A 109516-nucleotide genomic window follows, 5' to 3' on the forward strand; every position below is an offset into this window, starting at 1 on the left:
CGGGTCCTGTACGGCGACCACGGCGTCCTCGTCACCACGGACTCGATGGACATCGACGCGTTCGAGGAGTTCGCCGTCGCCGCCCAGCGGACCCTCGAGGACCTCGCCGACTGACTCCCGACCGGCGGTCTCCCGCCGACGGCGTCACTCCTCGGTCAGTCGGGCGACCACACGGGTCACCTCGTCGAGCATCGCGGTCTGCTCCTCCGTCGCGGCGGCGATGTCGTCGACCTCGGTGGAGACGGCGGTCGCCCCCTCGACGGCGTCCTCGACGAGCGAGGCCACCTCCTCGGTGGAGGCGGCCTGCTCCTCGGTGGCGTCGGCCACCTCGCGGATGCCACGCGAGGTCTCCTCGACCGCCTCGGCGATGTCGTCCAGCGACGCCATCGCATCCTCGACGCGCTCGATACCGTGGTCGACCTGTTCCTCGGTCTCGTCCAGGCTCGCGACGGTCTCCGTCGCGTCCGCCCGGATGTCCTCGACGAGCTGTTCGATCTGGCCGGCCTGTCGCTGTGACTCCTCGGCGAGGCTCTTGACCTCGTCGGCGACGACGGCGAACCCCTGTCCCGCGTCGCCCGCGCGAGCGGCCTCGATGCTGGCGTTGAGCGCCAGCAGGTTCGTCTGCTCGGCGATGCGGTTGATGACCTCGACCACCTCGTCGACCTCGGCGATGCGCTCTTGCAGGCTGGAGAAGTCGTCGGCCATCTCCGTGGCCGCCTCGTCGATGTCGCCCATCACCTCGCGGGCCGTCTCGGCGGACTCGCGGCCCTCGTCGGCGGTCTCGGCGGCCTGTGCGCTCCGGCCGTTCACCTCGTCGGCCGTCGAGGCGATCTCCTCGATGGTGGCGCTCATGTTCGACACCTCGCCCGCGACGTTCTCCATCGACTCGCGCTGGCGCTCGGCGACGCCGGATATCTCCTGGGCGCTCGTCGAGACTCCCTCGGCCGCGTTCTGGAGTTCCTCGACCGGCTCGAGCACGTCCGACTCCACCTCCCGGGTGAGGTGCTCGCGCTGGTCCATCTCCGCTTGCATCTGCTCGGCGTAGGAGTGGATGTAGGTGTCCATCGCCACCTGCTGGTCGAGGTTCATCAGTTTCACCACGGACAGGAGGCGCTCGACGGTGGCGTCGACGGCCGCCTCCACCTCGCCGGCCTGCGGTGCCGTCTCGGGCGAGACGGGTCCGTCAGGTCGGTCGGCCGGGCCGCCGGCGTGCGTGGGTGCCTCGTCCACCCCACCGTCCGTGGCCGGGCCGCTCCCGCGGGCGTACTCGGCCTTCACGTCGCTGGCGACGGCATCGAACAGACCCCGGTAGTAGACGGCGTAGGCGCCGAGGTAGATCTTCGGGCCCAGTCCCAGCAGGTCGTGGAGCTTGCCGATTCGGGCGCGGCGGGCGAAGTAGTCGGTGCCGTACGTGCCTCGACCGAGGTCCTTCAGGTACTGCCGCTGGTCGCGCTTGAGCGCCTCGACCGGCTTGTCGGACTTGTTCAGGATGGCGACCGTCTCGGAGTGGGCCTGCAGGTGGTCGTAGAACTCCTCGACGAGGTCGTCGGCGACGGTCTCGAACGACGGTAGCATCGACTCCAGCCGTGCCTCGTCGGCCGCGTCGAAACCGGTGAACGACTTGCGCCACGCGATCTCCTCGCCGTCGATACCGATGGCGGAACTCAACTCTCCGCCGTCGACCCCCTGTCTGACGGCGGCGGTTATCTTCGGGTCCCCTGACGACATACCCGAACCAACGGAGTCCCCAACTTAAGGTAGCGGGCCCAGTTATCACCGCCGATAGTCGACCACCCGCCGGGGGCGCAGCGTGTGGTGGCTCCACGGCCGAACCCGAGGGGTTTACCCGGGCGAGCGCCGAGGTGACGAGCGATGGACGAAGCGACGGCGTTCGTACCCGGCCACGTCACCGCGTTCTTCAGCGCCCACCGGGACGACGACCCGACGAAGGCCGGCTCGCGTGGGGGTGGACTCGCGCTCTCGGACGGCGTCCGCGTGACCGTCTCGCGGGCGGACGAGCGCGGCGACGCGGGCGCCGACGCCGACCCCGGGCTCTACCTCGACGACGACGCCATCGAGATGGACTCCGTCGCCCGCGTGCTCCAGGCGCTGCGGGTCGAGAACGCCCGCATCGAGGCGACGACACCGCTCCCGCTCGGCTCCGGGTTCGGGGTCAGCGGTGCGACGGCGCTCGGCACCGCGCTCGCGGCGGGGCAGGTGTACGAGCGGCCGCTCTCGGAGGCCGAACTCGTCACTATCGCCCACGGCGCGGAGGTGCAGGCCGGGACCGGCCTCGGCGACGTGGTCGCACAGGCCCGCGGCGGCGTCCCGCTCCGCCTCGAACCGGGCGCGCCCGCCCACGGCCGGATGGACGCCATCCCGAGCGGCCCGCGGCGGGTGGAGTACCTCGCACTCGGCCAGCTCTCGACCGAGGCGGTCCTCTCGGGCGACACCGACCAGCTCTCGGCGGCCGGCGAACGGGCGGTGTCGACCGTGGCCGGCGAGCCGACGATGGGGACCTTCATGGAGGCCGCTCGGCGGTTCGCCCGCGAGGCCGGCCTGCTGACCGACGAACTCCGCGCGGTCGTGACCGACGTGAGCGACGCCGGCGGCGACGCCTCGATGGCGATGCTCGGTGAGACGGTGTTCGCGCTCGACACCGGCCTCTCGGACGCGGGCTACGACCCGGCCGTCTGCGAGGTCCACCGCGCCGGCGCGGTGCTGGAGTGACTCCGCGGCGAAGAGGAGAGAGTTTTCACGAGCGGGTCGCACACTCCCGCTATGACCGACGTGGAGGTACCGGAGTCACACCCCCGGTACGAGTCACTCCTGACGCGCCACCGCATCGAGGAGGGCGTCGAGAAGGGTATCACCTCGAAGCAGGGACTCATCGCGCAGGGCCGCGGCGAGGCGTTCGACTACCTGCTGGGTGAGCGGACCATCCCGAGCGCCCGCGAGGCCGAACGCGTGGCCGCCGCCTACCTCCTGCTGGCCGAGCACCCGGTGCTCTCGGTCAACGGGAACGTCGCGGCACTCTGCCCCGGCGAGATGGTCGAACTCGCCGAGGCGTCCGGGGCGGCCCTCGAGGTGAACCTGTTCAACCGGACGCCCGAGCGGATGCAGGCCATCGTGGACCACCTGCGCGAACACGGCGCCGAGGAGGTGCTGGGACTGACGGCCGACGGGCGTATCCCGAACCTCGACCACGAGCGCGCGAAGGTGGACCGCGAGGGCATCGGGACGGCCGACGTGGTGCTCGTCCCGCTGGAGGACGGCGACCGGGCCGAGGCGCTCGCGGCGATGGGGAAGACGGAACTCGTCGTCGACCTGAACCCGATGAGTCGCTCCGCGCGGTCGGCGACGGTCCCCATCGTGGACAACATCGTCCGGGCGGTGCCGAACGTCACCGAGTCGGTGCGGGAGCTGCGCGACGCGTCTCGTCAGGAACTGGAGGCCATCGTCGAGGCGTTCGACCGTGAGGCGGCGCTGGCGGCGGCCGAACGGGCGATTCGAGAGGGCGGCGAGGAGTAGTGGCCGTCAGGTGAGGAACGCGTCCAGCCCGCGCGCCGGGTAGCCGACGACGTGGTCGACGCCCGCCTCGCGGAGCGCCTCGACCTGTTCTGCGACCGACCCGACGCTCCCGACGAGCGCGTAGTCGCGTACGGCCGCCGAGAGCACCTCGCGTGCTCGTCCCGTCGCCGTCGCGTCCGTGGCTGCACCCTCGGGGAGCGCCCGGCGGACGGGGCCGCGACGGGCAGCGTAGGCCCCCACGGCGTCGAGGATGGCGTCCTCGTCCTCGGCGAGAACCGTGGGTGCGTAGACGGCGACGCCGCCGTCGAACCCGGCCGCGCGGAGCGCCCGGACCTCGCGTTCGGTCGACCGCGAGAGCAGTTCGTACTGGACGCCGCCGGCGGCCAGCGCCACCCGTTCGACGCCCTCCGTGCCGACCCACGCGTCGGGGACGGCCTCGCGGGCGGCACCGAGCCGGGGGGCGACGGCCCGCTCGCGTTCCGCGTCGGTCAGGTAGGCCGGGTGGCCGGCGACGAGGACCCGCTGGGCGGCTGGGGGGACCCGCGAGACGAGCGAGTCGTCTCCGAGCGGGTCGAACCCGTCGGCCCGGACCGGCGTCGTGACGTACAGGTCGACGCGCTCGGCGAGTCGCCGGAGCGTCCGCTCGCTCGGCAGGTGCTCGCGCCCCTCGTAGTCGACGGCGACCCGGTCGACGGGCAGGTCGACCGCGCGCGAGACGTCACACTCGGCGGGTTTCAGTGCGACCGTGTCGATTCCGGCACGTCCCAGCGTCCCCTCGGTCAGCATCTGGTCGGAGTGGGTGTCTCGGGCGTATGGGGCTGTCGTTTCGGGCGAGTGTGGCCGCCCCCGGACGTGCTACTCCCGCTCGGCCGCGACCGGGTCTGCGCGGTAGCCGAGGGTCCGCGCCACTGGAGCCAGCGCCCCGAACACCAGTCTCTGGACGCGGAGCGGCGGGCTGGCGAGATGGAGGAGGTCGTAGCCGTAGGCGTCGTACAGCGCGGCCACCTGAAGCAGGGAGGGGGAACCGTCGGCCCGGAGTTCACCCCGCTCTCCGAGCGCAGCCAAGTCACGGAGGAACGCCTCGGTGCGCAACCCCGGCTCGAGCCGCACGGTGAGGTGGAGCTCCGTCGTCTCGGGGTTCCGCCACGTGTGAGGGGTCCCGGCCGGGACGGTCACCGTCTCCCCTGCGGTGTGTGTCGTCGGTTCGCCGTCCCGGACGAGCTCGAGCGTGCCGCCCTCGACGGTGAACGTCTCGTCCTGCCGGGGATGGACGTGCTCGGCGAGAGGTACCATCTCCGGGACGGCCCAGATGTCGAGTTCCAGCGGGTCGGTCGCGGGGTCGTCGGGCGGTGTGTGGAACAGGGCCCGTTCGCCGGTCACGGGGTTCTCCACGTATGCCGGCTCTGTCGGGTCGATACCGGGAGGTGTCTCGTGGACGGCCATACCGGACGTGGGTGGCGAACAAGCAATTGTTGCCGGGTTTGTCGGGGGCGACCGGCGACGAAATCAACCCGAAAACCGTTCGGTCGCACCGAGCTTCCTAACAAATATTGCCGGTTATTCCGTACCATCTCGTATGCCGACAGCAGCCGAGGCGGGCGAGCGGAGCCGTGTCCTCGACTTCGAGGGGTTCCCCGGCCGGTGGGAGATACTCGAGACGGGCGAGGAGACCGACGGTGAGCGGTTCACGACACGGATGGAACTGGAGGAGCGGTCGGAACTCCCCGTCCACGCGCACCCACACGCCGAGGAACACTACGAGGTGGTCGCCGGCGAACTCGAGGTACAGGTCGGCGACGAGTGGTCGACGCTGACCGCGGGCGAGCGAGCAGTGGTCCCGCCGGACACGCCACACACGTTCCGGAACGAGACGGACGCGGTGGTACTGAACGTCCACAGCCCCGCCCTGCGCTTCGAGGAGTTCTTCCGGGGCTTCCACCGACTCAAGATCGGGCGGGGGGTCGAGATGCCGCCGCGGGGGCCGAAGCCGGCGGTGCTGCTCGCGATGCTCCTCGTGGAACACGAGGACGAACAGGTCGTCGTCAGTCCACCACAATGGGTGTTCCGCGTGCTGGCGAGGGTCGGGTCCCTGATCGGGTACCGGCTCCCGGAGTGAGCCGGCGACCGCCCCGCCGCCTCAATCGAGACCCAGCGCCGGCAGGAGGTCCGCGACGAACGCCCACGCCAGCAACTGCGCGACCGCCATCACCACCATCGCGGCGACGGTGGGGAACGGCCGTTCGTCGCGGGTGAACGTCGCCACGCCCCAGACGGCGAACGGGACGGCGGCCAGCGAGGCGGCCGTCACGACCGGCGGGAGGACCGGCCCGGTCAGCGCGGCGAGCGAGGCGAAGGCGGCCACGACGGCGGCGAGGTGGACCCCGCGGAGCCGACGGGGGGGCCACCGCGTCGGGAGCGTGAACTTCCCGGTGGCCGCGTCGACCTCGCGGTCGGGCCACTGCGTCGCGAGGAGGTTCGCGAACACCAGCAGGGTGAACGGGACGACGGCGAGACAGACCACGAGCGAAGGGGGCGCGAGGACGGTCGCGCCGTAGTGTGGCAGGAGGAGCCCGCCGAGCAGGGCGTTGTCCACCTCCCCGAGGCCGCGGCGCGAGAGCGCTACCGGCGGGAGCGAGTAGGCCCACCCGAGCAGGGCGATGGCCGCGAGGAACAGGAACGCGCCGGGCGACAGCCACCCGACGAGCACGAGGCCGAGCGAGAGGAGCGCACCGACCACGCCGGCGGTGAGCGTGGCGGTCCAGGCGACCGAGCGTGGGACCGTGTCGGCCGCACCCGACCCGCCGGAGAACGGCGTCCGCGAGCCGCGCTCGGAGGTGAGGCGGTCGGTCTCGTAGTCGGCGAACTCGTTGGCGAAGTGGACGCTGGCGGCGACCGGCAGGAGCGCGAGCAGGCCGACCAGGACGGCTCGTGGGTCGAGCGTCGTGCCCGAGCCGACGGCGATGGCGACGCCGAGCGCGTAGACGGCGACTATCAGGAGGAGCTGCGAGGGCCGGGCCATCTGCCAGACCGCCAGCGCCGCCTCGGCGGCGGTCGGTGCGTCGCGTCGGTCCCCCGGTCGCTCGGTGCCGGTCACTCGCCGCTCACGCCTCGCCGTCGGCCAGGCGCCAGCCCTCGTCGACCCGGTCGACGACCTCACGGCGCTCCATCTCGGTCAGCACCTCGTCGAGTCGGCCGGGCTGGGCGATCTCCATCTCCATCCGCTCGACGCGGTGGTACTCCGAGAGGAGGTGGCGGATGCCGTCCGCGTCGTACGGGCCGTCGCCGTCCTTCTCCATCACGCCCGATATCAGGTCGACCATGTCCTCGATGAAGTTCCACGGGTAGACGACCCACGTCCACTCCTCGAGTCGCTCGCCGACGAAGTCGGGGTGGAACTCGCTGGTGCCGAGTAGCTGCAAGGTGGCGGTCCGGACCTCGCCGGCGTTCCGCTCCTCGACGTACTCGTCGGCGCGGCGGATGGAGCCGCCGGTGTCGGCGATGTCGTCGATGACGAGGACGTCCTTGCCCTCGACGCTCCCCTTGGGCATCGGGTAGCGCACCGTCGGCTCGCCCGACTTCTGGGCCGTACCGACGTAGTGTTCCATCTTCAGGCTCGTCAGGTCGTCCAGTCCGAGGAAGTCACAGATACACCGGCCGGCGAACCAGCCCCCACGGGCGAGCGCGACGACCACGTCCGGTTCGAACTCCGCCTCTTTCACGTCCTCCGAGACCTCCCGACAGAGGTCGTAGATGTAGTCCCAGTTCGTGATGGTGCACTTGAACTCCTCGGGCAGGTCGCTCATGTGCGGCGGGACGTATCGCCCGAGGTTAAGTGGTGTGTCTCGCCGTGAGCGGCCGAACTATGCCGGCGGGAGTCCTCGCCGTCGGCATGGACGGACTCGACCTCCCCGAGCGGTTCGCCGACTTCGACCACGCCAGCCACACCCGGCGGGCCATCGACCTCGCCCGCGAGGCCCGCGACCGGGGCGACGACGCCTACGGCTCGGTGCTCGTCCGCGACGACCGAATCGTGGCCGAGGCGCGCAACGCCGTCGTCACCGACGACGACCTCCGGGCGCACCCGGAACTGGAACTCGCCCGGCGCGCGGTCCGAGAGTTCACCCCCGAGGAGCGAGTGGAGACGGTGCTGTACACCTCGACGGAGCCGTGTCCGATGTGTGCGGGCGGCATCTACCACGCTGGGCTGGCGGCGGTGGTCTACAGCGTCTCGGCCGAGCGGGCGGGCCAACTCGGGACGGACCTGGTGGTGCCGTCGCGCGACGTGTTCGCGGGCGGGGCGCGTGACGTCGCGGTCGCCGGCCCGGTGTGTGCCGAGGCGGGCGAGGCGCTCCACGAGTGACCGTGCCGCCGCCAGAATTGTTCGTCACCTGAATAAACGCTTAGGAGCGTGTGTCACGTACGCGTCCCACATGGTTGGGTTCTACGCCGGGTCCGACGGGAGCTACTACACCGAGTGGGAGGTCGCCCTGCGGATGGAGTCTGGCGACTGGGAGCCCTGCATGTGGGACACCGAGACGGGCTGGGAACTCGTCGAGGGCGACGGCGGTCTCGTCTGGCTCGTCCCCGTCGAGGCCTCGGACCTCCCCGCCTGGGTCGAGGTCAGGGAGACGCCCGAGGGGCCGGGCGACGAGGTCGTCGACACGCGTGGCTGACCGGACGCGCCCCGGGCGGCAGGAACCGACCGGCCTTTTGTGATGGCCACAGTAGGCGGCGCCATGACCGACGAGTCCCCACCCGACGCTCCCCGACGCCGGGCGGTGCTGGCGACGCTGGCCGGCGGTCTCGGCGTCTCGCTGGCCGGGTGTTCCAGCGGTCCCTCCTCCCCGACCCCCTCGGCCACCCCGCGGCCGACCGACCCGTCGACCGACTCCCCGACGGACGACGGGACCCCGACGGGCACCGACGTGCCGGTCGAGCGCCTCCGCACGCTGGGTGCGAGCGTCTACCACCTCTACGCCGTCGGCGCGTTCGAGGACGCTCGCCGCTACTACGCCGACCGTTTCGACGCCGACCTCGACACCGAGGAACTCCGCGGCGGCTGGGACGCGTGGACGGCCACCGCCGGCCGGTTCGAGGGCGTCGCCGGCACCGTCCACCGTACGCAGGAGGGGTTCGACGTGGTGAAGGTCGTCGGCGCGTTCCAGACCGGCCTCGTCGCCATCGACTTCGTCTTCGGTGGGAACGCCGACGTGGTCGGCCTGTTCCACAGCAACCCGAACACGGGTGAGTACGCGCCGCCGGGCTACGCCGCGAGCGAGGCGGTCGTCGAGTCCGGGGTGGCGCTCTCCGAGGCGTCCTGCGGCCTCCCGGCGGTGCTGACGACGCCGAGCGACTCGGGGAGCGGGACCGTCCCCGGCGTCGTCCTCGTCGGCGACGACGGCCCCCGGGACCGGAACGGCGCGGTCGGACCGAACCGCCCCCTGCAGGACCTCGCGTGGGGACTGGCCGACCGCGGCGTGGCGAGTCTCCGCTACGACTCGCGCGCACTCTCCTGCGACTCGCTCGCCCCCGAGGCGACGACGCTCGACGCCCTCGTCGAGGACGCCACCGTCGCCGTCGAGCGACTTCGCTCGCTCGACGGCGTGGGACCGGTCGCCGTCCTCGGGCACGGCCTCGGCGGGTGGATCGCCCCCCGCGTCGCGGCCGCGGCGACCGTCGACGGCGTGGCCGTCCTTGCGGCGCCCGGCCGACCGCTCACGACGACGCGCCCCGAGGCCGCCCAGCGCGTCGCCGAGGTCGACGGGACCGTCGAGGACACCGAGCAGCGGTGGGTCGACCACGTCACGAGCGAGGCCGACCGGGTCGGGGACCTCGCGGCCGACGAGACGGCGCTCGGCGCGACCGGCGCGTTCTGGGCGAGCGTGGCCGACTACGACCCGGTCGCGGAGACGAGCGGCCTCTCGGTGCCGACCCACCTCCTGTTCGGCGGCCGTGACTTCGAGGTGCCCGAGGCCGACCGGCAGCGGTGGACCGAGGCGGGCGCGGTACAGGTCGTGGACGCCGCGAACCACCTGCTCCAGACCGGTGAGGGACCGGCCACGCCGGGTGAGTACGCGATCCCGAACACGGTGGCGGAGGCCGTCGTCACCGACGTGGCCGAGTTCGTGACCGGCCTGTAGTCACGTCGCGACTGCCCGTCGCGCCAACCTTCATACGCACCGCCCCCGACGCCAGTCCATGGACCAGCGACGCGCCTGTCTGGTGGACGCGTTCACGACGGAACCGCTGACCGGGAACGCCGCGGGGGTCGTCCCCGACGCCGCCGGCCTGAACGACTCGCAACTGCAGGCCGTCGCCGCGGAACTCGGCGCCAGCGAGACGGCGTTCCTCGCCCCGAGCGACGACCCCGAGGCCGACCGGCGGGTCCGCTACTTCACGCCCACGCAGGAGGTCGACCTCTGCGGGCACGCCACGATAGCGAGCCACGCCCTGCTGGCCGAGGACGGCATCCTCGACCCCGGTGAGCACACGCTGGAGACGAACGTCGGGGTCCTCGACGTCGAGGTGACCGAGGACGGGCTCGTCTGGATGACCCAGCGCCCCGCCGAGGTCGAGGAGATCGACGAGATGGACCTCGCGTACACGACGGTCGCCGAGGCGCTGGACGTGGACCCCGCCGCACTGACCGACATCGGCGCGGACCTCCCGCTGGCGCGGGCCTCGACCGGCCTCCCCTTCCTCGTCGTCCCGGTGAACTTCCTCGAACACCTCGGGAAGATGGACCCCGACCCCGCGAAGGTCGAGGCGCTGACCGACGAGTTCGACGCGACGGGCGTCTACGCGTTCACGTTCGACACGCTCGAGGCCGAGTCGACGCTCCACGGGCGGATGTTCGCCCCCGGTGCGGGCGTCCCCGAGGACCCGGTGACCGGGACGGCGTCGGGCGCCGTCGCCGCGTACCTCGACCGGTTCGGGGCCATCGACACCGACGAGATGCAGTTCGAGCAGGGCGAGTTCGTCGACCGCGGGGGCCGCGTCCACGTGCAGGTGCCGGCCGCTCCCACCGTCGACGGGGTGCGGGTCGGGGGCCGGGCGGTCACCTCGCTGGACGGGAGCCTGCTGGTCCCGGACCACGAGGAGGAGGAGATACTGGAGGTCTGAGCGTCCACTGGCTGTCACGTCCGGGGCAGGGAACCTCGCCTTCGGAACCTTCTTTATCGCTGTCCCGGTTCGTTGTTCCAACGATGGCAGTACTCTGGCTGGAGGACATACGGTCCGAGGATATCGACTCGGTCGGGGGGAAGGGGGCCTCCCTCGGCGAGATGACCGCGGCCGGCCTGCCGGTCCCTCCGGCGTTCGTCGTCACCGCGGGGACCTACCGCGCGTTCATCGAGGACACGGGTATCGACGAGGAACTGTTCGCGGCCGTCGACGTCGACACGGAGGACTCGACGGCGCTCGCGGAGGCCGAGGCGCGGGCGAAGGAACTCATCCTCGGCACCGAGACCCCCGACGAACTGCGCGAGGAGATTCTCGCGTCCTACGAGGAACTCGGTGGCGACGAGGAGGCGTTCGTCGCGGTGCGCTCCTCGGCCACCGCGGAGGACCTGCCCGACGCCTCGTTCGCCGGCCAGCAGGAGACGTTCCTCAACGTCACGGGCGAGGACCTCGTCGACCGCGTCAAGCGATGCTGGGCCTCGCTGTTCACGAAGCGGGCCATCTACTACCGCAACGAGAAGGGGTTCGACCACGAGAAGGTCGACATCGCCGTCGTCGTCCAGCAGATGGTCGACGCCGAGAAGTCCGGCGTGATGTTCACCTCGCACCCGTCGACCGGCGAGGCGCGCATCATCATCGAGGCGGCGTGGGGCCTCGGCGAGGCCGTCGTGAGCGGGTCGGTGTCGCCCGACAACTACGTCGTCGACCGACGCACCGGTGAGATCATCGACGAGACCACCGCCGAGAAGAAGGTGATGATGGTCCGCGACGAGGAGTCCGGGTCGACGGTCACCCTCGACGTGCCCGAGGACAGGCGGGGCGAGCGCGTCCTCACGGACGAGGAGATCGCCACGCTCGTCGAACTCGGTGAGACGGCCGAGGCACACTACGACGAACCGCAGGACGTGGAGTGGGCGCTCGTCGACGGCGAGGTGTTCATGCTCCAGTCCCGGCCCATCACGACCATCAGCGAGAGCGCGGGTGCCGCCGCCAGTCCGGACGGTGCCGGCGAGACCAGCGAGGGTGGGATGTTGCTGAAGGGACTCGGGGCCTCCCCCGGCATCGCGTCGGGACCGGTCCGGGTGGTCCGCAAGCTCGACCAGCTCGACAAGGTCGGCAAGGGTGACATCATCGTCACCGAGATGACGACGCCGGACATGGTGCCGGCGATGAAGCGCGCGGCCGGCATCGTCACCGACGAGGGGGGGATGACCTCCCACGCGGCCATCGTCTCGCGTGAACTCGGCGTCCCGGCGGTCGTCGGCTCGGGCAACGCCACCGAACTCCTCGGCGACGGCCAGGTCGTCACCATCGACGGCGACAAGGGGAGCGTCTCGGAGGGCGAGACGAAGACGGAGACCGCGGACGACGGCGACCGTCACGAGGACATCCGCCCGCAGAACCCCGTCAAGCCGATGACGGCGACGGAGGTGAAGGTGAACGTCTCCATCCCCGAAGCGGCCCACCGTGCGGCCCAGACGGGGGCCGACGGGGTCGGTCTCCTCCGGATGGAGCACATGATCCTCTCGACGGGCCAGACCCCCGAGCAGTACGTCGAGAACCACGGCGAGGACGCATACGTCGACGAGATCGTCCGTGGCGTGCGCGAGGTGGCCGACGAGTTCTACCCCCGGCCCGTCCGGGTCCGCACCCTCGACGCCCCGACCGACGAGTTCCGACAGCTGGAGGGCGGCGAGAACGAACCCCACGAGCACAACCCGATGCTGGGCTACCGTGGCATCCGGCGCTCGCTCGACCGCCCCGACGTGTTCGCCCACGAACTGGAGGCGTTCCGTCGCCTGTTCGAGATGGGTTACGACAACGTCGAGGTGATGTTCCCGCTCGTCAACGACGCCGAGGACGTGATCCGCGCCCGGAACCTGATGGAGGACGCCGGCATCGACCCCGAGAAGCGCACGTGGGGCGTGATGGTCGAGACGCCCGCGTCCGCGCTCGCCATCGAGGGGATGGCCGAGGCCGGCATCGACTTCGCCTCGTTCGGGACGAACGACCTCACGCAGTACACGCTCGCGGTCGACCGGAACAACGAGAACGTCGCCGACCGGTTCGACGAACTCCACCCCGCCGTGCTCGAACTCATCGGCAAGGTCATCCAGACGTGTCGCGAGCACGACGTGAACACGAGCATCTGCGGGCAGGCCGGCTCGAAACCCGAGATGGTCCGCTTCCTCGTCAACGAGGGTATCTCCTCCATCTCCGCGAACATCGACGCGGTACGGGACGTGCAACACGAGGTCAAGCGCGTCGAGCAGAAACTGCTGCTGGACTCGGTGCGGTAATCGGCGCGGGTCTCAGTTTCCTTCCCGAAGCAGTTCCGGCACCGTCACGAGCGACTCGACCGTGTAGTCCGGCTCCTTCACCGGCACCTCGTCGTCCTGTTCGACCCACACCGTCTCGATGCCGAGCGCGTCAGCGACGAACAAGTCCTCGTCGTACTCGTCGCTGACCATCACGACGCGGTCGCCGTCGTCGAGCCCCTCCAGACACCGTAGATAGCCGCGTGGATGTGGCTTCGCGCGCCCCACGTCGCTGGAGACGACGAGTTCGGCGAAACAGTCGCGGATAGCGTGGTCCTCCAGTACCGCCTCCACCCACGGCAGGGCCATGTTGCCGTGGACGTACAGTTCGTGGTCGGCCGCCAGTTCCTCGATGGCCGCGACGTGCGTCTCGGGCACCTCGGGCGAGCGCCACGTCCGCTCGACGTACTCGCGGCAGGCCGCCCGATCGGCTCCGGTGAGCGTCGAGAGCAGGTCGAGGTAGCCCGCCTCGGTCGTGACGAAGCCGTCGCGGAACGCGAAGTAGGCGATCCAGCCGGGGTAGGGGTCGACCTCGGAGTCGACGCCGAGCAGGTCCGCGTGGTCGCGTTCGTCGCCGTGGAACGCGAGGACGCCGCCGTAGTCGAGGAGGATACGCATTGGACCGGCACTGAGACCACTGGAGCGATAACCGTTCGGGACCGTGGTCGGGCCGCCCCCGCAGCCCCGACTCGTCCCGGCCGCAGCCAGATTCGCCCGACGCCATACCACCTAACATTTACCGCGCCACCACGACGCCCGAGTATGCGAAAGGTCCCTGTCGTCCTGCTCGCCGTGTGTCTCGTCCTCTCGGGGTGTAGCTTCCTCGGGGGGACGGGCACTCCCACCGCGGGACCGAATCCGGGGCCCGGCACCGACACCGGGACCCCCGTCGACGGGCAGGTCGACCCACCGGGCATCGAGAACGGGCGACTGACCGACCTGAACGTCCTGCTGGACGCACACGAGACGGCACTGCTGGAGACGGGGTTCGAGGCAGACCTCAGGGCCAACGCCACGAACTCCTTCGAGGGTGAGGTGTACGAGTCCCGCCAGCGCCAGCAGACCATCGTCGAACCCGGTGCGACGGAGTACCGCTTCCGGACCACGTCGGTGGGCGACGGGTTCGTCGCGAACAACTGGGGCAACGAGTCCACGACGGTCATCCGGGCGCGCATCGGGAACACGACGCGCTACCAGGTCGAGGACGCGACCGCCGACCGCCTGCTCACGACCCGGCCCGTGCTCGAGAACTACCTGAACGCCACCGAGATGACGGTCGTCGAGCGTGGCACGATTCGGGACGGCCAGCAGGTCGTCCGGCTCGAGAACGAGGGGACACCCTACGTCGACGAACTGGAGCGAGGGGTCGTCCCGCGCAACGCCAGCGACCTGCGCAACTGGACGGTGACCGCGGTGGTCGACGACCGGGGCCGGGTGCTCCAGTTCCGGGCGACGGGCGAGTACACGCTGCAGGAACAGGCGGGGGAACTCGACATCCGGTTCTCGGTGCTCCGGACCGACGAACCGAGCGTCGAGCGGCCCGAGTGGGTCGGCGAGGCGCTCGAACGGGCCGCCGAGCAGTCCTGAGCCCGCGGGCGGTCGGTGGCGCCGCGACTACACAACTTATAAATCAGGCGCGCCGTACTCGTGATTAGATGCAGCGGGCCCAGCCGCAGGACTTCTCGCGCGTGCTCTCCTCGATGTGTACGGAACCACATCCGGTCGCCCGTGAGGCTGCCGAGCGGTTCCTCGCCACGAACCCCGGCGACCCCGGCACGTACGAGACGGTCGCCAAACTGGAGCGGAAAGCCGTCGCGCTCCTCGGCGAGGTGACGGGCCTCGACGACGCCCCCGGCTACGTCACCTCCGGCGGCACGGAGGCGAACATCCAGGCGGTCCGCATCGCGCGCAACCGCGCGGACACCCGCACGCCCAACGTCGTCGTCCCGCAGAGTGCGCACTTCTCGTTCTGGAAGGCCGCCGACGTGCTGGGCGTCGAGCTTCGCACGGCGCCGCTCGAGGGGTACGAGGCGAACCTCGAGGCCGTGCAGGAGCTCGTCGACGAGGACACCGTGATGGTGCTCGGCGTCGCCGGCACCACCGAGTACGGCCGCGTCGACGACATCCCCGCGCTCGTCGACATCGCCGACGAGGTGGACGCCCTGACGCACGTCGACGCCGCGTGGGGTGGGTTCGTCCTGCCGTTCACGGACCACGACTGGGACTTCGCCGACGCCGACATCGACACGATGACCATCGACCCGCACAAGATGGGGCAGGCGGCGGTGCCCGCCGGCGGCCTCCTCGCTCGCGGGCCCGAACTGCTGGACGAACTCGCCATCGACACCCCCTACCTCGAGAGCCACTCGCAGGTCACCCTGACCGGGACGCGGTCGGGCGCGGGCGTGGCGAGCGCCGCGGCCGTGATGGCGGAACTCTGGCCCGCGGGCTACCGCGAGCAGTACGAGACCTCGCGGTCGAACGCGCGGTGGCTCGCCGACGCGCTCGCGGCGCGCGACGTGGGGTACGTCGAACCGGACCTCCCCATCGTCGCCATCGACCTCGCGCACGACGCCATCGACGACCTCCGCGAGTTCGGCTGGCGCGTCTCACGCACCGAGGCCGGCGAGGCCCGCGTCGTGATGATGCCCCACGTCACGCGGTCGATGCTGGAGGAGTTCGTGGCGGACGTCGAGCGGGTCGTCTGAATCGAGCGTCGTGTATCCCAACAGGCTTACCTCACCTGCAGCGCTAGCGTCGCTCGTGCCCGACGCGGCCCTGCTCACCGCACTGACCCTCCCCGCGCCAGTCGTGCCGCTCGACTTCCACGCGGGTGCGTTCCGTGCGCTGGAGGCTGCCGTCAAGACCGCGACCGGCCCGCTCGGTCTCGGACTCATCTTCGTCTACTCCTTCCTCATCGCGTTCGTCCTGCCCTTGCCCAGCGAGGTGGTCCTGCTCGCGCCGCTCGAACTCGGGTTGCCGTACGAGGCGAAGCTCGCGCTCATCATGCTCGTCTCGGGCGCGGGCAAGGCCGCAGGCAGCGTGTTCGCGTTCGCCATCGGCCAGGAGGCCAAACAGTCCGGGCCCATCATCCGCCTGCTCCGTCGCTCGCGGTTCGACGTCATCGCGTGGTCGGAGAGACAGACCGTCGACCTCGCCCGGAAGTACGGCTACGCCGGGCTGGCGCTGGCGCTCTGCGTGCCGGGGTTCCCGGACACGCTCTCGATCTACGCGTTCGCCGTCCTCGAGGAGGACTACCTGAAGTTCGCGCTCGCCACGTTCCTCGGGAGCGTCGGCCGCCTCCTGTTCACGGTGGCCGTGTTCGGCGGCGCCGCGGCCGTCATCTGAGGGCGGACCGTGGACGCCCGTTCACGACGCGCCGGCACGTCTCGGCCCCACTGGTCCCGTCTCCACCGCCCGTGGGTGGAATCACCGTCGCTGCGGTCCCCCAGTCTCCCCCCGGCGAGCGCCGACTGGCGCTCGCCAACCACGATATCTTCGCCTGCACCGACGTAGCCCCAGTATGAACTACCGTCGGCTGTCCAGTCAGGCCGTCCTCGGGGCGGTCCTCGTCCTCGTCGGTGTGGCACTGCTCCTCCAGACGACCAACCTCTACGACGTGGGACCGCTGCTCCGCTACGTCCCGTCGCTGTTCGTCCTCGTCGGCGCGTACGCGCTCGTCGCGAGCGGCTTCCGTAACCTCGTCGGGCCGGTGCTGGTCATCGTCGTCGCCAGCGCGTGGCAGGCCGTGACGCTCGGGTTCGTCGACGGTGCGACCCTGCTCGACTTCTGGCCGGTCCTGATCATCCTGTTCGGCCTCTCGCTCGCGCTGGGACGGGTCAGACCCCGCCCCGCGGGTACCGAGAGCGACCGCGTGAGCGGGTTCGCCCTGTTCGGCGGCGTCGAGCGCCGTGCCCTCTCGAAGCAGTTCCGCGAGGCCGACCTGACCGCCCTCTTCGGCGGTACGACGCTCGACCTGCGGGACGTGGAGCGCCAGCCCGGTGCCGACCCCATACGGGTGAGCGCGATGGCGATGTTCGGGGCGGTCGAGATCATCGCGCCCCGCGAGTGGAACGTGCAGATGGACGTCCTCCCCATCTTCGGCGCGGCCGAGGACTCACGGCTCCGCACCGAGCGTGACCACGAGGGCGAGTCCGACACGGTCGACCTCGTGGTCGACGGGTTCGTCGCGTTCGGCGGCGTCGAAGTGAAGGACTGAGGCCGAGCGACACGGCACCGCGGTGTTTTTGACGACGGGGTGGCTACGGTGCGACGTGCTTCGATGGCTCGCGGACCGCGGGATGCGCCCCTGCTGAGCCACCGCCGTCGGTGGACCGGCCCGGGGCGACCGTGCCCCCCGGCCCTCGCAGGGTCGGACCCGCCGCGAACCCGACGCGACTTCTCCCAGTCCCCCGAACGACGCGGACCGGCGGGTTTTACGCCCGCCACATTCGACACGACACACATGAGCCACGACGAGTTCCCGACCGACCGCCCCGCGGTGGTGACCTGTGGGCTGCCGTACGCGAACGGCGACCTGCACGTCGGCCACCTGCGTGGGTACGTCGGTGCCGACACGCTGAATCGCGCCCTGCGGAAGGTGGGCCAGCAGACCGCGTACGTCTGCGGCTCGGACATGCACGGCACCCCCATCGCCGTCAACGCCGCGAAGGAGGGCGTCTCTCCCGAGGAGTTCGCCCTCTCGTACCACGAGCAGTACGAGGAGACGTTCCCCCGCTTCAACGTCGAGTTCGACAACTACGGCCACACGCACGACGAGACGAACACGGAGACGACGACGTCCATCGTCCGGGCGCTGGAGGACAGTGGCTACGTCTACGAGAAGGAGATCATGGTCGGCTACGACCCCGAGGCCGACCAGTACCTCCCGGACCGCTACGTCGAGGGGACCTGCCCCTACTGCGGGGAGAAGGCCCGCGGCGACGAGTGCGACGAGGGCTGTGGCCGGCACCTCGAACCCGGTGAGGTCGAGGACCCCGTCTCGGTGCTGACCGGCAACCCCGCGGAGTACCGCGAGCGCGAGCACCGGTTCTTCCGCGTCTCGGAACTCCAGACGTACCTGCAGGGGTTCATCGACCGGCTGGAGGGGACCTCGAACGCGCGGAACCAGCCCCGCGAGTGGATCGAGGGCGAACTCCGCGACTGGTGTATCACCCGCGACATGGACTGGGGCATCGACTACCCGGGTGACGAACAGGACGACCTCGTCCTCTACGTCTGGGTGGACGCCCCCATCGAGTACATCTCCTCGACGAAGCAGTACTCCGAGCGCGTCGGTGCCGACGAGTACGACTGGGCGGAGGTCTGGCGCCCGCCCGAGGACGAGCGTTCGACGCCCGACTCGGCGGGCGGCGGCGGCGAGGTCGTCCACGTCATCGGCCGCGACATCATCCAGCACCACACCGTGTTCTGGCCGGCGATGCTCCACGCCGCGGGCTACACCGAACCGCGGGCCGTGGCCGCGACGGGGTTCATCACCATCGACGGGAAGGGGCTCTCGACCTCCCGGAACCGTGCCATCTGGGCGCGCGAGTACCTCGACGAGGGGTTCCACCCCGACCTCCTGCGGTTCTACCTCACCACGAACGGCGGCCTCCAGCAGGACGTCGACTTCTCGTGGTCGAAGTTCCAGGAGCGCGTCAACAACGAACTCGTGGGCACGCTCGGGAACTTCCTCTACCGCTCGCTCCTGTTCGCCCAGCGCGAGTACGGCGGGACGCCGGACGTCGACGTCTCGGCCCGCGTGGAGGAACGCATCGAGGCGGCCGTCGCCGACTTCCGCGCCGGTGTCAACGACTACTCCGTCCGGCAGGTCGGGAACAGCGCGGTCGCACTCGCCCGCTTCGGGAACGAGTACATCCAGAACCAGGAGCCGTGGAACCTCACCGACGAGGACCCGGAGCAGGCCGCACAGGTCATCCGCGACTGCGTCCAGCTCGCCAAGGCCGTCGTCGTCCTGTTCGAACCCATCGCGCCCGGGAAGGCCGAGGAGCTGTGGGCCGTCTTCGGCGGCGACGACCGACCCGTGCGGGACGTGACGCTCGACGCCGCGCTCGAGGCGCCCGCGGCCGAGTTCGAGGCGCCCACCGAGCCGTTCGAGAAGGTCGAGGACGACCGCGTCGAGGAACTCACCGAGAAACTCGAGGCGCGTATCGAGGAGGCAACGAGCGACGAGGACGACGCGGACGAAAGCGAAACCGACGAGGGGGAGGCCCCCGAGGCCGGTGACATGGAACCCCTGCTGGAAGAGCGCATCTCGTTCGACGAGTTCCAGGAACTGGACCTCCGCGTGGGTCGCATCGAGTCGGCCGAACCCATCGAGGGCGCGGACAAACTGCTGAAACTGACGGTCGACATCGGCCACGAGGTCCGCCAGATCGTCGCCGGCCTCCGACAGCTCCACGACCACGAGGAGCTACCGGGGACGAAGGTGGTCGTCGTCGCCAACCTCGAGAAGGCCGAACTGTTCGGCACGGAGTCGAACGGGATGGTCCTCGCGGCTGGCGAGGACGCCGACCTGCTGACGACGCACGGCGACAGCGAGCCGGGCACGAAGGTCCGGTAGGCGCTGGCGACACCTCCACTCTCAGCCCGGCTGGTGACTCACTCTACGCGTCGAGCCAGACGTCACGAGCGATACCACTCGGCGGTCGAGCGGACTGGGGATGGGGTCCGGTCCGGCCCCGGACTCAGAGGAAGCCGAACGTCTTGCCGAGCCAGACGGCGAACTTCGCGGCCTCGACCTCGACGGTCTTGGTGACGGTCAGGCCGCTCACCTTGATGTTGCCGGCCTCGTACTGTTCGTTGAACTCTGCGGCCGGGTCCTCGGCCTCGACGATGGCGTCGAACGTCGACTCGCTCGTCCGGATGCGGATCGAAGGGTCGTCCGCACTCGTCGTGCCGTAGTCCGTTATCTCGCCGTCGTCGTCGGTGACGAAGCGGTAGGCCTCGCCGGTGTCCTTCTTCGCCACGGTGTCGCCCGAGCCGATGCGGACCTCGAGGGTCTCACCCGAGAACCGGTTGCGGGCGATGCTGGGCGCCTCGTCGACGTTGTCGTTGTACAGCGCCACCAGACTGTCGAGGTTCACCGTGTTCTCGCTGCTCTCGCCGTCCTGCGCGAGCGCCCCACCCGGCACGGCCGAGACGAGGAGCGCGAGCGCCATCCCCACTAGCAGGATTCGCTTCGCGGAAACTGTCATCTGGGCGTATCTCGTGTGGTAGCGAGTATATCTCTTGTGGCGGACTCTCCCGTCGAGTCGAACGAGCGGGCGGAAACGGTTTGTGTGCGCCGGCGCTACCTGTGGTATGGAACGAGACGACTCCTCGACGGCGGGCTCGGCCTCCGACGAACGGGCCGAGGAGGCCGACGGGTGGCAGTTCGGCGACCGGGACACGACGCCCGTGGAGACCGACTCCGCTTCCCCCTCCGATTCCGGCTTCGACGCCGAACCGGAGGCCGAGCGGCGCGGTTCGGTCGCCGGTGGCACCGACCGCCGACTCCCGGTCGAACCCGAACCCGTGAGCCTCGAGAGCGCGGTGTTCGTCCTCCTCGGCGTCGTCGTGACGCTGGCCGTCTTCGCCCAGTTCGTCGTCGGCTGAGACCGAACCGTTACGGTGGGTCGCCGCCTACTGGGCGGTATGGTCGACGTACCGGGACTGGGGTTACCGCTCTCACTCGTGCTGTTGCTCGCGGGGACGGGACTCATCGTCGCCGAGGCGCTGGCTCCGGGCGCCCACTTCATCGTCATCGGAGTGGCCCTCCTCGTGGCCGGGCTGGTCGGCGTGTTGCTCCCACCGGGACTCGGCGCGCTCTCCGTGTTCATCCTCGCCGCGGTGGTGTTGCTCGCGGGGGCCGTCTCGCTCTACGCCTACCGCGAGTTCGACTTCTACGGCGGCCGGGGGAGCGGACAGACCTCGGACTCCGAGGCGCTGCGCGGGAAGTCCGGCCGCGTGACCGAACGGGTCACGACGAGCGAGGGCGAGGTGAAACTCGAGGAGGGTGGCTTCAACCCGTACTACCGCGCCCGGACCACCTCCGGGAGCATCGAGGTGGGCGAGGAGGTCATCGTCGTGGACCCCGGCGGGGGGAACGTCGTCACCGTCGAGTCGCTGCACTCTGGTGAAGACCCCATCGACCGGGAGCTGGCGCGTGAGCGCCGGCGCACCGAGCGGGAGCGAGCGGCCGACGAGGACCGCGAGTCGAACACCGAGAGCGGGACGGAGACGGCGTGACGGTAGACCGCCTCGACCTCTCGCGTCTCGCCGGCCACGACCCCGCGACGGTGTCCGACGAGGAGCGCGAGGCGGCCGTCCTCGCTCCGGTCCTCGACCGCGACGGCGTCGACCACCTCCTGTTCATCCGGAAGGCCGACGACCGTTCCTCGCACGCCGGGCAGATGGGGTTCCCCGGCGGCGGCCGCGAACCGACGGACGCGGACCTGCGGGAGACGGCGCTCCGCGAGTGCCACGAGGAGGTCGGGATGCACCCGGCGGAGCCGACGGTCCGCGGCCGCATCGACGACATCCGGACCGTCTCGCGCTACTCGGTGCGTCCCTACGTCGGCCGCGCGCCGGACCGCGAGTACGTCCCGGACGGGGTCGAGGTGGCGGAGGTGGCCGTCCTCCCCGTCCCGGAACTCACCGACCGCGCGAACTACGACTCGGAGCGCCGTGACCACCCCCACTACGGCGACATCCGCCTGCACTACTTCCGGGTCGGCGGCCACGTCGTCTGGGGGGCCACCGCCCGGATGCTGGTGCAGTTGCTCGAGTTGACGAGCGACTGGGAGATGCCGGCGGAACCGGACCGGCACGTGGAACCGGACGCCGAGTTCCCGGTCTGAACTCTCCACCGAGCGTGTCGCCGGGCACTTCTACCCGCTAGCCGACCGCGTGGAACAAAAGTGTCAATCAAGTGTATTCAATCTCTGAAAATACTCTCACGATACTATGTGTGTCTGGCCGTCACGTTGGGGTGAGGGGTGTCTCACATGACCGAGAACGAACACTCGAAGGGGGTAACGACGGTATCGGAAGACGGGGTGAGCGTGGAACGGACGCTCGTCGTGCGCGACGAGGGGGTAGTCGGGACGGTACGAGTCGACGCCGAGCGGCCCGAGCCGGTCGTGGTGACGGTGGTCGACCCGTTCCCGGCCGACCTCGCGGCCGAGGAGGCGGGGTTCCGGCGAGACGCCGCGCCGGAGGATGGGTCCGTGGACGGGGAGCGGGCGCGCATCCAGACCCTCGTCGAGGACGAACCGGTCGAGGTGTCCTACGGGGTCGCCCTGTCCGAACCGACCGACGGGGAGGCGTTCTCGGGGCCACGGGTGGAGGCGGTCGAGCCCGTGTCTGTCACCGGCCCCGAGGTCGCGGGCTCCGACACGGCGGACGGGGACTCCGGGCTGCTCTCCCGCGTCCAGCGACGACTGACCGGGTCGAACGCGGACGACGGCTCGGCGTCGGCCCGGACCGACGGGCCGGCCCCGGCCTCGGCCGACGAGCGCGTGGTCGACGTGGTGGCCGAGGAGATGGCGGACGACGCCGCAGTCGAGGAGGCCGAAGCGGAGACGGCGGTCGAGCAGACGGGCGCAGAGCCGACGGCCGAGGCGGCTGCAGCAGACACGGTCGCCGAGCCAGCCGAAGCGGGAACGACGGTCGAGCAGGCAGGAACGGACGTGACGCCCGGACGTGACGGGGAGTGGGACGAGATGGCCGACGGTGACTGGCAGCCAGCAGAGGGAGGGGAGGCCCGGTCGAGCACGGAGTACGCGACGGGCGGCGAGGGTGATTCAGCGCAGATGGACCACGACGAGGCAGAGACGACGGACGGGAGTGACAGCACGGACCGAACGACGGCGGCTTCCGCGCCGCGGACCGCGGTGGCCGAGGACCAGCGACGGAGCGTCGAACTCCGGGTCGACCGGCTCAGTGCGCGCGTCGAGGAGTTCGCCGCCTACGCCGACGGGCTAGAGGCCCTCATCGACGAGCACGGGAGCGCGACGGAGTTCGTCGACCGCTTCGACGAGGCGGTGGGCGACCTCGACCGGCGGTTGTCGTCGCTCGACGATGCGGTCGACGCGCTGGACGAGGAGACCTCGGCCGAGATCGAGGACGTGGAGGCCTCCGTCCGGTCGCTCAAGCGGCGCATCGGTGACGCGCGTGAGCGTATCCGCGAGGACCTCGAGCGCGTCGAGACGGACCTCGGCAGCGTCGAGGGGGACGTCGAGGTGGTGTCCGACCGCGTCGACCGCGTCGAGGGACAGCTCGACACGCTCGATGCCGACCTCGGCCGAGTCGACGGGCGGGTGGACGACGTCGCCGCGACCGTGGAGTCGGAGACGGAGCGACTCGACGGTCGCCTCGACTCGCTGGCCGAGGACGTCGAGTCGCTCCGTGCGACCGCCACCACGGTCGAGGACGACCTCGCGTCGGTGCGCGAGGAGGTGTCGACGATGCGGTCCGAGCAGGACGCGCTCCGCGAGGCGGTGGCCGAACTGCAGTCGTTCCGCACGTCCATGGCCGACGTATTCGCGGCCGACCTCGGGGCCGAGACCGGCAGCATCTCGGAGTCCGAGTCGGACCGCACGGACTCCGGCGACGCCTCCGCAGACTGAGGCGGTCGGTCCGAGCGGCCCGTCGCCGCCGGTGGCCCTTGGAAAACCTTTAGCCGCGGGACACGGAACGTCGGGCAATGGCAGACGAGGAAGAAGACGAGGGGCCCGTCGTGGAACTGGGCGAGGGTGAACCCGTCGAGGGCGTCCCGCTCGAGCAGGCCACGGCACGACTCTACTACGGCATCGAGAAGAGCGAGGTCGAGCGCCGCGAGGGTGACACCGTCGTCCGGACGCCGGACGGCCCGCGACAGCTCGCGGACGTGATCGCCGAGGTGGAGGCGACGTACTTCGAGACGCGCCGCGACCTCGAGGCGGCCATCGAGGGCGTCGTCGGCACCGGTCCCGTCCCCACCGCAGACGAGTAGCGCCATGGCGCCCGTGGCGGCACTCCGTCGCGGTCTCGCCCGCACCACGTGGGTCCAGCGGGCGCTCTTCTCGGGGTTCCTGCTCGCGCTGGTCTGGACCGAGTGGCACACCTCCGGCCTCGGCTCGCGCGTGGGCAAGGACCTGCTCGTCTACCTCGCGGCCCCGGCCGGGCTGGCGGCGCTCCACGGCAAGCACCTCGGCTGGCGTGTCGACCGGACCGCGCTCCGGAACACCCTGTTGCTCGCGCTGTTCGTCCTCCCGTTCTACCTCGTGGGGTCGTCGCTCCCCTCGGTGCGCGAGTTCTACCCGATGTGGGGCGCGACGAAGGAGACGTACCTCGTCCACTCGGTCCAGCAGTTCCTCGTCGTCGTCGCCGCCGAGACGTACTACCGTGGCCTGCTCTGCGTGGGCGTGCGCGACATCGGCCGGAAGGCGGCGTTCATCAGCCCGGTCATCTACGCGTTCCACCACCTCGGGAAGCCCCCCATCGAACTCGTCCTCTCGGGGCCGACCGACGTGCTGTTCGGCCTCGTCGACTACGAGTCGAACTCCATCCTGCCGAGCGTCGTCGCACACGGGCTCGGGCTGGCGCTGCTGGACTGGCTCGTGCTCCACGACCCCGTCATCCCCACGGAGACCGTGCTCTCGTGGCTCCGGTGGATTCCACTGCCGCTCTGACTCGGGTCAGTAGCCCCGGTCGAGTTTCGCCGTCTCGAACCCCTCCGTCAGCTCGTCCCAGCGGTCGGCCAGCTCCGCGGCGGTCCAGCGCCCGTCCTCGTTCGCCGTCGAGAGCGACCGCTCGCGCGTCGGGTCCGAGACGTACGCCACCTCCCCGCCCATGATGGCGAGCGTGCACCCGGTGACACCCTCGGCCGCGTCGCTGGCGAGGAAGACGGGTACCGCGGGCGCCATCTGTGGCCCCATCGTCTCCGGGTCCGCGCCGGCCATCCCCGGCAGGTCCTCGGTCATCCGGGTGAGCGCCGTCGGCCACATCGCGTTGACACGGACGCCGTAGCCGTTCAGTTCCTGTGCGGCGGTCCGCATCAACCCCAGGACCCCCGCTTTCGCCGCCGAGTAGTTCGCCTGCCCGGCGTTCCCGACGGCGACGCCCGAGGAGACGCAGGTGAACGAGCGCTCGCAGTCTATCTCGTCGGCCTTCGCCCGCTGGCGCCAGTGGGCGCCCGCCGCCCGGACCAGCGAGAAGTGCCCCTTCAGGTGGACGTCGACGACGGTGTCCCAGTCGTCCTCGCTCATGTTGAACGACATCCGGTCGCGCAGCACGCCGGCGAAGTTCGCCACCGAGTCGACCCGGCCGAACTCCTCGTACGTCTCGGCGACGAGCGCCTCGGTGTACGCGAAGTCGGTCACGTCGCCGAAGTGCGCGACGGCGTCGCCCCCCGCGTCCTCGATGCGGGTGACCGTCTCCTCGGCCGGTTCGCTGTCGCTCCCCTCGCCGGAGACGTCGACGCCCAGGTCGTTCACGACCACCGTCGCCCCCTGTTCGGCCATCGCCACCGCCGTCTCCTCGCCGAGTCCGTGCCCCGCACCGCAGACGATACAGACCGTGTCCTCCAGCATACCCGTCCGTCGGGGAAGGCGGGCTTACGTCCGGGCGAAGCGGCAAGCACTGCGCCGCGACGGTCCAGCGTCGGGCCTGCCCACGCCGGCACGTAACTTATCCGTCGGCGACCCCTCCTGAGGGCGATGACCCACCACGACTTCGACACGGCGTTCGTCGACGGGTTCGAGGGTGAACTCCCGGAGTCGCTCGACGAGGCGGCGGTAGAGCGGATGCGCGCGGTGGCGAAACTGCTCGACGAGCAGGTCGAGATACCGGGCACCGGGTTCCGGGTCGGCCTCGACCCGCTCGTGAGTGCCGTTCCGGGCGTGGGCAGCGCGGTCGGCGCCGTCGTCTCGCTCTACATCGTCGCCGAGGCGGCGTACCTCGGCGTCTCGTTCTCGACGGTGCTCCGGATGCTCGCCAACGTCGTCATCGACGCCGTCGGTGGTTCCATCCCCTACGTCGGGGTCCTCTTCGACGCGGTCTGGAAGACGAACAAGCGGAACCTCCGACTCGCGCTGGAGGACCTCACGGAGGGGGTCGAGCACGAGACGACGGGCGTGGTCGAGGTCGGGGGGCACGAAGAGCACACGGAGGCGACGGAGGACGAGGGGGACGACGGCCCGGTCGTCATCGAGGTCGAGTGAGCGGCGACCTCGGTCCGGAAGTGTGCCGCCCGTACCACTGGTGAGAACCTTTTTCGCTCGCAGACGCGCATCTCCACACGATGTTGCCAGTCGACCCCAGCCAGCTCTCGAGCGAGGACATCGGCGAGAAACGAGCGACCCTCCACATGGACCACGCGGACGCGGTCGAGCACGTCCGCGAGGCGTTCACGAGCGAGGGGTTCGGCATCGCCACGGAGTTCTCCCCGAGCGAGATGCTGAACGAGAAGATCGGCGCCGACCGGGACCCCTACTTCGTCCTCGGGGCCTGTAACCCGAACATGGCCGACCGTGCGCTCGACGCGAGCGACAACCGAATCGGCGGGCTGTTCCCCTGCAACGTCGTCGTCTGGGAGGAGGAACCGGGCGTCCAGACGGTCTACCACATCAGCATCATGAAGGCCGCCCGACTGCTCGGGATGGCACCCGACAGCGAGGAGATGGCCGACATCGTCGCGGACACTGGGGAGCTGGTGGAGGCGGCGTGGGCGAAGCTGGATACGGCGGAGTAGCGACCGAGCAGTCGGTCAGTCCCGCCGCCGCTCACGCTCCAGTTCCGTCTCCAACTCCTCGACGCGGCGTTCGAGTTCCTCCACGCGCTCGTCGGCCGAGCCACCGAACAGTCGCACGCCGCCGACGACCGCCACCGCGAGCAGTACCAGCGGCGCGACGATCACCAGCCCGAACAGTATCAGGATGATCAGCAGTTCCGGGCCACCGGGGAGGCCGGGGAAGAGGGGGACCAGCATAGCTCGACGTGTCACGATTACGGCGATAAGTCTGGCGACTCTCGAGGTCTCACTCCTCGCCGTCCTCGAGCGCCTCTACCTGCGCCTCGAGCCGGCCGACTTTCCGCTCGATGCGACCGAGCCGCTCGGCGACGCTCCCGCCCGAGCGGACGCGGAGGTAGAAGTAGCCGATACCGCCGACGAACCCGACGGCGACAGCGATGCTCGTGACGAGCGAGAGGGCGAGTATCACCAGTTCGGGGCCACCGGGGACGGTCTGGAGGGGGAAGGGGACCATACCCCGACTGCTCGGACGAGCGACAAGAAGCTTCCGTCAGCCCCCGAACTGTCCGAGGTTGGTCTGGACGCCCGCGACCATCTCCGACTTCCGGCGCAGGCGTGCCGGCGAGATGGGTAACTGCGGTTCGAGCGCTCCCACCGCGTCGTGGAACGTCTCGGCCACGCCGGCCTCACCCTCGAAGGCGTTCCGCACGGACTCGCGGATCTGCCAGACGCCGACGGGTGCCCAGTAGGCGTCCGAGACCGTGCGGAGGACGAGCACCTTCGCCTGTCGGCCGCGGCGTTCGAGTTCCTCCAGCACCCCCAGCCGGGAGGCGTAGTAGGCCCCACTCGTCTCGTCGACGTATGCGGTGCGGCCGGTGTAGCTCTCGTAGTCCGACCCGACCCAGTACGGCCCGGACTCGTCGGGGTTCCAGATGCTCCCGGGGGCCTTCATCTCGACCAGTTCGAACTCCCAGTCGCCCGGCGCGAGGATGACCCAGTAGGTGTTGCCGACGTAGTCGTTGCGCCAGACCTCCACCTCGTCGACGCTCGGCGCGTTCCGGATGCGTCCACGGAGGTACTGGCCGACGGTGTCGTCGACGGCCGTGATGGACCAGCGCGTGGGGACGAGTCGGCGCTCCTTCGCGCGCCCGAGCGCGCCCGCCGAGAGGATGCGCTTGATGTCGTAGACGTCGAATCCGCGCCGGTAGAGGTAGGCGATGGCGCCCTCCGCGCGCCAGTCGTCGTCGGAGAGCGTCTTCTCGACGGCGCGCGGGACGTGCGGATTCTCGGTGAGCTCGGCGTTCCGGGCCTTCACGCGGGGGCCGTTCGGCGCGCGCATCCCGGTCGCGTCGAGGGACTCGCTCACGTCGAGGTTCGGCCTGCCCGACAGGCCGATCTCCACGTCCACCGGTCGGTCGGCGATGGCCACCTCGCGCTGGACGCCGACGAAGCCGTCCCACGTGTCGGCCACGTCGACGTCCGCGTAGCGAGTGGAGTTCAGGAGGCCGGTGCGCCGCTGGAACACGCCGTCGATGTCGACGCCCTGCGCGTACCAGTCGCCGCTGGTGGTGTACTCGTTGGGGTCGAACTCGCCCGCGACGGGCGAGAGCAGACCCGTCGCCACCTCGGGGTAGCCCGAGCGGCCGACGAAGATGGAGGGCGCGGTGGAGCCGAACAGCGAGTCACCCTGCACCGACTCCGCGAACCCGCTCTCCACGTCCTCGATGTACTCCGTGATGGCGTAGGACTTCTCCTCGGCCAGCTGTCGGAGGTCGGCGGCCTCGTCGCGTTCGTACCCCTCGATGAACTCGTCCAGCCGCATCTACCGAGAGACGGGTCTCGCGGGGCTTGAAACGTTCGGCAGCGGGGTGGAAGTGAACGGACCGTCGTCGGATGGCGAACAGGTGGTCCCGGCAGCCGGCGGGACGGTGGACCACACGACAGCGACCCGTCCCGCCGCGAGGGTCAGCGCACGGGGTGGCTGGCCCCGTCCCGGTACAAGAACCTTCGCGCCGGTCAGTGGATGCCCATCGCTTCGATCTGCTCCTGGTAGCGGTTGCGGATGGTGACCTCCGTCACTTGCGCGACGTCGGCGACCTCGCGCTGGGTCTTCTTCTCGTTGCAGAGGAGCGAGGCGGCGTAGATGGCGGCGGCGGCGTAGCCCGTCGGGGACTTCCCGGAGAGCAGGCCCTTCTCGGCCGTCGTCGTGATTATCTCGTTGGCCTTGGACTGGACCTCCTCGGAGAGTTCGAGTTCCGAGCAGAAGCGGGGGACGTACTTCTTCGGGTCGACCGGCTCCATCTCCAGGCCGAGTTCCTGCGAGATGTAGCGGTAGGTCCGGCCGATCTCCTTGCGCTCGACCCGTGAGACCTCGCTGATCTCCTCGAGCGAGCGCGGGATACCCTCCTTGCGGCAAGCGGCGTAGAGCGCGCTCGTGGCGACGCCCTCGATGGACCGGCCCCGGATGAGGTCGTCGCTGAGCGCCCGCCGGTAGATGACGGAGGCGACCTCGCGGACCGAGCGAGGCACACCGAGCGCCGAGGCCATCCGGTCGATCTCCGAGAGGGCGAACTGGAGGTTGCGTTCGCCGGCGTCCTTGGTGCGGATGCGCTCTTGCCACTTCCGGAGCCGGTGCATCTGCGAGCGTTTCTTCGAGGAGATGGAGCGGCCGTAGGCGTCCTTGTCCTTCCAGTCGATGGTCGTCGTCAGCCCCTTGTCGTGCATCGTCTGCGTGGTCGGCGCGCCCACGCGGGATTTGTTCTGGCGCTCGGAGTGGTTGAACGCCCGCCACTCAGGTCCGGGGTCGATCTGGTCCTCCTCGATGACCAGGCCACAGTCGTCACACACCAGTTCCCCGCGGTCCGCGTCTTTCACGATGGTCTCCGAAGCACACTCCGGACACGTCCGCGCCCCCTTCTCCTGCTCCCCCTCTGACTCGGTGTCGCGCTCGCGCTCCCGTTGACGGGTGGGCCGTGTCATTACAGTTAAATAGTAGTTATCGGCAGACACAAAAACCCTGCGTGGTAAACCTTCTGGCCGACTCGGAACCGCCAGACGGCGACGCATTCTGACCGTTCAGGTGGCCGAACGTTCCGGTCCGCACCGGCACGTTTAGGTGGCGTTTCGCCCGACGTCAGACGAATGCCGGTCGTCGAGTGTGACCCCGAGGAGGCCCGTGAACGACTGACCGAAGCCGGCGTCGAGGTCCGGGACGGCAACACCGACCACGAACTGTGGCGTGCCAGTCACGCCGGGTCGACACTCGTCGCCTACGACGGGAAGGTGGTCGTCCAGGGCGGCGACCCCCAGCGAGCGGTGGCGCTCCTCCGCGGCGGTGGTGGCCGCGCGCACGTCTACTTCGACGGCGCCTGCCGGGGGAACCCCGGTCCCGCCGCCGTGGGCTACGTCGTCGTCAGTGGAGACGGCATCGTCGCGGAGGGGGGCCGCCGCATCGGCCGCGCGACCAACAATCAGGCGGAGTACGAGGCCCTCGTCGCCGGGCTGGAGGCCGCGAGCGACGCCGGTTTCGACGAGGTGGTGATCAGAGGTGACTCGCAACTGGTCGTCAAGCAGGTCCGCGGCGAGTGGAACACGAACGACCCGCAACTGCGTGAGCGGCGGGTCCGCGTCCACGAACTCCTGCGCGAGTTCGACGACTGGTCCATCGAACACGTCCCGCGCGAGATAAACGACCGGGCCGACGACCTCGCCAACGAGGCGCTCGACGGCGACCGAAACTGAAGCATTCTTGCGGGACCGGCCCGTCCCTCCGAGCGATGACGGCCGAGACGTCCCCGGACGCGGAATCGGACGACACCGACGCGGAGCCGCCGCTCCCCGACGACGTGGTCGACGAGGCCGAGCGGCTCACCCGACTCGCCCGGAACGCCGTCGACGACGCCGAGGCCGTGGCCTGCCGCGAGCGACGGGCGGCACTGCTGGCCGACCACGAGTACACCTCGCGCCTGCGCTCGGAGGACCACGGCGAGACGCTCGTGCTCCACCCCGAGGCGTGGGTCCGCGACGGGAACGTCGACGCGACGCTCGTCGAGGACGTCTCGCGGGCCGTGGAGGTCCCCCTCGACGGCGTCGGTGACCCCGGCGAGTGGGAGGACGTGGAGGCGCACAACCGCGCCGTCGCCGAACGGGTCACCGAGGAACACGGCGAGGTCCACGGCGCCACCGCCGAGGCGTTCGCGGACTTCATGGGCAACCACTACGCGCGCCCGGTCGAACAGGCCACGGAGTCGATGGTCCGGGAGTTCCGCGCGGAGTACTTCGTGCGCAACGCGTGGCCGACCGACGCACAGCGTGAGGTCGTTGCGGAGTCGGTCGAACTGACCGTCGAGACGGCACGCGACGAGCGCTGAGTCGGGACCGCCGAGCCGAGCCCCTGGCGTGGCAGTCGCTCGGCGTGTGGCGTCCGAAGAATGGGTGCCCGGATACCGGATCCGTGTCTACTGGGTCGAGTCGACGAGTTCGTGGAGCGTCTCCGCGCGCCCCTCCTCCGTGACGAACTTCGAGAATATCCACTCGAGCTGGCCGAGGACGGCGGCCTCGCCGTCGTCGGTCAGCGCGTACTGGTTCGTCCGCTTGTCGAGTTCGGACTTCTCGACCAGCCCCATCTCGACGAGGTCGTCGAGGTTGGGGTAGAGCCGCCCGTGGTTCACTTCCTCCCCGTAGTACTCCTCGAGTTCGCGCTTGATGGCGAGCCCGTAGCGCGCCTCCTCGGCGAGGATGACGAGGATGTTCTGCTGAAACGCGGTAAGTTCGCGTGCGATGCCCGGTTCGACAGTGACTTTACGTGCCTCTGACATGGATATCCAGATGTCACGGCCCTACTTAACACTTCGTGAACATCTCCTCAGTTATCGGTCGATGCCCCCGCAGTGGTCTTGGGGGGTTCCTTCGGTATTATCTCGGTCGTATCTCGCGGGAATCTTCGAGTAAACTCTGTCTCGATTGTGAGACAGACTCCCGTCCAGGCTCTTCGGGCCGTCCCGAAAACCCCTTTTACCCGCCAGACGCACGCCCGGCCATGGTGAATCTCTGGGAAGACCTCGAGACGGGCCCGAACGCTCCCGAGGAGATATACGCGGTCGTGGAGTGTCTGAAGGGCGAGCGCAACAAGTACGAGTACGACAAGGACATCCCCGGCGTGATGCTGGACCGCGTGCTCCACTCGAACGTCCACTACCCCTCCGACTACGGGTTCATCCCGCAGTCGTACTACGACGACGAGGACCCGTTCGACGTCCTCGTGCTCGTCGAGGACCAGACGTTCCCCGGCTGTGTCATCGAGGCCCGCCCGGTGGCTCTGATGAAGATGGACGACGACGGCGAGCAGGACGACAAGGTCATCGCCGTCCCCGTCGAAGACCCGCGCTACGACCACATCGAGGACCTCGAGGACATCCCCCAGCAGACCCTCGACGAGATCGACGAGTTCTTCGCGACGTACAAGAACCTCGAGGAGGGCAAGGAGGTCGAGACCCTGGGCTGGGAGGACAAGCAGGCCGCGATGGACGCCATCGAGCACGCCCAGGACCTCTACGAGGAGCACTTCGGGTAACCCTCGGAGCGGACTCGCACCGTCTGCCGACCACCACCTCGCCACGTTCTCGCCGTCGTCCCCACCGCCCAGCGTCCGCCGTGCGATACCCACCGCGCATACCGGATGCACTGCAGGATTATTTATGCGTATGGATAATATTTAGTGCGTGTAGCGGCAACCCGCTGGTATGAGCGCGAAGCGCCGGCGACCCACGTTCGGGATGCACCACCTCACTGTCGTCCCGCGGAACGCGGAGGGCGCGGCCGCCCAGAGCGACGACCCCGACGAGGGGCGGCGGGACGACGAGTAGCGACCCGGCTCAGTTCAGTTCTCCAGTTCGTAGACGGCCTCGACCGTCGCACGCACCGTGATGGGGTCCGGGCGGACCGACGACGCCGGTCCACTCGCGAGTGCGCCGTCCACGATGGAGTGCATCCCGGACCCACTCCGCCCCCCGACCTCGCCCGTCTCGACACGCTGGAGCTCCCCGAGCGACAGTCCCTCGGTGGCGGCGACCCGCTGGGCCTTCTCGCGTGCCCGTTCGGTGGCCGCTGCGAGCGTCTCGTCCTGTCGCTCCCGGCGAGCGGCCTCGTGAAGTGCGTACTCGACGCCGCGGACGCTCGCCCCCGCGTCCGTGACCCCGACGACCACGTCCTCGGCCGTCTCGGGCGCGCAGTCCACGGCGAGGCGTTCGGTCGCCCGGTAGGGGGGTCCGTCTCGGCGTCGAACAGGTCGCCGGTCTCGGCCACCTCGAACTCGGTGGTCCGGACCCGGTCGGGGTCGACCACGTCCGCGAGCGTCTCGCGGAGCGTGGCCGCGCGGTCACGGGCCGCCCGTCGGGCGCCCGCTGCGGTCGTCCCCTCGCCCCTCGCGGCCACCTCGACGACCGCCGTCTCCGGGGGTGCGCTCCGTTCGGCCGTCGCGTCCACCGTGATGGTCCGGTCCGTCATCGGTCAGCTGGCTCGTGTCGCCGAGACATAAATTCGGGGGGCGGCGCCCGTGTCCCTCACTCCGTGCTCGACGGCGCCACGGGGAGTGGCAGGAATCGCCGGCATCGGCGAGCCGTGGCCGCTTCGGTCGGGTAGGGAACCTTCTTGTAGCCCGCTCGCGCTAGCCGGGGTATGGGTCTGTTCGACCGGCTCCGCGGCGGCGGGGAGCCCCGCGTCGCCTTCTTCGGCATCGACGGGGTCCCGTACAGTCTGATCGCGGACAATCCGGACATCTTTCCGAACCTGACCGCGCTGGCCGAGGACGGGGCCGGCGGGGCAATCGACAGCATCGTGCCGCCCGAGTCCTCGGCCTGCTGGCCGTCGCTCACGACCGGTGTGAACCCCGGCGGGACCGGCGTCTACGGCTTCCAGGACCGCGAGAACGGGAGTTACGACACCTACGTCCCGATGGGTCAGGACGTGCGCGCCACCCGCATCTGGGACCGCGTGGCCGAGAAGGGCCGCGACGCCACCGTCCTCAACGTCCCGGTGACGTTCCCGCCCCAGCGCAACGTCCAGCGGATGGTCAGCGGCTTCCTCTCTCCCTCCGTGGAGAAGGCCGCGTACCCGGACGAACTCCGCGAGTACCTCCAGCACTCGGGCTACCGCATCGACGTGAACGCGAAACTCGGTCACGACGAGGACAAGACCGAGTTCGTGGAGGACGCCCACGAGACGCTCGACGCGCGCTACGAGGCGTTCTCCCACTACGTCGAACAGGACGACTGGGACCTCTTCTTCGGCGTGTTCATGACCACCGACCGGGTCAACCACTTCCTGTTCAAGGACTACGAGGAGGGTGGCCCGAACGAGGAGCTGTTCCTCGAGTTCTACGCCAAGGTCGACGAGTACCTCGGGAAGCTCCGCGAGCAGCTCCCCGAGGACGTGACGATGGTCGTCGCCAGCGACCACGGGTTCACCTCGCTCGACCACGAGGTCCACTGCAACGCGTGGCTCGAGGAGGAGGGGTGGCTCTCCTACGAGTCCGACGAGCACACCTCGCTCGAGGACATCGCCGAGGAGTCGAAGGCCTACTCGCTCATCCCCGGCCGGTTCTACATCAACCTCGAGGGGCGCGAGCCACGCGGGAGCGTCCCGCAGGAGGAGTACGAGTCGGTCCGCGCCGAGCTGAAGGCCGACCTCGAGGCGCTCGAGGGGCCGGACGGCCGGAAGGTGGCCGAGCGCGTCGCCACGAAGGAGGAGGTGTTCCGCGGCGAACACGACGACATCGCGCCGGACCTCGTCGTCGTTCCGAACCACGGCTTCGACCTCAAGGCCGGCTTCAAGGGGACCCACGACGTGTTCGGTGTCGGCCCACGCAACGGGATGCACTCGTTCGACAACGCCTGCCTGTTCGTCGACGACGAGAACACCCGCATCGCGGACGCCGACCTGCTCGACATCGCCCCGACCATCCTCGAACTGCTCGAGGTGGACGTCGACCGGACGGAGACGGACGGTCGGAGCCTCATCCAGCGCTGACCGCACGCCCGTAGCTTCTTGTCCGGTGGGGCGAGCAAGCCCCCGCGTGAGCGACCCGAGCCCCGACACCAGTGACGCCGACCACGTCGGACCCAGCGCCGCCCCCACCGACCTCGCCCTGCTCGCGACTCGTCTCGCCGCCGTCGAGCGTGCGCTGGGCGCCCGTGCCTGTGACTGCGCTCACGAGGCGTTCGAGCCGTCGGAACACCCCCCGCCCGCCCGGTCCAGAGGCGAGCCCCCCGGCCACCGAGACGAGCCTCACGAGGACCTCCGTGCGGCCGTGCGTGCGCTCTGCGAGTACGTCCTCGCCCTCGAGCACGCGGACGGCACGGGAGCGGAACGGACCGCGGCGGTGCGGGTAGCGCTCGACGACCTCGGCCCGGTGCGGGCCGACGACACGTCCGACCGGGACGAGACGGCCGACGAGCGGGTGGAGACCCTCGGCGTGCGGGCGTGGCTCGAACGGGTGGCGGCGGCGACCTTCGAGTGATCCGCGTGGTGCTGGGGGTCGTGCTCGCGGCCGCGCTCGTCGGCGTCTCCCTCCCGGCGCTCGAGGTCGCCGACCGGACGGGTGCGGCGACACGGACCGAGGCCACGGCGACCGACCTCGCGGCCACCGTAGAGCGGTTCGCCGCCACCAACGACCCGGTCCGTGCCGGCGAGCCTGGCGCACGACGGGTCGTGACCATCCACCTGCCGGCGGGCGCGAGCCTCCGCATCGGCACTCGGCTTCGCTGGCGGGCGGGCGGCCAGCGTGGGGACGCCCGCCTGGCTCCAGCGATCGAAACACCCGGAGACGGAGTGCTGACCCTCGCCGGCGGCACCCACCGACTCCGGCTGGGATACGTCCGCCGACCGGCCGGCCCGGTGGTGACCGTCCGGAGGTTCAAGCCGGAAGCCGGGACCACTCCGACGCGTGTTCCGGAACGATGGCGACGCGGGCGGCGCGTGCGGGTGTGAGCCGACGTTCGAGGCGGACCGACTGCACCTCGACGCGCGGGAGTGCCCCGGTTCGGGACGGCTCGCCGAGCGGCCGGGCTGTCGTGAGACGGTCGTCGGGGCCCTCGAGCGACGGGACGCGGCGGCCGTCGTGGTCCGGACGGCGGGCGTCGAGCGGCGGTACGCCGGCGACGGCGCGGCGCTGCTCCTCGCGGCCGGCCGGTTCGCGGCCCGCGTCGGGCACCTGGACGGGGCGCTGGTCCAGCGGGCACGCCGCGACCCACTCGGCGCCGCGACCCGGGCGGCCGGCCGCGGTCGAACCTCGCCCGTCGCACGCATCGCGGCCGAGACCGGCCTGAGCGCGTGTGACACCACGGACTACCGATCACTGTTCGCCCCCGTCCGTCGCCCGGCCGTCGCCGACGCGCGACTCCGGCGTGGCCCGCCGCCGGACGCCCGGTTCCTCGACCGGTCCGATCTTCAGACGGGGGCCGTCGTGCGCCGGTACGCGCGCCCGGACGGGACGCGGACCTACCACCTCGACCCGCCGGCGTGGCGACTCGACGACGACACGCTGGCGACGCTCGCCGACGCCCACGAGCGACTGGCTCGTGTGGCGCCGCCGACCAGCGGGAGGCGTCTCCGAACGGCGAGCGTGGAGTCCCGATCCGCGAGCGGCGAGCGCGGGGGTGACCGGGCGGCGCGCCGAGCCGTCGCCGCTGTCGCCGGACCGGAGGAACCGACCGAGCTGCTCGCGGCCGTCCTCGAGAAGCACACGGGCGGGCTCGGTGTCGTCGCCGACCTGCTGGCCGACAGCCGGGTCTCGGACGTGTTCGCTACGACCCCCGTCACCGAGAACCCGCTTCGGGTGCGCGTCGCCGACGAGACGCTCGAGACGAACGTCACGCTCACCGAGGCGGGGGCCGCGGCGCTCGCCTCGCGGTTCCGGCTGACCTCCGGCCGGTCGCTCTCGCGGGCGTCGCCGACGCTCGACGCCACCACCCGCGTCGCCGGTCGCCGGGTCCGGGTCGCCGCGGTCACGGGGCCGCTCAGCGACGGCACCGGGTTCGCGTTCCGCGCACACGACCCCGACCCGTGGCGGCTCGCAGACCTCGTGGCGAACGGGACGCTCCCACCCGAGACGGCCGCGCTCCTCGCCACCGCCGTCGCTCGCGGGGCGGCCGTGCTCGTCGCGGGTCCGCGTGGGGCGGGCAAGACGACGCTCCTCGGCGCGCTCTGCTGGGCGGTCCCCGAACGCACGCGCACCCTCGTCGTCGAGGACACGCCCGAACTCCCGGTCGGGCCGCTCCAGCGGGCGGGCCGTGACGTCCAGGCGCTCCGGGTCGCGAGCGACGACGGCCCGAGCGTCCCCGTCGCCGAGGCGCTCCGGACCGCGCTCCGCCTCGGTGACGGCGCCCTCGCACTCGGCGAGGTCCGCGACGCCGAGGCCGCCAGCGTCCTGTTCGACGCGATGCGCGTCGGTGCGGGAGACGGTGCCGTCCTCGGGACCGTCCACGGCGAGGGGGCCGGCGCGGTCCGCGAGCGAGTGGCCTCCGAGTTCGGCGTCGCCCCGACGGCGTTCCGGGCCACCGACTGCGTCGTCACGCTCGGCCGCAGCGGGGACGAACGTCGGCTCCGTGCCGTCGAGGAGGTGGTGCCCGGTGACGACGGGCCGGCGTTCGAGGCCCTCTACGACGGTGTTCCGACCGGGCGCGTCGACCGCGGGCAGAGCCGACTGCTGGCGACGCTCACCGGTCAGGACGAGACGTACGCCGACGTCCGTGCGGCCGTCGACCGTCGCCGCCGCGCGTTCGAGGGCGAGCCGTGACTGCCGTCCCCGGCTCCGGCCCGAGGGACGAGCGCGTCCGCCGGGCGAGCCGTGCTGCGGCACTCGTCACCCCTCCGCTCGGTGGGGTGGTGCTCCTGCTCGTCCCGGTCTCGGCCCGTATCCACGTCGTGGTCGCCACGGCGGCGCTCGTCGGCACTGCGCTGGCCGCGAGACGGTGGCTCCCCGACCTCCTCGCGACGGCACGGCTGACCCGCGCCCTCGGGGCCGTCCCGGGGCTGGTCGGGCGCCTCGTGCTCCGGCTGCGGCTCGACCCGACGGTCGAGTCGGCAGTCGCGTTCGCCGCCGACGGTGACGGCCCTCTCGCCCGGAGTCTCGCACGTGAGGCCCACCGCGCCCGTGGCACGGGCCGCGCTGGCCTGGACGCATTCGCCGACCGCTGGGCCGACCGGTTCCCGTCGCTGCGCCGTGCCTGTTCGCTCGTCGCCGCGGCGGCGAGTGCCGGGCCGGCGAGTCGCGAACGGTCGCTCGACCGGGCCGTAGCGGCCGTCCGCGAGGGGACCCGCGAGCGCGCCACCTCCTTCGCCGCCGACCTGCGTGGCCCGGCGACGGCGCTCTACGCGTTCGGCGTCCTCCTCCCGCTGGCGCTCGTCGGCGTCCTCCCCGCCGCTGGGGTGGCGGGACTCGGCGTCTCGCTGGCCACCATCGTCCTCGTCTACGACGTGCTCCTGCCGCTCGGGCTGCTGGGCGCCGCCGCGTGGCTCCTCGCCCGCCGCCCGGTCGCGTTCCCGCCACCACGGGTCGACCGCGCTCACCCTGCCGTGCCGGACGACTCCCGCCGAGCGATGCCGGTGGGGGTCGCCGTCGGCGCGCTCGGTGCCGCGCTGGGGTCGCTCGTCGCACCGTGGCTCGCCCCGGTCACGGCGCTCGGCGGTGGCGTCGGCGCCACGCTCGTCGTCGCCGCCCGGCCCGTGGTCAGCGTCCACGAGCGCGTCCGGGCCGTCGAACGGGGCCTCCCGGATGCGCTCGCCATCGTGGGGCGCCGGGTCGCCGAGGGGGTCGCCGTCGAGCGGGCGGTGGCCGACGCGAGCGAGCGCCTCGACGGTGCCACCGGTGAAGCGTTCGCGCTCGCGGCGCGTCGACAGCGACGACTCGCCGTGGGTATCGAGCGCGCGTTCGAGGGCGAGCACGGGCCACTCGCCGACCTGCCGAGCGAGCGCCTCGCCGACGCCGTCTCCCTCCTCGCGGTCGCCGGCCGGCAGGGAGCCCCCGCCGGGAGCGCGCTCGTCGCCACGGCGGACCACGTGGAGGACCTCCGCGAGGTCGAACGGGAGGCGCGTCGGTCGGTGCGGCGAGTGACACGGACGCTCTCGGACACCGCGGCCGTCTTCGGCCCACTGGTCGGCGGCGTCACCGTCGGCCTCGCGGGGCGCCTCTCGACGGGGGTGCGGGCGACCAGTTCCGCGGTCGGCCCCGCGGGCACGCTGGCGACGGCCGACCCGCTGCCCGTGGCCGGGCTCGGACTCGCCGTCGGTGCCTACGTCTGCTGGCTGGCCGTGGTACTGCCGACGCTCGCGACGGGACTCGCACGCGGCGTCGACCCCGCGCTCGTCGCCACGCGAGTCGGGCAGTCGTTGCTCGCGGCGGTCGCGCTCTACACCGCCGCGTTCGCCGCGACGACGATGCTCACCTGAGCGGCACGCGGACCCGAGGTTCAAGTCCGATGCCGGGACCACCCCGCCCCGTGCTCTCCCCACCAGTCGAGGCCTGGGCCCTCTGGGTCGGTCTCACGCTCGTCAGTGTGGCGATGGTCGGTGTCGCCGCCGAACCCCCCAGAGCGGCGCCGGCGGACGCGGCCGCACTCGCCCGGACCGTCGACGGCGTCGCCGCCAGCGACCACGCCGCCGTCGCCGAACACCCACTCCGAGCGGCCGAGATACGCGTCCGTCGCGGCCGTCTCGCACTCCGCCGTGGCGACCGGACCGCGCGTGCGACGCTCCGCTACGGTCCGGTGGTCCCCGCGTTCGACGGGCCTCTCGCCCGGGTCCGCCGCGGGACGCCACCGGACCGCGTGTTCGACTCCGCCGCGGCGTTCCGGGCAGCCGTGTCGGCCGCCCGCGAGCGCTCGGCGTGGCGACCTGCTCCGGAGCGATTGACGGCCCGCGCCGTCTCGTGGGGAGGTGTCGATGTCACGCTCGTCGGCTAGGGGACAGGTCGCCCCGGAGGTGGCGCTGGCCGCCGTCTTCGTGGTGACGGCGGGCCTCGCCCTCTACGCCGGGGTGGCCGCCGACGTCCTCGACGCCCTCGGTGCCGGTCGGGAGCGGGAGGCAGGGCAACGCCTCGCTGCGCAGACGGCCGACCGGGTCGCCGACACCGCGCGCGTCGACGGTGCGGTCCGGCCTGCACGACTCGCCGCGGGCGTCGCGGACGGACCGGCGGGCTACCGAGTGAACGCGACGCTCCTGACACGGGCGGGGCGGTGGACGGCCGGCCCAGCTCCCCCGGCACGTGCGCACCTCGCCGAGCGACGCGTCGCGACCTACCTCGGTCCCGGTCGGGTCCGACCGGCGGTCCTCCGGGTCCGGATGTGGCGATGAGTCGAGGGGCACGGGCCACCCCGCCTCGGACTCGGGCGATCGCCTCCCTCGTCGACGCCACGCTGTTCCTGTTGCTCGTCACCGTCGCCGTCGGGGCGCTGACCCTCGCGCCGGTCGCCCCCGTGACGACGGCACCCGCGCCCGACGCGGGCGCGTCGCTCCAGCGGCTCCAGACGGTGACCGCGAACCCCGAGTACTCGCTGGCGAGCGGCGCGCGCCACGCAGACGAGTCGCTCGTCGCGTTCCCCCGCGAGTCGGGGCCGACGTTCGACCGGTACGCACACGGGTCCGTCGCGTCGCTGCTCGCGGACGCCGCCGTCGGTAACCTCATCGTCGACGGACGGGCGGTGACCCACACCGGCGACGGGTTCGAGCGAAGGGTGGTTCTGGCCGCCCGGAACGCGACCGGCCCCCGTGTCCACGTCCGGGCCGTCTGGACGCCGTACGCCGGTGCCCCGGTTCGGGGCTGCGTCGCCGCCGGCCCGACCCCGCCACCGGGTGCGCGTGTCTCGACGGCCGCTGCGACGCTCGACTCGGGATTCCCCCCTGTTCGCGACCGGGCACTCCGGGCGGCCCAGCGGGACGGCTACGCCGGCGTCGCGCGGGTGGTCGCCAGAGCGACCGTCCGCGGCCTGTTCCCACCGACGTCGACCGCCCGGGCGCTACGGGGTGACTACCCGGTGGACGCGCTCGTGACCTACCGGTACCGACGGGTCGCGGCCCTGCTGGGTACGTCGGTCCGCGGTCCGGTCGAACGGGTGGAACCGCGCGCGGCCAACACGCGACTCTCGCGGGCGCTCGCCGCCGCCCTCGAACGCGACCTGCGACGGTCGTTCGACTCACCGGTGGCGGCCGCCCGTGCCGTCGAGGGTGGCGAGGTCAGGGTCGTCGTCCGGCGGTGGGCACGTGCCTGACGGGACCGACCGTGGCCGGGTCCCGTTCGCGGTGGTCGCCGTCCTGCTGCTGGTCAGTGCGTCGACACTCGCGGCGACGAGTCGAACCGGGCCGACGGCGACCACCGAGCCAGCCGCGGAACGTGCCATCGAGCGTGCCGAGGCCGCGGTGGTGACCGCGCTCCGGCGAGCCACCCGCGAGGCGGCGCGGCAGTCGGCCGCGAGGCCGCTCACCACGCCGGCCGACACGCCGACCGGCCGAGCGCTGAACGGGAGCGACCCGTTCCGTGCCGCACTCGAACTCCGGGTAGCGCTCGCGCTCGAGGACCGACTACGACACCTCGACACCCGGGTCGGCGACGTTCGCGTGGTCGCCCGCCAGTCACCCCGCCCATCGGAACCGGGGCCGGGAGCGAGCGTCCGGGCGGCGCTCGAACGGGTCGAGACCACCGCGGTGGGACCCGACGGGACGGCGCTCCGGGCGACCGTCCGGAACGTCACGCTCGTGGTCACGCGCGACGGGCGACCGCTTGACCGGGTCCAGCTGTCGCCGTCGGTCGTCGTCGAATGGCCACTGTTCGCGCTCCACGAGCGCGTCGAGCGGTTCGAGCGTCGACTGGCCCGCTCGCCCCTCCGACCGGGGTTCGCGAGACGCCTCACCGCTCGTCTCGCCGCCGCGACGTGGGCCCGCGGGACGGCGCAGTACGGCGGCGCGCCCGTCGTGAACGTGCTCGGCACGCGTCACGTCGAACTGCTGGCGAACGGGGCGCTCCTCGACACCCAGCGCGCGACGCTCGGTGGCCTCGACGCCCGCGCCCCGAGGGAACTCCGCGAGGCCACCCGACGGGTGGCCGCCGCGGACGTGGCCGGTGGCGTCCGCGAGGCGCTGGCCCGCTCGAACGGGACGGTCACGGGCGGCTCGCCGACCACCGACCGGCTGCCCGACACTCGTCGTCGCACCGTCTCGGCCGCTCCGGCGGCCGACAGCGCGCTCGCGAACCTCAGCGGCGGCCGACTCGACGCGGTGCTCGCGCGGGCCTACACGGCCACGGTCCGGACCCGCGCGACCGTCCAGCGGGACGGACGGACCGGTGGCTCGGGTGGGCCACCGGGGCCGGGGTGGTCTCTCGTGGACCGACGGGTCGACACCGAGTGGTCGGCACGACCCCTCGGGGATGGCGTCACACCCCCCGACCCGGCGACGGGGTGGCACGGCCTCGGGACGGCCACGCGCCGTGTCGTCCGCACCCGGACGGTGACCGAACGCTGGGCACACGACGGCGAGACACGACGGACCCGCCACACGGACCGGGCCACCTACGCTGTCGCCCTGGTCCACGAGGGGCGACCGAGTCGCCGGACGGCGGCTCCAGTCCGACCCGTCCGGTCGGCGTTCGTCCGTCGCCCGGACCCGACCGGCGGTTCGAACCTCGCCGACGCCGGGCGTACCGCGACGCGTCGGTTCGAGGCCCGCACCGACCGACTGGCCGTGCGGGCGGTCCGCGAGGGACTGGACGGAACCGAGTCCGTCGCCGGCGAGGTCCCCGCGGCGCTCCGGGACCGGGCGCTCGCCGATCTCGTCTCGCTGCACCGTCGCGTGCGGAACGTCTCGGTGTCGGTGGAGCGTGGTGACCTCGCCACGCTCACGGTCTCGCCGGCTGCCCGGCTGGCCGACCGTCTCCGGGAGCGGCGCGCGGACCTCGTGGCTGCGCCAGCGCGGTACGACCACGTCGCCGACCGGGCGCGGGTGGCGGTACGAGCCGCGTACCTCGACGCCGTCCTCGCCAGCCTCGACACCCAGACCGCCCGCCACGGTGTCGCCGAGCGCCGCCTCGACGCGCGACTCCGGGCAGCGGGCCTCGGCGACCTCCACTGGCTCCGCGAGGTGACGAGCGTCGGCGTGGCGGCGCCCAGCGTGGGGCGCGAGTCGGCGGGGCGGGCGGGGCCGTTCGCCCCTCGCGTCTCCACCACCCCGGTCTACCTCGGCGCGACGGCGTCCTCGTCCGTGCCCGGAGGGGCACCGCTCGTCACGCGGAACGTGAACCTCGCGGTGCCGTACGCCGACGCCGGCGACGGGGCCGCTGCCGCGGTGACAGCGGCGCTGTTCGACGACCGGACGGTGGGACTCGGGACGGCCGCCCGGACGCTCCGGTCGTCGCGCCGGGTCGCCGCCCGGACGGGTGATTCGAGCCTCCGAGAGGAGACCGGACGCCTCCGCAGAGCGGTGAACCGCTCGGTCGGTCGCGTCTCGTGGCGCCTGCGGCGGACCCTCCGGCGGCGTGGGGTGGGTCGCGAGATGCGGCGGGCGGCGGTGCGGTCGGCGTTCGCGCGGTGGGACGACCCGTCCGGGCGCGCGCTCGCGCTCTCGCACGGGTCGGTCGTGCCTCGGGTGGTCGACGCCGTCGCGCGCCGGGTCCCTCGTTATCGGGCCGAGGCCCGCCGCCTCGCACTCCGGACCGCGCTGCGTGCGACGCGCAGACGGGCGCTCCGGTCGGCCTCCGTCCGGGTGGCGGCGCGACCGGTCGACCGCACCGGTCGTCGGCTCCGCTGGGTCGCCCGGACGGCCACGCGCGAGGTGACGACGCGAGCGGTCGAGACTGGAGTCGGCCGCCTCCGCGAGCGGCTCCCCGGGCCGTTGAGCGCCGTCCCGGCGGGCGTCCCCGTGACCCCGGTGCCCGGGTACTGGTACGCGACGGCGAACGTCTGGCACGTCACGGTCCGGGGCCGGTACGAGCGTGTGACGCTCCGAGCACCGACGGGCCGCCCGCCTACCGGGACGCTCACCTACGTCCGCGAGGCCGGTGTCGTCCGACTGGACGTGGACCGCGACGGCAGCCCGGAGCGGCTCGGGCGGAGCGACGCCGTGGCCTTCGACGTCTCGACGGCCGTCGCCGTCGCGGTGCCCCCCGGGCCACGCGGGGTCGGGGACAAGGACGGGAACGCCGACGAACGCTCGGCCGGGTGGCCACGACCCGGCGCGCCAGACGTCGCGGCGGCGACCGCGAACGAAACCACTTACCCGCCGCCCTCGTAGCCACGCCCATGTTCCACGAGGCGGTCGAGGACCCCGGTACCCACACGCCGGCGGACCTGCACGCGGCCTACGAGGCGATGCTCGTCGAGTCGGTCGAGTCGGTCGGCGTCGAACGCGCGGCGGCCGAGTCGGGCGTCGACGAGGCGACGGTCGAGGCACTGGTCGACGGCGAGAGCCCAGAACTCACGCTCGAGGAGGGTGCGGCCCTGCTCGCGCTCGACGGCGCGGTGTCTGCCGACGACGTGGTCGCGCTCTCGCGCGACGCCCTGTTGATGGGGATGACCACCGCCGTGGTCGACGTGGACTCGCTCTCGGCGGGCATCGACGGCGAACTCTCCGGCCGCGAGATCCAGGCCAAGGTCGAGGGTCGGTTCCCCATCACGCTCCGGGAGTTCGCGCGCATCCACCAGTTCCTCGACGAGCGGTCCCGGTAGCATGCGGGTCGTCGTACTCGGGTGTGGCTACGTCGGCCTCGAACTCGGGCGGCAGCTGGCGGCCGCCCACGACGTCGTCGGCGTCCGGCGGTCGGACGACGGTGCCGCGGCCGTCGAGGACGCGGGCCTCGAGGCCGTGCAGGCCGACGTGACCGACCCTGATGGACTCGCACGCGTGCCCGACGCCGACTGGGTGGTGTTCGCCGCCTCCTCGGGGGGCCGGGGTGCGGACCGCGCCCGCGAGGTGTACGTCGAGGGCCAGCGGACGGCCATCGACGCGTTCGGCGAGCGCGACGCTCCCCCCGAGCGGTACGTCTACACGTCCAGCACGGGCGTCTACGGTGACCACGGCGGCGACTGGGTGGGCGAGGACACCCCCATCGAGCCGACGACGGACAAGACGCGTGTCCTCGCCGAGGCCGAGCGGGTCGCCCGTGAGCGGACCGCCGAGTACGGCATCGGGGGGTCGGTCGCCCGGTTCGCCGGTCTCTACGGTCCCCGGCGCTACCGCCTCTCGCGCTACCTCGAGGGGCCGGTCACGGCGGGCTACCTCAACATGGTCCACCGGGACGACGCCGCGGGCGCCGTCGCGTTCCTGCTCGAACACGGCGTCGACGAGGACGTCCTCGTCGTCGACGACGAACCCGTCGAGAAGTGGGCGTTCGCCGACTGGTTGGCGGACGAGTGCGGGGTCGAGCGCCCGGCCAAGCGGACGAAGGAGGAGCGCCTCGCGGCGGGTGACCTGTCGGAGGCGGCCGAGCGCCGTGTACTGACGAGCAAGCGGTGCTCGAACGAGCGCCTGCGCGGACTGGGCTACGAGTTCCGGTACCCGACGTTCCGCGAGGGGTACCGGGCAGCCATCGAGGCGTTCCGTGAGGGCCACGAGCCCTGACGCCGGACGGTCACTCGCCGCCAGCGACCGCGCGCGCCACGGCGTCCGCGAACGTTTCGACCGCGCCCTCGCGTGCCCCGAGGTCGAGGTACGGCTCGACCAGTTCCAGTTCGAGCAGGTGGAACGCGCCATCGCGATGGACGCCGTCGACACGGGCGTAGGTGAACGCCGAGGCGTCGGTGTCGAGTACTTCGGCGGCGACATCTAGTGCGCCCGCGGCCGTCGCGCGCGTCTCCTCGTCGGAGGTGAACGCGCCTGCCGGGGTGGCCGTCGGTTCGACGCCGATGGCGTCGTCCGCCCGGATGCTCTCCCACGCGTGACTGAACTCCCCCGCGAAGAAGACGAGCGAGCGCTCGCCGCCGGCCACCTCTGGGTAGAACTCCTGGACGAGCGCGCCCTGGTTCGGGAGCGTCTCGCTGCCGTCCTTCGAAGCGCTGTCGCCGACCCGCCGGGAGGCGTCGAACGGTCGCTCGAACCGGGACTGGTCGGCGGTCGCCGTCTCCCGACTGGTCCGCCAGACGCCAGCCGAACTCGTCCCGACGGGGGGCTTCACGACGGCCTCGTCCCAGCCGCGCTCTGCCAGTATCGTCGCGAGGTCGGCGTCCTCGTCCGGGCCGACGTACTCCGTGGGGACCACCCGGACGCCCGCCCCGGCGAGGTCACGGAGGTACGACTTGTGGACGTTCCAGCGGACGACCTCGGGTGGGTTCCGGACCGTGACGTCGGCCGCTTCGAGTCGCTCGAGCAGTCGAAGGAACCGCTCGAGGTCGCGGTAGTACTCCCAGCACGACCGGAACAGCGCGGCGTCGAACCGCCCCCAGTCCACGCTCGGGTCGTCCCAGCGTGCTGCCGCAGCGTCGACGCCGTGCGTTCCGAGGGCCGCGGCGAGTCGCTGCCCGTCGTCGGTCAGGTCGGGGGCGTCCACGCCGGTGACGATGGCGAGTCGGGTCATGGCGTGGAGATAGACGGAGGTCGTACCTAAAAAGCACCCCCGGGGCCAGTGCGCTACCCCCGGCGTTAGAGCCGAGACAGTTCGTCGCGTGGACTGTACACTCCCGACCCGGAGAGTTATGCGCGCTCGGCATCGCTAGTCCCGACATGTCTGACGTGAGCGAGGACCGACTCGGGGAACTCGGGCAGACCGAGGACTGGTTCCGCCTGGTCACCGAGAACGTGGACGCGGTCGTCTTCCTCGCCCGTGTCGCCGACCTCGAGGTGGAGTACGTCAGTCCGGCGTACGAGGCGGTGCTCGACGCCTCGACCGACAGGCTCTACGAGGACCCGTGGTCGTTTCTGGAGGCACTCCACCCAGCCGACCGAGCGGCGTACCGGGCCGACACGGCGTCGATGGTGGACGCGTTCGAGTCGGGGACGTACGACGACCGCTACGTGGACGAGTACCGAGTCGGGGAGGAGTCGGACCCGACCAGCTGGATACGGGTCGAGCGGTACCCTGTCGTCGAGGACGGGAGCGTCGACCGGTTCGTCGGCATCGTCGCGGACGTCACCGACCGCCGGGAGTTGGAGCGGACCTACCGGGACGTGTTCGAGGGCGTCTCCGACGGTCTGGTCGTCCACGACCCGGAGACGGGCGAGATACTGGAGGTGAACGGTCGCTACTGCGAACTGACTGGCTACGACCGCTCGGAACTGGTCGGGGACGACATCGGTCTCATCGTCACCGACCGGACGGCTCACGCGCTCGACGTGGCCCGCGAGCGCATCGACCGGGCCCGCGAGGAGGGGCCACAACTGTTCGAATTCGAGGGGGAACGGAAGGACGGTGGCGTGTTCGTGGGCGAAGTCCACCTGAGTCTGGTCGAACTCTGGGGCGAGGAGCGTGTGCTGGCGAGCGTCCGCGACGTGACCGAACGGAAACGGCACGAACGTATCGTCCGCTCGCTCCACGAGTCGACCGAGCGACTCCAGAACGCGCGGACCCGCGAGGCGGTGTGCGAGGCGGCCGTCGACGCCGCGAGCGAGGTGCTCGACCTGTCGATGCCGGCCTGCTGGCTGGCCGCTGGTTCGGGCGACCGGCCGGTCCTCGAACCGGTCGCCGCGAGCCAGTCGGCGTGGTCGGTCCCCGGCGGCCCCGGGCGGCTCGAACCCGGAATGCGGCCGTACGAGGCGTACGAACGCGGTGAGACGCTCGTCTACACACCGAGCGACCACCGCGAGGAGAGTACCCTCGAGGTGGGTGTGCTGGTGCCACTGGGCGACCACGGGTTGCTCGGGGCCGCCGACCCGGCCGTCGAGGAGTACGACGACGTGGTGGTCGACGCGGCCCGGACGCTCGGCCGGCACGCGACGGCGGCGCTCGACCGGGTGACCCGCGCGGCCGAGCGCCGCGAGAGCGAGCGGCGACTCCGGACGGTCCTCGAACGTATCGACGAGGCCGTCCTCCTGACCGACGAGGGGCACCTCGAGCGGGAGACGACCGCGCCGGACAGCCTCACATCCGGGTACGAGGCCATCTGGGGCCGGCCCTACGACGCTATCCTCGGGTCCGGTGGTGTCCTCGGGACCATCCACCCGGCTGACCGCGAGGCCTACCGCGAGACGTTCGAGGGCGTCCTCGACGCGATGGACCGGCGGGAGTCGCCCGGCGGGCAGTCGGTCGAGTACCGAATCCACCGACCGGACGGGGAGTGCCGCTGGCTCCGGTCCGACGTGTATCCGTTGCTCTGGGACGAGGCCGGCCACCGCGTCGCCGTGGTCACACGCGACATCACCGAGCGTCGCCGTCGGGAGCGCGAGTACGAACAGATATTCGACGGCGTGCAGGACGCCATCACCGTCCACGACCCGGAGACGGGCGAGGTGGTGGACGCGAACGCGGCGGCACACGACCTGTTCGGGTACGCGCCCGGGGAACTGACCGGCCTCGGGGTGGGTGACCTGAGCGCGACGAACGAGGGGTTCACCACGGAACGGGGCCGCGCGGTCATCCACGAGGTGATGGAGACGGGCGAGTCGACCACGCTGGAGTGGCTGTCCGAGACGGCCGACGGCGAGCACCGGTGGCTGGAGGTGAAGGGGACGCCGGCGGAGGTAGGCGGTGCCCCCGTCTACGTCTCGATGATACGGGACGTGACCGAGCGAAAGCGGACCGAGCGACACCTCCAGCGCATCGCCGACCGGGTGGACGAGGTGGTCTACATGGCCAGCGCCGACATGACGGCGGTCGACTACGTCTCGCCCGGCTACGAGGACATCTGGGGCCACCCCGTCGAGCAGCTCTACGAGGAGCCGTTCTCCTTCGTCGACGGCATCCACCCGGAGGATCGCGAGAGTTACCGCGACGGGATGGAGCGGATGCTGAGCGACGTGGAGCGGGGGGACCCACGCGAGCGCTACGAGTTCGAGTATCGCGTCGAGCGGCCGGACGGTGAGGTCCGGTGGGCAGAGGCGGCGGCCTACCCGCTCCGGGGACCGAGCGGCGCTGTGGACCGCATCGTCGGGACGATACGTGACGTGACCGAGCGCGAGCGGCGCCGCCGGACGCTCTCGTCGTTCCACGACGCCACCCGCGAACTGACCGAGGCGGCGTCTCGCGAGGCCGCCAGCACCCGGGCGGTCGAGGCAGCCGAGGAACTCCTCGGCCTCCCGTTCGTCGGTGTCCACCTGTACGAGGAGTCGTCGGGTGCGCTCGAACCGGCCGCCGCGACGGACTCGCTGCGCGAGCGTGCCCCCTCGCTCCCTGCGTTCGACCCCGGCGACGGCCGGCCGTGGGCGGTGTTCGTCGAGGGCGAGGCCGTCCTGGGTGACGGCGAGGCAGGTCCAGCCACCGACGTCTACGGTCCCGAGGTGCCCGCTCCGGCGCTCGTGCTGCCGCTGGGCCAGCACGGCGTGATGCTCGTCGCCGCGCCCGACCACGAGTTCGAGGGCGAGACGGTCGAACTCGCGCAGATACTCGCGGCGACGCTGGAGGCGGCGCTCAACCACGTCCGCGGCCGGGACGAGCTGGCAGAACGCGAGGAGCGACTGGCCAGCACCCGCGAGCGAGCGGACCGCCTCGAACGGCTCAACACCGTCATCCGCGAGATCGAGCAGGCGACGGTCGACCACGCCTCGCGGGACGCCATCGAACAGTCGCTCTGTGAGCGGCTCACGGCCGTCGAGGAGTACGAGGCCGCGTGGGTGCTCGAACCCGACGCGGCGGCCACCGACCTCCGCCCCTGGACACGGGCCGGCGAGTCGGGGCCCGTCGGTTCGGCCACCGTCGATCTGCCCGATGATCGGCCGGCCGACCACCCGGCCGCCGAAGCTCACGCGTCGGCGTCGCCGGCCGTCGTCCAGCATCTCGCCACGGGGGCGGGGACAGACGCCTTCGGTGGGACGGGCGAAGAGTGGCGAAAGCGTCTGCTCAGGGCGGGCTACCAGTCGCTCGTGGCCGTGCCACTCGCGTACGACGGGACGGTCCACGGCGTCGTCTGCGTCGTGGCTACCGACCCCTCCGCGTTCGAGGAGCGGACGGAAGCAGTGCTGGCGGAACTCGGCCGGTCGGTGGGACACGCCATCGCGGTGCTCGAGCGACAGACGGCACTCGAGTCGGACACCACCGTCGAACTGGAGTTCGAGACGGACGACGAGTCGCTCCTGTTCGTCGCGCTGGCGGCCGAGACGGGCGGGACGGTGTCCCTCGAGCGGACCGTCCGGCGGTCGGACGGCTCTTTCAGTGCGTTCTACACCGTCGAAGACGTGTCGCCGGCCCGTGCGCTCGAGGTGGCACGGGGCGTCTGCGGGCCAGAGTCGGTGACCCGGGTGAGCGCCGACGAAGCGGGTTCGGCGTCACTGCTGGAGGTGACGACGGAGCGGTGGTTCGGGACCCCGTTCGCGGAGCGTGGCGCAGTGGTCAGAACCGCGACGGCGACGGCGACGCCGTCGGAATCTGGGCGACTGGTCGTCGAAGCTCCACGTGGGACGGACGTGCGGTCGCTCGTCGAGTCCGTCCGCGAGTCCCACCCGAGGACGGAACTCGTCGCCCAGCGCACCCAGGAGCGCGCTGTCGAGTCGCTCCTCGAACTGCGCGACAGGCTGGACGACCGCCTGACCGACCGGCAGATGGAGGTGGTCGAGACGGCCTACTCGGCGGGCTACTTCGCGTGGCCCCGCGAGAACAGTGGCGAGGAGGTCGCCTCGCTCCTCGGCGTGACACAGCCGACGTTCAACAAGCACCTCCGGGCGGCCGAGCGCGAGGCGTTCGGGATGCTGCTGGAGTGGACGGCGAGCGAGTGACGGGATGGGGCTACGTGTGTAGCCCCTCCTATCCCGGTCGTCCAACGGGCGTAGCCGAGAGCGTGGAGTGGGCAGGCGTTCTCTACCCTTTCATGGCAACAGGAACGCCACTCCCCCACCGGCCGCCCGTCGAGTCCGTCGATGGCGGTACCCGGGTGGTCGAACTCGGTACCGACGAGATAGACACGCTCTGTGCGGTCCTCGCCTCGGAGACGGCCCGGGCGCTCCTCACGGCCATCGAGATGGAGCCACGGACGGCCTCGGACGTGGCCGACCACGTCGACACGTCTCTCCAGAACGCGCTCTATCACCTGCGTCGACTCCGCGAGGCCGGCCTCGTGTCAGTCGTCGACACCTGGTACTCCTCCCGTGGGAGCGAGATGAAGGTGTACGACACGACCCACTCACGACTCGTGTTCGCCATGCAGGCGTCCGAGCAGACCGAGGGGAGCGAAGAGGGCGAGGAGGAGCGCCACCGGCTCGTCACCGCGGCTGACTGACTCGTGCGTGCCCTCCAGCACGGCACCGACGGCCAGACAGACCGGCAGGTCCTCGTCGTCGGGACGGGTGTCGCTGGACTCCTGACGGCCGCCGCGTGCCGCGAACGCGGGTTCGACCCCGTCGTCACCGCTGGAGCCGGCCGGGACCGGGACCGGAACCCGATCCTCACGCTCTGGCGCCCGACGGGGACCCTCCTCGATGGACTCGGCGTCGGAGACGCGCTGGCCGCGGGGACGCCCGTCCGACGCTGGGTGTGTCGGCACCCCCGCGGGAGGACCGCCGAGACGCTCGTCCACGAGGGGGAGCCGCAGGCCGCTCCCTGCGTCCGGGTGCGCCGGTCGCGAGTCGAACGGGCCCTCGCGGCCACGGTCCCGGACAGCCGCCTCTGGCGCCGACGGACCATCAGACGGGTCGAGCGCGGCCGGTCGGGCCCCGTCGTCACCTTCGACGACGGCGTCCGCGAGCGGTTCGACCTGGTGGTCGGAGCGGACGGTCCGGGCTCCCGGGTCAGGGACGCCGTCGTCGACGACGCGGCCGACGGCGTCGACCCCGTCGTCCCGACGCCCGTGGTCGGGGTTTCGGAGCGTCCTCCACGACTCGAGGCCCGCCACACCGTGTACGAGCACTGGTCACCAGCGGGGTCGGTGACGCGACTGAGCCACCTCGAGGGTAGTGACCTGTGGCGATACGTGGCCCCGGGCAGGACCGACGGGGTCGTCGGGACCGAACACTGGGCGGGAGACGGGCTGGCGCTGGTCGGCGAGGCGGCACACCCCCTCTCGCCCGTCCTGACGACCCACGACTCGCTGGCCGTCGAGGACGGGACCACCCTCGCGGCGGTGCTGGCCTCCCGGCCGACGACCCGAGCAGCCCTCCAGACCTACGAACGACGCCGGAGTCACCGAACTCGTGGTCTCTACGGCGGGGCCCGTGAGGACACGGGCGCCGCGGGCGACACGCCCGTGCCCTGCCGGCAGGCGTTCCTCCGGACGCGGTTCGACCGTCGTGACCCGGCCGGGCGCCCCGATGACTGGTGAGAGTGGGGGGCGAACCTTCTTTGTCGGTGGTGGTCAAGCCGTGGAGCGTATGCAATTCGGGACCCTCCCGTTCGTCCCACAGACGGGTGGCGCCGTCGTGGGGCAGTCGGGAGTGGAGCTGCTGCTCCGACGGCGACCGGTGCTGTTGCTGGCGCTGGTCGGAGTGGTGGTGCTCGTCCTCGCCGGCTTCGCGATCCGGCGGTACCTGCGGACGCCAGGCGATCGGCTCTGCAAGGCGCTCGCGGCCGTCGACGAGGTGACGGTGCTGATGCACCCCAACCCGGACCCGGACGCGATGGCCTCGGCGATGGGTATCGCACATCTCGCCGAATCGGTCGGAACGGACGCGAACGTCCAGTACAGCGGCCGGATCCGCCATGAGGAGAACCGCGCGCTGGTCCGAGCTCTCGGGCTGGCGTTCACGCGTCTCGAGGAGGCCTCGGCCCTCCGGGCCGACCACGTCGTCCTGGTCGACCACAACGAGGCCCGTGGCTTCGCCGGCGCCGGTGGGCTGAACCCGTACGCGGTCGTGGACCACCACCCCGGTGGCGGTCGGGGGCAGGCGTTCACCGACGTCCGGCCCGAGTACGGCTCCTGTGCGGCCATCGTGGCCGAGTACCTGCGTGACCGTGGGTGGGAGCCGGGCGCCCACGAGACGCCCCTCCCGAGCGACCTCGCCACGGCCCTGCTCTACGGCATCCAGGCCGACACCAACGACTTCTCGCGGGGGTGCACCAACGCGGACTTCGACGCCGCGGCCTTCGTCTTCCCCGCCGTGAAGGCGGAGGTCCTCGACCACGTCTCGAACCCACCCATCGACGAGGAGGCGCTCGACATCCGTTCCCGCGCGGTGCAGTACCGGACCCGCTCCGGGTCCTACCTCTGCTCGTTCGTCGGGGGGGTGGAGAACACCGACGCGCTCGGACAGGCCGCCGACGAACTGCTCCGGCTGGAGGGCGTGACGGCCGTCGTCGTCGGCGGCAGACTCGACGGGACACTCCACCTCTCCGCTCGGTCGCGCGACGACGGCATCCACGTCGGACAGGCCCTGCGCGAGGCCGTCGCCGACATCCCGATGGCCAACGCCGGCGGCCACCGGCAGATGGGCGGCGGCCAGCTCTCCATCGACCACATGCGCGGGCTGGGGCCGTCGAGCGGGGTATCGACGGACGAGCTGCGCGAGCGGCTCTTCGCGGCGCTGGCGTCCCAGTGAGTCGGATACGGCTCCACGTGGTGGGACGACGGTGCTACGGCCGCACGCCGGGGCCGTCACGCTCCTCCTCGTAGGGGACGGCGTCGCTCTTCCGGGCCGTCCGCCAGACGACCACACCCAGCAACACGAGGGCGACGACGGCGAACACTGCCTCGCTGGCGGGTTCCGATGCCCCCAGCGAGGGGTTCACGAGCGCGTAGAGGAGCGTGCCGGCGAACAGCACCCCCGGCAGCAGGAAGTTCCACTCACCGAGAGCCGTCCTGACGACGGAGGCGATGCGGTCGCGTCGCGACGGGTCGTCTCCATCGAGACGAGTTCCGGACATCGCGGCCGGGGATAGCGCCGTGAGACGGGTGAGCGCGGTGACGAGTTCCGTTCATCCGACGCACTCAAACTTGCAAGAGATCCGTGGAGCGGGACGTTCGCCGACGTGGCTGCCGTGAGCGTCCCTGGCGTGGTCACTCCCCGGCGACGCGCCCGGAGAGCAGGCCACAGAACCCGAGCGCGAACGTCTCGAACGTCCGGTCACGGGTCCGCGCGACCAGTGCCTCCCGGCCGGCGTCGACACGCGTGGCGAGGACGTCCTCGGCGGCCGCACCCGGCAAGAACCCCCGGAGCACGTCGGCGGGACCGGCAGCGGGTGCGCTGGCGGCGGTGAACGCGCGGAACGGCGGGTTCAGCAGGCGGCCGACGGGGTGGCCCGAGGCCGAGAGGTCCATCAGGGCGATACGACCGTCTCCGCCCACGAGGTGACACCACGCCGTGACGACGGCGGCCGGGTCGCGGAACATCCCGGTCACGAAGGTGCCGAGGACGGCGTCGACGTCGCCGGTGGCGACGGGCGGGTGGGTGGCGTCCCCGCGGGCGAGCGACACCTGCGGCAGGTTCGCGGTCCGATCGCGGGCGACGGCCAGCAGTTCGGGAGTGAGGTCGACACCGAGGACGTGTCCCTCCGGGCCGACCCGGTCGGCGAGGTGCGGGAGGTTCGCACCGGACCCACACCCCATCTCGACCACGTGGTCGCCCGGTGAGAGCGCCAGCGAGTCGGCCGCCGCCGCGCGCCACCGGGCGACCCCCGGGAGCGTCGCGATAGCGTCGTAGAGTGCGGCGTACCGGCCGTAGAACCCGGCGACGGCCACCGCGCCCGCCGTCGCCGTCGTGCCGTCCCCACTCGCGGTCACGGCTTCGGCTCCTCACTCGCCAGTCCCCGGACGGCCTCCGCGGCGGCGACGGCGTCTTCGGCGAGGACGTAGACGATGGGCTCGACGCCGAACCCTCCGGTGTGGTACAGCACCGTGACCGTGGGGTTCGACTCGATGGCCTCGCCGACGGCCGTCTCCACGTTCACCTCGGCGTCGAACTCCACGGTCACGTGACGCTCGGCCAGCGCCGCCACGATGGCCGGGTCGTACCGGACGTTGACGGCCGCCCGCGCGTCGCTCCCGGCGCGGCGCGCGGCCAGCAGGACGCCCGCGACGTGCTCGCTGACGCCGAACTCCGGGTCCGAGGGGACCGTCGCGCGCCCCTTGACGTCGAGGATGCGGCCCGGGACGGCGGCCACGTCGGTGATACCCTCGGCGTCGGGGAGCGCCTCGACGAGGTTCGACCCGACCGCGGGGATGAGCGCGGCGAACCCGCTCGTCGTCTCCAGCATCCGCAGGCCCTGCCGGACCGAGGCGAGGACGCGCGCGGCGGTCCGCGGTTCCGAGTCCGGGTCGTGGATGGCGAAGTCGCCCTCGTAGGCGGCCAGCGGCGGGAACGACTCCTCGTGGAGCCGCGCGAGCAGGTCGCCGTGCTCGAGTTGCCGGACGAGTACCTCCGCCTCGGCGAGCGCCTGCACGGGCGACATGGACCCCTCGGCGAGGCCCTCCCCGAGCCGGGCGACGAGTCGCTCGACGCGCTCGTCGGCTGCCACGGCCTCGTTCACGTCGACCTCGCCCTGCGCGTACTTCGAGACGGCACTCTGGCTGATGCCGAGCAGGTCCGCCACCTCCGTCTGGGTCAGCCCTCGTCCGCGCAGGTCGGCGGCCAGCATCGACCGGAACGTGGGGAGGAACTCGTCGACGACCACCTCCTCGACGAAGCGCACGTCAGGCCACCTCCTGTCGGTGGGGTCCCGTCACCCTCGGTGGCCTCCGAGCTCTCCCTCGGTCTCGGCGAGGCGCCTCGCCCTCGCCGGGTGGCTCGGGCGACTCACTGGTCGCCTCCGAACTCTACTCCGCTCTCGGCGAGGCGCCTCGCCCTCGCCGGGTGGCTCGGGCGACTCACTGGTCGCCTCCGAACTCGCTGTCCCCACCGATGCGCGACGCCTGCGGCCCCGTCTGGTCCTGGTACTTCGACCCGCGCTTGCTCCCGTAGGGACGCTCGGCGGCCGTCTTGAGTTCCGTGAACAGTACCTGCGAGATCCGCATCCCCGGCGAGAGCGCGACGGGGGCGGCGCCGAGGTTCGAGAGTTCGAGCGTGATCTGGCCGCGGTAGCCGGGGTCGACGATGCCCGCGGTGGCGTGGATGACGATGGCGAGCCGGCCGAGCGACGAGCGTCCCTGGACGTGCGCGATGAGGTCGGCGGGGATCTCCACCCGCTCCATCGTCGTCCCGAGCACGAAGTCTCCGGGGTGGAGGATGAACTCGCCGCCCTCGTCGACGACCGTCTCGGTGACGTAGTCGTCCACCTCGCGCTCGCTGTTCGGGTGGATGCAGGGGATGTTGGTCCGGCGGAACTCGAGGAACTCGCGGCCGAGACGGAGGTCGACGCTCGCCGGCTGGACCTGCAGGTCGGGGTCGGCCAGCGGTTCGATGACGAGGTCACCCTCGCTCAGTCGCCCGAGGATGTCCGTGTCCGAGAGTATCATTGGCGGGGAAGGGAGCGACGCGGGGAAAAGCGTTCAGGTAGCGCGCGGCCAGCGGTGCCGGAGCGGCTTTCACCGTACGGGGACTATCCGGTGGCGTGCTCACGGACACGCCCGGTCTCCACCACGTCACGGGTATCGTCGGCGACGCCCAGCAGGCCGTCGCGTTCTACGCCGGGACGCTCGGCCTGCGGCTCGCCCAGCAGACGGTCAACTTCGAGGACCTGCTGCAGCACCACCTCTACTTCACCGACGCGGCAGGCGAGCCGGGGTCGGTGGTGACCGTCTTCCCGGACCCGTACGCCGACGACGGTCGGGTCGGCCGGCCGCAACCGGAGCGGACGGCGCTCGCGGTGCCCGAAGGGTCGCTGGCGGCGTGGCGCGAGCGCCTTGTCGAGCAAGGTGTCGACGCGACTCCGGTCGAGCGACTCGGCGGCGACGAGCGCGCGCTCCAGTTCACCGACCCGGTCGGGACCCGTCTCGAACTCGTCGCGAGCGACGCGCCGGGTGATCCGCACACGGCCCGGGTCGACGCTTCGATGGCTGTCCGGGGGCTCCACGGCGTCACGCTGCAGTCCGGGAACCCCTACGCCACGGCCTCGGTGCTGGAGACGCTCGGCTACGAGTACGAGGTCGAGACGGTCGAACGGGTCCGCTACCGCGCCGGCGGCGAGCGGGCGACGGTGGTGGACGTCCTGCTCGGTGACGCCGAGGGTGGCCGCGAGGGACCGGGGACCTACCACCACCTCGCCGTGCGCGTGCCCGAGGAGGAGGCGCTCTACGAGTGGCGCGACCTGTTCGTCGAGCGCGGCTACGAGTGCTCGCGGGTGAAAGACCGGCACTACTTCCACTCGCTGTACGTCCGCGAACCGGGCGGCATCCTGTTCGAGCTGGCGACCGAGACCGGCGGTATCGCGGCCGGCGCGGGCGACGCGACGGCGCTCTCGCTCCCCGAGTGGTTCGAGTCCGAGCGGGAACTGGTCGAGAGTCAGCTGCCGGTGCTGTCGGTGCCGTCGGTCGAGCGGTCGTGACTACGCCGTCCCGTCGAGGTCAGCGAGCAGGCGGTGCAGGCGGGGCGCGACCTGGTCGGTGGCGAGGAGGTAAGCGAACGCGAACGGGACGAGCCCCATCACGCCCGCCCAGAGCGCCACGGTCGTGTCTCCGGTCCCCACCGTCGACAGCGTGAACCACTCGATGTAGAGCCCCCCGAGCGAGAGGAGGGCGGTCCCGACGCTCAGGACGGCCAGTTCGACGAGTTCCGGCAGGAGTGCCAGCAGGTCGGCGCGCATACCCGTTCACGGCCACCCTCGCTCCTGTAGTTTGCGATTCCGTCGGGACGAAAAGGCTATAATCGCGCGGGAGGCCTCGCTGATATGGCCGGTCGATACGGGTCGCTCGACTACCCCAAACTGACGAAACGTGGGTTCCTGCTGGGACTCGGACTGTTCATCTTCGGCGTGACGGCGGAGTTCGCCATCGGCGTGCTCGGCCTGCAGGTCCCGGCGTGGGAGGAGGTGCTCCTGCTCGACGCCATCGGACTCGGCATCGTCGTCGCCCTGTTCTCGGTTCTCGTCTTCGGTATCGTCCTGCCGCTCACGGAGTGAGTCTCGACCGGCGATGGCCACACATTTGCCCGCCGGCCCCACACGCCCGGTATGAGTTACAAACAGGCCATCGTCGCCCGGACCGACATCGGCATGGGTGAGGGGAAACTAGCCGCACAGGTCGCCCACGCGGCGCTCTCGGCCTACGAGGACGCCGACGACCGGACGCGCAAGGCGTGGAAGGGGGGCGGGCAGAAGAAGATCGTCCTGCAAGCGTCGGGAGAGCAGGAACTGTTCCGCCTCGCGGACGTGGCCGAACGCGAGGGGCTGCCGAACGCCATCGTCCGCGACGCGGGCCACACGCAACTCGACCCCGGCACGGTCACCTGTCTCGCGGTCGGTCCCGGCCCGGAGGAACTCGTCGACGAGGTGACCGGCGACCTCTCGCTGTACTGAGCCGGCTCAGGTGTCCCCGCCGCGGCTCGCCTCTACCCGGTCGAGGTACTCGACGAGGTAGCCGGGCGCGTCGGGGTCGTCCCGGATCGCGTCCGGCGTGCGCCACGCCACGGCGGCCACCTCCTCCGGCGCCGCGCGGTGTGCCTCTCCGCCCGCGTAGGCACAGCGTGTGACGACGTTGAGACACGGCGTGCCGGTGTCGGACTCGAAGGCCCGACTGCAGACGTACTCGACGGTCCCGACCTCGACGCCCACCTCCTCGTGCACCTCACGCGCGGCCGTGGCCGCTATCGGGTCGTCCGTGCCCGGTCCAGACTCCACCTTCCCACCGGGAAAGGCCAGCGCGCCGGCGGCGTGACGCTCGTCCGCGCCGCGCCTGACGACGAGGTACTCGTCGCCACGGACGACGGCGGCGTCGACGTTCACGACGTAACCGTGCTCGTGGTCGGTCGCCTCCATGTCGACCGGGAATCTCGGCGCTCCCTGAAAGCGATGACGGAGGGCTGTGGCCCACTGTCTCGAACGAATCGCTCGTTCGTCGACCGGCGGTCGCGAGCGGGCCTCGTCCAGTGGGGTTCGACCCACGACGTTACTCCCGTTCCCGCGAGTCGTACTCGTGGTAGATGACGTGTCCACAGGACTTGCAGTGCGAGGCGTCCGGGTCGTGGTACTGGAGGCCACACTGGGGGCACGTCACGTCGATCTTGTCGGTGGTCCACTCCTTGAGGATGCGAGAGGCCTGCCGCGGGACGAGGATGACCGCGGCGAGGATGGCCGCGACCGTGACCCACCGGCCGGCCCGCGTGACGGGCGTGACGTCGCCGAACCCGACCGTCGTGAGCGTGACGACGGTGTAGTAGAACGCGTCCCCGAAGTTGTTCACCGCCGGGTTCGCGTCGACCTCGGCGCTGTAGAACAGGCCGGCAGAGACGAACAGGAGGACGAACACCATCGTCAGGAGTTTCGTCCCGCGGAGCGCCTCCTCGCTGATGGTCCCGAAGAAGAACTTCGCGTCGCGCGTGAACCGGTAGAACCGCAATACACGGACGACTCGCAGCGCCCGGAGGAACGCGAGGTCGACCACGACGCCGGCCGGGAGGACGAACACGAGCAGGGCCGGGAGGATGGCGAGCAGGTCGACGACCGTGTAGGGGTCGGTGGCCTCCGCGAGCCGGTTCTCGGCGCCGTAGAGCCGGAGCAGGTACTCGACGAGGAACACCAGCGCGATGACGACGTCGAGGCGGGCGAGCACCGTCGCCGTGGCGGCCGAGACGGAGTACGTCTCCGCGACGAACAGGCCGACGAACACGAGGTTCAGCGCGAGGAGCGCGATGTCGATGGCCTTGCCCACGACCGTCTCGTGGTCGAGGAGGTAGAACCGGACCTGCTCGCGTGGCCCAGCGCCGGGTGGGAGGGCCGCCTCACCTGCCATACGGAGTCGCAGTCGCCCGGGTCGCATAACTCCGGCGTCGGTCAGTGACGGCCGGCGACGGGGCTCGAGGCTCGGGCTACTCCGGCCGCGGGAACGCCCGAGCGTACTGTGGGGGCACGTCCACCTTCCCCATCTTCCCGAGTTCCTTCGCCGCCGTCAGCGTGAAGTAGGGGTCGCGCAGGTGCTCGCGGGCGAGGATGGACACGTCGGCTCGGCCGTTCAGTACCACCTCGTTCGCGCCCTCCGGCGTCGTGATACCGCCGACCGCCCCGACCGCCAGTGAGTCGCCGTACTCCTCCTTCACGGCCTCGGCGTAGGGTGTCTGGTAGTGTGGACCGAGGTGCGGGATCTGCTGGTCGGGGTGGATACCGCCCGCCGAGACGTCGATCAGGTCCGCGCCGTCGTCCGCGAGGTCGCCCGCCAGCCGGACCGTGTCGGAGACGGTCCAGCCACCCTGTTCGTCCATCCAGTCGGTCGCGGAGAGGCGGACGAAGACGGGCTTGCCGTCGGGCCACACCTCCCGCACCGTGCGCGTGACCTCCCGGATCAGCCGCGTGCGTCCCTCGTAGTCCCCACCCCACTCGTCGTCGCGGGTGTTCGAGATGGGCGAGTAGAACTCGTGGAGGAGGTAGCCGTGGGCGCCGTGGACCTCGGCGACGTCGAAGCCGGCGTCGAGGGCGCGTTCGGCCGCGGCCCGGAAGTCGTCGACGACCTGTTGGATGCCCCCCTCGTCCAGCCGCTCGACGTCGAGCGGTTCGTCGGAGGGGTACGGGGTCTCCGTCGGCCCGACGGGGGTCCAGCCGTGGTCCTCGTGGACCGGGCCGGACGCCTCGGCGAACGGGCGGTAGGTCGAGGCCTTGCGGCCAGCGTGGGCGAGCTGGATGGCCGAGGTGGCGCCGTGGGCGTTCACCCGCTCGACGACGGGCGCGAGCGCCTCGCCCTGTTCGTCGTTCCAGATGCCGAGGTCCTGTGGGGAGATGCGGCCATCCGGCGAGACGGCCGTCGCCTCGGTCATCACGACGCCGGCGCCGCCGACGGCGCGGGAGACGAGGTGCTGGTGGTGCCAGTCGGTGGCGACGCCGTCCATCGCCTCGCAGGAGTACTGACACATCGGGGAGACCATCACGCGGTTGCGTAGCTCGGTCTCTCGCAGTTCGAGCGGGTCGAAGAGGTCTGGCATGGCCGGCATTCGTGCGGGGTCGGTAAGACCACGGCGACGACGGCGTGATTCACCGGTAGGAGTGCCCCGACACCCCGCGCTGTGCGAGCGAGGCCCCCGCGTCGCCCAGTTCTGCCGACGACCCGACAGTACGTGCGACGCGTGATAACCCGCGTTCATGGGCGAGCGGTCCCATAATTACGGACTTACGGCAACTTACTTCACCGGATACGGCCTCCGGCCGGTATGGACGACCGGACCCGACGGTTCGAGACTGTGGCGGTGTCCGAGGGCGAGCATCCCGACGGCGACGGCGTCGGTGACGTGGTGAGTCCCATCCACCTCGCGTCGACGTTCGCGCTGCCGGGGCTGGACACGTCGATGCGACTGGAGGACGTGGACCCCGCGGCCGGCGAGTTCCTCTACTCGCGGCTGAACAACCCGACGCGTCACGCCCTCGAGAAGCGCCTCGCGGCGCTCGAGGGCGGCGAGTTCGGGTTCGCGTTCGCCTCCGGGACCGCGGCCATCTCCACCCTGTTCCTCGCCGTGCTGGAACCGGGCGACCACGTCGTCGCGTTCGACGACCTCTACGCCGGCACCCGGCGGATGCTCGAGGTGCTGTTCCGCGACCGACTCCGGGTCGACATCTCGTTCGTCGACGCCACCGAGGTCGAGAACGTGACCGACGCGCTCCGCCCCGAGACGCGACTGGTCTGGATGGAGACGCCGACGAACCCGACGATGAAACTCTGTGACGTGCGGGCCATCGCCGAGTCGCTCGACGAGGACACCGTCCTCGGCGTCGACAACACGTTCGCCAGTCCCTACTTCCAGCGGCCGCTCGAACTCGGCGCCGACGTCGTGGCCCACTCCACGACGAAGTACCTCAACGGCCACTCCGACTCGGTGGGCGGGGCGCTCGTCACGGACGACGAGGCGGTCGCCGAGTCGGTCCAGTTCCTCCAGCAGGTCGGTCTCGGCAACCAGGTGGCGCCGTTCGACGCCTACATGATCATGCGCGGAACGAAGACGCTCCCCGCCCGGATGCGGACTCACGAGGCGAACGCGACGGTCATCGCGGAGTACCTCGCCGACCACGACCTCGTCACGGCCGTCCACTACCCCGGGCTGGAGAGCCACCCACAACACGACCTCGCCGCGGCGCAGATGGACGGGTTCGGCGGGATGATCAGTTTCGAACTCGCCGGCGAGATGGCTGACGCGAAGGCGTTCCTCGAGGGGCTGGAGCAGTTCACGCTCGCGGTGAGTCTCGGCGGCGTCGAGTCGCTCGTCGAACTCCCCGCCGCGATGACGCACGAGCCCATCCCGCGCGAGGAGCGACTCGCGAGCGGTGTCACCGACACGCTCGTCCGCATCTCGGTCGGTATCGAGCACGTCGAGGACCTCGTCGCGGACCTGGAACGCGGGTTCGAGGCGATGACCGCGGCGGCCGACGCACCGCTCGTCGCCGAGGACTGAGTGGGACCGACCGAGACCGTCGGTCGGGTCAGTCGTCCGCGGGCGTCGACGCGACGCCGCCACGACGCTGTCTCGCCCGGAGCGTCGCCGCCCCGAACGCGAGGACGAGGACGGCGGCCAGCACGACGTCGAAGCCGGTGATGAGTGACGCCGAGAGCGGGCTCCCGGTCTGTGCGGGGTGGAGCGACACCAGCGGTCCCCAGAAGTTGTAGCCAGCGTGCAGCATCGTCGCGGCGAGGACGCTCCCGCCCGTGTTGTTGAACAGCCACGTGTAGACGACGGCGCTGGCGACGATGGAGACCCCCCACAGCGGCAGGGGGAACGCCGCGTTCTGGCTCTCCGGGAGGAACACGAGGGGGACGTGCCACGCGAACCAGACCACCCCGAGGAGGAGGCTCGCGGAGAGCGCTCCCATCCGGGTCTGGAGGGCGGGGAGCAGGTAGCCCCGCCACCCGGCCTCCTCGCCGAAGGAGATAGCGACGACGACGAGGGCGGTGATGGGGGCGACTAACACCACGGTCCACCCGGCGTCGAGGAACGTCCGCGCCCGCTCGGCGAGGACGAACTCCCCGCCGAGTGCGAGGAACGCGCCGTAGAGCAGGGCGACCGAGAGCGGCGGCAGGAGGAGGTTGACCGCCCACCAGCGGGTGGGGAACCGGCCGTCGGTCAGGCCGGCGAAGAACCAGCGGACACCGTCGGGACCGTCGGTGCGCGCCCGGAGTACGAGGGCGGCGATAGCGGGGCTGAACACGCCCACGATGGCGAGTTCACCGGGCACGCTCGCGTTCACCCAGCCGCGATCGGTGGCGACGACCGGCCCGTACGCCGCCAGCGCGATGACGAAGGTCAGGAGGACGAACGCGACGGCGTGGCCGGGCACCCGCTCCCCGGAGGGGGTGCCGACGCTCGGGCGGAGACGCATGCCCACCCTGTCCCTGCCGCCGAGTTAAACCTTCACCGAGCGGACGGCGAACGCTCGGACGGGCGGCCGGACGGGGCGCTCACTGCGCGTCGGCCCGCTTCTCGCGCTCCGATTCGGCCGTCCCGTCCCCGCCGAACCCGGCGAAGGGGTTGAACTGCTCGCCGCGGATGAGCTGCTCGTCCGAGACGTCGAGGCCGAGTTCCGTCAGTTCGCGGGCGATGCGGGTCAGGTCGTCGTCGTCCTCGGCGACGACGGAGACGAGGAGGTTGTTCGCGCCGGCGGCGATCTCCCGGATCGACACCACGCCCGCGACCTCCAGCGCGCGGTCGGCCTGTCGCTCCCGCTCGGTCACCGGGGCGGAACAGACGATCTGGACGCGGAGCTGGTAGCCGGCCCGGCCGTAGTCGACCTCCGCCCGGTAGCCACTGATGATGCCCTTCTCCTCCAGACGGGCGATGCGCTTGCGGACCGTGCTCGCGGAGACGTCGCGTCGCTCGGCGATCTCCTTCGAGGAGGCGTGTCGCGCGTCTCGTTGGAGGGTGAACAGGATGTGCCGGTCGAGGTCGTCGAGCCCCTTCAGCGTCATGTCGACCAACTGCGGCGGTCGGGGAGATGAGCCTTGCCGTCGGGAGCGCGCCGTCGCGCCCCCTCGACCGCCGTCACTCGTCCTCCGCCTCGCCGTAGAGCGCCTCGAGACACTCGTCGACGAACTCGGGAAGCGTCACCGGGATACCGGCGCGGAGTTTCACGACGACCCCCTCGCGGTCCGAGAGGTAGATGTGGACGGCCGTCGCGCGCTCGTGTTGCAGGACGAGACACTGGGCGTCGCCGAGGTGGGTGTACACCTCCTCGACGTACGGCCGGTTGAACAGCGCCACCGTACGGTGGATGACGACGTCGAGGTCGTGCGTGGTGAGCTCCGTCGTCAGGTCGTCGCGGATGTACTCCACGTTGTAGCTGTAGCGTTCGCTGTCGAAGCAGGCGACCCAGCGCAGGCCGTCGCCGTGTTCGTCCAGCAGGTGCGCGACGAGCGCCTGGTAGTCTGGGGTCTGTCCCTCGCTGCGAGTCCAGTTGCGGATGATGTCGATTGGCATGGTTCTGTGTGTGGTGTGTCAGCCGAGTAGTGCGACCAGCAGGGTCAGGCCGAGGCCTGCCGCGACGACGAGCATCGCGGTGCCGATGGCCGACTCCGCCGGGCCGTCGGTGGAGCGTGCGAGCAGTCGGTCGCCGAGCGACCGGGCGAACACGCCGGCCGTCTTCGCGACGGTTCCGGCCGTGCCCGCGACTGCCCGCGAGGCGCCGTCGGCGAGGCGGAACGCCGCCGGGTGGAGCACCCGGTCGACGTCGCGGTCCGGAATCCGCGAGAGCGGCCCGCGGAGCGCGACGAAGCCGAGCACGCCGACGGCGGTGACGGCGGCCGCCTTGGTCAGTTCGCTCGTGGCGTACGGTTCGAAGCCGGCCGTGTCGCCCGGCATCGCGCCGAACAGGAGGTCCGGTGCGAGGCCGAAGACGACGCTCGGAACGGCGGCGACGACGAGGACGGCCGACAGCGCGGGACGCGACGGCCGCACCTCGAACGGCGCCGGGACCGCCCGGACGAACGCGTAGTAGCCGAACTTCGCGAACGAGAGGACGGTACCGACACCGCCGAGGACGAGCAGCCACCAGAGCACCTCCAGACCGGTCTTGTCGACGGCCTTGATGACGAGGCCCTTGCTGACGAACCCGGAGAAGCCGGGGACGCCGCTGATGGCGAGCGCCGCGACGAGGAACGCGGCGAACGTGAGCGGCATCCGACGGCCGAGACCGCCCAGCTCCTTCAGCGACCCCGTGCCGACCCGGTAGACGAACGCGCCGGCCACCATGAACAGCAGGCCCTTGTAGAGGACGTGCGTCGAGAGGTGGGCCACGGCGCCGGCCGTGCCGACGGCGGTGCCGATGCCGACGGCGGCGACCATGTACCCCACCTGCGAGACGATGTGGTACGAGAGGAGCCGCCGGGTGTCGGTCTGGAGGATGGCCATCCAGACGGCGTACACCACCGTCACGCCGCCGACGTAGGCGACGACGAGGTTCCCCTCGGGGATGAGGCGGGCGAGCGCGTAGACGGCCACCTTCGTCGTGAACCCGGCGAGGACGACGCTCGCGGCGACGTGTGGCCGGGGGTAGGTGTCGGGCACCCAGTAGTGCAGGCCGACGAACCCGAGGTTGATGCCGACGCCGAGCACGCCCAGCGCGGTGGGCAGGCCGGCCGTGAACCCGCCGGTGATGGCGAACGTGCCCTGCGCGGTGAAGTGCAGCGCCACGGCCGCCACGAGCAGGGCACCGGCTATCAGGTGGTAGACGGCGTAGCGGTACGCCGGGCGCACGGCGTCGCCGCCGTGGACCCAGACGAGCACCGTCGCCGTGACGGCCATCGTCTCCCACGCGACGAGCAGGGTGAGCCAGTCGCCCGCCAGCACGGCTGCCATCGAGGCGCCCATGTACGCCGCGGCCCACGCACCGGTCTTCCGGTCGGCGTCGGTGGCGTAGGCGTACGCCAGCCCGAGCGCGGCGACGAAGCCGAACACCGCCGTCACCGGGCGGGTCAGCCCGTCGACCCGGAGCAGGGTCTGCTCGAAGCCGAGCGGGGTGACGACGAGGCTGGTGCCCGCGGGCGCGAGCAGGACCCACGGCACCGTCAGCGCCGACAGGGCGACGGCGACGGCGTAGCCGAGGGTGCGGGGCAGGACCGCCAGCGCGCCCGCGGCGACGAGGAGCGCGACCCACATCGGGATGACCACGAGGAGGTCGCTCATCCGAACACCTCCGCCACGGCCGTCGTGGCGAGGTCCCAGAACGGCATCGCGGTCGGGACGACGCCGAAGGCGACGGCCATCGCGGCCGTGAACAGCACCGGGACGAGCAGCGCGGCCGCGGCCTCGCGGCCGAGCGGCAGACGCTCCCAGCCGGTGGTCTCGGCCGCCACGTCCGCCGAGGAGTCCCCGCCGCCGTTGCGCGACGGGTCGACCTGCTCCGGGGCCGGCGGCGGCACCTGTGCGACGCCCCCGTCCGGCGCGGCGTGCGGCGGTGCGAACGCGTGGCGACTCGCGGGCGTCGAGCGGTCACGCACGCCGAAGAACGCCGCGTAGACGATGGGCCAGAAGTACAGCAACTTCAGCACGCCCGCGACGAGGAACGCGGCGACGAACGCCGGGTGGACGCTCTCGGCCGCTCCGAGGACGAGGTGGAACTTGCTGACGAAGCCGGCGATCAGCGGGAACCCGACGAGACCGGCGGCTGTGACGGCGAACGCCACCATCGTCAGCGGGAGTCGCTTGCCGATGCCCGCGACGTCCGAGACGTACTTCTCGCCCGTCTCGACGTAGATGAGTCCCGCCCCGAAGAACAGGGTGATCTTCATGAACGCGTGGGCGACGACGTGCAACAGCGCGCCGAACATCGCCAGCGGCGTCAGCAGGGCCACGCCGAGCACGATGTACGAGAGCTGGCTGATGGTCGAGTACGCCAGCCCGGCCTTGAGGTTGTCCTGTCGGAGGCCGACGAGCGCGGCGAACACCATCGTCACGGCGGCGGCCACGGCGAGCGGCAGGGCCATCCCGAGCGCCTCGGCCTGCTCCGGGCCGAAGACGTACAGCACGGACCGGGTGAGCGCGAACACGCCGCTCTTGACGACGGCGACCGCGTGGAGCAGGCCCGAGACGGGCGTGGGCGCGACCATCGCGGTCGGGAGCCACGCGTGGAGCGGCACGACGGCGGCCTTGACGCCGAAGCCGACGGCCAGCAGCGCGAACGCCGCCCGGCCGAGCGTCGGGTCGCTCGTCAGGCCCGCGATGCCGCCGGGGACGAACCCGAGCGTGCCGGCGACCGTCCCGACGAGCAGGATGCCACCGAACGCGAGCACGCCGCCGCCGAGCGTGTAGGCGAGGTAGGTCCGGCCGGCCGCGCGGGCCTCCTCGGACCCGGCGTGGACGACCAGCGGGTACGTCGCCAGCGTCAGCAGTTCGTAGAACACGAACAGCGTGAGCAGGTCGGCCGCCAGCGCGACGCCCATCGTGGCGGCGATGCTGGCGGCGAACGCGGCGAAGTAACGGGTCTGGTCGTGCTCACGCAGGCCCCGCATGTAGCCGATGCTGTAGACGCTCGTGGCGACCCAGAGCGTGCTCGCCAGCAGGGCGAACAGGAGGCCCGCCGCGTCCGCACGGAGCGCGAGGTCGAAGCCCGCGAACGAGGCGAGCGGCGTGACGTGCGTCTCGGGGGCGCGGACCAGCCACGCGACGACGGCGAGCGTGCCGAGGCCGGCGAGCAGGGTCCACGCCTCCCGGAGGTTCGGGCGGGCGCCCGAGGCGAGTATCAGGGGCAGGGCGAGCGCCGGCACCAGCACCGCCAGCAGCGGCACCAGCGAGACGACGTCGCTCACAGCCACCCCTCCACCACGGGGGCGAACCAGTCGGTCAGCACGCCGGCGCCGAGGCCGAGGGCCACGACGAGCGCGGCGCTGGCGACGACGAGCGAGAGCGCGAGGGTGTCGGGGCGGGCCGGGAGGCCGCCATCGGCGGCCACCGCCCCACCGTGGGCCGACTCACCCAGATACAGCCGCTCCACCAGCCGACCCGCGTAGGCCAGCGAGAGGAGCGTGCTCAGGACGACCACCGCAGCGACGGCCCACTGGCCCGTCTCGACGGCGCCGAGCGCGAGGAGCCACTTGCCGGCGAACCCCACCGTGGGCGGGAGACCGACGAGACTCACGGCGAGCGCGGCGACGGCGAACGCGCCCAGCGGGGTCCGGCCCGCGAGGCCCGCGTAGTCGGCCACCGAGCGGACGCCGTAGGCCCGGTCGAAGGTGCCCGCGGCGACGAACAGGCCACCCTTGGCGACGGCGTGGCCGACCAGCGTCACCAGCGCCCCCGTGAGCGCGGTGGGCGAGGCGAGGCCGACGCCGAGCGCGACCAGCCCGAACTGCGACACGGACGAGTAGGCGAGCAGGCGCCGGACGTCCGTCGCACGGAGCGCGAGGACGCCACCGGCGACGACGCTCGCGGCCGCGGCGGCCAGCAGGACCGTCCGCACGGTGGGGACGGCCTCGAAGAACGCCGCACCGTAGACGCCGTAGGTGACGCGGACGAGCGCGTAGGCCGCGACGGTGGAGCCGAGCGCGGCGAGCGCGGCCGCCACGGCTGGCGGGGCCGCGCTGTACGCGTCCGGCTTCCAGGTGTGCAGCGGGAACAGCGCCAGTTTGACGGCGAGTCCCACCGCGAGCAGGGCGAACGAGGCGACGACGAGCGTCGAGTCGTGGCCCGCGGCGGCCAGCGCGGGGCCGAGGTCGGCCATCGCCAGCGTGCCCGTGGCGACGAAGGCGTAGCCGACCCCGAGCAGGTAGAGCGTCGCGCCCACCGTGCCCGCCAGCAGGTACTTGAGCGCCGCGAGCGCGGCGTCCGTCCCGCGTGCGTGCGCGACGAGTGCGTACGCCGCCAGTCCCGAGATCTCGAGGAAGACGTAGAGGTTGAACAGGTCGGCCGTGACGACCACGCCCGTCAGGCCCGCGACGAGCAGGAGCCAGAGGCTCCCGTACGGGCCGTCGTGGGTCGAGCGGTCGCTCAGGAACGCGCCGAGGGCACCCACCGCGACCAGCAGGGCGAGCGCCGCGCTCAGGCGGTCGGCCAGCAGGCCGATGCCGAACGCGGCGGGGATGCCCCCGACGACGTACGAGAGCGGGCCGTCCGTGGCGACGACTGCGAGGACCAGCCCCGCGAGCGCCACCTGCCCGGCGAGGACGAGCGCCGTCCCGAACTGAGCGGCCCCGGGCCAGCGCCGGGCCAGTACGAGCGGGCCGACGGCCGCCAGCAGGGGCCACGCGACGAGCAGCGGCAGGAGGTCGGCAGCGTCGAGCGTCACCGGGACACCTCCTCGCCCGCGGCCTCACGGGCCGCCTCCGCACGGAGGTCCCGGATGACGTCCTCGCGGAGCGTGCCGTAGGTCTCGTAGAGCCGCACCACGAGCGCCAGCGCCACCGCCGTCACGCTCACGCCGACGACGATGGCCGTCAGGATGAGCACGTGCGGCAGGGGGTTGACGAAGGGGCCGGCCTCCGTCACGAGCGGCGCGCGGCCGTCCACGCGGTAGGCACTCGTGATGAAGAAGAGGAAGACCCCGGTCTGGAAGATGTTGAGGCCGACGACCTTCTTCACGAGGTTCTCGTCGTCGATCAGGACGAACAGGCCGACGCCGACGAGACACGCGTAGACGACGTGGGCGAACCAGCCATCGAGCGCGAGGGGGAGTTCAGTCATCGCTCCGCACCTCCTCGGCCGTCCGGACGCCCGACCCGTCGGCAAGCGGTTCGGCGTACCCGTCCGCGATGCGGACGAACAGCAGGACGACGACGGCGGCGACGGTCGCGCCGATGCCGATCTCGATGGCCTCGGTGCCGTAGACGGTCGCCTTCGGTATCGGGAGGACGTCGAGCTGCAGGAACGCGCCGCCGGCGAGCAGGCCGGCGACGGCCACCACGCCGAAGACGAGTGGCCCGGCGACGACGAGGCCGAGCAGCACCCGGCGGTCGAGCCACGCGGCGGTCTGGCGGATGCCGAGCGCGAACGCGAGCGTGACGACCATCGCGGCGGCGACGACGCCACCCTGGAACCCGCCGCCCACGGACTTCGTGCCGTGGAACAGCGTGAACAGCCCGTACGTGAGCACGAACGGCGCGAGCAGTCGGACCGTCGTCGTGACGACGGGGCTGTCCGTGTACGCGCGCGGAGCGCTCACGTCTCCACCTCTCGGCCCAGCACCGCGAGGGCGGCGACGGCTGCGGCGAAGACGACGGCCACCTCGCCGAACGTGTCGAACCCACGGTAGACGACGAGGACGGCCGTGACGGCGTTGTCGACGCCGCGCTCCGCGCTGTCGGTCAGGTAGTAGTCCGCGACCGGACCGAACGCGGGCGTGTCGGCCGCGCCGACGGCCGGGAGCGCCGGCACCGTCGCCAGCAGGGCCACGGTGACGACGCCCGCGACGAGCACGGAGCGGGGACGCACGGAGCGCAGGTCGACGAATCCGCCCGCCTCGGCCGGTCGCACGGTCCGGCTGATGGCGAGCAGGAACAGCGCCGTCGTGACGCCGGCGCCGACGGCGGCCTCGGTGAGCCCCACGTCGGGCGCGCGGAAGAGGACCCACAGTCCGGCGAGGCCGAGGCTGTAGGCCGCGAAGACGACGACGGCGGTGAGCACGTCGCGGACGAGCGCGGTCAGCACCGCGACGACGAGGACGAACCCGAGCAGCGTCGTCGCCAGCAGCGCCTCGAACGGGAGGCTCACCGCTCGGGCACCTCCTCGTCGCCGCTCCCGTCGGCACGCAGGTCGGGCCGCTCGCGGACCCACGGCTCGATACCGCTGTCGGCGGCGGCCCGCGCGACGGCGTGGGCGGCGGTCGGCCCGGTGACGAGGACGAACAGCGCGAGCAGTCCCAGTTTGACCGCCTCGCTCGGGCCGAAGGCGATGGCCGCCGCGGCCAGCGCGAGCAGGGCGCCGAGCGTCTCACTCTTCGAGGCCGCGTGCGACCGGGTATAGACGTCCGGCAGGCGGTAGAACCCCACCGCCGCCGTGAGCGCGAAGAACGCGCTCGCCACGAGCAGGACGACCAGCACCACGGTGCCGGGGGTGAGGGTCACCCCTCCGAGGACGGCCACCTGACTCACAGCACACCTCCGCGCTCGATGGTGAACTTCGAGAGGCCCACGCTGAGCAGGAAGTTCAGGAGCGCGTAGACGAGCGCCACGTCGAGGAAGCCCGGCTCACCGAGCGCCGCGCCCACGAGCGCGATGACCACGACGGCGGTGGTGCCGACGACGTTGACCGCCACCACGCGGTCGGGCGTGGTGGGCCCGACGACGACCCGACCCAGCAGGGTCAGACCGATCAGGGCGAGGGCCGCGGCCGTCGCCAGCAGCGCGTCGGCGACGAACGGGGCGGGGGCACTCATCCGGTCTCACCCCCGACCGGGACGGTCGGGGTCGGGGCCGGTTCGCCGGTGACGAACGCGACCGCGCGGGCGAGGCCACCGGCCTCGAGTTCCGCGCGCGTCTCGGCCGTCAGCGCGTGGACGACCAGTTCGTCGTCCACGACGTCGACGGTCAGGGTTCCGGGCGTGAGTGTGATGCTGTTCGCCAGCAGTGCGCGGGCGACCCGGCCCTCAGGCGCGGGCACCCGGACCACGGACGGGTCGATGGGGAGCCGCGGGTGGAGGACGACGACGGCCATCGCGAGGTTCGCGCGCACGATGGCGTAGAGCAGGTACGGGAGGAACAGGACCGCCCGCGCGACCCGGCCGAGGCTCGCGGGCGTCGGCGTCGACTCGAGGACGACCCGCGAGAGGAGCGCGGCGACCACCGCGGCCGCCAGCACGCCCGTCGCGAGGTCGAACGGGTCCGTCGGGTCACCGAGTGCGAGGTAGAACGCGAACGAGACGCCGAACGTCGCTGCCAGCCGACCGGGGCTGCGCTCGAACGCCAGCGGAGGTCTGAGTACGCGGCGCTCGACCGGTGCGCGTTCGACGGTGACCGAGTCCGCCCGCTCTCGGGTGGCGAGCGCCTCGCTCACGGCCGCGGGGGTGAACTCCTCGAACGCGGGCGAGAGCAGGAGTCGGGTCGGGGTCTCGGGGAGCGCGCCGACGAGCGCCTCCAGCCGCGCCTCCGGGTCGGTGCCCGGCGTCGGGTGGAGGACGGTCTCGACGGTCAGGCGGCCCAGCGACTCGCGGCCGACGATGGCCTCGACGCGTTCGGCCAGGGTGGCCGCGGTCGGCCGCGGGAGGGTGTCGCCCCCCCGCCCGACGGGGACGACGAACCGCGCGGTGACGGTGGTCTCCTGCGCCGCGTCGCGGCCCTCGCGGACCGCGTATCGCACGTAGTCACGCAGTCGGCCCCGCTCGCCGACGACCACCACGAGGTCACTCACGCCGTGCCTCCGGGGCGGCCGTGGGCCGCCCTCGCCCGTCCGAACTCGCTAATCATTACCAGTTCGGTAAAGGATGCCTCGTATATTTACTGTTCCGGTCATTTTTTAGGAACTCTTATGTTTCGACGGGACCGAATCGGGGTATGGCGACAGACCGACGGGGACCGAGTGGCGTGTCGCTGGACGGACCGGAGTCGGGGCCGGACCGCGAGACGGCGGCGTCGGCGGGGTCGGCAGACCGATCCACGAGGCGCCGCGTGTCACCGGGCGTCGTCACGACGGGCCGACGGCCCCCGCCGACCGACCGCGTCCTCGTGGTCGGTGGGGGACAGGTCGGGCGTCGACTGGCCGAGGGACTGGCCCGCGAGGCGCGCGTCCACCACCTCGACGACGACCCGGCCGCGGTGCGGGACCCGGTCGACTACGAGGCCTCCCACGTGCCCGACCTGACGGTCCCGGAGGCGCTCGGCGCGACCGGCGTCGGCCCCGAACACACCGCCGTGGTGGTCACGGGCGACGACGGACAGAACCTGCTCGTCGTCCAGCACCTCCGTGGACAGCTGGGACTCCGGCACGTCGTGGTGGTGCCGGCGGACCCGCGGAACCGGTCGGTGTTCGAGCTACCGGGCGTGGCGGTGCTCTGCGGCGGCACGGTGCTGGCGGACGCGCTCGCTCGCGGCGTCGGCGTCGTCGACTCGCACCCACCCGGACCGCCCTGAGGCACTCCCGGCGAACCCACAGCCACTTGCCGGCCCGTGTGGAACCGCGGGTATGGACAGCGAGACGCCCGTGGAGGTGCCCTGATGCGCGAGGCCGGCGCCCTCGAACGCGAGATGGGGATGTGCTGGTACGTGAGCGACGCCGACGGCACCGGTGGGCGCCTGCGCGCCTCGCCCGAGGACTTCCAGGTGACCGAACTCGAGCGGTTCGGCGCGGACGTCCAGCCGCCGGACGCCGACCGGGGGAGTTACCCGGAACTCGTCTTCCGGGCCACGCTTCGCGGCTGGGACACCAACGACTTCGCCGACTCGCTCTCGAAGCGACTCGGCATCTCTCGCGAGCGGGTCTCGTGGGCGGGGACGAAGGACAAGCGTGCGGTGACGACGCAACTGTTCTCCGTGCGCGACGTGGCGGCCGCGGACCTGCCGGCGGTCAGGGACGCCGAACTGGAGGTGCTCGGACGCGCCGGCCGGCCGCTGCTGTTCGGTGACCTCGCGGGCAACCGCTTCGAGATAACCGTCCGCGACCCGGACCACCCCCAGAACGGCGACGCCATCGCGCGGTCCCTGCGTGCGTTCGCCGACGGCGACCCGGACGACCCGGCGGCCCCCGCCGGCGTCCCGAACTACTTCGGTCACCAGCGGTTCGGCTCGCGCCGGGCCATCACGCACCGGACGGGGCTCGACATCGTCCGCGGGAACTGGGAGGACGCGGTGCTGACCTACGTGACCACGACGGCCGAGTTCGAGCCCGAGGACACCCGCGCGGCCCGCGAGTGGGTCGCCGAGACACACGACTGGGAGGGCGCCATCGACCGACTACCCCGGAAGCTCCGGTACGAGCGGTCGATGGTCCACTCGCTCGCGGAGACTGGTGGCGAACGCCCCGCGCACTTCCGCGAGGCGCTGGAGACGCTCCCCACGAACCTCCAGCGACTGCTCGTGAACGCCGCCCAGTCGTACGTGTTCAATCTGATCCTCTCCGAGCGCCTCGAGCGGGGTCTCCCGTTCCACGAGGCAGTCGAGGGCGACGTGGTGTGTTTCGCCGACGCCGACACCCCCGAGGGACTCGCCTTGCCGGACACCGACCGCCTGCAGGCCGCGAGCGGGAAGCGACTGGCGACAGTGAACCGTCATTGCGCGCGTGGCCGCGCGTTCGTCACCGCGCCGCTGGTCGGGACCGAGACCGAGTTCGCCGACGGCGAACCGGGCGAGATCGCCCGCGAGGTGCTCGCGGACCTCGACCTCTCTCGCGAGTCGTTCGACCTGCCCGGCGAGTTCCACTCGACGGGGACGCGGCGGGCGATACTGCTCCGGACGAATCTGACGGTCGCGCTGGACCCGCTGACGTTCTCGTTCGCGCTGCCGAAGGGGTCGTACGCGACGGTGGTGCTCCGGGAGTTCCTGAAGAGCCACCCGGCGGACCTGACCTGACCTGACCCGGCTTGACCGGTTCCGCCCGGACTTCCTCCGTCCTGCCCTGCAAGCGCGCGCCCCGACCTCGTAAGACAGGTGTCTGACACGACACTCGTCGCCACTGTGGACCACTCGGTGTCCTCTCGTCCCGTCGAGTGACCCTGCGTTCCGACGGGCCGAATCTGTGCCCATTTATGATACTGGTGGCAGCGATTGCCGGAATGGATTCGGTGGTTGTGGGCCTCTAACACGGCGAATTCGGCACTTCGGAGGGTTCGGGAACACAAGACTATTAATGCCCCCACTCCTCGGAGCGAGTATCCGTCAATGAGCGACGCCTCTGGCGCCGACCGCATTCAACGGACGTTCCTGAAGTACCAGCACATCTTCGTGTTCCTGGCACCACTCCTGTTCGTAACGGGGGTGTACCTCGGGGCGCCACTTCCCGCCGAGACGAGTGGTGGCGCGGACTACTGGCTGCGGTGGTGGTGGCTGTTCCCGTTCTTCCTGCTCGGGGCGACCATCGTGAACACCGTGGGCATCAGTGGCTCCGCCCTGTTCGTCCCGTACCTCATCTTCGTGTTCCCGTGGCTGGCGACGCTGCTGGCCCCGGACGCGCTGGTGTCGGCGAACCTCGAGCCCGAGACCATCGTGAAGATCGGCCTCATCAGCGAGTCGTTCGGCCTCTCCAGCTCCGCGCTGGCGTTCATCCAGTACGGGCTGGTCGACCGGAAGCTCGCGCTCTCGCTGGTCGGCGGGGCCATCCCGTTCGTCGTGGGCGGGGCGCTGCTCTCGTTCGTCATCCCGGCGCCGGTGTTCCGGTTCCTGCTCGGGGTGGCGCTCATCGCCGCCGCGTTCCTGCTGTTCCGGGTCGACCTCGACCACGAGGGGCCCGAGGAGAGCGACGCGAGTGGCGAGGACGGCAAGGCCGTCTCCGCGGACGGCGGGACGCTCCCGGACGACGACGACAAGCTCGGCCCGGCCGGCGTCGACACCGACGGCGACGGCAAGGTGACTCGCGTCGACCGCGACGGCAACGACTACCACTACACGCGCGGGGGCTGGCTCGAACGGTTCGGGAACTACTCCATCGGCGGCGTGTTCCAGGGGCTGGCCGGCTTCGGTATCGGCGAACTCGGCATCATCTCGATGCTCCGGACCGAGGTTCCGGTCCGCATCGCCATCGGGACGAACCACATCGTCGTCGCGCTGACGGCGGTGCTCGCCTCGCTCGTCCACGTCTTCGGCGGCGGCCTGGTCGGCGGCCACGCCATCGACCTGGCCTCGACGCCGTGGAACATGGTCGTCTGGACGGTGCCGGCGACCGTGACGGGCGGACAGATCGCCCCGTACGTCGCCTCCCGACTCGACACGGAGCTCCTGAAGAAGGGCGTCGGCGTGCTGTTCACCATCATCGCGCTCGCCCTGTTCGGCATCGTCGTGGGGGTCGCCTGATGGTGTACGACGACGTCCTGCTCCCGACCGACGGGAGTCCGAGTAGCCACGCCGCGGCGGACCACGTCGCCGACCTCGCCCTCGACCAGGGCGCGACGGTCCACGTGCTGTCGGTCGCGGACACGCGCAACCGCTTCGAGAGTCCCTCCGCCGGCCTCGCGCCGGACGTCTGGGACGAGGCCGAGTCCGACCGCGCCCGCGAGGCCGCCGAGGCCACCGTGGACCGCCTCCCGGACGAGGTGGACACCGAGATCCACGTCGACGCCGGGGTGCCTCGGACGGTCATCCTCGAGGCCGTCGAGGACCTCCCGGTCGACCTCGTCGTGATGGGGACCCACGGTCGCACGGGCCTGGACCACTACCTCATCGGGAGCGTCGCCGAGCGCGTCGTGCGGACCTCGCCGGTGCCGGTGCTCACGCTGCGCGCGAGCGACGAGGACGGGGCCTGACCGCGCCGTCACTGCCGCCACCGGCCGTCCAGCGGTCCGTTCTCGCCAGACGGGAATCTTCTAGACTGGCTTTCAGGTCACCCGCCGTATCCCCGCTATGGACACGAGTACGAGCGGTGGCGACGCCCCGACGGGGACGGCCCCCTCGACGCTCTGGAGTCGGCTCTCGGCAGTGGTCAACCACGAGAACGTCCTCGTCCGGTTCGTCGCCTCGTGGGTAGTGTTCACGACGCTGTTCGTCGCCGCGTGGTACGTCGGCTACTACCTCCTGCCCGAGGGCGTCCTCCGGGGTGCCGCAGGGGTCGGCGCGCGCACGCCCTACCTCGGGAACGTCCGCGCGGAGTTCCTCAGCATCCTCGGATTCAACCTCCTGTTCGCGCTCGTCCTCGTGGGTGCGAACACGTTCCGGTCGGTGGAGACGCCGCTCGGCCACCTCGTCCTCCTCGTGACGTTCGTACAGGGCGGCCTCGTCTGGGGGTCGAACTCGCTGGTGATACAGGCGGGCCGGCTCGAACCATCGCTCGCGGTGGCGCTCGGCCGGAGCGGCCTCTACGAACTCACCGCGTTCGTCGCCATCGCGGTGGCCACGCGCGGCGTGATGCTCTGGCACCAGCGGTCCGGCCCGCGCTGGCGCGAGGAGTTCGAGCGGGTCCGCTCCGTTCGGGACTGGCACGTCTCGCTCGGGGAGTGGGTGATGCTGCTGGCGGGACTCGTGCTCCTCGCGGGCGCGAACTACGTCGAGGCGGTCCGCGTCGCTGCGGTCGGCGGGTGAGCCGTTCGACCGGTAGGACCACTGGGTCGGGGTCGGTCCCGCGGACGCGTCTCGAACCGTCCGTCCCGGCTGTCGCTGGCGGGACGATCGAACCGCCCTCCTTATCGGTCACGCGACCCGACCGTGGAGTATGGAGTGTCGGCGCTGTGCGAACTCGCTGGAGCGGCCGGGAGACTACTGTCTCCAGTGCGAGACGGCCAACGCCGACGCCGTCGTCCTCGACCTGACCCGCGAGCGGGCGACCGTCACCGCCCTCGACGACGAGGAGGTGGTCGGTCAGCGCGTGGTCACGACCCGCCCCGAGTCCTCGGAGCGGTGGGTCGGGACCGAGTTGCGCAACTACGCGGGCCAGATCACCGACGACGTCCACCGCAAGCGCCCCGAGGAGGTGTACGCCACCGGCGACCGCGAGGTGCTGAACGCGGTGCGCGCGCAACTGCACTACCCGCTCTACCGCGTGGGCGGGGACGGCGACCCCGTCGAGGCAGTCCTCGCACGCAAGGGGGACTCGCCGCTCGAGGTCGTCGAGAAGCCGGTCGCGGAGAAACTCGGTGGGTCACACTCGACCCTCATCGGGGACCGCGACGGCTACCAGGTGATACGCATCGCGGCCGAGCACCCGCACGTGAAGAAGGTCATCCCGGGGCCCATCGACGCCGGCGGTTCGGGGTCACGCTCCGGCGTGCGGGCGAAGGCCACCCGGGCGGACGGGACGGGCAACGTCCGGTTGCTCATCCGCGACGGCTCCAGCGTCCAGGAGAACCGCGTCGTGACGACGGCGCGCGACCGCGAGTCGGGCGAGTGGGTCCGCGAGGACATCAACGAGGCGCTGACCGAAGCGGGCTTCCGGGAGGAGTAGCGGGCGTCAGAGGAACGTCGCGGCCAGCACCACCGCCAGCCAGACCCCGCCGAGCACGTAGGGTGCCCGCCGGAAGTCCGTGAACGCGACGAGCACGAGCGGGACCACGTGACAGACGCCGAGCGCGACGAACACCGCCGGCGAGGTCCCCGTCCCGAACGTCGTGACCTCGAAGAAGGCGGCGGTGAGGTAGACGTTCCGGTCGTTCCCCTCGGTGGCGCGGGCGCTGGCGTAGTAGCCCACGAGGCCAGCGAGCGCCCACGCGTCGGGGAGCGTCCACGCCGGGAGCGGCCCGAACAGGACAGCGAGGGTGACGAGCGAGGCCAGCGCGTTCGCGGGACCCCAGACCAGCATCGGGCGGGAGAACCGCACCTCGTCGGGCGTCGCGAAGACGCCGACGCCGACCATCACGGCGACGAGGACGCCCCACAGCGCCACCGAGACGAGGACGGGGTCGGCGACGAGGTCGGGGCGGGCGGTGAGGAGTGCGGTCGCACCCCAGCCGACTGCGCCGACGAGGGCGCCGAGCGCGAGGAAGCGGTCGAGGTCGACACGCGCGAGGGTCGGCGGGGCGAGGCGGGCGAGGGAGGAGGGCGGCACGACTGACGGGACGGCCGCGCGGAAGAAAGGGCCGGCGATGCACGGCAGGACCGTCGAACGCCGGCCGGCGCTCGAGATTCCGGCCGTTTCAGGAGGCTTATACGGGGCTACGGAGTACGGAGTGACAATGACGCGTATCGTCGTGGTGGACAACCACGGGCAGTTCACCCACCTGGAGGGGCGCGCGCTCCGGGACCTCGGTATCGATTCGGACATCGTCGACAACGAGACGCCACCCTCGGAGGTGGAGGCCGATGGCTTCGTGCTCTCGGGCGGCCCGGACATGGACCGGGCCGGTCGGTCGGCGGAGTATCTGGAGACGGGCAAGCCGGTCCTCGGCATCTGTCTCGGGATGCAACTCATCGCCGAGGAGTTCGGCGGAACCGTCGGCTCGGGCGAGTACGGCGGCTACGCCGACGTGACCGTCCGTATCGAGGACCCGGACGACCCGCTCGTCGGGTCGCTCGCCCCCGAGACACGGGTCTGGGCGAGCCACGCCGACGAGGTGAAGGAACTCCCGGAGGGGTTCGTCCGGACCGGCACCAGCGACGTCTGTGGTATCGAGTCGATGAGCGACACCGATCGGAACCTCTACGGGGTCCAGTGGCACCCCGAGGTGGCCCACACCGAGGAGGGTGAGGCCGTCTTCGAGAACTTCCGTGACGTGTGTGAACAGGCGTCTGACGAGTAGTTAAGCGGACTCGTACGGAGGAACCAGACATGAGTAACACGCAAGGGGACCTCGCGTCGCTCTCGCGGTTCATCTTCCGGGCTCCCTCGTGGTACTCGAGCGTCGCCTTCTCCCTCCTCATCGCCGCGCTCGCCGGCGTCGCGGCGTTCGACTCCCGGTTCGTCCTCGAGGACGCGTGGCAGGGGGTCTTCTTCATCGGCGTCCCCACCGTCGTCGCCAGCGTAGTCACGCCGTACCTCGACCGGCTGGTCGGCGGGCAACTCACGCCGAACCGGGCGTCGCTGCTCGCGCTGCTCTGCGAACTGGTCGTCGTCGGCGTCCTGACGCTCGCCGGCCTCGGGGCCATCCTCTCGCCGTCGCTCGGGCAGGAGTTCGTCTTCGAGGCGCTCGTGGCCGCGCTCGCGAGCATCTTCGCACTCCGACTGCTGGTCGTGATGGCCGTCTCGCGTGACCGCCTCGGCGCCGCCATCGTCCCGGCGAGCGTCCAGACGGTGGCCGCCGCGGTCCTCCTGTTCGTCTACAGCGGCACGATGACCTACTTCGAGGTAGGTGGCCCCATCCTGCGGTCCTACCTCTCGCGGCCCGAACGTGCGCCACCGGAGCTGACCGCCGTCGGCCCGGAGCTGTTCGTCCTGCTGGCCATCACCTGCGTCCTCTACGTGGGTGCCGTCTACGTGTTCCTGCTCGTCATCGACCGCCCGTGGCGCAACTCGATGGGCGTCTCGGTGCTCGACTTCATCCGCGGGTTCGTCGGCCACATCGCCGAGGGGACCCGCGAACTCGAGGACTTCTTCGAGCAACTGGGCGAGGACGCCATCGTCCCCGTGAGCGTCCTCTCGTTCCGGACGAGCGCCGGCGAGAAAGCACGGTTCGTGCTCCCGATGATACACCCCGGTCCGATGGGTGAGATCGGCGGGGGGAACCTCCCCGAGCGCATCGCCGCGAGCGCGGAGGGGCTGGCGTTCCCGCCGCACGCCACCGCGGGCCACGACTTCAACCTCGTGACTGGTCGCGAGGTGGACACCGTCCTCGCCGCCGCCGACCGCGCCCACTCGCGCATCCAGTACGATGCCGAGGCCACCCGGAGCGAGCGTGTCGAGGCGGGCGAGGCGAAACTGCTCGGACAGGCGTTCGGCGACAGCGCGTTCCTCGCCTCCACGTTCTCGCCCGGCTTCGCCGACGACGTGGACTACGCGGTCGGACTCTCCGCCACCGCGGAGGCCCGGACGGGTGGCCTCCGCGACGTGATGCTCGCGGACGCCCACAACTGCAACAACGGGCTCGAGGGGGACGACCTCGGCCACGTCGTCCCCGGTTCGAAGCGTTCGTTCGACATGATCGAGTCGGCAGGCGCCCTCGGGGAGCGACTCGGCGTGGCCGACCGCCACCCCGTCTCGCTCGGCGTGGCGTGGGACGAGACGCCGTGGGAGCCCATCGAGGGTGTGGGGCCGCTCGGCATCCGCGTCGCGCTCTTCGAGGTCGACGGCCAGCAGACCGCCTACGTCCTCGTCGACGGGAACAACATGGAACCCGGTCTGCGCGACCGACTGGTCGAGACACTCGTCGACGGCGCCATCGACGAGGCCGAGGTGCTCACGACCGACACCCACACGGTGAACACGGTGGAGGCGGAGAACCAGGTCGGCGACGCCATCGACCACGACGAACTCGAGACGCTCGTCCGGCGACTGGTCGACGAGGCGGCGGCCGACCTCGAACCCGTGGAGGCCGGGATGGCGACCGAACGTACCGAGGTCCGCGTGTTCGGGAACGACCGGACGGAGTCGCTGGCGAGTCACGCCAACGCGATGCTCTCGATGGGCGGGGCGCTGGCGGGGGCGTTCATCCTCGCCGTGACGGCGGTGAGCGTGCTCATCTTCTTCCTCACCTGACGGACGCCCGCCCTCCTTCTCGGCGGCTGGGAACGAAGGACAGACAGTAAGTGCCACGGCACCTACGCCCGTCCAACATGCGTTCGGCGTCCACGTTCGCGCTGCAAGCACCGCTCCACACCAGCGGAGACACGTTCCACGTCGTCTCCGAGGTGGGAATCGCACTCCTCGCCGTCGTCGTCGGCATCGTCGTCGTCGTCGGCGCGTTCACCCTGTTCCACGAGTGGTTCGCCGCGGCCCGCTGAGGGCCCGTCATCCGGCGTTCCTCCCCACTCAGCCCTCCCGTCCGTCTCCCCCTTCCCCCTCCAGCCCCTCCGCTCGCGCCTGCTCGAACAGTTCGTCGACGGCCGCCTCGGCCGCCCGGACGGCGTCCTCGGCCACCTGTTCCGGGTCGTGGTCGACCTTCGGCGCGTTCAGGTAGACGTCCACCTCGAGCGTGCCGTCCTCGAACCGGACGGTCACGTCGAGGTCGGTCACGTCGCTCTGTTTGTAGCGGGAGAACACCAGCCCCTCGGCGGCGTCCGAGGCGGTGTCGACGACCTCCTGGTCGGTCGGGGTTGGGGTCATGGCTGTGGCTACCCCGTCAGGCTCGCGAGAGAAAGGTGGGTCGTTTCGGGCCGCGTCTCAGTCGCCGCCGGCGCCCGGGCCGCCCGGCCCCATCGGGCCGCCGCCAGCGCCGCCCTGGAGCAGCTGCTGGAGCTCCTGCTGGAGTTCCTCGAACTTGTCGCGGACGCGCTCTTCCTGCTTCTCGAGGGTCTGGACGCGCACCTCGAGCGAGTCGACCTTCTCGTCGAGCGCCTCGTGGGCCGAGTCGTAGTCCGTCTGGACGAGCAGCTCGCCGACCTCGCGGTACATCGTGGCGTCCTCCTCAATGTCGTCGAGCGCCTCGAGCGCCGTCCGGGAGTCACGCAGCGTGCTCTCGGCCGACTGTTTCTGCTGTGCGACCTGCTGTGCGGTCTCCTGGAGGTCCTGGAGCTCCTCTATCTTCTCCTGGGCCTCAGGCGGAAGGTTGCCCTGCATGGACGAGGGGTAGAGTCCCGCCCTGTTAAACCCACGCTTATCCGGACGAGATACCGTGTGAACGCGGGTCACGGACGGGGTCGAGCGCCGCCGCAGGTGGCCGGTCGGTCCCCCGACCGAGGGGAGCGTCGGTGACGCTCATCGGGGGCGTAAACTCCGGAAAACCGAACGGAGAACGCTCGTAATGGCCACGAAGCTTATTTCGGCGCGGCCGTCAGTCGACGCATGGACCACGAAGTCATCGAGGTCACGTTGCAGGTCACAGTCGACAGCGGCTACCCGCGCGAGAACGCGCCGCTGGAACACGAGATTCGTGCGTTCGCCGACCGGATCGGTCGGCTGAGCAGCGTCCGCGACATCGAGGCCACGGCCGCCCACCCCGTCGACCTCTCTCGCGAGGCCCCCCGCCCCGAGTCTCCCGGAGTCAACTGACCACACCGCCCGCCGCCTCGGCCACCTCGACGAGCGTACACCAGGTGTTACATCCCGCCCGGAGTGCGACGAGGTCGTCGGCCGAGACCCGGACCTCGACGGTCCGGCCGTCGCGGACGAGCGTCGCTCGCGTCCGGTCGCCGTCTATCTCGTCCAGTTCCTGTGAGACGGCGCGTTCGACGAGGCGGGCGCTCTCGGTGTCGGGATAGTCGAAGACGAGCGTCGCCTCGTGCGGGGCGCTCACGCCCTTACTGGACGTCGATCTCCTTGACGTCGGGGGCGCGCTCCTTCAACAGGACGCGGTGCCCGCAGTACGGACAGCGGACGCCGCCGTACTCGTCGAGTTCGACGTCGCGCTTGCAGCGGGAACACTTGTAGCTCATCCGTACGTTACTCCTCGCCGCCCTCGGAGAGGGCCGCGCGGATGGACCGTCGGACGGTCTTGCCCGCGGGGGTGACGGGACGGTACGCCCCGCCAGTGAACGTCTCGCCGGTCTCCTCGTTCACCCAGATGCCGGTGCCGACACGCTTCACGTCGTCGCCGTCGACCTTCGTGTTGCGCATGTCGTCCTCGATCTCCGCGACGCGACGGCGGGCGACCCGCCCGTAGCGGGCGCCGAACCGGCCCGCGCTCCCGGTCTTGCTTCGCTTGGCCATAGTAGTACCATTTGGCTCCAGCGCGGCTATAAAGCCTGCGAGTCACGCTCGGCACGCCCACGGCTCACACCCCGAACGGACTCTCGGTCTCGGTCCAGGGCCACCCCGGCAGCCGTGTCTGGAACCCCGCGGCGAGTGCCGCCGTCAGGTCGTCGACGCCTGCGTTCTCCGCGTTCGCACCGTGCGTGTGGATGTCCGCGTAGTGGAACGTCGCCTCCGCGATGAGGGCGTAGGCCCGTCCCTTCGAGGCCGCGATGGTGCCGGCGAGCTCCCGGCCGAGGAGTTCGTCGACGACGAAGCCGGGGTAGTCACCCTCGACGTCGAGGGTCCGGAGGAGTCCACAGAGCGCCGCGACGTTGACCGCCGTGTCGCCGTCCGCGAAGACGGCGTCCACCTCCGCACGGTACTGTTCGGGGGTGACGTGGCCCACCTCGACGCCGAACGCCTCGCCGAGTCGGTCCCGCGTCTCGTTGACGAGGGCGACCACCCGGTCGTCCCCGCGCACCCGTTCGTGTTCGGCGGCCACCGTGGCCCGTGTCAGACGCATACCGTGAGGTTTGCGAAGGCTTTTATACATTTAGTGGTGTATCGGGTGGTAACGCGGGTTTTACCCGGACCTTGCCCCGCAGTCGCCGCGTCGGCGACGTCTATCGCACATGAGAGTGCTACCAATCCACAGGCCACGCCAGTCCCGGAGTCCGTTCCGGGTCGAGTGGCACGCACACACGTACCAGCCTATCCATTCATGAGCTCCGTAGAGCGGCAACTCGAAGACCTGAAAGCAGAGATCACAGACGAAGTCCCGGACGACATCTCCATCTCCGACGTCCGTTACGAGGGACCGGAACTGGTCGTCTACACGCGCCACCCCAAGAAGTTCGCGCAGGACGGCGACCTCATCCGGCGACTCGCCTCGAAACTCCGGAAGCGCATCACCGTCCGCCCGGACCCCGACGTGCTCTCGCGACCCAGCGAGGCCCGTGCGGAGATCGAGGAGGTCATCCCCGAGGAGGCCGGCGTGACGGACCTCGACTTCCACGCCGACACCGGCGAGGTGGTCATCGAGGCCGCCAAACCGGGGATGGTCATCGGCCGCCACGGCTCGACCCTCCGTGAGATAACCAAGCGGGTGGGGTGGACTCCCGAGGTCGTCCGCACGCCGCCCATCGAGTCCTCCACCGTCTCGAACGTCCGGAACTTCCTCAAGCAGGAACGCGAGGAGCGACGGGACATCCTGGAGCGCATCGGCCGACAGATCCACCGCCGGCAGATGGCCGACGAACAGTGGGTCCGCATCACCACGCTCGGCTGTTGCCGCGAGGTCGGTCGCGCCGCGTTCGTCCTCTCGACGGCCGACACGCGCATCCTCATCGACTGCGGCGACAAGCCCGGCGCCGAGGGCGAGGTGCCCTACCTGCAGGTGCCCGAGGCGCTCGGGGCCGGCGCGTCGAACCTCGACGCGGTCGTCCTCACCCACGCTCACCTCGACCACTCAGCGCTCATCCCGCTGCTGTTCAAGTACGGCTACGACGGCCCCATCTACTGCACGGAGCCGACGCGCGACCTGATGGGCCTGCTGACGCTGGACTACCTCGACGTCGCCGCGAAGGAGGGCCGCGCGCCGCCCTACGAGTCCGAGATGGTCCGCGAGGCCATCAAGCACTGCATCCCCATCGAGTACGGCGACGTGACCGACATCGCCCCGGACGTCAAACTCACCTTCCACAACGCGGGGCACATCCTCGGCTCGGCGGTGAGCCACTTCCACATCGGCGACGGCCTCTACAACGTCGCGTTCTCCGGCGACATCCACTACGACGACACCCGCCTGTTCAACGGCGCGGTCAACGAGTTCCCCCGCGTGGAGACGCTCGTGATGGAGTCGACCTACGGCGGGCGAAACGACTACCAGACCGATCAGGAGGACGCCGAGCGCCAGCTCGTGAACGTCATCAACGAGGCCCACGAGAAGGGCGGGAAGGTCCTCATCCCGGCGTTCGCCGTCGGCCGGTCACAGGAGATCATGCTCGTCCTCGAGGAGGCGATGCGCAAGGGGAAGATCCCGGAGATGCCCGTCCACCTCGACGGGATGATCTGGGAGGCGACGGCCATCCACACGACCTACCCCGAGTACCTGCGTGACGACCTGCGCGACCGTATCTTCCACGACGACGAGAACCCGTTCCTCGCGGACTACTTCAACCACATCGACGGTGGCGAGGAGGAACGCCAGGAGGTCGCCGACGGCGAGCAGGCCATCGTCCTCTCCACCTCGGGGATGGTCACCGGCGGCCCCATCATGTCGTGGCTCCGGCACGTCGGTTCGGACCCGGACTCGACGATGGTGTTCGTCGGCTACCAGGCACAGGGGACGCTCGGCCGGCGCATCCAGAACGGCTGGGACGAGATCCCGATCAACGACCGCAACGGCGGCGGGCGCTCGAACACGATGACGATGAAGATGGACGTGAAGACCGTCGACGGCTTCTCCGGCCACGCCGACCGCCAGGGGCTGATGAACTTCGTCCGCACGATGAACCCCCGTCCCGAGAAGGTGCTCTGCGTCCACGGCGACGAGAAGTCGACGCAGGACCTCTCCTCCGCGCTCTACCACGAGTTCAACATGCGGACGTTCGCGCCGAAGAACCTGGAGACGTTCCGCTTCAAATGAACCTTCTTGCGCGGCGGGTTCGCTCGCTGCGCTCGCGAACCGCTTGCGCAAAAACGTCCTCAGAAATCGAAGATTTCTGATGGGCTGCGGTAGAGCTTCGCTCTACCGAACGTTCATGAAAAAGGCGCTGCTCGCTGCGCTCGCAGCGGGTGGGTGTACTTGTCCGCTCCCGCGCAGCACAGCCTCGGCACTTCTCCTGCTCCGTTCTATCGTTCCAGCACGTCGTCGTCGAGGAGCGTGCGCACCTCGTCGCCGAGGTCGGTGAACAGCAGGCGACCGTAGAGGTAGATGGCGAGCAGGAGTGTTCCGACGAACGCCTGCGTCCACTCGAGCGTCGTCTCGGGGCCGTCGAACCGGCCGAAGCCGTCGCTCCCCGCCGGGAACGCGCCGGGGAACGCCTCGGTGACCGCAGGCGTGAACACGAGGAAGACGAACGGGATGGCGACCGTGCCGTAGACGAAGAACTCCAGGACGAACCGACGCCCGGCGGGGTCGTTCAGGATGGTCCGGAGGTACTCTAGGTCTCTCACGACTTCGCGTCTCGACGGCGGCACTTCAACCCCGGTCCGCCGAGCGGCGTTCGACGCCCCGACCAGAACGTTCAACGACGAGAGGCGACTACGTCAGCCCATGACGACCCGACGCGCCCTCCTGACCGCCGCCGGTGCGGGAACGACGGCCGCGCTCGCCGGCTGTACCTCCATCCTCGGCGGTGGGGGCGGTGGCGGCGGGGGCGGCGCCCCGGCGGAGACCGGGGGTCCCGTCGCCGACGCCCCCGTCCCCGACGAGTCGAGCACCTACGCCCGGATGGGGACCGGCGGCCCCGTCGTGACCTACTACGGCAACTGGAAGTGCCCGTTCTGCGCGGAGTTCTCGACCGGGTCGGACCGCGTGTTCGGACTCGGCGACGTGGTGGCGGCGTACGTCGCCCCTGGTGACCTGACGCTGGAGCATCGCTCGGTCGCCTACCTCGGCGACGGCACCTTCCTCGGGGCCGACGCCCCCCGGGCGGCCCGCGCTGGGCTCTCGGTCTGGAACCGCGACCCGGAGCGTTACTGGTCGTACCACGAGCACGTGATGGCGAACCAGCCACCGGAGAGTCAGGAGTGGGCTACTGCCGACCGGCTCGTCGAGTTCGCGAACGCCGTCGAGGTGAGTCAACCGGGCGGGCTGCGAGAGGACATCGACAGCGGGGCCTACGAGAGCGAGGTACGCGCCAACACCGGGCCGTTCCTCGACGCCTTCGGCGACGAGCGACCGGGGACCCCCGCCGTCGTCGTCGACGGCACCCCCTACTCCCCGTTCCAGCCCGAGCAGTTCCGCGGGGCGCTCGACTCGCTCGTCGGGTGACCCGATGGCGACCCCCCGCCCCACGGACCGCGCGCTGCTCCTCGGTGGCCTCGTCGTGGCGAGCGTCGCCACCGCCGGCAGCCTCTGGTTCTCGCTCGGGCTGGGGCTGGTCCCCTGCGAACTCTGCTGGTACCAGCGCATCCTGATGTACCCGCTGGTGGTGGTGCTGGGGGTGGCGGCGTTCGAGGACCGGGCCGGGGCGTGGCTGACCGCCCTCCCGCTCTCGGTGGGTGGGCTCGCCGTCGCCACGTACCACTCGTACCTGCAGGCTACCTCGACGGCGTGTGGCTTCGGGGCCGGTGGGTGTGCCGTCGTCCAGTGGCGGGCGCCGCTGGTCGGCCTCTCCATCCCGAACCTCTCGCTCGTGGCGTTCCTGTTGCTGACCGCGGTGGGCGTCGTGCTGGCGCGTCGGTAGTCCGGCGGTCAGTCGCCCGACGCCTCGGGCGCCTCGCTCGGGTCGACCACCTCGCCCGTCTCGGGGTAGACCCCCACCTGCTCGCAGCAGTCGGCCATCGGGCAGGCCTCCGGGTCGTCCAGACACGCTGGCTTGCGTGCCGTGCAGAACTCGCGACCGAACTGTATCGTCGCGGTGTGGCCGAAGCCGCACTTCTCGGCGGGGACGTCGCGTTCGAGCGCCTCGCGGACGCCCTCGTGGTCGGCGTCGGCGGGCGCGAGCCCCACCCGCCGGGCGATGCGGTGGACGTGCGTGTCCACCGGGAAGACTCCACCGCGCCCGCCCGAGAACAGGAGGACGCAGTCGGCCGTCTTCGGGCCGACCCCCTTCATGTCCAGCAGGGCCGACCGGACCGTGCCCGGGTCCGCGTCCTTCACGAACGAGTCGAATCCGTCCGCTCCTCCGTGTTCCTCGACGACGCGACCGCCGAGCCGGACCAGCGTCTCGGACTTCTGGTTGTAGAGGCCCGCCGACGAGATGGTGTCGGCGAGTTCGGACTGATCGGCGTCGGCGAGCGTCGCCGCGAGATCACCCTCTCCGTACCGGTCCATCAGCGCGTCGTGGGCCGGCTGACTCGCCACGTCGGAGGTGTTCTGCGAGAGCACGGTCCGCACGAGACACTCGAAGGCCGGCTGGCCGCCGTAGGCCTTCTGCCAGTACCGCTCGCCCAGTCGATCCACGAACGCCTCGGCGCGGGTGGCCGGGTCGGCCGCCGGTTCGAACGGCGTGTCGCGCCCGCCGCCCGCCGCGCCCCCCGAGATGTTCTCGGCCGGTTCGTCCATACCTACCAGTGGGGCCGTCGACCACCTGAGGCTACGGGTTCCGGTCGTCCACCGGGGTGATTAGTGCGGGGCGTGCTCACGGACCATAGCCCCTTGTTAATCGGGTAGTAACGGCGCGTTAGGACAGACGGGTGCCACAGGTTCGCAGCCGCATAACGAAACCCACACCACCCTTTCGTTCAACCATGGAAACTCTGGGTGAACTCGTCGGGACAGTCGCGCAGTTCGACGGCAGCCTCCCCCGCGTCGAGGTGACCTCACACGCCGAGCGCCGCCGGGTGGAACATCTGGACCGGTTGTTGCGCCGGGCCGAGGCCGACGGGACACTCAACACGATGTTCACGCCCGGCTACCCGCCGGTCCGCGTGCAGGTGGCGGCAGACGACGACACTGCGGTGGTCGTCGTCGACGACACGGACGCCGAGGCGAGCCTCGGCGAGGAGCGACAGGTGGAGGTCCACACGCACGGGCGGACGCGACGGGTCTCGCTCCCGTTCGTGCCCACGTCGCTCGACCAGCGGACCATCGCGGGTCGGACCGTGGTCTCCCTCGACTAGACCCGCAGGACGAGCCGGCAGTCGGCCCCGTCGGCGAGCGCCGCCACCAGCGAGCGGTCCAGGTCGCCCGCGGCGGCGTCGGCACCCACCATCACCGTCCGGTCGTCGACGTAGTCGGAGGTCCGGACGACGATACTCCGGTCGTCCTCGAAGGTGAGGTCCGGGTGTCCGCGGCCGGTCACAGTCACCGTGGTGTCACCGACCTCGAACGTCGCCGTCACCTCGCGGTCGGCATCGCGACAGGCCTCGCAGAACGCCTCGTCGAACGCCGCGGGCGTGCGGTCGGCCTCCACGCCGAGGATGCAGTCGCCGGCCGGCGTGAGCCAGTCGTCGCTCGTCAGCTCCCAGGTGCTCGCGTGTTCGGCCGTGACGTGCTCGTGGCCGCGGGCGTGGACGACCTCTTCCATACCAGCGCTGGGTCGCCCCGGCACTTGAGCCCAGCCATCTCGCGGCACGCGGCCCACCGAGCCGCCGCCCGGCGAGCGGACGTTTAACTCGTCTCCCGCGGCGCGTGTCAAACCTTCTCGCGGCCGAGAACGAGGGTGTCACGGGGTACCGTGCTACTCCGGCCACCAGTACTTTTATATGCGGCAATATCTTATTCGGAGTTACCAGAACGCCTCCAGCGTTCGGTGAATCGCACGCCGACCAGATGACAGGGAAACTGCTTATCAGGGACCAGCCAGACCCGGCGAGCCGCGCTCATCGCGTGCTGGAGCGGTAATGGAATCGACAGCAACCATGGCAGAGAGCATTGACGAGAGCAAGAACGTAGAACTGACCGACGACGACCTCGCGAACAAATCCAAGGGCCAGCTGATCAAGATGGCTGGCCAGCTCCGAGACCGTCGCAACGACCTGAACCAGATGGCCTCCGAGCGCGCCTCCAAGCGCGACGAGCTCAACGCGAAGACACGCGAGAAGGTCGACGAAGCCCAGGAACACCGCGAGAAGCGAGACGAGCTCAACGAGCAGGTCCAGGAGCACAAGAAACAGCGCAACGAGCTGAACGCGAAGGCCAACGAGCTCTTCGACAAGGTCGACGGCCTCAAGGACGACCTCGAACTCAACGACGGCAAGTCCGTCGACGAACTCAAGGAGGAGATCGAGGACCTCGAGTTCAAACAGCAGACGCAGGTCCTCTCGACGGAGGACGAGCGCGAGCTCATCGAGAAGATCGAGACCAAGCGCGAGCAGCTGGAGGAGCGAAAGTCCAAGCTCGACCAGAGCGGCGACCTCGAGGACGTCAAGGAGAAGGCCAAGGAGGTCCGCGCGAAGGCGTCGGAACACCACCAGAAGGTGACCGAACTCGCCGACGAGGCCCAGGAACACCACAACCAGATGATCCAGGCCTACCGCGAGGCCGACGACATCCGTGACGAGGCCGACGAGTGGCACGAGAAGTTCGTCGACGCCCAGGAGGCGGCCGACCGCCACCACGAGGACTTCGTCCGCGTCCAGAAGCGCCTGCGCGAGATGGACAAGAAGGAGGAGCAGTCCCGCGAGCAGAACCGCGAGCAGAAGGCCGAGGAGGCCAAGCGCGAGGCCGAGGAGATCTACCAGAGCTTCAAGGACGGTGAGACCCTCGACACCGAGGACCTCATGAAGCTCCAGAAGGCCGGCCTGCTCTAGGTCCGACCCGGATTCTACGTTTCGTCCCCCGACCGGCCCCGAGCCACAGCACTCCCCCTCGGCCGGTCCGTGTCCCGGCGCCAGACCACGGCGGCTTTAACTGTCTCTCCCCCGAACCCCGGCGCATGCGACGTGATACAGCGTGAGCGACACGACCGACCGACTCGGCCGCCTCGCTATCCTGCTGGTGGGCCTCGTCGTCGTCGCCGTCGCCGCGTTCGCACTGTTCGTGGACTACCCCGCCGACCTCGCGGAGCTGCTGGGAGTCCTCCTCGTAATCCTCGTACTGGTGGTGGCGTTCGGTGTGCTGGGACGCATCGCTCGGAGCGTCTTCCCCGGCTACAACGTCGCCGAGGTGACCGTCGAGGGGCCCATCACCCGCGACGGCGGGAGCCCGTCGTTCCCTCCCTCGGGACCGACCCAGCCCGGCGCGGACGCCGTCGTCGACCGCATCGAGGCCGCGGACGCCGACGACGCCGTCGAGGGGCTCCTCCTGCACCTGAACACGCCGGGTGGGGAGATCGTCCCGAGCGACGACATCCGGCTCGCGGCCGAGGCGTTCGACGGCCCCGTCCTCGCGTACACGACCGACGTGTGTGCCTCGGGTGGCTACTGGATCGCCAGCGCGTGTGACGAACTCTGGGCACGCGAGGCGAGCATCGTCGGCTCCATCGGCGTCCGTGGCTCGCGCGTGACCGGCAGGGAGTTGCTCGAGAAGGTCGGCCTCTCCTACGAGCAGTTCACCGCCGGCGAGTACAAGGAGGCCGGCGTCGCCCTCGACGACATCGACGAGGACGAACGCGAGTACCTGCAGGGCATCATCGACGGGTTCTACGACGTGTTCGTCGAGACGGTGGCGGAGGGCCGCGAGATGGACCCCGCGTTCGTCCGCGAGACGGAGGCGAAGGTGTACCTCGGGCGCGACGCCGTGGCGAACGGTCTCGCCGACGAACTCGGGACGCGTGAGGACGTCCTCGACCGGCTGGAACGGGACCTCGGGCCGGTGACGGTCCGCGAGCTGAAACCGCGGGCGGGGCTGCTCACGCGGTTCCGGGGCGGGGCCGCGTCGGTCGCGTACGCGCTCGGCGCCGGCGTCGCGAGCGCCTTCCTGCCGGACGACGGGGCGGAGGGCGGCCGGTTCCGGTTCTGACCGGACCGACTGGCGGCTTTTTTATCCGGGGGCACCTTCTCCCCGCACGTGAGTACGCTCGTCCTCTGCATCGACCGGGGTCAGCTGGCCGCCGACGGCCCCGTGGTGGGGACCGACGCGGTCGAGGCTCTCGTCTCGGAGGTGGGCGTCGAGGACCCGGAGGACTCCCGGGTGAACTGCCTGCTGGAGACGCTCCGCGTGGCTCGTGACCTCGAGGCGGAGGGAGACGACCCCGTCGTCGCCGTCGTCTCGGGGCACGGCGACGCCGTGAGCGCGGACCGGGCCGTCGCACGGCACACCGACGACCTGGTGCGGCAGTACTCGCCCGACTCCGCGGTGGTCGTCGTCGACAGCGCCGAGGACGAGCGCCTCGTCCCCATCGTCGAGTCGCGGGTCCGGGTCGACGCCGTCGACCGGGTGGTCGTCCGGCAGGCCCACGACATCGAGTCCACCTACTACCTGCTGAAGCAGTTCCTCGCCGACGAGGAGTTGCGCGCCACCATCCTCGTCCCGGTTGGTGCGGCGCTCCTCGCGTTCCCCGTCCTCCTCCTGCTGGCCGACAGCCTCACGATCGCGCTGTCGGCCATCGCCGCCGTCATCGGCGTGTTCCTGCTCTACAAGGGACTCGGTATCGACGACTGGCTGGCCGCGCTCCCCGGACTGGTCCGGGACGCGTTCTACTCGGGGCAGGTGTCGCTCGTCACCTACGTCGTCGGCGGGGGGCTCGCGCTCGTCGGGGTGTTCGCCGGTGCCATCGGCGTCCGGGGGATGGCCCCGGAGACGGCCGAACTCATCGTCGGGATGCGGTTCGTCTTCGACGCCGTGCCGTGGCTGGCACTCGCGGCACTGACCGCCTCCACCGGGCGACTGCTGGACGAGTTCCTCGCCGACGAGGACGTGCGCAACTCCTTCCTCAACCTGCCGTTCGGCGTCGTCGCCGTCGGCCTCGTCGTCCGCGGGTTCGCGGGGTACTTCCTCGAACGAGCGGGCGTCATCGACCCACTCCGGTTCCCCGCGCTCTCGTTCGGCCCCGTCAGCGTCGAGGGCGTCGGGTTCTCGGTGTGGACACGCCTCGCCATCTTCGTGTTCGCGGGCATCCTCATCTCGCTGTTCGGGGTGCGCTTCGCCAGCTACGTCTCCGGTGCGAGCGTCGAGGAGGAGTTGACCGAGCCCTGACCGGGCCTCGGCCCCGACTGGCACCGACGGATAGACACCCTTTCCCGGCCGCCCGGCCAACGCCCGTCGATGACTGACGACGCCGAGACCGACGGTTCGGACGGTGCGGAGTCGACCGGCCGTACCCGGCGCCACGGCACCCTCGTCGACTGGTTCGACTGGGGCGAGACGCCCTTCGACCGGGCGCGTGCCCGCACCGAACCGGTCCTGCTCTCGTTGTCGGCGCCGTGGTGTGTCGCCTGCGAGGAGATGGACGAGGAGGTCTTCTCGGACCCGATGCTCGCCGCGCACGTCGGCGAGGGGTTCGTCCCGATACGGGTCGACGCGGACCGACACCCCCGTGTGCGCGAGCGGTACAACATGGGCGGGTTCCCCTCCACCGTGTTCACCACCCCGGACGGCGAGGTGATGACCGGTGCGACCTACCTCGGGGCCGACGGCTTCCGTGGCATCCTCGACTCCGTACGCGAGACGTGGGCCGCGAAGGGCGTCGAGGCGGGCCGGATCCCCCGTGCGCTGCAGGACCCAGACCCGCCGGTTGGCCGGGTCGACGCCGGCATCGAGGCGCACATGGTCGAGCAGGTGGCCGAAGCGTTCGACGAGGAGTTCGGCGGGTGGGGTGAGCGCGCCAAGTTCCCGCTCGCCCGCACGGTCGAGTTCGCGCTGAAGCGCGACCGCGACCGCGCGACCCGGACGCTGGAGGCGATACAGACCCACCTGCAGGACACCTACGACGGCGGGTTCTACCGCTTCGCGGAGAACCGCGACTGGGCGCGACCGCACCGCGAGAAACTGCTGGACGAGAACGCCGCGCTCCTGCGTGCGTTCGCCTCGGGCTACCTCTACACCGGGACGGACTCCTACCGCGAGACGGCCGAGCGGACGGTGGACTACCTCACGACCACGCTCTGGAACGGCGACGCCTTCGCCGGCAGTCAGGCCGGCGGCGACTACTACACGCTCGAGGCCACCGAGCGCGAGGACGCCGACGCGCCACACGTCGACGCGACGGCCTTCGCCGACCGGAACGGCCTCGCCGCGGAGGCGCTGTTGCGCGTCGGTGCGCTCACCGACGCCGAGGCGCCGCGGCGGTACGCCGAGCGCGCGCTCGACCACGTCCTCGAGACGCTCGTCGAGGACGGGGTCGTCTCGCACTTCGACGCGCCCGAGAGCGAGTCCGGACTCCTGCTCGACCACGCCCGCCTGCTCGCCGGCCTGACCACCGCGGTGCAGGTGACCGGCGAGGCGCGCTACCTCGACAGCGCCGTCGCCGTCGCCGACGAACTCGCGTCGCTCCGCGCGCCAGAGGGGGCGTTCTACGACGGGCCGCTGGAGGGCGAGGGCCTGCTCACCCGGCCGCTCCGGCCGCTGGAGTCGAACGTCGAGGCCGCGGACGCACTGCTGGACCTCGCGTACCTCACGGGCGAGGGTGACGGCCAGTACCGCGAGTGGGCGGCCGACGCGCTCTCGGCGTTCGCGGGCGCGGCCGACCGGATGGGTGCGGAGGTGGCCGGCTACGCGGCGGCCTGCGCGCGCCACCACTACGACCCGCTCGTCGTGGAGACCCCGCCGGCCGGGTCGGACCTCCACCGCGCGGCGCTCCGGGTGGCCGACCACGAGAAGGTGGTGGTGCCGGGCGACCGGGAGACGGCTGTCGTGGTCCGGGGTGGCGAGCGCTCCGCCCCGGCCGAGACGCCCGCGGAACTGGGCGAGCGGGTGGCGAGCGCCGACCAGCCCTCGCTCACCTAAGCGACCCGTCCCACGCCGGTCTCCGAGTAAACAACGGCACGGTGAGTCAACAGACAGAGCGTTTATAATCAGCGCCCGAGACGGGTGGGTAATGGCGAGTCTCCGCGACCTCGGCCTCTCCGAGTACGAAGCACGGGCCTACCGGGCGCTGCTCGAGACCGGCCCGACAACCGCGAAGGAGTTGTCGCGCGCGAGCGACGTGCCGATGGGCCGCATCTACGACGTCCTCAACAGCATCGAACAGTACAACCTCGTCCGGTCGCAGTCGGCGAGCCGGCCGAAGAAGTACGTCGCCGTCGAGCCGTCGACCGCCCTGGAGCGGCTGCTCGACGACAAGAAGCGCGAACTCGCGGAGAAGGCCGAGCAGTACGAGGGTATCGTCGACGAGCTGGAGGGGGAGCTGGAGACCTCCGAGCCGGTCGAGGAGACGTTCTGGACGGCCGCCGTCGGCCCGGAGGAGACCCTCGACCTCCTCGTCGAGCGGCTGGCCGCGGCCGACGAGCGCATCGCGCTGGTGCTCTCGACGTACACCCAGTCGTTCTTCGACGTGGACACGGTCGGGAACCTCATCCTCGACGGCCTGCAGGAGGCGCTCGACCGCGGCGTCGAGGTGAACCTCCTGATGCGGCCCGACCTCGTCCCGATGCTGCCCGAGAGCATCGGCGAGCGCTACCGCGAGTCGTTCTCGTCGTACGAGTCCTTCGAGGTCCGGACCAGCGAGAACGTCTCGGGGACGTTCAACCTCATCGACGACACCGAGACGGTCATCGAGGTTCCCCACCCGCTCGAGTCCCAGCAGGTGTTCGCGATGATCGACCTGAAGGACCGTGAGTTCGCCCAGTCGGTCCGCGCGGAGTTCGAACCGCGCTGGGAGCAGGCCGAGCCGCTCGACTTCTGACCCGCAGACCGGCTCGAACGTGCCGGAGCGGGCGTCGCTCGTCCGACGAACGTCTGACGTAGCCTTTTGTGCGAGGATGGGTAATTCGACGCTATGACTAGCCTCTCGGAGGTGTACGAGGGCGGCCGGGGAGGCGCCGACCTCCGTCGGCTGTACCTCGGTGTCGTCCTGTTCTCCGTCGGTGCTGTCCTGACCGTGTTCGGCATCGCCGTCGGCACCTCGACGGCGGTGGCCGAGAGCCTCTCGCTGGGCGTCTTCGAGGCGCGCGAACTCGCCGGTATCGCCGCCGGGCTCGGCCTGCCGGCGACGTTCCTCGGCGTCGTCACCGTCCTGCCGCAGGCCGGCCGCCGGGTCCGTATCGCGGCCGTCGTCGGGTCGGCCATCGCACTGCTCGCCGTCGTCGTGTTCCAGTCGGTCTACCCGAGTCAGTGGTACGGCCAGCCCGTCGACTACACGCTGCCGGTCACGGCCGTCTACTTCGTCGGCGCCATCACGACGCTCTGGGCGCTGTTCTCCGCGGTGGCGAACTTCAAGACCCGCAACGACCCCGGCGGCACCGTCAAGCTCCGCATCACGAAACAGGGTGAGACGAAGGTCGTCGAGGTGTCGAACGACGACCTGCGCTCGCGGCTCTCCGGTATCGGCTTCTTCGGTTCGACCCCGGACGGCAACGTCGAGACCCAGACCGCCGGCCAGTCGGCGACGCCGACCCGGAACCGTCCCAGCACGGCGACGACCGACGGGGGTGCGACCACCGACGACGCCGTCTTCCTCGACGAACCCGACCCCAAGCCGCGTGGCGACGTCTACTGCGGCAACTGTTCGCACTTCAAGTACGTCCGCACCGGCAGCGGGCTGAAGCCCTACTGCGGCCTCCACACCGAGACGATGGACGACATGGAGCCGTGTCAGCAGTGGGAGGAGAACACCGCCGGCGGCATCGACCGGGTTCAGTAAGTACCCGTTCTGTCTGTCGGGTCTGGCCGCTTTGCTTCTCTCGTCACAGCGAGCGACGGTGCTAGCGCGGTACGACTGAACCGCACCGCCGAGGGGCCGTTCGGCACTGTCGCGCCGAAACGGCACACCTGCCCTTCCCCGTGACTCGGGCAGGCTCTCGCTTCGCACACGTCCATCGTCGGCCGATGCTCCCCTCGGTGGTCGCTCCGCTACGACTCTCGGACCTCGCGCAGCGTCTCGCGCATCCGGTCCCAGTGTGACCCCTTCCAGAACACCTGCCCGCACGCCGTACAGCGCCACTGGGCCGTGTCGGTGGGGTCGGGCGCGTACTTGGGCGTCACCTCGTCGCCGCCGACGGCCACCATCTCCCCGTTGCACCGCCCACACCGGACCGGTTCGTCGGTCGGTTCGAGCCGGAGGCCGGCCGCCGCGAGTTCCGCCAGCTGGTCGAGTGGGTCGCGTTCGGTCAGCAGGAACCCCCGCTCGGCACGGTTCGACAGGTGGACGTCTCGGGTGAGCACGGTTCGCCCTTCGCGCTCGGCGAGTTCGAGGACGGCGTCGTCGGCCTCCACGTCACGGTCCAGCGCGTAGACGGTGTCGTAGCCACAGAGCCGCAGGTAGACGGCGAGCTTGCCGAGCATCACGTCCAGCAGGAACGGCGGCTCGGGTCGGTCACTCACGGCGGTCCTCGCCGTAGACGAGACTCGCCGACAGTTCCCGTTCGTCGCTGCCGAACGGCCACTTCCGAGTCCGGACCTGCAGGCGGGCGCTTGCCAGCGGGTCCCCGTCCGAGAACGCGCCGTCGACCGGGAGCTGCGTGCGGAACTCCGGCCCCCACGTCGAACCGTTCCGGTCGTACTGGACCCGCCAGCGACTCGTCTTCGTCAGGGGCTCTCTGTGGTGGTCGCGTGCCAGCCGTATCTTCGAGTCGCCGGCGTCCGCGCCCGCCGGCACGTAACTCCCTTCGCGGCCGACGTGACCGGCCGGGTCCAGCGCTCCGTAGTCGTGCTCGAGCGTGAACCCGGCCATCGTCCAGTCGTTGCTGGACTGGTTCCGGCCCGGAATCAGCCGGAGTCCGGTGTCGGCGAGGAGTTCGTCCGGAGCGTCCGCTCGCTCCCGCTCGAACGCCGTGGCCAGGGTGGCGAACGTCCCGTTCGGGTGGGCTTCGAGCCACGTCTCGTCGGCGGCGACCAGCCTCGCGTCGTCGGGGAAACGCGGGTCGTCACCGTGCTCGGCCTGCCGGAGCGAGTCGCCACCGTCGAGCGCCGAACAGCCCGCGAGCACGCTCGCGCCCGTCGCGGCCGCGCCGGTCAACAGCGTCCGTCTGGAGGGCATCGGCGATACTCCGGCGCAGCCGAGGAAGAGTCTTGTCGTGTCACTCCAGCCCGAGGAAGGCCCGGACCTCCTCGACGGGCCACGTGTTCAGCACGTCGGCGGCCTCGGCCCAGCCCCGGCGTGCCGTGTGGACCCCGTAGCGGAGGTACTCGAGGTCGGGCGGCGAGTGGCCGTCCGTGTTCACGACGATGGTGGCGCCGGCCTCGACCGCCGTCTTCACGGCCGCGCCGCGGAGGTCCAGCCGAGCGGGGTTGCTGTTGATCTCCAGTGCGACCCCGTTCGCCGCGGCCGCCTCGGCGAGTCTGTCGTAGTCGACCTCCAGCCCCGGCCGCTGGTTCAGCATCCGACCGGTCGGGTGGCCGAGGACGTTCACCGCCGGGTGTTCCATCGCCGTGACGAGGCGGTCAGTCCCGTCGCCGTCGAGGGCGGCGTGGGGCGAGGCGACGACGACGTCGAGCGCCTCGAGTGCCTCGTCGCCCACGTTCAGGTCGCCGTCGACGCCGACGTTCGCCTCGACGCCCGTGAAAACCTCCATCTCGACGGCCTCGGCCGCCTCGCGCACGTCCTCCACCTGCGCGAGCAGTTCCTCGTCGTCGAGGCCGACACCGCCGACCATCCCCGGCCCGGTGGCGTGGTCGGTGACGGCGTAGTACGCGTGGCCGAGCGCTTCGGCCGCTTCGAGCATCCCCGCCAGCGTCTCCCGGCCGTCGGAGTAGTCGGTGTGGGTGTGCAGGTCACCGCGCACGTCGCCCTCGTGGACGAGGTCGGGGAGGTCGCCCGCGGCCGCCGCCTCCACCTCGCCGCGGTCCTCGCGCATCTCCGGGGGGATCCACGGCAGGTCGATGGCCTCGTACATCTCGGCCTCCGTCTCGCCGGCGACGCGCTGGCCGACACGCTGACCCGCGTCGGGGTCGTCCACGTCACGCACGTCGAAGACGCCGTACTCGTTCATCTTCAGGCCCATCTCGATGGCGCGGTTCCGGACCGAGACGTTGTGGTCGCGCGACCCGGTGAAGTACTGGAGCGCCGAGCCGTACTCGGCGGGGACGACGACCCGACAGTCCACGCGCAGGCCGTTCGAACGGACGCTCGCCTTCTGTTCGCCCGCCTCGATGACGTCGTCCGCCTCCTCCCACCCGACGAACCGCTCGACGACGGCCTCGCCGGTCTCGCTGGCGACGAGGACGTCCACGTCGCCCACCGTGGGCCGCCAGCGTCGGAGAGACCCCGCCGTGTCGACCCGCTCGACGGCCTCGCCCTCACGGAGGTACGCGAGCAGGCGGTCGGCGACGGGGCGGGCGTCGCCGAGGAGTGCTCGCTCGCGCGACTCCCGAGCGAACGGGATGGCGTTCAGGATGTTCTGCTCGGTCTTCGCCCCGTACCCCTTCACGTCCTGTATCTCGCCGGCCTCGGCAGCGGCCTCGAGGTCGTCGAGGTCCCGCACCCCGAGCGCCTCGTAGAGGTCACCGACCGTCTTGGGCCCGACCCCCTCGACGGCGAGGAGCGCTCGCATGTCCACGGGGAGTTCCTCCCGGAGGTCCTCCAGCTCGGCTATCTCCCCCGTCTCGAAGTACTCCAGCACCTTCGTGGAGATGGCGTCGCCGACACCCTGTATCTCCTCGACAGCGTCCTGTCCCTCCTCGGCCAGCACCTCGATGTCGGTCGCGTTCGCCCGGATGTTCTCCGCGGCCCGGCGGTAGGCCTGCGGCTTGTACTCCACGTCCATCGCCTCCAGGCGGTCCGCGAACTCCTCGAACAGCGCGGCCACCTCGGCGTTCCGGGTCACTACCGGCCTCCGAGTCGCGGGCCACCGTCCTTCCCGAGCACCTTCTTCAGGAAGCCCATCCAGCGCTTCTGGTCGGCCGCCTCCTTCGCCTTCATCTCGCCCTCGATGTTCGCGGGACCGAGACTCTGGAGGGCCTCGAGCGCCCGGTCGATGCCGACGATGGACTCGACGAGTTCCTCGCCCTCCTCGAACGTGACCTCGTCGTTCTCTATCAGCTGTCGACGCTGGAGCTTCTCGCGCCGGAGGTTCTTCTTCGCCTGGTCGACCTTCTCGCGCTCGCCCGGCGGCACCGTGTCCCGCCGCTTGATCTCGAAGACGAACTCGCGCAGGTCCACCGCCGTCCCCTGCACCTCGATACGGTCTGGGATGGACGCGCCGACCGTGGCTCCCTCCCGGTCGATACGCTCGAGCAGGAGTTTCCGCTCGTACTCTTCCATTGCCACCGAGTAGGGTCGCGTCGGTCAAATAACGCGTGGCTCGGGCGTCGTCCGGACCCGGTACGGCCGGGCGTGGTCCGCGGTCGGCGCCATCGTGGGGTACCGGCTCGCCGTCGCCGTGGGGAGCCTCGCGCTGGTCGCCGCCGGCGCGACGGGCGACTACGGGCTCCGCGTCTCGTTCGCCTTCCTCGTGGTCTTCTCGCCCGTCGTGGCCGTGGTCGCGCTCGCCGGTGGGCTGGTCCCCCCACCGACCCTGACCGAGCGCAGGGCCTTTGGCCCGCCGCCGCCCACTCACGGGCAGTGCTGACGAAGGACCTCCTCCGGGTGACCCGCCGCGGGGGCGGCTACCGGCCGCTGTTCGTGGGTGACGACGAGGACGCTCGGCGCCTCGCCGCTCGTGTCACGGGAGTCTTCCAGGGTCACGTCGGGCACCCGCGCGAGGAACTGGAGGACGCCCTCACGGACCTCGAAGGCGAGGCACCGGACTTCAAACTCGTCCGGGGGTTCGCGTCGCTGCTGGAGCGGGACGCCACGTTCGAGACCCGTGCGGAGGTCGACCCGGTCCGGGCGCGGGCGGCGGCGTTCGAGGCCGCCGAGGCGGTCGGCGTCGTGACGGAGAGCGAGCGTGCCGAGGCGCTCGAACGAGCGGCCGAGGCGGTCGGCACGAGCGCCGCCGCCGTCGAGTCCTCGCTCTACGCCGACCTCGACGCCCGGCAGGTGCTGGCCGAGTTCTCGCCGCGCTGGACCCCAGAGACCCTCCCGGCGCGCTACGACCTCTCGCTCGCCCAGACCGCACTGTTCGACGCCACCGAGGTCCGGGTCCGCTCGGGCGACCCGAAGGCGCTCGTCTCGACCGTCAAGCGACTGGGGCTGATGTACGAGATACACGCCCCCACCGAGGCGACCAGCCCCGAGGCTCGCGAGGTGGTCGTCACCGGCCCGGACGCCCTGTTCGGCCGCTCGCGGCGCTACGGGGTCCGGTTCGCCCGCCTCCTCCGGACCGTGGCGACGGGTGACGACTGGGAACTCGAGGCGACCATCGACGACCGGGGGACCGAGCGCACCCTCCACCTCTCGCCCGAGGACGTGGCCGTCCCCGGCGTCGACCCGGTCGCCGACCCCACCTACGACTCCGGCGTAGAACGCGAGTTCGCGGCCCGTTTCTCGTCGCTGGACCTCGACTGGGACCTCGTACGCGAACCGGACCTGCTGGCGGCGGGCGAACACGCCGTCGTTCCGGACTTCGCGTTCGACTACCGGCACGCACCCTTCCGTGTCTTCTTCGAGGTGATGGGCTTCTGGACGCCCGAGTACGTCGAGAAGAAGCTCGCCCGCTTCGCGGAACTGGAGGACGTGGCGTTCCTCGTGGCCGTCGACGAGTCGCTCGGGGTGGGCGAGGACGTCGAGGAACTCACCGACGGGGCCATCCCCTACCGCGGCCACATCCGGGTGAAGGACGTCCGGGACGCCCTGCGGCGCTACGAGGCCGAACTGGTCGAGCGAAGCGCCGCGGCGCTGCCCGACGAACTCGTCCCCGACGCCGACGTCACGACCATCGAGCGACTCGCGGCCGAGTACGGCGTGAGCGAGTCGGCCGTCGAGGGTGAGCGGTTCCCCGAACACGAACGGGTGGGCCGGACGCTCGTCCGGCCGGCGGTCCTCGCGTCACTCGCGGACGAACTCCACGCGGGGATGGCGTACGTCGACGCGGAGTCGCTCCTCGCCGACCGGGGGTTCGAGGACGCGAGCGCGGTGCTCGCCGAACTCGGCTACCGGGTGGAGTGGGAGGGGCTGAGTGGGGGGACGCTGCGCGAGCGGTAGTCAGAGGTCGCGCTGGCGGCCCTTCGGAATCTGCGAGCGGAGTTCGCCCCGGAGATAGAGCCCCACGCCGATAGGTTCGACGTCGCCAGCGATCTCGTGAGCGACGATCACGTACCCCCAGTCACCCTCCCAGCGCGGCAGGTCCTGCGTCTCCCCGTCGAGGAACCGTTCGGCCTCTTCGCGGTCGAGCACGAGGACGTTCCGCTCGGCGTGCCGGCCGAACCGCTGGACGGCGTCGGTCGTCGGTTTCCAGTGTTCCTGTCGGGTCCGGAGGAACGTCATCCCGACGGCCTCCACGTCGACTGGCGAGGGAAGGTCGGCGGCGAACACCCACACCTTCCCGGCACCCTTCTCCCAGAACGTGTGGCCGTCGAACACCGTCGGGTCGACCCCGTAGTTCTCCGACCAGAACTCGAGCACCTCGGCGCGGGTGGCGCGGCCTTCGACCTCGCGGTCGGCCTCGGTCGCCGGCAGCTGCTCGAAAACGTGCGGGTCGTTCGCGCTGTCGTCGGCCATCAGGCGGTCACCTCCAGTTTCGCACAGAAGAACCCGCCCGTGTCGTTCAGGTGTGGGTAGATGCGCTTCGCCCGCTCGACGCGCGGGTCGTACGTCTCGTCCTCCCACTCGGTGACGCCCGGTGCCGAGACGAGCGGCAGGTCGAACTCGACGAGTTCGCACGAGACACGGTCGGAATCGAGGACGTGGTCCAGCACGGCCTCGTTCTCCTCCGGCGCGAACGTGCAGGTGGAGTAGACGATGGTACCGCCGGGCTCCGTCGCTTCGATGGCCCGCGTGAGGATGCCCTTCTGCACGCCAGCGATACCCTGCACGTGCGAGTACTCCCACTTCTCGAGGGCGGTCGGGTTCTTCCTGATGGTCCCCTCGCACGAGCAGGGGACGTCGACCAGCGCCCGGTCGAAGAAGGGCTGCTGGTGGTCACCGTCGCCCACGAACGGTCTGAGCGAGAAGTTCCGCGCGTCCGAGTTCGTCACGACAACCGAGGTGACCCCGCAGCGTTCGGCGTTCGAGCGCAGGGCCGAGAGCCGCCCGAGGTTGTTGTCGTTCGCCACGAGCAGGCCACGGTCGTCCATCAGCGCGGCGAGCTGGGTGGTCTTCGACCCGGGGGCGGCACAGGGGTCGAACACCCGCTCGCCGGGTTCGGGTGCGAGCACCTCGGCGGGGACGGCACTGACCTCCTCCTGGCCGTACACCCAGCCGTGGACGTATGGCCACGAGTTGCCGGGCTGGTCGTCGAGCTTCAGGAGTCCGTCGTGCCAGTCGACCGGTTCGTACTCGACTCCCTGCTCGTCGAACGCCCGGCGCACCCGCTCGGGGGTCGTCTTGATGCCGTTGACGCGGACGACCGAGGGGAGGGGCCGCTCGCAGGCGGTCCGGAACGCCTCGTAGTCGTCCACCAGCGGTTCGTACCGGGCGAGGACGTCCATGCCCGGAGTGGGCGGCGGGGTCGTTTGTGGGTTTCGAGTCCCGACCGGCCGTGCGGCCCGGTCAGTCGGCGGCCGGCGCCGACCCACCACCACGCCCCACGTCGTAGAGCGCGTCCCCCTCCAGCCGCGGGAGGACCGCCCGGCTGTTGAGGTTCATCGCGTACTCCAGCACGTCCCGGCGGCGGATCTCGTGGCGCTCGACGTACTCCCACCCCTTCGCCCGTCGGAGTTCGCGCCGGAACAGGTCGAGTTCCGTCTCCGCGGGCGGCAGGCCGTCGAGGTAGCGGCTGACGAGCGTCGCGCCGACGTGGTCCTCGGGGGCCACCTCACCTCTCGACCCGGAACTCACGAGGTGGACCGGTCGGTCCCGTTCGCGCAGGTGTCGCCCGAGCGCCGCCGCGTTCATCGGCGACCCGACGTAGACGGTGACGCCGTCGCCGCCAGCCGCGCGGAGGCGGGCGACCGCACGCCCGCCGTTGGAGGAGGTCATGCTCACCGGTCGGCCGGCCACGTCCAGTCGCTGGACGAAACTGGGTGAGTTGAAGAAGTCGTACCCCTCGGCCGGCCGGTAGTCGTCGGTGCTCGACCCCCCGATGACCGCGCGGGGGTTCGCCTCCCGGTAGGCGAACTCCTCGCCACGCTCGTCCGTGACGTGGACGTGGGTGGCACCCTGCTGGAGCAGTTCGATGACCGTGTTCGAGAAGTGGAGCGTGTCGACGACGACGTAGTCGCCCGGCGGCGGGGAGGCGGGGATGTCCTCGCACCGTTCGATGAGTCGGTCGTCGAGCCGGTTCGACGACGGCTGCGCTGGCATCACCCTATCCGGGGGGCCGGCCGGGTAAATAGCTGCGCTCGACCTCCCCGTCCGACCGTCTCGTCGACCGTTCAGTCGTCCGCTCGTGAGGCTCTCGACCGCCGTACCGTCCGCTCTCCCGTGCTAGAGCGTTATCGCCCCCCGTGGCTACGTCCGACCATGTCCGACACCGTGGGGGGCCAGGCCGGCGCGACACCGAGGGTGGGGTTCCTCTGTCGCGCCGACCACGAGGTGTTCCGGGAGGTGGCCCGTCGAGTGGCGGCGGCCGGCGCGACGACCACCTTCCTCCCGCCGGGGGAACCGGTGGCCCCGGAGACGCTCGCGGACCTCTCGCTGCTGATGAACAAGACCGTCCACCCGGAGTCGTTCCGGGCACTCGCGTGGGCGGTACGGAACGACCTGGCGACGTGGAACGGGTACGAGGCACTGTTGCTCGCGTTCAGGCTCGTCGGCTACCACGCGCTCGAGCGCGTCGGGTTCGACGTGCCGGCCGTCTCGACCACACCGCCCGAGGGGCCGTCTCTCACGAAACGCATCGTCCACTGGGACGCCGACACCGACACCCCGGTACCGACGTTCTACCAGCGACTCCTCGACGCCCGGCCGGTGGACTACAAGTACTACGTCGTCGATACCGGCACGGGTATCGAGACGCGGACGCTGCTGACCACCTCGAAGCGCCTCGGGCCGAAGCGGACGCTCGGGCTGGTCACGCCCCACCCGTTCCTCGCGGCGAAACTCAGACTCCTCCTCCGGACGACGGGTGCACAGGCGCTCGGCGTCGACTTCGTCGAGGCCGAGGGCCGGTTCTGGGCCGTCGACGTCAACCCCGCGCCGAGCTTCGCCGACGTGGGGATGGTTGAGGCGCTCACCGAGTCGGTGCTCGCCCGCCTCGAGACGGGTACGTCGGTCAGCGAGGGCGTCGAGGGGCTCCCCGAGTAGCCGCCGCGTCAGGCGCTGGTGAGTCGGTCACGGCGCTCGGTCCGGGGACGGGACCGGCCGGTGTCGTAGTCGAACGCCGTCACGGTCCCGCGCCAGTATGGTACGTCACCCTCGGGGAGCCGCCACGCCACCTCGCCCTCGGTCGGGACGAGGAGGCCGTCGTGTCGCTCGTAGGCGTCGAACCGGCCCACCCACGCCGCCTCGTCGCCCGTCTCCTCTCGATAGCGCCGCCCGGCCACCTCCCTGACGAGGTCGTCCTCGCCGAACCGGAACGTGAGCGTGGCGCGGACGTCCCCGTCGGTCAGGGTCGCGCGGGCTGCGTCCGCACCGACGGCGTCCCACTCGACACCCGCGGTCGGGAGCAGTGCGGTCGGGACCCACGCCGCCTCGGCGAGGTAGCGGAGGAGTTCCCCCTCGTCCAGTTCGGGGCCGGGGTCGGCAGACATCACGGGGAGTCCGAACACCGTCGCGCGGAGCGTCCCCGCCCCGTCGTGGTAGGCGTCGACGACCCGCGCGCCGACGAACGGCGCCATCTCGACGGTGGCGTCCCAGACGAACCCCGGCGGGTCGACGGTGACGTGTTGCGTCGCGGTGAACGGCTTCCAGCCGTCGTCGCCCTCCCCCATCTGTATCGTGCCCTCCTGTTCGAGCCGTGCGGTTCGGACGGGGCGGTGGTCGTCCGGGAGCACGGTCTCGAAGTACCGGCGGGCGGGGTCCGGGAGGTCGCGCAGTTCGTCGTCGGTGGCGGGTTCGGCGGCGGTGGTGTCGGCCGCCGCGCGGAGGTCACGGACGAGTCGCTCGGTCGCTCGCTCGGCCCGGTAGCTCGCGACGGCGACCGCCCCGACGAGGGCGGTCACCAGCCCGAGGAGCCACTGTCTCCGTGTGAGTTCCATATGGGGGCTCCGTGACCCGCACCGGTACCGCTGTCGCTCGTTCTCGACGGCCGGGAATGTAGCGAGGCCGTCACTCGGGTGGGGCGTGCCGTCCCGCTCGTCGGGACCCCGCCCGCGACCGTGGACGCTCCTGCAGCCGTGGCCCTCCACCGGGTGCGTCAGACGAGCAGGAGCACGACGGTGTAGAGGAAGACACCGACCACGAACGCGAGGAACCGGTTCTGGTCGACCTGGGGCAGTTCCTCCTTGATGACGTTCAGGACGATGGCGCCGGCGACGAACCCGTAGAGTAACGTCAGGCCGAGTCGGGCGCCGTCGACCGTGACCCCGAGGACGCCACCGACCAGGGTCCCAGCCGCGAGCACCCACCGAGCCCGTCGGTGGAACGCCTCCCCGTGGTGACGGCTGAGCCCGTAGTCGGTCACCAGGAAGTGGAGGACCATCGCCAGCGCGTACAGGACGAGGTTCGCGAGGGTCTCGACCTCCTGGTGGAAGAGCAGATAGCCGATGAGGGCGCTGTAGAGCGTGAACACGACCACGTGGAACCAGAATACCCCCGGCGTGTCCTCCGCCGCTGTCTTCCGGCGCTGCGTGACGAACACCTCGACGCCGTAGAACACGACGAAGCCGAGGAGTGCGGCCACGTAGAGGAGCTGTTCGGCGAGGAACGCCTCCCCGCGGAGCGTCCCGGTGATGGCTGCGGCCTCGCTCACCTCCGGGAGGAGGAGGATGAAGACGTACGCGACCGACACGCCACCGGCGGCCGACAGCCACCACCGTTGCCACCGGCCCGGGAACTGCAGTCGGTCTGCCAGCAGGTGGACCGACGAGAGCACGAGGGTGAACAGGCCAGCGGCGACGGTCAGACTCGTCGGGTCCACCTGCACGAGCCACATCGTGTCGATCACATCGGGTTCACCCGTGACATGCGGCGCGCTCGAGGACCGAGACGCACCCACCCCCGGCCGCCTGCCTGCCCATCACTCCTCACTCCGTACGATACACCGAAAGCCGACGTGGTTCGTCGTCGTGTCGACTGGCTCGGGATACCGGGCCGCCGGCCGGTATCGGAAGCAGTAGTTCGGCGCGCAGAGGTGTGACCCGCCCTTGAGCACCTTGCGGGGAATCCTCGACGGGTCGCGCGGGTCGACGCTCTGGTCTTCGGTGACACCCCTCGGGTTCGTCGGCGTACAGCACGAGGGCGACGTGCTCGTCCCGGCCGTCGGGTCCGCGCTGAACCAGTCGCTCGTCCACTCCCAGACGTTCCCTGTGACGTCGTACAGGTCGAAACCGTTCGCGGGGAACGCACCGACCGGCGAGGTGCGCTCGTATCCGTCGACCAGCGTGTTCTCGTGGGGGAACTGCCCCTGCCACGTGTTCGCCAGCACCTGCCCGTCGGGTCGGTGTTCGTCCCCCCAGACGAACCGCTTGCCCTCCAGCCCACCGCGGGCGGCACGCTCCCACTCGGCCTCGGTCGGGAGCGTCTTCCCCGCCCAGTCCGCGTACGCGACGGCGTCCTCGTACGCCACGTGGACCACCGGGTGGTCCATGCGGTCCTCGATGGTGCTCTCCGGCCCGAACGGGTGACGCCAGTCGGCGGCCGGGACGTACGCCCACCACTGGTTCGGTTCCCGGAGGTCGACGGGACCGTCCGGGGAGGTGAACACCGCCGACCCGGGGACGAGCGCGTCCGGGTCCGCTCCGGGGTAGTCGTCGGGGTCGGGGTCACGCTCGGCGAACGTCGTGTAGTCGGTGTCCGCGACGAAGCGCTCGAACTCGGCGTTCGTCACCGGCGTCTCGTCCATCCAGAAGCCGTCGACCGCCACCTCGCGGGTCGGCGCTTCCTCCGGGTAGAACTCGTCCGAACCCATCCGGAACGTCCCGCTGGGGATCCATACCATCCCGTCGTCCGGTGCACGCCCTGTCTCGCCGTCGGTTCGTGATGCTGTCATGGGTCGTGCGCTGTCACGGGGGACATCACGACCACCGGACTTCGTTATGCGTCACCAACACCTGACACCGGACGGCTTGGAATATCGATCGTGGACGAGGAAGGAAACCGACGGGGCGGTCACGACCTCTGCCTCCGCGCCCACCCGGAGCCCTCACCCACGCCGTCGCGCGGCGACCCGTTCCTCTGCCGTCTCCGCCGTGACGAGTTCGTAGAGCAGCGCCCTGCCCCCGTCCGCTTTCGGGCGGAGGATACGGCCGAGTCGCTGGGTGAACTCCCGCTCGGATCCCGACCCGGAGAGGACGACGGCGACGTTCGCGTCCGGCACGTCCACTCCCTCGTCGAGGACGTTCGCCGCCACGACGCGGGAGTAGCGGCCGTCGCGGAACCGCCCGAGTATCTCGCGGCGCTCCTCGGCGCCCGTCTCGTGGGTGATGGCGGGGAGCAGGAACCGCTCGGAGAGCCGGTAGACGAGGTCGGTGTAGGCCGTGAACACGATGACGCGGTCCTCGCGGTGCCGGTCGAGGATGGCGGCCAGTTCCTCGACCTTGCGCTCGGCGTTCATCATCACCTCTCGCGCGCGCTGCTTGGCCAGCAGGGCTTCCCGAGCGCGGGGGTCGGTCCCCGAGCGCTTGACCAGTTCCCGGTAGTCGCTCCCGGAGCGCATGTTGATACCCGAACTGGCGAGGTAGTCGGTGAACGTCCCCTGTAACGCGTCGTAGCGCTCGCGTTCCGCGGGCGTGAGCGACACCTCGACGCGCTTGATGTCGAACGCGGCGAGGTGGTCGCCGGCGAGGTCCTCGGGGTCTCGGCGGTAGACGACGGGCCCGACCAGTTCTTCGATGGTCTCGTGGGCGCCGTCGGGCCGCTCGAAGGTGGCGGTGAGGCCGAGCCGGGCGGGCGCCGCCAGCAACCGGGCGATCTCGCGGTAGCCCTCGCCCCCGAGGTGGTGGACCTCGTCGAAGACGACGAGGCCGAACCGGTCGCCGAGGTCGTCCGCCCGGAGGTAGGCCGAGTCGTAGGTGGAGACGGTGACGGGTTCGACGCGCTGTTCACCGCCGCCGAGGCACCCGACCGGGTCACCGAACTCCGTGCGGAGTTCGCGCTCCCACTGCTCCAGCAGGTCGATCGTCGGGACGACGACGAGGGTGGGCACGCCGAGGGCGGCCATCGCGGCGACGGCCACCACCGTCTTGCCGGACCCGGTGGGGAGTTCGAGGACCCCCCGCTCGCCGGCCTCGCGCCACGCCGCCAGCGCCTCGCGCTGGTACTCGCGGAGTTCGTAGTCCGTCGAGAGCGAGCGCGGGGCCGTCGCGAGCACGCGGTCGTCGACGGCGACGTCCCGGGCGGCGAGGGTCGCCCGGAGGTCGGCGTAGCAGAACGCGGGCGCGCGGCCGGTGAGCGACCGCGGGTCGGCCTCGACGCCCGGGAGCGAGGCGAGGAGGCCGTCGGCGGCGTCGTCGCACTCGACGCGGACGGTCCCCGCCTCGAACCTGAGCGTGACGTGTGGGGACGCGTCGGACACGGTGGGTCGTGGGCGGCGCGGCGGGTTATAACGCTCGCCTCCGAGGTGACGGGCGCGGGACGGCCCCGGCCCCCTGGGCCAT

At 71.1% G+C, this 109516-nt stretch carries 123 protein-coding genes and 2 pseudogenes (1 of these 125 running past the window's edge); 68 read left to right on the plus strand and 57 right to left on the minus strand.

Annotation, left to right across the window (positions count from 1 at the left end):
- A protein-coding gene (locus N0B31_RS01205; protein ID WP_260593931.1) for a DUF7522 family protein crosses the window boundary here: on the plus strand, positions 1–114 show its 3' end. Its footprint begins 306 nt before the window's first position; the window shows 114 of its 420 coding nt (coding positions 307–420); the start codon falls outside the window, past its left edge; it ends in the stop codon at positions 112–114.
- A 30-nt stretch (positions 115–144) separates the two neighbouring features.
- On the opposite strand, the gene N0B31_RS01210 is transcribed toward N0B31_RS01205, so the two are convergent.
- Positions 145–1728 carry a globin-coupled sensor protein gene (locus N0B31_RS01210; protein WP_260593933.1) on the minus strand — a complete coding sequence of 528 codons (1584 nt, stop codon included), beginning with the start codon at positions 1726–1728 and terminating at the stop codon, positions 145–147.
- Between the two features lie 144 nt (positions 1729–1872).
- Here N0B31_RS01210 and N0B31_RS01215 point away from each other — a divergent pair, with 144 nt between their 5' ends.
- Entirely contained in the window at positions 1873–2730 is an 858-nt protein-coding gene (locus tag N0B31_RS01215) for a pantoate kinase (protein WP_260593934.1), read from the plus strand.
- Positions 2731–2781: 51 nt separating this feature from the next.
- Positions 2782–3531: a 4-phosphopantoate--beta-alanine ligase gene (locus N0B31_RS01220; RefSeq protein ID WP_260593936.1), complete on the plus strand. Its 750-nt coding sequence runs from the start codon at positions 2782–2784 to the stop codon at positions 3529–3531.
- A gap of 6 nt (positions 3532–3537) precedes the next feature.
- Here N0B31_RS01220 and N0B31_RS01225 read toward each other — a convergent pair whose 3' ends face one another.
- Positions 3538–4317, minus strand: a complete 780-nt coding sequence (locus N0B31_RS01225) for a DUF7388 family protein (RefSeq protein WP_260593938.1) — start codon at positions 4315–4317, stop codon at positions 3538–3540.
- A gap of 69 nt (positions 4318–4386) precedes the next feature.
- Positions 4387–4974 (minus strand): cupin domain-containing protein, encoded by a 588-nt coding sequence (locus N0B31_RS01230; protein ID WP_260593940.1) that lies wholly within the window; start codon positions 4972–4974, stop codon positions 4387–4389.
- Positions 4975–5107: 133 nt separating this feature from the next.
- Here N0B31_RS01230 and N0B31_RS01235 point away from each other — a divergent pair, with 133 nt between their 5' ends.
- Positions 5108–5647, plus strand: a complete 540-nt coding sequence (locus tag N0B31_RS01235) for a cupin domain-containing protein (RefSeq protein WP_260593941.1) — start codon at positions 5108–5110, stop codon at positions 5645–5647.
- A 21-nt stretch (positions 5648–5668) separates the two neighbouring features.
- Here the strand turns inward: N0B31_RS01235 and N0B31_RS01240 are convergent, their stop codons facing one another.
- Entirely contained in the window at positions 5669–6625 is a 957-nt protein-coding gene (locus N0B31_RS01240; protein ID WP_260593942.1) for a prenyltransferase, read from the minus strand.
- Between the two features lie 7 nt (positions 6626–6632).
- Complete coding sequence (locus tag N0B31_RS01245; RefSeq protein ID WP_260593944.1) at positions 6633–7334, minus strand: phosphoribosyltransferase; 702 nt, start codon at positions 7332–7334, stop codon at positions 6633–6635.
- A 59-nt stretch (positions 7335–7393) separates the two neighbouring features.
- Between N0B31_RS01245 and N0B31_RS01250 the strand changes: the two genes are divergently transcribed.
- From N0B31_RS01250 to ppsA, 5 genes are all read left to right on the plus strand, one after another.
- On the plus strand, positions 7394–7891 hold the full coding sequence (locus N0B31_RS01250; RefSeq protein ID WP_260593945.1) for a nucleoside deaminase: 498 nt from the start codon (positions 7394–7396) through the stop codon (positions 7889–7891).
- A gap of 70 nt (positions 7892–7961) precedes the next feature.
- Positions 7962–8204, plus strand: a complete 243-nt coding sequence (locus N0B31_RS01255; RefSeq protein ID WP_260593947.1) for a hypothetical protein — start codon at positions 7962–7964, stop codon at positions 8202–8204.
- Positions 8205–8267: 63 nt separating this feature from the next.
- Positions 8268–9671: a DUF3887 domain-containing protein gene (locus N0B31_RS01260; protein ID WP_260593949.1), complete on the plus strand. Its 1404-nt coding sequence runs from the start codon at positions 8268–8270 to the stop codon at positions 9669–9671.
- A gap of 58 nt (positions 9672–9729) precedes the next feature.
- Positions 9730–10653, plus strand: a complete 924-nt coding sequence (locus N0B31_RS01265) for a PhzF family phenazine biosynthesis protein (protein ID WP_260593950.1) — start codon at positions 9730–9732, stop codon at positions 10651–10653.
- An 83-nt stretch (positions 10654–10736) separates the two neighbouring features.
- Positions 10737–13010, plus strand: coding sequence for a phosphoenolpyruvate synthase (ppsA, locus tag N0B31_RS01270; protein WP_260593951.1), 2274 nt, complete (start codon positions 10737–10739; stop codon positions 13008–13010).
- A 12-nt stretch (positions 13011–13022) separates the two neighbouring features.
- Here ppsA and N0B31_RS01275 read toward each other — a convergent pair whose 3' ends face one another.
- Positions 13023–13646, minus strand: coding sequence for an HAD family hydrolase (locus N0B31_RS01275; protein WP_260593952.1), 624 nt, complete (start codon positions 13644–13646; stop codon positions 13023–13025).
- Positions 13647–13790: 144 nt separating this feature from the next.
- On the opposite strand from N0B31_RS01275, the gene N0B31_RS01280 reads away from it, so the two are divergent.
- The 5 genes from N0B31_RS01280 (at position 13791) to metG (ending at position 19614) form a co-directional block, all read left to right on the plus strand.
- Complete coding sequence (locus tag N0B31_RS01280) at positions 13791–14615, plus strand: DUF7537 family lipoprotein (protein WP_260593953.1); 825 nt, start codon at positions 13791–13793, stop codon at positions 14613–14615.
- A 68-nt stretch (positions 14616–14683) separates the two neighbouring features.
- Complete coding sequence (gene mfnA, locus N0B31_RS01285; protein ID WP_260593955.1) at positions 14684–15736, plus strand: tyrosine decarboxylase MfnA; 1053 nt, start codon at positions 14684–14686, stop codon at positions 15734–15736.
- Positions 15737–15818: 82 nt separating this feature from the next.
- Complete coding sequence (locus tag N0B31_RS01290; protein WP_380628435.1) at positions 15819–16376, plus strand: YqaA family protein; 558 nt, start codon at positions 15819–15821, stop codon at positions 16374–16376.
- Positions 16377–16551: 175 nt separating this feature from the next.
- Positions 16552–17247, plus strand: coding sequence for a LiaF transmembrane domain-containing protein (locus tag N0B31_RS01295; RefSeq protein ID WP_260593957.1), 696 nt, complete (start codon positions 16552–16554; stop codon positions 17245–17247).
- Positions 17248–17493: 246 nt separating this feature from the next.
- Positions 17494–19614, plus strand: coding sequence for a methionine--tRNA ligase (gene metG, locus N0B31_RS01300; RefSeq protein ID WP_260593959.1), 2121 nt, complete (start codon positions 17494–17496; stop codon positions 19612–19614).
- Between the two features lie 124 nt (positions 19615–19738).
- On the opposite strand, the gene N0B31_RS01305 is transcribed toward metG, so the two are convergent.
- Positions 19739–20248: a hypothetical protein gene (locus tag N0B31_RS01305; protein ID WP_260593961.1), complete on the minus strand. Its 510-nt coding sequence runs from the start codon at positions 20246–20248 to the stop codon at positions 19739–19741.
- A gap of 106 nt (positions 20249–20354) precedes the next feature.
- On the opposite strand from N0B31_RS01305, the gene N0B31_RS01310 reads away from it, so the two are divergent.
- The 6 genes from N0B31_RS01310 to N0B31_RS01335 all read left to right on the plus strand — a co-directional run bounded on the left by N0B31_RS01310 (position 20355) and on the right by N0B31_RS01335 (position 24706).
- The gene (locus tag N0B31_RS01310; protein ID WP_260593963.1) at positions 20355–20648 is read left to right on the plus strand and encodes a DUF7312 domain-containing protein; all 294 of its coding nucleotides are present in this window, start codon (positions 20355–20357) and stop codon (positions 20646–20648) included.
- A 39-nt stretch (positions 20649–20687) separates the two neighbouring features.
- Entirely contained in the window at positions 20688–21281 is a 594-nt protein-coding gene (locus N0B31_RS01315; RefSeq protein WP_260593965.1) for an NfeD family protein, read from the plus strand.
- Positions 21278–21892 (plus strand): NUDIX hydrolase, encoded by a 615-nt coding sequence (locus tag N0B31_RS01320; protein WP_260593966.1) that lies wholly within the window; start codon positions 21278–21280, stop codon positions 21890–21892. Before N0B31_RS01315 ends, N0B31_RS01320 begins: the two co-directional genes overlap by 4 nt.
- A gap of 147 nt (positions 21893–22039) precedes the next feature.
- Positions 22040–23662, plus strand: a complete 1623-nt coding sequence (locus N0B31_RS01325; protein ID WP_260593968.1) for a hypothetical protein — start codon at positions 22040–22042, stop codon at positions 23660–23662.
- A gap of 77 nt (positions 23663–23739) precedes the next feature.
- Positions 23740–24027: a DUF5789 family protein gene (locus N0B31_RS01330; protein WP_260593969.1), complete on the plus strand. Its 288-nt coding sequence runs from the start codon at positions 23740–23742 to the stop codon at positions 24025–24027.
- 4 nt (positions 24028–24031) lie between these two features.
- On the plus strand, positions 24032–24706 hold the full coding sequence (locus N0B31_RS01335) for a CPBP family intramembrane glutamic endopeptidase (protein ID WP_260593971.1): 675 nt from the start codon (positions 24032–24034) through the stop codon (positions 24704–24706).
- A 6-nt stretch (positions 24707–24712) separates the two neighbouring features.
- On the opposite strand, the gene N0B31_RS01340 is transcribed toward N0B31_RS01335, so the two are convergent.
- The gene (locus tag N0B31_RS01340) at positions 24713–25606 is read right to left on the minus strand and encodes an SDR family NAD(P)-dependent oxidoreductase (RefSeq protein WP_260593973.1); all 894 of its coding nucleotides are present in this window, start codon (positions 25604–25606) and stop codon (positions 24713–24715) included.
- A gap of 126 nt (positions 25607–25732) precedes the next feature.
- Between N0B31_RS01340 and N0B31_RS01345 the strand changes: the two genes are divergently transcribed.
- Entirely contained in the window at positions 25733–26236 is a 504-nt protein-coding gene (locus N0B31_RS01345) for a DUF4112 domain-containing protein (protein WP_260593975.1), read from the plus strand.
- Between the two features lie 80 nt (positions 26237–26316).
- Complete coding sequence (locus N0B31_RS01350; RefSeq protein WP_260593977.1) at positions 26317–26766, plus strand: DUF302 domain-containing protein; 450 nt, start codon at positions 26317–26319, stop codon at positions 26764–26766.
- Between the two features lie 15 nt (positions 26767–26781).
- Here N0B31_RS01350 and N0B31_RS01355 read toward each other — a convergent pair whose 3' ends face one another.
- The 4 genes from N0B31_RS01355 to N0B31_RS01370 form a co-directional block, all read right to left on the minus strand.
- The gene (locus tag N0B31_RS01355; RefSeq protein ID WP_260593978.1) at positions 26782–27003 is read right to left on the minus strand and encodes a hypothetical protein; all 222 of its coding nucleotides are present in this window, start codon (positions 27001–27003) and stop codon (positions 26782–26784) included.
- A gap of 49 nt (positions 27004–27052) precedes the next feature.
- Positions 27053–27280 carry a hypothetical protein gene (locus N0B31_RS01360; protein ID WP_260593980.1) on the minus strand — a complete coding sequence of 76 codons (228 nt, stop codon included), beginning with the start codon at positions 27278–27280 and terminating at the stop codon, positions 27053–27055.
- 36 nt (positions 27281–27316) lie between these two features.
- A complete protein-coding gene (gene nreA / locus N0B31_RS01365; RefSeq protein ID WP_260593982.1) occupies positions 27317–28588 on the minus strand; it encodes a DNA repair protein NreA in 1272 nt (423 codons plus the stop codon).
- A 194-nt stretch (positions 28589–28782) separates the two neighbouring features.
- On the minus strand, positions 28783–29745 hold the full coding sequence (locus N0B31_RS01370; protein WP_260593984.1) for a transcription initiation factor IIB: 963 nt from the start codon (positions 29743–29745) through the stop codon (positions 28783–28785).
- 162 nt (positions 29746–29907) lie between these two features.
- Here N0B31_RS01370 and rnhA point away from each other — a divergent pair, with 162 nt between their 5' ends.
- Positions 29908–30507: a ribonuclease HI gene (rnhA, locus tag N0B31_RS01375; RefSeq protein WP_260593986.1), complete on the plus strand. Its 600-nt coding sequence runs from the start codon at positions 29908–29910 to the stop codon at positions 30505–30507.
- Between the two features lie 35 nt (positions 30508–30542).
- Positions 30543–31136: a DUF7108 family protein gene (locus N0B31_RS01380; RefSeq protein WP_260593988.1), complete on the plus strand. Its 594-nt coding sequence runs from the start codon at positions 30543–30545 to the stop codon at positions 31134–31136.
- A gap of 87 nt (positions 31137–31223) precedes the next feature.
- Here the strand turns inward: N0B31_RS01380 and N0B31_RS01385 are convergent, their stop codons facing one another.
- The gene (locus N0B31_RS01385; RefSeq protein ID WP_260593989.1) at positions 31224–31583 is read right to left on the minus strand and encodes a PadR family transcriptional regulator; all 360 of its coding nucleotides are present in this window, start codon (positions 31581–31583) and stop codon (positions 31224–31226) included.
- Positions 31584–31804: 221 nt separating this feature from the next.
- Between N0B31_RS01385 and N0B31_RS01390 the strand changes: the two genes are divergently transcribed.
- Together N0B31_RS01390 and N0B31_RS01395 are read left to right on the plus strand one after the other, a co-directional pair.
- Positions 31805–32338 (plus strand): inorganic diphosphatase, encoded by a 534-nt coding sequence (locus tag N0B31_RS01390; protein WP_260593991.1) that lies wholly within the window; start codon positions 31805–31807, stop codon positions 32336–32338.
- Positions 32339–32507: 169 nt separating this feature from the next.
- Positions 32508–32630 (plus strand): hypothetical protein, encoded by a 123-nt coding sequence (locus tag N0B31_RS01395; protein ID WP_260593993.1) that lies wholly within the window; start codon positions 32508–32510, stop codon positions 32628–32630.
- A gap of 14 nt (positions 32631–32644) precedes the next feature.
- On the opposite strand, the pseudogene N0B31_RS01400 reads toward N0B31_RS01395, so the two are convergent.
- Both N0B31_RS01400 and N0B31_RS22580 read right to left on the minus strand, forming a co-directional pair.
- Positions 32645–33031, minus strand: a pseudogene (locus N0B31_RS01400) (SIMPL domain-containing protein); the annotation flags it as partial.
- Between the two features lie 35 nt (positions 33032–33066).
- Positions 33067–33270, minus strand: a pseudogene (locus tag N0B31_RS22580) (SIMPL domain-containing protein); the annotation flags it as partial.
- A gap of 171 nt (positions 33271–33441) precedes the next feature.
- On the opposite strand from N0B31_RS22580, the gene N0B31_RS01405 reads away from it, so the two are divergent.
- Genes N0B31_RS01405 through N0B31_RS01455 form a run of 11 tightly spaced genes read left to right on the plus strand, consistent with a single transcriptional unit; the run spans position 33442 to position 45366 of the window.
- Entirely contained in the window at positions 33442–34791 is a 1350-nt protein-coding gene (locus N0B31_RS01405; RefSeq protein ID WP_260593996.1) for an alkaline phosphatase family protein, read from the plus strand.
- Positions 34792–34837: 46 nt separating this feature from the next.
- Complete coding sequence (locus N0B31_RS01410) at positions 34838–35281, plus strand: hypothetical protein (RefSeq protein WP_260593998.1); 444 nt, start codon at positions 34838–34840, stop codon at positions 35279–35281.
- A 5-nt stretch (positions 35282–35286) separates the two neighbouring features.
- Positions 35287–35751, plus strand: coding sequence for a DUF7311 family protein (locus N0B31_RS01415; RefSeq protein ID WP_260594000.1), 465 nt, complete (start codon positions 35287–35289; stop codon positions 35749–35751).
- On the plus strand, positions 35708–37558 hold the full coding sequence (locus tag N0B31_RS01420; RefSeq protein WP_260594002.1) for an ATPase, T2SS/T4P/T4SS family: 1851 nt from the start codon (positions 35708–35710) through the stop codon (positions 37556–37558). The genes N0B31_RS01415 and N0B31_RS01420 overlap by 44 nt, the downstream gene beginning before the upstream one ends.
- Positions 37555–39210: a type II secretion system protein gene (locus N0B31_RS01425; RefSeq protein ID WP_260594003.1), complete on the plus strand. Its 1656-nt coding sequence runs from the start codon at positions 37555–37557 to the stop codon at positions 39208–39210. Before N0B31_RS01420 ends, N0B31_RS01425 begins: the two co-directional genes overlap by 4 nt.
- Positions 39211–39260: 50 nt before the next feature.
- Positions 39261–39722 carry a DUF7283 family protein gene (locus tag N0B31_RS01430; RefSeq protein ID WP_260594004.1) on the plus strand — a complete coding sequence of 154 codons (462 nt, stop codon included), beginning with the start codon at positions 39261–39263 and terminating at the stop codon, positions 39720–39722.
- On the plus strand, positions 39703–40113 hold the full coding sequence (locus N0B31_RS01435) for a DUF7285 family protein (RefSeq protein WP_260594005.1): 411 nt from the start codon (positions 39703–39705) through the stop codon (positions 40111–40113). The genes N0B31_RS01430 and N0B31_RS01435 overlap by 20 nt, the downstream gene beginning before the upstream one ends.
- A complete protein-coding gene (locus tag N0B31_RS01440; protein WP_260594006.1) occupies positions 40110–41027 on the plus strand; it encodes a DUF7284 family protein in 918 nt (305 codons plus the stop codon). The genes N0B31_RS01435 and N0B31_RS01440 overlap by 4 nt, the downstream gene beginning before the upstream one ends.
- Positions 41020–44040, plus strand: a complete 3021-nt coding sequence (locus N0B31_RS01445; protein WP_260594007.1) for a DUF7286 family protein — start codon at positions 41020–41022, stop codon at positions 44038–44040. The genes N0B31_RS01440 and N0B31_RS01445 overlap by 8 nt, the downstream gene beginning before the upstream one ends.
- Before the next feature lie 8 nt (positions 44041–44048).
- Complete coding sequence (locus N0B31_RS01450; RefSeq protein ID WP_260594008.1) at positions 44049–44474, plus strand: DUF5791 family protein; 426 nt, start codon at positions 44049–44051, stop codon at positions 44472–44474.
- Position 44475: 1 nt separating this feature from the next.
- The gene (locus tag N0B31_RS01455; protein ID WP_260594009.1) at positions 44476–45366 is read left to right on the plus strand and encodes an NAD-dependent epimerase/dehydratase family protein; all 891 of its coding nucleotides are present in this window, start codon (positions 44476–44478) and stop codon (positions 45364–45366) included.
- Between the two features lie 10 nt (positions 45367–45376).
- Here the strand turns inward: N0B31_RS01455 and N0B31_RS01460 are convergent, their stop codons facing one another.
- Positions 45377–46318, minus strand: coding sequence for an ATP-grasp domain-containing protein (locus N0B31_RS01460; protein ID WP_260594010.1), 942 nt, complete (start codon positions 46316–46318; stop codon positions 45377–45379).
- Positions 46319–46464: 146 nt separating this feature from the next.
- On the opposite strand from N0B31_RS01460, the gene N0B31_RS01465 reads away from it, so the two are divergent.
- From N0B31_RS01465 to N0B31_RS01480, 4 genes are all read left to right on the plus strand, one after another.
- Positions 46465–50604, plus strand: a complete 4140-nt coding sequence (locus N0B31_RS01465; RefSeq protein WP_260594011.1) for a PAS domain S-box protein — start codon at positions 46465–46467, stop codon at positions 50602–50604.
- Positions 50605–50696: 92 nt separating this feature from the next.
- Positions 50697–51104, plus strand: coding sequence for an ArsR/SmtB family transcription factor (locus N0B31_RS01470; protein ID WP_260594012.1), 408 nt, complete (start codon positions 50697–50699; stop codon positions 51102–51104).
- A gap of 3 nt (positions 51105–51107) precedes the next feature.
- A complete protein-coding gene (locus N0B31_RS01475; RefSeq protein WP_260594013.1) occupies positions 51108–52142 on the plus strand; it encodes an FAD-dependent oxidoreductase in 1035 nt (344 codons plus the stop codon).
- A 49-nt stretch (positions 52143–52191) separates the two neighbouring features.
- Positions 52192–53355, plus strand: coding sequence for a DHH family phosphoesterase (locus N0B31_RS01480; RefSeq protein WP_260594014.1), 1164 nt, complete (start codon positions 52192–52194; stop codon positions 53353–53355).
- Between the two features lie 34 nt (positions 53356–53389).
- On the opposite strand, the gene N0B31_RS01485 is transcribed toward N0B31_RS01480, so the two are convergent.
- The 4 genes from N0B31_RS01485 to dcd form a co-directional block, all read right to left on the minus strand.
- The gene (locus N0B31_RS01485) at positions 53390–53680 is read right to left on the minus strand and encodes a hypothetical protein (RefSeq protein ID WP_260594015.1); all 291 of its coding nucleotides are present in this window, start codon (positions 53678–53680) and stop codon (positions 53390–53392) included.
- Between the two features lie 133 nt (positions 53681–53813).
- The gene (locus N0B31_RS01490; RefSeq protein ID WP_260594016.1) at positions 53814–54536 is read right to left on the minus strand and encodes a class I SAM-dependent methyltransferase; all 723 of its coding nucleotides are present in this window, start codon (positions 54534–54536) and stop codon (positions 53814–53816) included.
- The gene (locus tag N0B31_RS01495) at positions 54533–55444 is read right to left on the minus strand and encodes a thiamine-phosphate synthase family protein (RefSeq protein WP_260594017.1); all 912 of its coding nucleotides are present in this window, start codon (positions 55442–55444) and stop codon (positions 54533–54535) included. The genes N0B31_RS01490 and N0B31_RS01495 overlap by 4 nt, the downstream gene beginning before the upstream one ends.
- Before the next feature lie 175 nt (positions 55445–55619).
- Positions 55620–56207: a dCTP deaminase gene (gene dcd / locus N0B31_RS01500; protein WP_260594018.1), complete on the minus strand. Its 588-nt coding sequence runs from the start codon at positions 56205–56207 to the stop codon at positions 55620–55622.
- Positions 56208–56302: 95 nt separating this feature from the next.
- Here dcd and N0B31_RS01505 point away from each other — a divergent pair, with 95 nt between their 5' ends.
- Entirely contained in the window at positions 56303–57235 is a 933-nt protein-coding gene (locus N0B31_RS01505) for a VOC family protein (RefSeq protein ID WP_260594019.1), read from the plus strand.
- On the opposite strand, the gene N0B31_RS01510 is transcribed toward N0B31_RS01505, so the two are convergent.
- Positions 57236–57493 (minus strand): DUF8151 family protein, encoded by a 258-nt coding sequence (locus N0B31_RS01510; RefSeq protein WP_260594020.1) that lies wholly within the window; start codon positions 57491–57493, stop codon positions 57236–57238.
- Between the two features lie 84 nt (positions 57494–57577).
- On the opposite strand from N0B31_RS01510, the gene N0B31_RS01515 reads away from it, so the two are divergent.
- Entirely contained in the window at positions 57578–57808 is a 231-nt protein-coding gene (locus N0B31_RS01515; RefSeq protein WP_260594021.1) for a DUF7860 family protein, read from the plus strand.
- Between the two features lie 51 nt (positions 57809–57859).
- On the plus strand, positions 57860–58204 hold the full coding sequence (gene pth2, locus N0B31_RS01520; RefSeq protein WP_260594022.1) for a peptidyl-tRNA hydrolase Pth2: 345 nt from the start codon (positions 57860–57862) through the stop codon (positions 58202–58204).
- A gap of 6 nt (positions 58205–58210) precedes the next feature.
- Here the strand turns inward: pth2 and N0B31_RS01525 are convergent, their stop codons facing one another.
- From N0B31_RS01525 to N0B31_RS01535, 3 genes are all read right to left on the minus strand, one after another.
- A complete protein-coding gene (locus tag N0B31_RS01525; RefSeq protein WP_260594023.1) occupies positions 58211–58663 on the minus strand; it encodes an NUDIX domain-containing protein in 453 nt (150 codons plus the stop codon).
- 130 nt (positions 58664–58793) lie between these two features.
- Entirely contained in the window at positions 58794–59636 is an 843-nt protein-coding gene (locus N0B31_RS01530; RefSeq protein WP_260594024.1) for an ion transporter, read from the minus strand.
- 76 nt (positions 59637–59712) lie between these two features.
- Complete coding sequence (locus N0B31_RS01535; protein ID WP_260594025.1) at positions 59713–60816, minus strand: NADH:flavin oxidoreductase/NADH oxidase; 1104 nt, start codon at positions 60814–60816, stop codon at positions 59713–59715.
- Positions 60817–61041: 225 nt separating this feature from the next.
- On the opposite strand from N0B31_RS01535, the gene N0B31_RS01540 reads away from it, so the two are divergent.
- Entirely contained in the window at positions 61042–62274 is a 1233-nt protein-coding gene (locus tag N0B31_RS01540) for a trans-sulfuration enzyme family protein (protein WP_260594026.1), read from the plus strand.
- A gap of 28 nt (positions 62275–62302) precedes the next feature.
- Here N0B31_RS01540 and N0B31_RS01545 read toward each other — a convergent pair whose 3' ends face one another.
- The 12 genes from N0B31_RS01545 to N0B31_RS01600 all read right to left on the minus strand — a co-directional run bounded on the left by N0B31_RS01545 (position 62303) and on the right by N0B31_RS01600 (position 72147).
- Positions 62303–63196, minus strand: a complete 894-nt coding sequence (locus N0B31_RS01545) for a CPBP family intramembrane glutamic endopeptidase (RefSeq protein WP_260594027.1) — start codon at positions 63194–63196, stop codon at positions 62303–62305.
- A gap of 79 nt (positions 63197–63275) precedes the next feature.
- The gene (locus N0B31_RS01550) at positions 63276–63782 is read right to left on the minus strand and encodes an Lrp/AsnC family transcriptional regulator (protein WP_260594028.1); all 507 of its coding nucleotides are present in this window, start codon (positions 63780–63782) and stop codon (positions 63276–63278) included.
- Positions 63783–63855: 73 nt separating this feature from the next.
- Entirely contained in the window at positions 63856–64290 is a 435-nt protein-coding gene (locus N0B31_RS01555; RefSeq protein ID WP_260594029.1) for a DUF7522 family protein, read from the minus strand.
- Between the two features lie 18 nt (positions 64291–64308).
- Positions 64309–65994, minus strand: coding sequence for a proton-conducting transporter transmembrane domain-containing protein (locus N0B31_RS01560; RefSeq protein WP_260594030.1), 1686 nt, complete (start codon positions 65992–65994; stop codon positions 64309–64311).
- Positions 65991–67616: a complex I subunit 5 family protein gene (locus N0B31_RS01565; protein WP_260594031.1), complete on the minus strand. Its 1626-nt coding sequence runs from the start codon at positions 67614–67616 to the stop codon at positions 65991–65993. Before N0B31_RS01565 ends, N0B31_RS01560 begins: the two co-directional genes overlap by 4 nt.
- Positions 67613–69091 carry a proton-conducting transporter transmembrane domain-containing protein gene (locus tag N0B31_RS01570; RefSeq protein WP_260594032.1) on the minus strand — a complete coding sequence of 493 codons (1479 nt, stop codon included), beginning with the start codon at positions 69089–69091 and terminating at the stop codon, positions 67613–67615. The genes N0B31_RS01565 and N0B31_RS01570 overlap by 4 nt, the downstream gene beginning before the upstream one ends.
- Positions 69088–69486, minus strand: a complete 399-nt coding sequence (locus tag N0B31_RS01575) for a cation:proton antiporter subunit C (protein WP_260594033.1) — start codon at positions 69484–69486, stop codon at positions 69088–69090. The genes N0B31_RS01570 and N0B31_RS01575 overlap by 4 nt, the downstream gene beginning before the upstream one ends.
- Positions 69479–69964: an MnhB domain-containing protein gene (locus N0B31_RS01580; protein WP_260594034.1), complete on the minus strand. Its 486-nt coding sequence runs from the start codon at positions 69962–69964 to the stop codon at positions 69479–69481. Before N0B31_RS01580 ends, N0B31_RS01575 begins: the two co-directional genes overlap by 8 nt.
- Positions 69961–70512, minus strand: coding sequence for a DUF4040 domain-containing protein (locus N0B31_RS01585; protein WP_260594035.1), 552 nt, complete (start codon positions 70510–70512; stop codon positions 69961–69963). Before N0B31_RS01585 ends, N0B31_RS01580 begins: the two co-directional genes overlap by 4 nt.
- On the minus strand, positions 70509–70892 hold the full coding sequence (gene mnhG, locus N0B31_RS01590) for a monovalent cation/H(+) antiporter subunit G (protein WP_260594036.1): 384 nt from the start codon (positions 70890–70892) through the stop codon (positions 70509–70511). The genes N0B31_RS01585 and mnhG overlap by 4 nt, the downstream gene beginning before the upstream one ends.
- Positions 70889–71176: a cation:proton antiporter gene (locus tag N0B31_RS01595; RefSeq protein ID WP_260594037.1), complete on the minus strand. Its 288-nt coding sequence runs from the start codon at positions 71174–71176 to the stop codon at positions 70889–70891. The genes mnhG and N0B31_RS01595 overlap by 4 nt, the downstream gene beginning before the upstream one ends.
- Positions 71173–72147 carry a Na+/H+ antiporter subunit E gene (locus tag N0B31_RS01600; protein ID WP_260594038.1) on the minus strand — a complete coding sequence of 325 codons (975 nt, stop codon included), beginning with the start codon at positions 72145–72147 and terminating at the stop codon, positions 71173–71175. Before N0B31_RS01600 ends, N0B31_RS01595 begins: the two co-directional genes overlap by 4 nt.
- A gap of 143 nt (positions 72148–72290) precedes the next feature.
- Here N0B31_RS01600 and N0B31_RS01605 point away from each other — a divergent pair, with 143 nt between their 5' ends.
- The 6 genes from N0B31_RS01605 (at position 72291) to N0B31_RS01630 (ending at position 77817) form a co-directional block, all read left to right on the plus strand.
- Complete coding sequence (locus tag N0B31_RS01605; RefSeq protein ID WP_260594039.1) at positions 72291–72866, plus strand: NAD-binding protein; 576 nt, start codon at positions 72291–72293, stop codon at positions 72864–72866.
- An 84-nt stretch (positions 72867–72950) separates the two neighbouring features.
- The gene (gene truD, locus N0B31_RS01610) at positions 72951–74300 is read left to right on the plus strand and encodes a tRNA pseudouridine(13) synthase TruD (protein ID WP_260594040.1); all 1350 of its coding nucleotides are present in this window, start codon (positions 72951–72953) and stop codon (positions 74298–74300) included.
- 309 nt (positions 74301–74609) lie between these two features.
- Positions 74610–75737 carry a sulfite exporter TauE/SafE family protein gene (locus N0B31_RS01615; protein ID WP_260594041.1) on the plus strand — a complete coding sequence of 376 codons (1128 nt, stop codon included), beginning with the start codon at positions 74610–74612 and terminating at the stop codon, positions 75735–75737.
- A 2-nt stretch (positions 75738–75739) separates the two neighbouring features.
- Positions 75740–76186: a universal stress protein gene (locus tag N0B31_RS01620; RefSeq protein WP_368389260.1), complete on the plus strand. Its 447-nt coding sequence runs from the start codon at positions 75740–75742 to the stop codon at positions 76184–76186.
- Positions 76187–76283: 97 nt separating this feature from the next.
- Positions 76284–76958 carry a hypothetical protein gene (locus N0B31_RS01625; protein WP_260594043.1) on the plus strand — a complete coding sequence of 225 codons (675 nt, stop codon included), beginning with the start codon at positions 76284–76286 and terminating at the stop codon, positions 76956–76958.
- Between the two features lie 130 nt (positions 76959–77088).
- On the plus strand, positions 77089–77817 hold the full coding sequence (locus N0B31_RS01630) for a DUF2103 domain-containing protein (RefSeq protein ID WP_260594044.1): 729 nt from the start codon (positions 77089–77091) through the stop codon (positions 77815–77817).
- 6 nt (positions 77818–77823) lie between these two features.
- Here N0B31_RS01630 and N0B31_RS01635 read toward each other — a convergent pair whose 3' ends face one another.
- Entirely contained in the window at positions 77824–78417 is a 594-nt protein-coding gene (locus N0B31_RS01635; protein ID WP_260594045.1) for a hypothetical protein, read from the minus strand.
- 127 nt (positions 78418–78544) lie between these two features.
- Here N0B31_RS01635 and N0B31_RS01640 point away from each other — a divergent pair, with 127 nt between their 5' ends.
- The 3 genes from N0B31_RS01640 (at position 78545) to N0B31_RS01650 (ending at position 81245) form a co-directional block, all read left to right on the plus strand.
- A complete protein-coding gene (locus N0B31_RS01640; protein WP_260594046.1) occupies positions 78545–79108 on the plus strand; it encodes a GMP synthase subunit A in 564 nt (187 codons plus the stop codon).
- A gap of 29 nt (positions 79109–79137) precedes the next feature.
- On the plus strand, positions 79138–81000 hold the full coding sequence (locus N0B31_RS01645; RefSeq protein ID WP_260594047.1) for a DUF2070 family protein: 1863 nt from the start codon (positions 79138–79140) through the stop codon (positions 80998–81000).
- 77 nt (positions 81001–81077) lie between these two features.
- Positions 81078–81245: a hypothetical protein gene (locus N0B31_RS01650; RefSeq protein ID WP_260594048.1), complete on the plus strand. Its 168-nt coding sequence runs from the start codon at positions 81078–81080 to the stop codon at positions 81243–81245.
- Between the two features lie 28 nt (positions 81246–81273).
- On the opposite strand, the gene N0B31_RS01655 is transcribed toward N0B31_RS01650, so the two are convergent.
- Entirely contained in the window at positions 81274–81567 is a 294-nt protein-coding gene (locus N0B31_RS01655; protein WP_260594049.1) for a DUF3194 domain-containing protein, read from the minus strand.
- A gap of 57 nt (positions 81568–81624) precedes the next feature.
- The gene (locus N0B31_RS01660) at positions 81625–82020 is read right to left on the minus strand and encodes a prefoldin subunit beta (protein ID WP_260594050.1); all 396 of its coding nucleotides are present in this window, start codon (positions 82018–82020) and stop codon (positions 81625–81627) included.
- Between the two features lie 225 nt (positions 82021–82245).
- Between N0B31_RS01660 and N0B31_RS01665 the strand changes: the two genes are divergently transcribed.
- Positions 82246–82452: a hypothetical protein gene (locus tag N0B31_RS01665; RefSeq protein ID WP_260594051.1), complete on the plus strand. Its 207-nt coding sequence runs from the start codon at positions 82246–82248 to the stop codon at positions 82450–82452.
- Here N0B31_RS01665 and N0B31_RS01670 read toward each other — a convergent pair.
- From N0B31_RS01670 to N0B31_RS01685, 4 genes are all read right to left on the minus strand, one after another.
- Positions 82445–82696, minus strand: a complete 252-nt coding sequence (locus N0B31_RS01670; protein ID WP_260594052.1) for a KEOPS complex subunit Pcc1 — start codon at positions 82694–82696, stop codon at positions 82445–82447. The two genes, N0B31_RS01665 and N0B31_RS01670, sit on opposite strands and share 8 nt — an antisense overlap.
- Positions 82697–82700: 4 nt before the next feature.
- Complete coding sequence (locus N0B31_RS01675; RefSeq protein WP_260594053.1) at positions 82701–82835, minus strand: DNA-directed RNA polymerase subunit P; 135 nt, start codon at positions 82833–82835, stop codon at positions 82701–82703.
- Positions 82836–82842: 7 nt separating this feature from the next.
- Positions 82843–83109 (minus strand): 50S ribosomal protein L37ae, encoded by a 267-nt coding sequence (locus N0B31_RS01680; RefSeq protein ID WP_260594054.1) that lies wholly within the window; start codon positions 83107–83109, stop codon positions 82843–82845.
- A gap of 64 nt (positions 83110–83173) precedes the next feature.
- A complete protein-coding gene (locus tag N0B31_RS01685; protein ID WP_260594055.1) occupies positions 83174–83656 on the minus strand; it encodes a DUF7984 family protein in 483 nt (160 codons plus the stop codon).
- A gap of 198 nt (positions 83657–83854) precedes the next feature.
- Between N0B31_RS01685 and N0B31_RS01690 the strand changes: the two genes are divergently transcribed.
- Positions 83855–85780: a beta-CASP ribonuclease aCPSF1 gene (locus N0B31_RS01690; protein ID WP_260594056.1), complete on the plus strand. Its 1926-nt coding sequence runs from the start codon at positions 83855–83857 to the stop codon at positions 85778–85780.
- Positions 85781–85986: 206 nt separating this feature from the next.
- Here N0B31_RS01690 and N0B31_RS01695 read toward each other — a convergent pair whose 3' ends face one another.
- On the minus strand, positions 85987–86310 hold the full coding sequence (locus N0B31_RS01695) for a hypothetical protein (protein WP_260594057.1): 324 nt from the start codon (positions 86308–86310) through the stop codon (positions 85987–85989).
- A gap of 100 nt (positions 86311–86410) precedes the next feature.
- Between N0B31_RS01695 and N0B31_RS01700 the strand changes: the two genes are divergently transcribed.
- Positions 86411–87130: a DsbA family protein gene (locus N0B31_RS01700; protein WP_260594058.1), complete on the plus strand. Its 720-nt coding sequence runs from the start codon at positions 86411–86413 to the stop codon at positions 87128–87130.
- A 4-nt stretch (positions 87131–87134) separates the two neighbouring features.
- Positions 87135–87545 carry a disulfide bond formation protein B gene (locus tag N0B31_RS01705; RefSeq protein ID WP_260594059.1) on the plus strand — a complete coding sequence of 137 codons (411 nt, stop codon included), beginning with the start codon at positions 87135–87137 and terminating at the stop codon, positions 87543–87545.
- A gap of 8 nt (positions 87546–87553) precedes the next feature.
- On the opposite strand, the gene N0B31_RS01710 is transcribed toward N0B31_RS01705, so the two are convergent.
- Positions 87554–88366: an endonuclease III domain-containing protein gene (locus N0B31_RS01710; RefSeq protein ID WP_260594060.1), complete on the minus strand. Its 813-nt coding sequence runs from the start codon at positions 88364–88366 to the stop codon at positions 87554–87556.
- Between the two features lie 185 nt (positions 88367–88551).
- Here N0B31_RS01710 and N0B31_RS01715 point away from each other — a divergent pair, with 185 nt between their 5' ends.
- Positions 88552–88923 (plus strand): hypothetical protein, encoded by a 372-nt coding sequence (locus N0B31_RS01715; RefSeq protein WP_260594061.1) that lies wholly within the window; start codon positions 88552–88554, stop codon positions 88921–88923.
- Here N0B31_RS01715 and N0B31_RS01720 read toward each other — a convergent pair.
- Positions 88920–89330, minus strand: coding sequence for a DUF371 domain-containing protein (locus N0B31_RS01720; protein WP_260594062.1), 411 nt, complete (start codon positions 89328–89330; stop codon positions 88920–88922). The genes N0B31_RS01715 and N0B31_RS01720 overlap by 4 nt on opposite strands.
- Positions 89331–89664: 334 nt before the next feature.
- Between N0B31_RS01720 and N0B31_RS01725 the strand changes: the two genes are divergently transcribed.
- The 6 genes from N0B31_RS01725 to N0B31_RS01750 all read left to right on the plus strand — a co-directional run bounded on the left by N0B31_RS01725 (position 89665) and on the right by N0B31_RS01750 (position 96485).
- Positions 89665–90555, plus strand: coding sequence for a coiled-coil protein (locus N0B31_RS01725; RefSeq protein WP_260594063.1), 891 nt, complete (start codon positions 89665–89667; stop codon positions 90553–90555).
- 142 nt (positions 90556–90697) lie between these two features.
- Positions 90698–91705, plus strand: a complete 1008-nt coding sequence (locus tag N0B31_RS01730) for a S49 family peptidase (protein WP_260594064.1) — start codon at positions 90698–90700, stop codon at positions 91703–91705.
- Between the two features lie 48 nt (positions 91706–91753).
- A complete protein-coding gene (locus N0B31_RS01735) occupies positions 91754–92881 on the plus strand; it encodes a DUF373 family protein (RefSeq protein ID WP_260594065.1) in 1128 nt (375 codons plus the stop codon).
- Positions 92882–92950: 69 nt separating this feature from the next.
- On the plus strand, positions 92951–94630 hold the full coding sequence (locus N0B31_RS01740) for a DUF255 domain-containing protein (protein ID WP_260594066.1): 1680 nt from the start codon (positions 92951–92953) through the stop codon (positions 94628–94630).
- A 91-nt stretch (positions 94631–94721) separates the two neighbouring features.
- The gene (locus N0B31_RS01745; RefSeq protein WP_260594067.1) at positions 94722–95528 is read left to right on the plus strand and encodes a TrmB family transcriptional regulator; all 807 of its coding nucleotides are present in this window, start codon (positions 94722–94724) and stop codon (positions 95526–95528) included.
- Between the two features lie 93 nt (positions 95529–95621).
- Positions 95622–96485, plus strand: a complete 864-nt coding sequence (locus N0B31_RS01750) for a cell division protein CdpA domain-containing protein (RefSeq protein WP_260594068.1) — start codon at positions 95622–95624, stop codon at positions 96483–96485.
- A gap of 209 nt (positions 96486–96694) precedes the next feature.
- Here N0B31_RS01750 and N0B31_RS01755 read toward each other — a convergent pair whose 3' ends face one another.
- From N0B31_RS01755 to N0B31_RS01770, 4 genes are read right to left on the minus strand one after another with little or no spacing between them, the layout of a single operon-like run.
- Positions 96695–97165, minus strand: a complete 471-nt coding sequence (locus tag N0B31_RS01755; protein WP_380626872.1) for a Mut7-C RNAse domain-containing protein — start codon at positions 97163–97165, stop codon at positions 96695–96697.
- Positions 97158–97820 carry a hypothetical protein gene (locus tag N0B31_RS01760; protein ID WP_260594069.1) on the minus strand — a complete coding sequence of 221 codons (663 nt, stop codon included), beginning with the start codon at positions 97818–97820 and terminating at the stop codon, positions 97158–97160. The genes N0B31_RS01755 and N0B31_RS01760 overlap by 8 nt, the downstream gene beginning before the upstream one ends.
- A 40-nt stretch (positions 97821–97860) precedes the next feature.
- Positions 97861–99606: a DNA polymerase/3'-5' exonuclease PolX gene (gene polX, locus N0B31_RS01765; RefSeq protein WP_260594070.1), complete on the minus strand. Its 1746-nt coding sequence runs from the start codon at positions 99604–99606 to the stop codon at positions 97861–97863.
- Entirely contained in the window at positions 99606–100043 is a 438-nt protein-coding gene (locus N0B31_RS01770) for a DUF5788 family protein (RefSeq protein ID WP_260594071.1), read from the minus strand. The genes polX and N0B31_RS01770 overlap by 1 nt, the downstream gene beginning before the upstream one ends.
- A 94-nt stretch (positions 100044–100137) precedes the next feature.
- Here N0B31_RS01770 and N0B31_RS01775 point away from each other — a divergent pair, with 94 nt between their 5' ends.
- Both N0B31_RS01775 and N0B31_RS01780 read left to right on the plus strand, forming a co-directional pair.
- The gene (locus N0B31_RS01775) at positions 100138–100350 is read left to right on the plus strand and encodes a hypothetical protein (protein WP_260594072.1); all 213 of its coding nucleotides are present in this window, start codon (positions 100138–100140) and stop codon (positions 100348–100350) included.
- A complete protein-coding gene (locus tag N0B31_RS01780) occupies positions 100344–101864 on the plus strand; it encodes a DUF790 family protein (protein WP_260594073.1) in 1521 nt (506 codons plus the stop codon). The genes N0B31_RS01775 and N0B31_RS01780 overlap by 7 nt, the downstream gene beginning before the upstream one ends.
- On the opposite strand, the gene N0B31_RS01785 is transcribed toward N0B31_RS01780, so the two are convergent.
- From N0B31_RS01785 to N0B31_RS01795, 3 genes are all read right to left on the minus strand, one after another.
- Positions 101865–102380 (minus strand): DUF7122 family protein, encoded by a 516-nt coding sequence (locus N0B31_RS01785; protein WP_260594074.1) that lies wholly within the window; start codon positions 102378–102380, stop codon positions 101865–101867.
- On the minus strand, positions 102380–103309 hold the full coding sequence (locus N0B31_RS01790) for an RsmB/NOP family class I SAM-dependent RNA methyltransferase (RefSeq protein ID WP_260594075.1): 930 nt from the start codon (positions 103307–103309) through the stop codon (positions 102380–102382). The genes N0B31_RS01785 and N0B31_RS01790 overlap by 1 nt, the downstream gene beginning before the upstream one ends.
- Before the next feature lie 61 nt (positions 103310–103370).
- Positions 103371–104123, minus strand: a complete 753-nt coding sequence (locus tag N0B31_RS01795; protein WP_260594076.1) for a 2-phosphosulfolactate phosphatase — start codon at positions 104121–104123, stop codon at positions 103371–103373.
- A 159-nt stretch (positions 104124–104282) separates the two neighbouring features.
- Here N0B31_RS01795 and N0B31_RS01800 point away from each other — a divergent pair, with 159 nt between their 5' ends.
- On the plus strand, positions 104283–105065 hold the full coding sequence (locus tag N0B31_RS01800) for a hypothetical protein (protein WP_260594077.1): 783 nt from the start codon (positions 104283–104285) through the stop codon (positions 105063–105065).
- 8 nt (positions 105066–105073) lie between these two features.
- Here the strand turns inward: N0B31_RS01800 and N0B31_RS01805 are convergent, their stop codons facing one another.
- From N0B31_RS01805 to N0B31_RS01820, 4 genes are all read right to left on the minus strand, one after another.
- On the minus strand, positions 105074–105958 hold the full coding sequence (locus N0B31_RS01805) for a DUF6920 family protein (protein WP_260594078.1): 885 nt from the start codon (positions 105956–105958) through the stop codon (positions 105074–105076).
- A gap of 158 nt (positions 105959–106116) precedes the next feature.
- A complete protein-coding gene (locus N0B31_RS01810; protein WP_260594079.1) occupies positions 106117–106866 on the minus strand; it encodes a hypothetical protein in 750 nt (249 codons plus the stop codon).
- 72 nt (positions 106867–106938) lie between these two features.
- Positions 106939–107910 (minus strand): formylglycine-generating enzyme family protein, encoded by a 972-nt coding sequence (locus tag N0B31_RS01815; protein WP_260594080.1) that lies wholly within the window; start codon positions 107908–107910, stop codon positions 106939–106941.
- A gap of 153 nt (positions 107911–108063) precedes the next feature.
- Complete coding sequence (locus tag N0B31_RS01820; RefSeq protein ID WP_260594081.1) at positions 108064–109434, minus strand: DEAD/DEAH box helicase family protein; 1371 nt, start codon at positions 109432–109434, stop codon at positions 108064–108066.
- Between the last annotated feature and the right edge of the window lie 82 nt (positions 109435–109516).

Origin of the sequence: Salinirubellus salinus, assembly GCF_025231485.1 — an archaeon.
GTDB lineage: Archaea > Halobacteriota > Halobacteria > Halobacteriales > Haloarculaceae > Salinirubellus > Salinirubellus salinus.

Bases quoted from the DNA above. Each gene is read 5' to 3' on its own strand.
- N0B31_RS01210 (WP_260593933.1), bottom strand. From the start codon at position 1,728: ATGTCGTCAGGGGACCCGAAGATAACCGCCGCCGTCAGACAGGGGGTC.
- N0B31_RS01215 (WP_260593934.1), top strand. From the start codon at position 1,873: ATGGACGAAGCGACGGCGTTCGTACCCGGCCACGTCACCGCGTTCTTC.
- N0B31_RS01220 (WP_260593936.1), top strand. From the start codon at position 2,782: ATGACCGACGTGGAGGTACCGGAGTCACACCCCCGGTACGAGTCACTC.
- N0B31_RS01225 (WP_260593938.1), bottom strand. From the start codon at position 4,317: ATGCTGACCGAGGGGACGCTGGGACGTGCCGGAATCGACACGGTCGCA.
- N0B31_RS01230 (WP_260593940.1), bottom strand. From the start codon at position 4,974: ATGGCCGTCCACGAGACACCTCCCGGTATCGACCCGACAGAGCCGGCA.
- N0B31_RS01235 (WP_260593941.1), top strand. From the start codon at position 5,108: ATGCCGACAGCAGCCGAGGCGGGCGAGCGGAGCCGTGTCCTCGACTTC.
- N0B31_RS01245 (WP_260593944.1), bottom strand. From the start codon at position 7,334: ATGAGCGACCTGCCCGAGGAGTTCAAGTGCACCATCACGAACTGGGAC.
- N0B31_RS01250 (WP_260593945.1), top strand. From the start codon at position 7,394: ATGCCGGCGGGAGTCCTCGCCGTCGGCATGGACGGACTCGACCTCCCC.
- N0B31_RS01255 (WP_260593947.1), top strand. From the start codon at position 7,962: ATGGTTGGGTTCTACGCCGGGTCCGACGGGAGCTACTACACCGAGTGG.
- N0B31_RS01260 (WP_260593949.1), top strand. From the start codon at position 8,268: ATGACCGACGAGTCCCCACCCGACGCTCCCCGACGCCGGGCGGTGCTG.
- N0B31_RS01265 (WP_260593950.1), top strand. From the start codon at position 9,730: ATGGACCAGCGACGCGCCTGTCTGGTGGACGCGTTCACGACGGAACCG.
- ppsA (WP_260593951.1), top strand. From the start codon at position 10,737: ATGGCAGTACTCTGGCTGGAGGACATACGGTCCGAGGATATCGACTCG.
- N0B31_RS01275 (WP_260593952.1), bottom strand. From the start codon at position 13,646: ATGCGTATCCTCCTCGACTACGGCGGCGTCCTCGCGTTCCACGGCGAC.
- N0B31_RS01280 (WP_260593953.1), top strand. From the start codon at position 13,791: ATGCGAAAGGTCCCTGTCGTCCTGCTCGCCGTGTGTCTCGTCCTCTCG.
- mfnA (WP_260593955.1), top strand. From the start codon at position 14,684: ATGCAGCGGGCCCAGCCGCAGGACTTCTCGCGCGTGCTCTCCTCGATG.
- N0B31_RS01295 (WP_260593957.1), top strand. From the start codon at position 16,552: ATGAACTACCGTCGGCTGTCCAGTCAGGCCGTCCTCGGGGCGGTCCTC.
- metG (WP_260593959.1), top strand. From the start codon at position 17,494: ATGAGCCACGACGAGTTCCCGACCGACCGCCCCGCGGTGGTGACCTGT.
- N0B31_RS01305 (WP_260593961.1), bottom strand. From the start codon at position 20,248: ATGACAGTTTCCGCGAAGCGAATCCTGCTAGTGGGGATGGCGCTCGCG.
- N0B31_RS01310 (WP_260593963.1), top strand. From the start codon at position 20,355: ATGGAACGAGACGACTCCTCGACGGCGGGCTCGGCCTCCGACGAACGG.
- N0B31_RS01315 (WP_260593965.1), top strand. From the start codon at position 20,688: ATGGTCGACGTACCGGGACTGGGGTTACCGCTCTCACTCGTGCTGTTG.
- N0B31_RS01325 (WP_260593968.1), top strand. From the start codon at position 22,040: ATGACCGAGAACGAACACTCGAAGGGGGTAACGACGGTATCGGAAGAC.
- N0B31_RS01330 (WP_260593969.1), top strand. From the start codon at position 23,740: ATGGCAGACGAGGAAGAAGACGAGGGGCCCGTCGTGGAACTGGGCGAG.
- N0B31_RS01335 (WP_260593971.1), top strand. From the start codon at position 24,032: ATGGCGCCCGTGGCGGCACTCCGTCGCGGTCTCGCCCGCACCACGTGG.
- N0B31_RS01340 (WP_260593973.1), bottom strand. From the start codon at position 25,606: ATGCTGGAGGACACGGTCTGTATCGTCTGCGGTGCGGGGCACGGACTC.
- N0B31_RS01345 (WP_260593975.1), top strand. From the start codon at position 25,733: ATGACCCACCACGACTTCGACACGGCGTTCGTCGACGGGTTCGAGGGT.
- N0B31_RS01350 (WP_260593977.1), top strand. From the start codon at position 26,317: ATGTTGCCAGTCGACCCCAGCCAGCTCTCGAGCGAGGACATCGGCGAG.
- N0B31_RS01355 (WP_260593978.1), bottom strand. From the start codon at position 27,003: ATGCTGGTCCCCCTCTTCCCCGGCCTCCCCGGTGGCCCGGAACTGCTG.
- N0B31_RS01360 (WP_260593980.1), bottom strand. From the start codon at position 27,280: ATGGTCCCCTTCCCCCTCCAGACCGTCCCCGGTGGCCCCGAACTGGTG.
- nreA (WP_260593982.1), bottom strand. From the start codon at position 28,588: ATGCGGCTGGACGAGTTCATCGAGGGGTACGAACGCGACGAGGCCGCC.
- N0B31_RS01370 (WP_260593984.1), bottom strand. From the start codon at position 29,745: ATGACACGGCCCACCCGTCAACGGGAGCGCGAGCGCGACACCGAGTCA.
- rnhA (WP_260593986.1), top strand. From the start codon at position 29,908: ATGCCGGTCGTCGAGTGTGACCCCGAGGAGGCCCGTGAACGACTGACC.
- N0B31_RS01380 (WP_260593988.1), top strand. From the start codon at position 30,543: ATGACGGCCGAGACGTCCCCGGACGCGGAATCGGACGACACCGACGCG.
- N0B31_RS01385 (WP_260593989.1), bottom strand. From the start codon at position 31,583: ATGTCAGAGGCACGTAAAGTCACTGTCGAACCGGGCATCGCACGCGAA.
- N0B31_RS01390 (WP_260593991.1), top strand. From the start codon at position 31,805: ATGGTGAATCTCTGGGAAGACCTCGAGACGGGCCCGAACGCTCCCGAG.
- N0B31_RS01395 (WP_260593993.1), top strand. From the start codon at position 32,508: ATGAGCGCGAAGCGCCGGCGACCCACGTTCGGGATGCACCACCTCACT.
- N0B31_RS01405 (WP_260593996.1), top strand. From the start codon at position 33,442: ATGGGTCTGTTCGACCGGCTCCGCGGCGGCGGGGAGCCCCGCGTCGCC.
- N0B31_RS01435 (WP_260594005.1), top strand. From the start codon at position 39,703: ATGTCACGCTCGTCGGCTAGGGGACAGGTCGCCCCGGAGGTGGCGCTG.
- N0B31_RS01440 (WP_260594006.1), top strand. From the start codon at position 40,110: ATGAGTCGAGGGGCACGGGCCACCCCGCCTCGGACTCGGGCGATCGCC.
- N0B31_RS01450 (WP_260594008.1), top strand. From the start codon at position 44,049: ATGTTCCACGAGGCGGTCGAGGACCCCGGTACCCACACGCCGGCGGAC.
- N0B31_RS01455 (WP_260594009.1), top strand. From the start codon at position 44,476: ATGCGGGTCGTCGTACTCGGGTGTGGCTACGTCGGCCTCGAACTCGGG.
- N0B31_RS01460 (WP_260594010.1), bottom strand. From the start codon at position 46,318: ATGACCCGACTCGCCATCGTCACCGGCGTGGACGCCCCCGACCTGACC.
- N0B31_RS01465 (WP_260594011.1), top strand. From the start codon at position 46,465: ATGTCTGACGTGAGCGAGGACCGACTCGGGGAACTCGGGCAGACCGAG.
- N0B31_RS01470 (WP_260594012.1), top strand. From the start codon at position 50,697: ATGGCAACAGGAACGCCACTCCCCCACCGGCCGCCCGTCGAGTCCGTC.
- N0B31_RS01480 (WP_260594014.1), top strand. From the start codon at position 52,192: ATGCAATTCGGGACCCTCCCGTTCGTCCCACAGACGGGTGGCGCCGTC.
- N0B31_RS01485 (WP_260594015.1), bottom strand. From the start codon at position 53,680: ATGTCCGGAACTCGTCTCGATGGAGACGACCCGTCGCGACGCGACCGC.
- dcd (WP_260594018.1), bottom strand. From the start codon at position 56,207: ATGATACTCTCGGACACGGACATCCTCGGGCGACTGAGCGAGGGTGAC.
- N0B31_RS01510 (WP_260594020.1), bottom strand. From the start codon at position 57,493: ATGCGCGCCGACCTGCTGGCACTCCTGCCGGAACTCGTCGAACTGGCC.
- N0B31_RS01515 (WP_260594021.1), top strand. From the start codon at position 57,578: ATGGCCGGTCGATACGGGTCGCTCGACTACCCCAAACTGACGAAACGT.
- pth2 (WP_260594022.1), top strand. From the start codon at position 57,860: ATGAGTTACAAACAGGCCATCGTCGCCCGGACCGACATCGGCATGGGT.
- N0B31_RS01525 (WP_260594023.1), bottom strand. From the start codon at position 58,663: ATGGAGGCGACCGACCACGAGCACGGTTACGTCGTGAACGTCGACGCC.
- N0B31_RS01530 (WP_260594024.1), bottom strand. From the start codon at position 59,636: ATGGCAGGTGAGGCGGCCCTCCCACCCGGCGCTGGGCCACGCGAGCAG.
- N0B31_RS01535 (WP_260594025.1), bottom strand. From the start codon at position 60,816: ATGCCAGACCTCTTCGACCCGCTCGAACTGCGAGAGACCGAGCTACGC.
- N0B31_RS01540 (WP_260594026.1), top strand. From the start codon at position 61,042: ATGGACGACCGGACCCGACGGTTCGAGACTGTGGCGGTGTCCGAGGGC.
- N0B31_RS01545 (WP_260594027.1), bottom strand. From the start codon at position 63,196: ATGCGTCTCCGCCCGAGCGTCGGCACCCCCTCCGGGGAGCGGGTGCCC.
- N0B31_RS01550 (WP_260594028.1), bottom strand. From the start codon at position 63,782: ATGACGCTGAAGGGGCTCGACGACCTCGACCGGCACATCCTGTTCACC.
- N0B31_RS01555 (WP_260594029.1), bottom strand. From the start codon at position 64,290: ATGCCAATCGACATCATCCGCAACTGGACTCGCAGCGAGGGACAGACC.
- N0B31_RS01560 (WP_260594030.1), bottom strand. From the start codon at position 65,994: ATGAGCGACCTCCTCGTGGTCATCCCGATGTGGGTCGCGCTCCTCGTC.
- N0B31_RS01575 (WP_260594033.1), bottom strand. From the start codon at position 69,486: ATGACTGAACTCCCCCTCGCGCTCGATGGCTGGTTCGCCCACGTCGTC.
- N0B31_RS01595 (WP_260594037.1), bottom strand. From the start codon at position 71,176: ATGAGTGCCCCCGCCCCGTTCGTCGCCGACGCGCTGCTGGCGACGGCC.
- N0B31_RS01605 (WP_260594039.1), top strand. From the start codon at position 72,291: ATGGCGACAGACCGACGGGGACCGAGTGGCGTGTCGCTGGACGGACCG.
- truD (WP_260594040.1), top strand. From the start codon at position 72,951: ATGCGCGAGGCCGGCGCCCTCGAACGCGAGATGGGGATGTGCTGGTAC.
- N0B31_RS01615 (WP_260594041.1), top strand. From the start codon at position 74,610: ATGAGCGACGCCTCTGGCGCCGACCGCATTCAACGGACGTTCCTGAAG.
- N0B31_RS01625 (WP_260594043.1), top strand. From the start codon at position 76,284: ATGGACACGAGTACGAGCGGTGGCGACGCCCCGACGGGGACGGCCCCC.
- N0B31_RS01630 (WP_260594044.1), top strand. From the start codon at position 77,089: ATGGAGTGTCGGCGCTGTGCGAACTCGCTGGAGCGGCCGGGAGACTAC.
- N0B31_RS01640 (WP_260594046.1), top strand. From the start codon at position 78,545: ATGACGCGTATCGTCGTGGTGGACAACCACGGGCAGTTCACCCACCTG.
- N0B31_RS01645 (WP_260594047.1), top strand. From the start codon at position 79,138: ATGAGTAACACGCAAGGGGACCTCGCGTCGCTCTCGCGGTTCATCTTC.
- N0B31_RS01650 (WP_260594048.1), top strand. From the start codon at position 81,078: ATGCGTTCGGCGTCCACGTTCGCGCTGCAAGCACCGCTCCACACCAGC.
- N0B31_RS01655 (WP_260594049.1), bottom strand. From the start codon at position 81,567: ATGACCCCAACCCCGACCGACCAGGAGGTCGTCGACACCGCCTCGGAC.
- N0B31_RS01660 (WP_260594050.1), bottom strand. From the start codon at position 82,020: ATGCAGGGCAACCTTCCGCCTGAGGCCCAGGAGAAGATAGAGGAGCTC.
- N0B31_RS01665 (WP_260594051.1), top strand. From the start codon at position 82,246: ATGGACCACGAAGTCATCGAGGTCACGTTGCAGGTCACAGTCGACAGC.
- N0B31_RS01675 (WP_260594053.1), bottom strand. From the start codon at position 82,835: ATGAGCTACAAGTGTTCCCGCTGCAAGCGCGACGTCGAACTCGACGAG.
- N0B31_RS01680 (WP_260594054.1), bottom strand. From the start codon at position 83,109: ATGGCCAAGCGAAGCAAGACCGGGAGCGCGGGCCGGTTCGGCGCCCGC.
- N0B31_RS01685 (WP_260594055.1), bottom strand. From the start codon at position 83,656: ATGCGTCTGACACGGGCCACGGTGGCCGCCGAACACGAACGGGTGCGC.
- N0B31_RS01690 (WP_260594056.1), top strand. From the start codon at position 83,855: ATGAGCTCCGTAGAGCGGCAACTCGAAGACCTGAAAGCAGAGATCACA.
- N0B31_RS01700 (WP_260594058.1), top strand. From the start codon at position 86,411: ATGACGACCCGACGCGCCCTCCTGACCGCCGCCGGTGCGGGAACGACG.
- N0B31_RS01705 (WP_260594059.1), top strand. From the start codon at position 87,135: ATGGCGACCCCCCGCCCCACGGACCGCGCGCTGCTCCTCGGTGGCCTC.
- N0B31_RS01710 (WP_260594060.1), bottom strand. From the start codon at position 88,366: ATGGACGAACCGGCCGAGAACATCTCGGGGGGCGCGGCGGGCGGCGGG.
- N0B31_RS01715 (WP_260594061.1), top strand. From the start codon at position 88,552: ATGGAAACTCTGGGTGAACTCGTCGGGACAGTCGCGCAGTTCGACGGC.
- N0B31_RS01720 (WP_260594062.1), bottom strand. From the start codon at position 89,330: ATGGAAGAGGTCGTCCACGCCCGCGGCCACGAGCACGTCACGGCCGAA.
- N0B31_RS01725 (WP_260594063.1), top strand. From the start codon at position 89,665: ATGGCAGAGAGCATTGACGAGAGCAAGAACGTAGAACTGACCGACGAC.
- N0B31_RS01740 (WP_260594066.1), top strand. From the start codon at position 92,951: ATGACTGACGACGCCGAGACCGACGGTTCGGACGGTGCGGAGTCGACC.
- N0B31_RS01745 (WP_260594067.1), top strand. From the start codon at position 94,722: ATGGCGAGTCTCCGCGACCTCGGCCTCTCCGAGTACGAAGCACGGGCC.
- N0B31_RS01750 (WP_260594068.1), top strand. From the start codon at position 95,622: ATGACTAGCCTCTCGGAGGTGTACGAGGGCGGCCGGGGAGGCGCCGAC.
- N0B31_RS01760 (WP_260594069.1), bottom strand. From the start codon at position 97,820: ATGCCCTCCAGACGGACGCTGTTGACCGGCGCGGCCGCGACGGGCGCG.
- N0B31_RS01770 (WP_260594071.1), bottom strand. From the start codon at position 100,043: ATGGAAGAGTACGAGCGGAAACTCCTGCTCGAGCGTATCGACCGGGAG.
- N0B31_RS01785 (WP_260594074.1), bottom strand. From the start codon at position 102,380: ATGGCCGACGACAGCGCGAACGACCCGCACGTTTTCGAGCAGCTGCCG.
- N0B31_RS01790 (WP_260594075.1), bottom strand. From the start codon at position 103,309: ATGGACGTCCTCGCCCGGTACGAACCGCTGGTGGACGACTACGAGGCG.
- N0B31_RS01795 (WP_260594076.1), bottom strand. From the start codon at position 104,123: ATGCCAGCGCAGCCGTCGTCGAACCGGCTCGACGACCGACTCATCGAA.
- N0B31_RS01800 (WP_260594077.1), top strand. From the start codon at position 104,283: ATGTCCGACACCGTGGGGGGCCAGGCCGGCGCGACACCGAGGGTGGGG.
- N0B31_RS01805 (WP_260594078.1), bottom strand. From the start codon at position 105,958: ATGGAACTCACACGGAGACAGTGGCTCCTCGGGCTGGTGACCGCCCTC.
- N0B31_RS01815 (WP_260594080.1), bottom strand. From the start codon at position 107,910: ATGACAGCATCACGAACCGACGGCGAGACAGGGCGTGCACCGGACGAC.